This is a genomic window from Pseudomonas sp. D3 (assembly GCF_029320995.1).
Classification (GTDB): Bacteria; Pseudomonadota; Gammaproteobacteria; order Pseudomonadales; family Pseudomonadaceae; genus Aquipseudomonas; species Aquipseudomonas paraveronii.
In genome coordinates this window covers 1,495,204-1,604,668 of the sequence record NZ_CP119772.1, presented here as the reverse complement: position 1 = coordinate 1,604,668, position 109,465 = coordinate 1,495,204, and the positions used below count along the sequence as shown (strand labels likewise).

Genomic DNA, 109,465 nt, shown 5'->3' with positions numbered 1-109,465 from the left:
ACGCCCAGCTTGCCAGCGTATTCAGGGTCCAGGGCGTGCTCGGCGTCGACGAACGCGCAGGTGGCGCCCATCTTTTGCGCCTGGGCAATCACCGACAGCGTCAGGGTGGTTTTACCAGAAGATTCAGGACCGTAGATTTCAACGATACGGCCTTTTGGCAGACCGCCAATGCCGAGCGCGATGTCCAGACCCAGAGAGCCAGTAGAAATAGCCGGGATCGCCTGACGGTCGTGATCGCCCATACGCATTACGGCACCCTTGCCGAATTGACGTTCGATCTGACCCAGGGCCGCAGCCAAGGCTTTCTTCTTGTTCTCGTCCATTAAAGTCCTCACGTAATCAATAAGGCCTGACGGCCAACACCTGTATAAGTAGACAGTATTGTTCCACAAAGATCGGAGATCGCCTACCCCTGATTTTCTATTTCTGCTGCAGCTCGTCGCAACAAGCCCTCTAGCGCGGCCTTTACCGTTTGTCGGCGGACCTCGTCGCGGTTGCCGGGGAAGTGCTGGCGCTCGGCCGTGACCTCGACACCCACGCCGAAAGCCAGCCATACCGTGCCTACCGGCTTGTCCGGCGAGCCGCCATCGGGGCCGGCCACGCCGCTGACCGCCACGGCAAAGCGCGCCAGGCTTTTTTCCTGGGCGCCCCTGACCATGGCCTCGACCACCTCGCGACTGACGGCCCCCACTTTGCCGAACAGCGCCTCCGGCACATCCAACTGCCGAGTCTTCTGCCGGTTGGAATAGGTGACATATCCCGCCTCGAACCACGCCGAACTCCCGGGTATCCGCGTGATGGCTTCGGCTATGCCGCCACCGGTACACGACTCGGCAGTGGTGACGTGGGCATTGAGCACCTGTAAACGTCGACCCAGTTCAGCGGCAAGTGGGGTGATTTCTTTCACGGTCGTCTCCTGGAGTGGGCGGGCGTTTGCCTACCCTACAGGAGCCCATCAGCCATGCAAGTTGCAGCATGCCTCAAGACACTAACGCACGATGGCCCGCACATACGCCTGACAGCCACGCAAGGCGATCACGGCGTTATCACCGTCGTCGGTGATGGCGATAATTCGCTGAGCATGCGCCGGGTCAAGTCGGGCTCGTGGGGCTGCATGAACCACGCCGCCGGTGGTGGTGGGGGCTGGCATTGCGCAGCCACTGGCGCAGTCACCGGTGTCGAGAAGGACTGACAACCGCACATCAGCAGTGGCCAGGCGATCGCGCAGAGCGGCCTGATTACGTTGTGCATCGCTCAACTCCCGAGCATGTTGCTGGTCGCTGGCGCTGAGTTGTTGCTCAAGCGCCCGCCGTTGGTCCTGCTGCGCCTGTTGCTGGCGCAAGGCTAGCTGGTTTTGCTGGCTGAGCACCTGCGCCTGGGCCGCCGATTGCGCCTCAAGCTGCGCGCCATAGCGCCAGGCTTGCACCTGCCACACGAACGCGCTCAGCAGGCATACGCCGATCAGGCGCCAGGCCGCTAGGAAACGCATAGCACCGCCTTTGCGCGCGCCCACAATCGCAAACGCTCCTCCAGGCCGTTGAGACCGCCGTTGATGCGCCGGGTGATGGTGCTGAACTGGTCGTTGTCCGCGAGTTCGTTCAGGCCGTTGCTGTGCCAGAACCAGGCGGCGGATTCGGCGGCCCATTGCGGTTGTTCCAGCAATTGCGGTTGCAGCAGCAGGCGCTCGTCGCCAAACAGCGCGTGGCTACAGATTAAATAGTTGCGACGCCCGGTGATCTGAATCAGCCCCCTGCCCCGGTACTTCTGGCCGTCGCCATCCGCTTCGGGGGTGTTGCCTAGGCGAGCAGCCAGGGTGCCGGTATCGTATTTGCTCAGGTATTGATCGCTGCCCAGTTCGCGGACATAGCGCAACTCGCCGGATTCGTGGCCGATCTGGGCGAGGCAAGCGGCGAGGCGTTTGGGAGTAGTGATCGCGTACCGAGCGAATGCCGTGTTTAACGAGGATAGAAAAACGCCCGCGCTAAGGCGAGCACCCGGCATGACGTAAAGCAACTGGGGCAGTGTTATCAGCATGAGTCCTACTCCGTAAAAGGCATTACGCCGACAACCCGCCGGCTGTGACCGAACTGCGATAGCCCGTCACCGGGTCGCCTACGTGCGTCACCTTGGTAATCGACCAGCGTCCCTGCATGTAGGAAGGCCAGGTGTCATCCAGCAGCAACAACCCTTCGGCCGACAACAGCGGGTTCCCCGGACAATCGATCAGCAACTTGAGGTCTTCACGCCCCACGCGGCGCAACTCCCCTTCAGCCACCGCCCGCGCCTCAGCTTCGTTCTGACAGCGCTGGCGCAAAGTTTTGAACGGCGCAATCCCGACCTGAACCACGCGCTGCCTGCACGCGGCGGCATCCCACCAGGTGACGCGGCTGCCCTGGTATTTGGAACGCGACGTTTCGTCGAGCTTGGCGGTGATGAATGCTTGATTGCCGGGGCGATTGTCCTGAGTGACCGACAGTTTCACGTCCGGCAGTTGCTGGCCGGAGAGCGACATGAGCTGCCCGGCCTCGGCGAGCACGTACAGTTCGTTGATCGGTTTGGTGACGGCGCCATAGCGTTTGGCCAGGCGGGTGATGAACGCCATGTCGCTTTCATTGGATTGGTCGATGTGAGCAATCGCAATGCCTTCCAGCGTCGGCGCCACCCGCGGTGAATAGCCGTGGCGGCTGACCAGTTGGCGAAACAACGCGCCCAGGGTGATCGGTCCATAACTGGCGGATCGACGCTGGCGATAACCACTGGCATCGCCCGCGCTGAAGGGCGCCGCGGTGGCGACGATCATCAGGCGCATGGGAAACAGCACCGGCGTGCGCTGGGTGATGACAAACTCGCCTTTTTCCACCAAGCCAGACTCCTTATAACCGACGCGCAAACCGATCTTGCCACTCAGGCTCGGCAGGCCCTCCAGACCCTCGATGTTGATCGTCAGTTCAAGGCGGTCGGACTCAATGCCCGCCGCGTCGGTGTGGCTCCAGTGCATCAGACGTTGATTGAGCAGCGCCGCGTTGGCGCCATAGAACTCCACAATGGGCGTAAATCCCTGAGCCATGTAGCCTCCTTCTTAATCCCAGGCCGAAACGAGGCGCAGCGCAGCCGGCCGCGACGCCATTTCCGGCACGATCACCCACACGCCAGCCGGTAGCACCGGGCCGTATTCGGCAAGCGTGGGGTTCAAGCGCCAGAGGGTTTCTTCCGCGGCATCATCGCAACGTCCCAGTTCGCGGTAGAGCAGCAGGTTGACTGAATCACCGGCAATACTTCGCACTCTACGCATTGACGAATTCCTCCAGTTCAAGGGTCCAGGTCATGAGCATGGCGGTGCCGTCATCGATCACGTTGCTTTGGGTTTCCATCACCGAATTGATCCGCCACAAGCCCCAGTTGCGGCCGATACCATCCACCAGCGGCAGCGGCACGCATTGATTTTGCAAGGCGCGCAGCTCGTCCAAGCGTTGCATCCCCACGCCGTACATCACCGTGCCGCCGAAGGTGAGTTTTTCCAGTTTCTGGCCGTTCTGTCGCGACTGCGATTTGCTCGCGATAATCGTCAGGTCAGCCCAGCCGCCGTCGCTGTTACGGGTCAGCGAGGAATAGGCAAACCCACGGGCGAGTCCAAAAATGAAATCGCCCAACACCATCTGTTGTCGCATCAATCACCTCCTGGATCGGCCAGTGCCGCGTTGCGCCGGAGCCCGAGGGTGTCGGAGAGCATCGGCATGCATTGGAATTGCAGGGCCTGGATCACTTGGTTGACCACCTGCTGGGCATCGGCGGGGTTAACGCCGGTGATCTGGATGCTGGGGGCAAGGGTGACTTGCACGTTGTCCGAGCGCGCGCTGTTGAGCTCCTTGCTGACGGCGTTGGGTGCGGGCAGGCGGTCACCTGGGCTGAACAGTTTGTCCCCGAGCCAAGCGCCCGCCTCACTGCCGAGCAAGCCGCCGATTGCGCCGCCTACAGCCGTGCCGATGCCCGGGAAAACCAGGGTGCCGATGGCCGCACCAGCGGAGGCGCCGGCCCAGGCGCCACCGGCTGTAGACAGGCCGGTGGCGACTGTTTTCGCGTCGCCATCGCGTATGCCCTGGATCACATTGATGGCCGTGTCGGCATACTTTAACGGGCCAAGGCCACGGGGGACGGGCAACGCCCGCCACAGCGTCGACTTGCCGGTTTTCTTACCGGAAGTCTTTTTCCCGCCAGTACGGTCATAGCCAGGCGGCAAGATGATGCTCGGGGTGGTGGCGCCACGAAGAGATTCGCCGCGGCAGCAGCAGTCCTTGTCCTTGTCCTTGTCTTTGTCGTCTTTGAGCCACTTGCCGGCTTTGGGAAATTTTTGCGCCAGTGCATCGATGGCCTTGCCCGAGACCCTGCTCTTGACCGTATCCCACAAACTTGAGCCCACATCCTTGGCAATGGTCTTCGCCGCATCGGCCCCGAACTGTAGGCCTTTGTCGACCCAGGAGTTGGCTGCCGGCGGCGGCTCTTTGGGCTGACTGTTCTGCGCCTGCGAGGCGGTATCGACCGTCCTGAGCACCAGTGAATCGCTGGTAATGAATAACGTGCTGTTGAGCGTTTCCAACGTCTCACGCAGCCGCACTTGCTCCAGGGTCAAGGCGTTGATATCCAGGCTCACCGTGACCAGCGCCAAGCCGAGTTCCGACGATGGCTGCGGTTCGGCATCCAGGCTTGAAGGCCCGACAAAACTATCGGGAAGGGGGGTCAGCACCCTGTTGAGCGTCGCATCGTTGGACAGGGCCGCAAAGGTCATCCAGCGCTTGTCTTCCTCGGCGAGCCTGATCTCGTATTGAGTCTCTTGCATCCCGCTCTACTCCTGTTTGACGCCAAGGCGATTGATCGCGATGTCGTAGCGGCGCAGTGCTTTTCCGGCGTCCCAGTCGAGGATTTCCGCTTCATTGACCGAGTAAATCAGCGGCACCACGTCGAGAATCACTTCGATGTCGCGCTCCGAAAGAAGTCCGCCGGTTTGTTTAAAAAATCATCGATGCGCTCCTGCAACTCCGTCCAGTCAGGCACGGTCAGGCCAGCCAGGTCGGGAATCATCAGGCCGGTGCAGTGGGCGGTGATGAACTCGGCGCGGTCTTTATTAGTGGCGAGCTTTTTCATCACTTTGGTGGCGCGCAGGGCGGGCATTTCCAGGGGCAATGCGCTGAAGGTGCGGCCGGCGGCCTCCAGGGGCAGCAACAATTGAACGGGCTCGTCGAAGGTCGGCGCGTCAAGCGGGTCCAGGAAGAACCACGCTGGGCGAGTCGACATTTCGTGTACGTACTGGGCGATGCTCACGTAGTCCGGGCGCTTGAGTTGGTCGAGCTCTTTTTCCGACAGGCCGGTGGCGAGTTTCGCCAGTTCGAAAAACTGGTCGTCCTCATCATCACCGGCCCGGGCCAGCGCGTCTTTTTGCGCGGCGTAGAACAACGGTTTGAGTTGAACCTGCTGGATCGTCGCGCCGGAGTCGGCGGTGATCGGGGACAGCAGGAGGTGCAGCGGCGGCATCCAGGCCATGGGGCAATTCCTTGGTCGAGTGGGGGGGCGAGCGCGCCCGCCCCCGAGGGTTTACGGCATCAACACCGCACGGCGGGCGTCGCCCAGAATGTCGACGCCGTTGAGGACGAACTTCTGGGTACGCACGTCGATGTCGATCACCGAGATGCCGTTTTCCAGGCGGTTATAGGTGCGGCAAGACAGCTCCAGCGTGGTGGTGGCCTTCTCGCCCATCTTCAGCTTTGCCTCCTCCAGGGATTTGAGCTTGCCGCCCACGGTGTGGTAGGTGAAGTAGGTCTTGCCGTCCTGGTCCTGGCCGGCTTCACGCACGTTCAGCAGAATGTCGTCCCCCATCCGCACGCCCAGGGCCAGCATGATTTCCGGGCCGGCGCCTTGAAGGATCAGCTTGGCATTGAGCACTTTGCCGCTCTTGGCCATTTCCTCGGCAATGAAGCGCCCGCCGGACATGGACTCCATGTCGAACTCGATCTTCGGCGGGGTGAATTCTTCCACGGTCGCGGACAGCGGCAGGCCTTGGAGGGTGGCCGCAATGGCCTGTCTGACTCGGTTGGTAAACATTAGAGAACGTCCTCCAGGAACTGCTCGATGATTTCATCGCGGGCATTGAGTTGATAAATCATGTGTTCGTTCGGCGCGTAGCGGCCGTAGTCGATAACGATGAACCAGGTACCGTTCTTGTACTTCTCGACACTGTTCAACTCCGGATGCAGGTACACGCTGCCACCGGGGATGGTTTCGTCAGCGACCAGGGTTTGCAGCCAGTCGTTGATGCGCTTGACCTCTTGGTCCATGAAGGACTTGGTGAGGTTCTTGGCCATGGCCTTCTGCCCGGCCTTGACCAGCTTGCGGCTGATGGCGTCTTCCAGGCCGACGTAGCTGATGAACTTGCCGGTGATGGCGCGGTTACCCAGCAGCGAAAAACCGCCGAGGATGGTGCGAGCGTAGTAGCTCACGCCGTAGCGATTGAGCAGGTCGCCTTCGGTGGATGTGTCGAGGATGTTGTACTCGACCACGCGAGAAACGTCCTCGGCGAAGGTCACCTGATTACCCGGGCTTTCCCACTGCTTGACCTTGGCCAGTGCAGCGATGGCCAGGGACGACGGCGAAAGAAACACGTTCTTCTTCGCCGCCTTGGAGTACACCGACGGCATGTTGTGTACCAGCAGGCAACGGTCGAAGCCAAGATCGGCACCGCCCAGCTCGCCGCTGTAGGTCACCTGATCGGCAACTGAGGCGTCCTTGCCATCCAGCACCACGCGGGCCTTGATGCGCTTGCCGAAGGCGGCGAACTCGCCCGCCACGGCCTTGGTGCCAGTGAAGCCTGGGGCGCCGATGATGGTCAGGTCTTCCGGGACACTGCTCAGGGCCGCCAGGCCGAGTTTGCGCCCGGTAATCGGTTCGTTACCGCCGATCACATTGTTGAGCGTGTCAGCCGGGGTCGCGCCCTCCTCCACGATCACCACGTAGACCGGCACCTTGACCACTTTGAGGATCTGGTACACCGCCTGAAACAGCGTGCCCGACTCACTGCCGCTAGGGTCCAGCAGCGCCTGGGTGGTGAAGCTGTTGATGCGGAACGGGGCGTTTTTCGGGATCGATGCATGCGCATTCGGCGCGGTGCCGACCAGACCGATGACGTTGTCACCCAGGCCACCCATGGCCTCGGGGGATTCGGTGGCATTGACGGTGATGCCGTTGTGCTCGAAGTTCAGAACTTCTGCCATGGTTATTCAGCCTTCTTGGGGGTGGTATCGAGGACGCTGGTCAGTTCCAAGCGGCCGGCGGTGCGCAGGGCGGATGCTTCGACGTCCAGCAGTTCCAGTTCCTGGCCGGCGGTGGACCAATGGCCGGCGCCGGTGGGGAATGGGATTAGGACGGTGTAGGTTTGGCGGTTAGGCATGGTGGGAAAATCTCCGGGTGTAGAACGCCAAAGCCCCTGCGGGAGGGGCTTTGGGGGGGCGAAAAAAAACCGCTTTCGCGGTTGTGTGTTACTTCAGGAAGGTCGGTTTTTCAGGCCATACAATTGCGTCAGGATCAGTGCCTTGATCTGGGATATCACGCAACCCCTGACGATAGGCCACGAAGGCCGGGCGATCTTTGTCCGTCATTGGGTAGTCGGGCATTGCAGCGTAATCGCTAGCAGCCAGATCAACATCACGAGCTTTACGGATTAGTGTCCATTTAATCAGCGGATGAATCTCAGCAAGTGCAAACTCAGGTTTCATTAATTCTCTCCTTAACCCAAAGCCAACATAGTTCCCCAGTCGACTGGGTGAGTGACAACACCTGTACAGGCGCCAGCAAGCATGACTTCGACCAATCCGGAACTAGATGTGCGCATCGGATGAATATGCATATAGTGAGAAAAGAGCCCGGTCGGCGTTACGACCATAGAACACCAGCGCCACTTACCCTTTTCATTTCCAGTAGTCCAAGTGCCATTAACGGAACCCTCCACCACACGAACAAAAGCGCCAATCGTCATATACGTATTGAGTGGTACAGGCGTTGTCCCACTCAATCGATCCATATCGATAGCACACGGGAAGGCGAGCCAAGGACTGACACTATCCTCAGACCATTTCATTTGCCAGACATGAATCGGATTTCGCCAATATTCGGCTGACCAGATGTCGAACCCAGGAAACTTTTCGCTCACATCGGCCTGAACCTTCCTCATAAAATCGACGTCTTCCTGAGGGCGTCCCGCCGACTGAGACGCTTGTGTAATTGTCCGTACCTTTGTCGCCGTAACTTGAGTATGAACATACCAACCGTCAATCAGTTTACCTGTTGCATCAGGTGCCATATGGAAGTTTTTCGTAATCGCCATTCTCGGTATGAGGCGATTCAAACTCAAAAGTTGCTCTTCATATTTTTTCCGAGCTTCTGCAAGGGCGCTATCAATCTCGCCCACCTTACCCGACACCATAGTGGTTAAATTATTTGCCGCGCTGACAACGGCTGCCAATTGCTGTTCAGTACTCAAAGTGTAAACTCCTTATTCCACTGGTCATCCTTGAAGGTTCTTAATCAAACCAATAAGTTGTTTCTTGCTCACTAAATCAATCAATTAGTTATCTATTTCGTCCTCATTTCCAATGCCATAACTCGAAAAATGACTCCAATACCCCGTGTCATATTGTCAATGCTCGCAGCCGAGAGCGAAGCCAGCTCTTCCGTCAGCAAGATATTAAGGTTTTCAGCCCCCACCACCACCGTCACGCTCTCCGCCGGCAACGGCGAAACATCCAACGTAAACTTCTGCAGCACCCGAGCCGCCGCCGCTTTATACGTCAGCAACTTCCCTGCAACGGAATACACCGCCAACAGCGTCCCACTGGCGAGGTAAAAACCAAACTCACCAATCTCATACTCGCCTTCGCCATCGAACAGCGCGGCCATCCTGAGTTGGCGCTCGCCCAAATCCTCGTAATCCACAATGGCGACCCGCTGGCGCTCGTCACGCAAGGCCACTTCCGTGCCGTCAGGGTTGTAGCGGCCGGTGCCGGCGCCGATGTGGGTGATTTCGCCTTTCAAGCCCTGGTTCTTTGCCTGCAGCACTTCATCCAAACCTTTGGAGGTGAAGCGCACCAGGCGCGTAATGTCATCTGTCATGGCTGCGCCCTGAGGTCGTAGTCGTTAATGGTGTAGTGCCGGGCAACGCCGGCACTGTTAAGTCGAGCGCCCAAGGCAAGTTCGGGTAATACGCCCTGCAGGCTGAACTCGCTGTCGTTAAACGGGGCGTGGACAATCGCGGTCAGGCCAAGGCGTGCTTGCGTCTGGTGAACCACGGTAATCGTCGCCTGGTCGCGCTCGCTCTTCGCGGCGTTGATACGGCGGATCAAGCGGTTATGGTCGCCGCTGGACCAACTGCGCCCGATGATCGCCTGCACATCGAAGGTGTAAGGCACGCCCAGCGGCCGCTGTTGATACCAGGCGCTGATGTTGGGGCTGAAACCCAGCGACTCCACCGCATAACTCAAGGCCTTGGGCGTGCCCGCCTGGCGCTGGATCTGCCAGGACAAGCCCACGGTGAGACGCTTTTCCGCCTCGCTGGCATCCGCGTCCCATTCGCTGACGCCCCGATCGGCGGCCAGGTAGGGAAGGAATTCGGAGGGTGTTTGCAGCGGGTTCATCAATGCCGGAAACGGCGGCATGACCCGTTCCAGCAAGTGGCCAAACGCCAGGTCCAACGCCTTTTCCAACGGCGAGCTATTGGCGGGCAACAAACTCGATTTGGATTCACTCATAGCGTGCGCACCTCCACCTCGACGCCCGTGCAATACGGTGCCTGGAACGCCGAGCAGACAATCGGCGCCAGCGGTTCAAGGATTTGCAGTTGCGCCGCTCCGGCACTGTGGATGGCGTAGTCGATCCAGCTCGGGTCCACTCGCCCTTCCAGGCGGTGGCAGGACTCGGCGTAGGTTTGCAGCAACTGCTGCGCGGCCACTTGGGTCAGGCCCGAATCCGGGCCGGCGTTGATCTTGGCCACGACGCGAATCTTGTAGCGTTGGATCTGCGCACTTTGGACCGTGACGAGATCCGTTTCCGGCCGTACATCGGGCCGTGCGAAATGTCTGCGCACGCCGTCAAGCAAATCGGCAGAAGGGGTTCCATCACCGTCCCTGGACAGCACCGTCACCCTCACCTCACCGGGGGCGGTGCGTCGGCCGTTGCCATCCTTGACCTGCGCCGCATAGCCATCCGGGTCGAAGGTATAGGTGACCGTGACGACACCCGGTGTCGCGCTTTGCACGTTCACCGCCGGTCGTTCGCCGAGGGTGAACACCTCGCGGCGATACTGCATGCGCGAACCCGCCGCCGGCGCGTGGGGCGCCAAGTAATAGCGCAGCCGTGCGTCGTCGTCGCTTTCCAATGTCGGCGGCACCGGCGGGAAGGCCGCCGGGTCACCGGGGTCCAGCACCTGGCGCTCCAGCCCCATATCGGCCAGGCGTGCGTCGAGGTTACTGCCGGTGGCCCACCACGCAAGCATCTGCTTGATGCGCGCGTTGTACTTGCGTTCGTGGGTTTGCAGGCGCACGCAAAACGCTTCCAGGGCCAGGGTCAGCAGTTCGCTTTCGTTGTCGAGGCTGACCTTGAGTTTGGCGGCGCTTTGCGGCGCACGGGTGGCGACGTAGTCGATGACAAACGCCTTGAACTCCGCCAGCAACGGCTCGAACGCGTCGACGGTAATGATCGCCGGCTCCGCCAGTTGGTTCTGGCCAGGGATCAGCATGCTCATGTCATGACCTCGAAGGATTGTTGGCGGTTTTTCCAGGTGCCGGCAAACCGCAGCAACAGGCCGGCGCCCTGGCGGGTGGCGACGATGACTTGGGGTTGAAAGTCGGCGATGCCGTTCTCGACGTTATAGAACGCTTGGGCGGCGTGGCTTTGGGCGAGGATCAAGAGGTCGTCGCCGAGGTTCTGCCCGAGCAGTTGGGGGATCAGCGAGCCGTACAACGGACGCTTCTGGCGAGTGCCCACGGGGGTGGTCAGCGCTCGGGTGGCGCGCTGCACGAATTGCAGCCAGTCATCGACGGCTGCCCCGGTGTTCCTATCGATTCCGATCATGGCAAATCCTTATGCGGTGCTGATCACGCGGCCCTGGTGATCCACCAGCGGGCCGCTCAAATGCACGCCGCCAGCATCCAATAGCAGGCCGACGGCGCCGAGTTGCAAGGTGATGTGGTTGGCGGTCAGCCGCAGCGTGGCGGCGCCGATCTTCGCTTCGATCTGTTCGCGGGAGCCGCTGAAGACGGTTGGTCCGTTCGTCCAGTTGAACGTGTGGCTGGCGTCGTCATAGTCACTTTGTGTGCCGTCCTGATGGCGGCGCCGGGTCACCGACGCAACGCTGGAGACCGGCGGAAACAGACTACTGTTGAGCCCGAAAAGCGCCACCGACTGCGCAGCGCCTTCCCCGCCGCCATAGTTGAGCAGCAAGCATTGTTCGCCCACTGACGGAATCCGCGTTTCAGTCTGCGCCCCCGCACTGGGGTTGAAAAAACGAATCGCTGGAGTGAGCAAATCACCGTGGCTGACGGTGCAGGTATTGCTGGCGGCGTCGACCTGCTGGCAGATGCCGATCCGACAGTAGCCTTCAGCACGGCGGTACAGATCTTCGAGCTGGGCCTCCATTTCCGCCAGGCGCTCGACGATCGGTCCCAGTTGCATGCGTAACAGCGCATCGAACATGGACTACTCCTGCAAGGGTCGGTATTGGTCAGGATCGTCGATACTCGAAACTTCCCACGTGCAGGCAAACAGAGGTTTTCCAGTGGGATCTTCGAGTAATGGCGGGCCGAGGTAGATGTTTTGGGTGAAGGACACTGTCCAGGTGTCGTAATCCGTTTCGGCACTGCCCTGTAGGGTCGGTGCCGCGACGATGGCGGTTGGTAGGTCGCACTGATCCGCCGGCAGGCCCCAGCGATTATCGAGGGCCAAATCCATCAATTGGCTGGCCAGGTCGCAGGCGTCGTAAGGCGCCGAACCACTGGCAACACTGGCCATGAGTGACACCGACAGTGCATGGGCCTTACGCCCTTCAAGGGATCGAACGCCGGGGCCGTTGCGTTCCACGGTAATCAGCACGCCGGTTTTATCCCCGGCGCCCTGGAAGTCCTGGTGATTGCCCACGCGCAATTGTGGGAAGGCGCCCTTGAGCGCTTCACCAATTGCGATGGGCAGTTGGGAAGGTTTTTCGATAAATGTCATGAGTCGCGTCCTTGCAGCGGTTACTGCTGATCCGGGCGGGAGGGCGGGGCCTCGTTTACGCCAATGCGCTTGGCCGCCCAACGTTCATATAGGCCGATGGCGACGTCCGCACCGGCCATGGCTGTCAGGCAACCGAGGGCGCCGGCGGTCCAGATCGACATCCCGGCGGCGTACAACAGCATCAACGCCGAGACCCCGCAGACCATGCACGCCCCAGACCGCAGCGCCAGGCGCCGGATCAGCGACCAACCACGGGCGCCCTCCTTGTCGGCGCGCCACATTTCGCCGGAAACTCCGCCGATCAGCGCCAGTACGATCACCAGCCAGATAGGCATTTCCGCTAACGCTTGCTGCTCGTTTGTCATGTCACGCCTCCTGGCAGAGCAATGCCGGCAGAATGCCGGTGTTTGGGTAAATCCATTTATAGGTAGGCATTCCAAAAAGCCCGGTTGCCCGGGCTTTTCAGTAATGCGGTCCTCAATCTTTCGGCGCTACTGGCGCGGTACGGATCTTTCCTCGATGTTTTTCCGACCACGATCCCTGTCTGCCGGATAACTGCTTCTGGTGCTTTACGCTGCACACCCGGGTCAGTTGCCAACCCTCTGAACCGTTAAGGCCGGTTCATCGCTGCCTGTTCTTGTAAAACGGTGAAACTAAAGAGCGTCGGCATCCTTGCCGGTGTTGCTTGGCATCCCTGCCATCGCTTCGATGGCGTCCGTGCCGATGTTGCGTGCCTTCCTTGTCTTCCTTGGCAGCATCCTTGCCGCCTCCACCGGACCTTGTTGGCCGGCTTGAGACAAAGAATATGCATGTATGCATATACAGTCAATGCACAAGTGCATTTATTTTCAGCATGAAAATGCACTGATGCATTTAGAGCCTTGCTAGCAAAGGGTTTGATGTCTTTCAACGGACGAAAAAAAGCCCGCTCATTGGCGGGCTTTGTCTTACGCGAGAAGGTTAACGGGCGTACATGCCCCACCAGAAGACGTGACCGAGGATGCTGATCTGTTCATCCTGGATGTCCTGGAAGCTGTAGTCCTCGTCCGGGTGCTCATCGCGGTTGAAACTGCGCAGGCGAATCCCGGAAGGCAGGCGATAGAGCTGTTTGACCCGCAACTGGCCATTGTGATTGATGGCGTACAAGTCGCCATCGACGATGTCGCCAATCGCGCTCTTGCCCGCATTCACCCCCACCGTCGCGCCATCACGCAGCACCGGCAACATGCTGTTGCCGCGCACCGTCACGCACTTGGCCTGGTCGAACTGCACGCCGTTATGCCGCAGGCTGCGCTTGCCGAACCGCAGACTGGCCTTTTCGCTTTCCTCGATGACGAATCTTCCTGATCCAGCAGCCAATTCAACCTCACGCAAAAAGGGGATCGACACCTCGTCGTCATTCACGGGGGTGTCGTCATCCCACAGGCTTATGTCCTTGAGTTCCGAATGCATCGGGTCGCGCCCGTCATCCCGCGAAACGCCCACCGCCGCGCGCCCGCGCAGTTGGTCGGTGCTGACGCGGAAGTACTCGGCGATGCGGGAGATGTGCTTGTCCGAGGGGTCAACGATCTTGCCGCTGAGGATCCGGGACAGCGTGGATTGAGGCACGCCGGTACGCCGGTGAAGCTCCGTGGGGGAGATCCGGTCGCGGTCCAGCAGCTCTCTTAAGACGATAGAAACGTTGCGTTTTTGCATAAAGCGGATAGTGACGACAGATTTCAGGCTTGGCAAATGCTAATTTGCATTGACTATGCATTTTTATGCATTTTCCGTGACTTTTGAGCGGGCCTGCGAACGGTCGACCTCGCGTGTTAACCTTGCCGCCATCGCAAAATCAGCTGGGCCAAGCGCCCCCTTTGCCCCACTCCTTTTAACGAATTCGCTAATTATCTGATGAGTAAAAACACTTCCGATCTGTCCAGCCACACCCCAATGATGCAGCAGTATGGGCTGGAGAAGGCCACAAGCCACTAAATACGTGACCTACAGAGATCTCCTGTCTAAAACTCTAGTCTCATTTGGCGCCCTTTACACCCAATGAATGCGTGCTAGGTTGAGGTAGTTTTAGACAGATAAATCAAATCGATCGAGGTGCAAAATGGGGTTCAATGATCACGGTAACGAGGACTTGCGTCTGGCGTATGACGATCTGATCAATGAGGGGCTGATTGACCCATCTTCAGATGAGGCTGGGGTAGCGAGGCAGGTAATTGAGCAGGGTTTCGATTCTATGTCCCCCAAGCAAAAGCATATCTATGAAGCACGCTTCGAACCTGTTCTGGTGCTCAGAGCAAAGCGGCTTGAAGTGCAGCGCGTCATTGACTCCAACCCGGGTTGACAGCCCTGCCATACGCCTGGCAAGCCCGCAGCGCGACCAATCCTTGATGTTCTCGGCCTCACCTTGTAAGCATTCTCCTACATTGTGCATGGCGTAATGCTTCCATCCATCATTTGAACGGAACGACTGCAAGTCGCATACACTCGATAAGGAGCGCGCCACGTTTTTGAGTTTCGCAAAATGTAGCGCGGGATTTCGATTGACTTATGTGACTACATAACGATAATCGCCGTCCAAATGTGCATAAGTCTGTGGATAACTGCGTCTATGCGGTTGTACAGCCAGCAAATTCAGAGGCGCACATGATTTGCTCAGCTCAGGAAGAAGCTGACAGCTCCATGAAATCGCAACGTAAGGCGAGGTTTTTGTTCCCCTCCCTATCGGTAAGGGGTACAGATCGGACCCTATTTACTGTACAGATATACAGGTATAGGATTGCGATTCGCATCCTATTCCGTAGTAGAAAGGACTCTAAATTGCTCACTTTAAGGAGGAGCGATCATGCAAGAAATATTCTCCCCTGAGGTAGCCGTGGACGTGATGCTGTATGTATCAACGCGGCTGAAAAACCCCACAATCCACGAAGTGCTGAAAATTCAATACTTCGCCGACAAGCTCCATCTGTCCCGCTACGGCTTCATGCCAAGCGGTGATAGCTATATTGCTATGGAGTTTGGCCCTGTAGGTACCAAGACCTACGATCTTATCAAGGCCGCTCGCGGTGAGCGTACACGCTTCATCCCAGCATCGTTTGTTGAGGCAACGACGGGCCATCTTCAGGTGAACGGTGCTGATGTTGTTGTATTGGGTAAGCCCGACCTCACGATGCTGTCAGAAGCCCAGATTGAGTGTCTTGATGAGGCTATTTCCGAATATGGAAATATGGACTTCAAAAAACGCACGGACATCAGTCATGACGACGCTTGGGACAAGGGTCGGGCACGAGTGAACAAATGCATGTTTACCCAAGATATCGTTGGCACCCTTAAAAATGCTGGCGAAATTAGAGAGCACCTGAATTTACAGGAAGCAGGATGTCACTAGGGAATTTCTTTCCTGCGGACTTCGCAAGGACGCAAATCGAACGGCAGCTTCAGCCAGGGATGGTAGTTAAATTCGAGGCTCAGATGGACGATGGAGAGCTTCATGAGAAGCGCTTCGTCATTCTCGATGCCACTGATAGCACCTTCACGTGCGTCATCAACAGCCAAATCTCTGCGTTTATTGCCAGCCGTGCCCATATGGCGCATTGTCAGGTTCCGATTGATCAAGCCAATCATCTGTTCATGAACTGGGACTCACACATTGACTGCTCCAGGATTAGGAAATACACCAAGTCCGAGGTGCTGGATCAATTATGCAAAAACCCAGCATGGATTTTAGGCATGGTCAGTAATGACGTGCTCACTGAGATTTCAAGTGCGATAGGTAAGTCAAAAATGATTCCCAAAGCCATATCGTCTCTCTGCTGCGCGTCACTTCAGAAAGTGATCCAGGCTTAAAGGCTGCATGACGTAATATGCCAGGGCTTATCGCTGGGCCTCATTCAATATGCCGTGTTGCGATCACTCGCAGCATCTGAAGCGATCGCTTCAACGGCACTGGTAGTGCACCCGCTGAATGAGCAGCTTGTGGGTCTCTACGAAAAGGCTGGGTTCCTTCGCAGTCCCCAGCTATCACCGATAGCGGTGAGGCTCCCACTAGTCTGATTTTTTCATTTTAAGACAGCAAACTGGCCGCAGACAACTGCGGCCAGATATGCCAAAGCGCTGACAGCTACTACTACCAGTTCATGACTGCTAGCTCACCAGTCACCGCCGCCTTCCCTTTCCGGGGATTGGCGGTGCTGTAACGAATATCCATCGTTTCCAAGCGGAAACCATCGAACACCCGCCGGATATCTGGGTGATCGTTGATGCTGACCATCACCTTGCCCTGGCAGGTCCGCATGAACTCAGCCATTCGCTCGTACTCCTCGAAACCAAACTGGCCACCATACCCAGCCGTCTGCCAGTAAGGTGGGTCCATATAGTGGAAGCTGTGGGGCCGATCGTATTTCTCTGCGCACTTCAACCACGGCAGATTTTCAACATAGGTACCGGAAAGGCGCTGCCAGGCCGCTGACAGGTTTTCCTCGATCCGCAGCAGGTTGATAGGCCGGCCAGTGGTCGCAGTGCCGAACGTCTGCCCCGTGGCCTTGGCGCCGAAGGCGTGGTGCTGGAGATAGAAGAACCGTGCCGCCCTCTGGATGTCCGTCAAGGTTTCCGGCACCGCCATCTTCTGCCATTCAAAGATTTGCCGAGAGCTGAGTGCCCACTTGAACTGGCGCACAAACTCCTCGAGGTGGTGCTGGACCACGCGATACAGGTTAACCAGCTCCCCATTCAGATCGTTCAGCACCTCGACCCTCGCAGGCTGCTCGCGCTTGAAGTACAAGGCGCCACCGCCGGCGAACACCTCGACGTAGCACTCGTGTTCAGGAAACAGCTCCAGAAGGCGTTTCGAGAGGCGGCGCTTGCCGCCCATCCATGGAACGATTGGGTTTGTCATTTTTGCAATCCTTTGCAAGGTAGGTGTTCATTGGGTGTCACGTTAATTTTTGCGGCCGCAAATGTAGGTCAGCGGGCAATAGCTCTCACATATGCCTGGCACGCCCTCAGCGCGATCAGTCCTTGGTCCCCGTCACCGGTGATGGCGAGAATTCGTTGAGCATGCGCTGGGTCAAGTTGGGCTCGCGCGGCTCCATGAACCACGCCGACGGCGCCGGGGGTGGCAGGCACGTTGCAGCCACTGGCTGAATCCGCGACGTCGAGAAGGACTGACAGCCGGACATCAGAAGTGGCAAGGCGATCGCGCAGAAGAGCCTGGTTGCGTTGGGCATCGGATAACTCCCTGGTGTGTTGTTGGTCCTGGCCGGCGAGCTGCTGCTCCAGGGCCAGGTGCTTGTCCTGCTCGGCGCGTGCTTGGGCGGCGGCGGCATTGGTAATCGCCGCCAGGTCAGCCTTGTGCAGGCCGGCCTGCTCGGCGAGCTTCTCGCCCATCCGCCAGTCCTGCACCTGCCAGGTGCCGGCAGCGCTGATGACCATCGCCAGCAGGATCGCGGCCAGGATCTGCCCGGCCGCCATCACGGCACATCCTTGAAGAAGACGTGATGCCCGAGGCGCAGGGTCTGCTTGGCCTTCGCCGCCCAGGCCGGAGCCTTGGGCATGGTGGTCGCGTAGTAATGCGTGGCGCCGCCGGTAGGGTCGGCCACGGCGGCGGTGATCACCTGGTCAGCCGCGCGCTGGGCCTGGGCAAACTGCGCGGCCGGGATCGCCTTGGCCCCACTCAAGTATGCATAGTTCGGGTCGTTATGATTCCAGCAACTGAACTGCCAGGGCTTCAGGCACACGCCTGCATAACCCTCCCCCCACCACGACTTGTCCTTGCCGTCGAACACTCGGTTACGGATGGTCCAGGCCACGGCGATCTGTCCGTCCATACCTTCGCCACGGGCCTCACCCCAAAGGGTGCGCGCCAAGATATCCCGGTCTTTTTCGGTTACGGTCATACTTTTCTCCATGCGAAAAAAAACCCGCACAACGGCGGGGATTAGAGGTGAAAACCAGCTTCGTAAACTTGGGTGCGCGGTGCAGCACCAAGGGGAATATTGGCAATACAGCTATTGCGATAACGAGTTCCCACAACGTTATTATTTGACAGCTTCTAGATGGGGCACATCGCTATCATCTGCGCCAAATTACGCATAGCAGAAGGAACGCGTTAATCGTGTTGAGACCCGCCAAAACTACCAATCACCACGGATGGGTTTGGGTCTATAAAAAAATCAGACGCCTTGGATTTTCTCGGTTTACTGCTTTTTACAGGGTAAGCCTCTACGTTCTACGAGGAGATACTGGAACTTTTAGGTTCAAATATGGCTGGCAAAAATTCCGCTTCCGTCGTTAATTACGGATGGCGCCGGGCTTAAAGGTTTACCTAGCCCGACTCATGCCCGACCTGGGCGATGAATGCGCCGGAGTGTGACGTGCCGACAATGCCGTAACGGTTCATGGCCGCGTTCAGGACTGGAACAAAAACGCCGGCTTGGCGGCCGGCGTTCGGGAAGATCTGCAGCAACTGCTGCTCGGTAATCGGCATGGTTTTTCTCCAGACAAAAAATACCCGCTCATGGCGGGTGGCGGTGTTCGGCAGAAACTCAAGACGCTGGTGCGGCACTCAACCGGTTGATGGTTGCGCGGGCGGCTGTGCGTGACTCTTTGATGTCGTCCGGGATGGGCGTGCCATCCTCAAGCAGGGCGAAGGCATGCCAGTTGGTCTCATCCAGGTATGCGCGGGCCTGGTCGAGGCTGACCTCGTCCGCAAGATCCTGCGCCGTCTTGATCGGTTCAAGCTGGCTCAAATCCACCATTTTCGGGTTCCTCCTGAATTTCTGGCAGTTCAATCACGGGCGGCGCGGGTGGCGAGGTATCGGGGAACTTTACCGGACCGCTGCGCGCATCGATTACGATTGGCTCTACTGGATTGCGGTATTCCTCGGGACTGTTCCAATCGACGGGCAGTCGAAGGGTGAAGTACAAGGCGTTGTCCTTGCGCTCAACGTATTCAGTTTCAACGAAGAACTTATTACCAACTGCACTGCCAGGAAGTCGATAACCCTCAGGGATGCCGGAGAAGTCAATTTCTTCTCCATTTATAGTGAGAACATCACCCTCAATAGATGCTTCAAGTGGCCAATCAACAAGATCAGCCCAAAGTTTAATTTTCATTTCCAGCGCCCCCACACCATAAGCGTGCCGATAAATGCCTGCGCCGAGGCACCGTTACTTACGAACACCTTTACATTTGTTCCGGTCGTGAATAGCGCGCTGGCCCCGCCAACATCAAAACTAATAGTTGGATAAAGAGAGACAGTTGCTACAGCTACATACGCCTGACTAATCACGCTAGGTATGGTTACATCAAAAATATACCGTGAGCTTGCGGGGGCCGTACCCGTTTGGGGGATATTCCCTGATAAGCATATCTGTCCGCTAGCGTACTTGGTAACAATGTATCCATTAACCACCGTAGACGACATTAAGCCGCCGCTGGACGGATCAAGAAGTACATTTACAGAGTCATACACTCTACGCCAGCCCCCCAGAACCCCCGTCATCTTCTGGCGATAGGTTTGACCACTAGTAATGCTGGTAGCAACCATCTCGTAGTTAAGGCTATTTAGGTACTTCAGTTCGACGTAGAAATCCCCGGCCTCTGGACCATTGGAAGTGGCTTGACCAATGAAGTTCATAGAGATTGTCGGGGGGACATTAAAGTCCAGGGGGCTTATTAATCGTTGAGGGCCACCATACCCCTGCCATCCGGGAACCACTAGACGATTGGCGGTCATGTCGGAGGTGGAAGAAACGGGAACCAGCCCCAAGGCTGCCTGAGCGGCTGTCTGCGTCTTCCCGCCGGTGCCACCACGCTCCAATGGCAGCGGCGCAGCAGGCGTACCGACCCCTTGATAGAGCTCCAAGGTCATCGCATTTATCTTTGAGCTCGCCACGCGGGGCGTGTCGCCACCGAGACCTGTAGGCGGCGTACCGAGAATAATTTCTTGTCTTGCCATGGTTTTCTCCAGGCGAAAAAATACCCGCATAGCGGGTGGTGTAGATCAATTGATGAGTGCCCGATCAGGTGCCGGGAAGTCTGGCGAATACCGCGCCGGGCATGCCCATATTCGACCACGCGCCAAGCGCCGTTACACCAAACACCTGTAGGCACGACTGGGAGTAGTTGAACCTTACGCCGATAGGTGTCCAGTTGATGTGCGTCGGGGTCAATAAGCCTCGCGAGAACGGGTTGATCATGAAGTACTCGTCAGAGAGCAGGGCTGCGGTCAGGGAGTTGCGCCAGTAATACCCGTTTGCAATTGGGTTGATTTGCACCCTTCCCTGGAATGACCACGAGCTGCTTGCCTTTGTGAAAAGTACCGGTGTGGCGCCAGAGTCGAATATCACAGAACTGTTAGCGTCCCACATTCTCAATCCATAATCTGCCTTTGTTATTGATGCAAAAACGGCTGCAAACCACTTTCCATAAGGCCTATAGTCGATATTGATCGTGGTCAGTACAAACCCGGTCCAGCTCCCCGGACCGCCAGAAATAGTCATCCCGGTGTATAAATCATCTGGTCTGTCAGGGGTATTCCTGATGAAGATGCACGGAGGCTCAGGCGTTGTTATCGCCGACGGGAATGTAACGTAGGCAGTTGAGCTTCCCGAAGCCTGATAAGTCCCGTTGTATAGCGCGCATAGTCTTGGCTGTTCTGAGTCGATCTGAACGTAGTTACCGTCATTTACAACCGATAGGCCGAAATTCAATTTTTAAACCTCATTACCAAAAGCCTGAACTGAATGCTTGTGCTAAACCAATCGGTCTCTGCTGGGTTTTTATTTCTCACCTGAACAACGCCCGGCGAAACAGTCATATAAGGCAGGGCGCTGCTACAGTATTGGTTCGCTGCGGCAACTGTCGGAAGTACGACAGCAGTACAGTTCGCAGGATCAAATCCGGGGATGGACACCGTCACCACAGGGGTGACGGCCAGGTTGTAGAGCGCATTGTGCAGCACCTGATAGGTGTAGCTGTCGGTATCCATTTCGAGCACGCCATTCGCGCTCCACGTCCTCACTCCATAGGTCATGGCGAAAGTCTCCCCACCAATACACGCAGAAGCTCGTTGATGTCGTACACCGCAAGGCCATCGTTATTGAGCAGCGTCGAGCCACCGGTGCCGGCGCTGCGAAGCGTGAACGTGCCGGCCTTGACGTTGATTTCCAGCAACGGCCGCCCCTTTGAGTCAACCGCTTCAGATCTCAGCGTCATTCCCAGAATGATCTCCTGGATGAATGCCTTGTTGATGACCGCTTGGTTTATGAAGACCTGGCCACCACTCACCACGAATGGCGTTATCAGTTGCCCGCTCACCTCATCCACAATTGCGAAGCGTTGAGCGAACGCGAGGATCTCCGATGTATTGCCGTCAGAGCCCAAGGAAAGCCCTGCCATTACCTTCTTGCCGTTGCTGGTGGTTTCGGCCTTGATCGTCGTCATCGCCGAAACCTTCCCGTCGGTGGTGGCCTGGGCCTTGCTGACGATTTGAATAGCTGCCGAGTTATCACCGGCGACCGCCTTAAGGGTTTTGATCTCTTCGGCAGTGGCTGCTTTGTCAGTTGCCATGGCTGTCTGCACGGTCGTGATGCTTGCCGCGTTCGCCGCCACATTCGCTTCGACAATATCTGTACGCTGCGACTGCGCGAAATCCCGCTCAGCAATTGCGGACATCAGCGACCAGGCCCCGGCCGAGGCGGTGTCATCACCAGCACTGCCCTGCTCCGAGCCTGCAGAGTCGGATTTCACCAGCGCATAGACGCCTTCCAAGCGTTCGGCGGTGGCCGTGACCTTCCCGTCCACCTCTTCGATGGCCGCCTTGTTCTGGCTGATTTCCAGCGCCATCGCCGCATTCGTTTCGGCGATGGTGCCCAGGTTGAACCAGTAGCTGGCATTCGGCGGCGTGGTGTTGACCGGTACCGCCTTGGTGGCCTGGAATAGCTGCTGGCCTACCCGGACCATGTCGCCCTTGGCGTAGGTCTTTGTGGAGACGTACTCCAGAGCGTCGACCACTTCCGAGATCAGATCCTCCAGCTCCTGCTTGGCCTTCTCCAAACGATCGTTGACCGAGCCCGGCCCATCACCACTAATCAGGTCGATCTCTTCCCGCAGGCTCTGGTACAGCGCGCCCTTGCCGATCTTCTCGGCGAAGTGCTTGTCGTACTCGGTCTGGTCAGAACTGGCCCGGCCATTCACGGCGCCCGGGATCGGCCAGAACGGCCCGACGTTGCCGGTACGGTCCACCAGGCGAGCCCAGAAGTAGACGCTGGCCCCGGCCAGGATGTTCTGCATCTCGTGCTTGGCCTGCGGGTAGCTGAAGTCGCTCAGCTTCACCGCAGTGGTTAGGTCCGGTGACTGGCTGTACCAAAGCTCCGTCCGCTGGGTGTCCTCGGCGCCCGGCGGGAAACCCCACTGGATGCCAATGCCATAGACCAGGCTGGAGGTAGTCAGGAATGCCACCGCCGGCGGCAGGCCGACCTTCCCTTCCAGGTTGGTCAGTGCCGACGTGGTCGGGATCGAGGACACATTGAGCGCGCTCACCGCCCGCACCCTGGCCATGTATTGGCCGGAGTAAATGCCGCGCACGTCGACCATCTGCTCGGCGGTGCGCGGCACAGTGACCCATTCGCGCGCGCCCCACTTCCATTCAACGTCATAAGCCACAGCGTTCGGCGCTGCGTCCCACGCGATGGACATGACGGTGACCGCAATCCCCTGCTCGATGACAACGTGCTGGCTGAGCATCACCCGGGCCGGAGCGTCCTGACTGCCCGCGGGAATACCGGTTATTGGCCGAGGGTCCACCACGGCCCCGTTGTCGATTGCTTCAAACTTGCTCGGGTCGTGCTGAATAACTTCAAACTGGAACTGGTGCCACTCCGGCCGCGTGACGTTGCGGACGTAGAACTGCATCAGCTTCAGGTCTTCGTAGTCCAATATCCAGCCACACTCAGCCTGGGGCTGCTCGCTGAATTCGGCCATCACTGTGACGTCGCGCCCAGCAACCGACTTCACCACCCGCCCTTCGGACTTGCCGCTGGGCAGGTTGACCATCAGGCGCGCGCCGACCGGCACCACGGTATCGCGATCGAGCGTAACCACCCGTCCCGCGGCCGCAGCTATCCGGCCGCCGTTGTTCCGGCCAACCAGCATAGGGTCGGCTACCGCGATGACCTGGCCAGGCTTTGGAATATCACCGTCGAGCCCGACCCGAAACACACCGCCCTGGGTCTGCAGCTTTTCGGTCAGCGCCGCCCACTGCCCTGCGCGCTGCGCCTGACCCAGGGATGTGCAGCCGATAGCGTCGATGGTGGCGTCGCGCACGATTCCGCCAAGCTCGACCATGGCTTCATCATCAAACACCGGCTCCTTGTCGGTTTCGAAACCTTGGTCGGGGTTGTCCCAGGACACCGTGTAAAGGCTATGCCGATCACGCGCCCGGGTGCCTTCGTACTTAATGGCGCCATTGTTGAGGATCTGCGTTTGGTTGTACGTGTACACCGGGTCGCCGGGCATGTCGGCGTTGACCACGATCTGGCTGCCATCCCAGTAAGCCAGGCCGTGGAAGATAGAAGCCAGATCCTGCAGCACCGCGTAAGCCTCGGCCTGCTTCTGCAAATACAGGTTGCAGGTGAAGCGCGGCTCTTGGCCGCCCTTCCCATCCGGGACCATTTGATCGCAGTACTGAGCAATACGGTAAAGCGACCAGCGATCAACCATGGTCGCGTCGATCCGGTTGCCGAGACCGTAATAAGGGTCGAGCACCAGGTCGTAGAAAATGAGCGCCGGGTTGTTGGTATAGGCCTCCTTGAACGTGCCGTCCCAAATGCCATTGCTCGTGCCGGTGCCCGACGTTGCGTAGGTACGGGTCGCAGCGTCGTAGTTGGCTGGCACGCGAATGATGCGGCCGCGCATCAGCACGGCGATCTTGGCGATATCACCGCCGAAGGTTTGCGCGTCGTACTCGACACAGCCAACGGATGTAAGCGGGTACTCCTGATCGCTGTCAACCACCTCTGCGATGGCCTTGACGATCATCTGGTCAACGACCAGATCCGAGTTGGCATTCGGGGTCAGACGACGTACCCGGATCGTCCAACGGCTGCCGGTGGGCAGCTCCAAGCGATGGGCGCGCTCGTACTCCGTGACGTTCTTGCGATCAACGGCGGTAACCAAGACCTCGACGTAGGGTCCGTTGTCGGTCGAGATGTCCACGGCGTAGTCAATGCGGACGCCGTTGATGTTGCCTGATGCGTCCTGGCTGCGCAGAGTCGGCCAACTGAGCCGAAGGCGAACCGCGTCGATAACCGGGTTGGTGATAGTGTGCAGCCAGGGGGTGCCGAAGAGCAGTTCCTTCTTTACGTCGATCTCGTTGCTGGATTCCGAAATTCCCTCAAGACGCGTCTGGTTCAGTTCGCCCGACCGGAACTGCCACTTCAGGCCCGGGTAATTGAGCGTGCCGTCAGGAGCCTGGGCCGGAGTGCCGTTCAGCTTGAGCGATCGCAGACCATCGACTGGCCCAACGATCGGCCCCCAGCTCCACATGTAGACAATTCGAGCAGTAGAAACCGACGGCACCCCGTTCATGGCGATGCTGGGCTGCTTCTGCTTGGCCTGGCCGCCCTTTCCGCCAATTACGGCCCGGCGCTTACGAGGTGCTGCGCGGCACGCCTTCTTTGCTACTGCGCTCATGCGCCCTCCAGAATGCAAAAACCCGCCGAAGCGGGTTGGTTGTGGTAACTGAATCAGATGTTGTCTTGGGTGTAGATCCCGCCAGACTCGACCGCGCCGCCGATCTCGCGCTCGCCGTAAAGCAGTGGGTACGGGTTGCCCTGGGCAATAGTCGTCACCGCCCCGCCGAAGCCGTAACTCGGGTTGTTGCCGTCATCGTTCTGGCCATCGGCGGTGGCCTTGGTGGTCGGTGACAGCATTTGCACAACGCCGCCCAGGCCAACAGCGGCGCCGGCGGCGAGAAGGCCCATCCCCAGAGTTGAGGTGGTGCCACCAGTAACCAGGCCGGCCACGATCAGCACCACGCCGAGCAGCGTCTGGAACATGCCCGCCTGTTTGCTGCCCTGGATGATCGGCTGAATGCGGATGTCGCCTTCGCCTCGACCCACCAGATCAAGCTCCTGCTCGCTGATGTTGCGCTCGTCGACGAACACCGCAAAGACCATGCCGCGCTCATGAGCAGTTCGCATGAATTTCTCAAAGCCCGGCTTCATCGCACACAACGCCGCGGTGGCGTCGTGAATGCCGTACAGGTCGAGCCGGTACTCCCTGCCAAACTTCTTGCCCAGCACGCCGCCGAGCTTGATGGTACGCATGGTCATGGGCGGTAGTCCTTGTGCCGGAGGATCAATTTCACGCGGTTCGCCATCGACCAACCGTAGATTTCACGGACAGCCAGGCGGCCAGGCATGTGGTGGTAAATGAACGGGCCGGACCCGCCAAGTTTTGGCGCCGGCTCGCTGATGAGCGCCGGCTCATCGCCCAGATAGATCACGGCGTGATTAGGGAAATAGCACTCCCGGCCCGGCGTCGGAATCTGCAACACAAGCATGTCACCGCGCCGGGCCTCGTTGACCTGATAGAAACCGGTAGCCGCGAAGTTGTCCTCGTAGAGGCTTGGGCCGTCTTTCTGCTCCCACCACAGGTCGGAGCGCTCGAAGTTTGGTAACTGCAGGCCCGCCTCGCGCGCGTACCAGTCGCGGCACGCGGCCCAGCAGTCAAGCAACCCATGGGAGAAGTCCCGGCCCAGCAGCGGCGCCTGGAAGCCCGAAGGCTTGAACCACTCGAAGTCACCGCCGGGCCAGCCGACAATGCCCCAGGGCAATTCGTGCAACTCGCAACTGACGCGGTCGGCCATGCTAGGCGCCGGCGCCTTGTCGGGATGGCTATGGATGATCGCCAGCACCTCGCCACGATCTTCCGCCCGGGCCATATCCTTATGGTCAATTTGGAAATGTTCGCGCGGCGTGGTGGCCAAGTTTACGCAAGGCACGTACTCACGGCCGGCGGCGGACTTGATGACCACCCCGCAAGCCTCGGCCGGATAGTCCCGCTCGGCGTGCGCGCGGATCTCATCCTGCAGTTTTTGATTGATTCGCATGACTACCTCGAACTTGCAATAAGGCTTGCGCCCATGGACCCGCCGAAGCGCCGCGTGTTGCCGCGAAGTTTGCAGCTGCTCCACCAACCACCACAGCGATCCAGGGCCGGGTTATCCGTGGGCTGGTTCTTTTTGTCGAACATCGCGGTGCCGGTATAGGCACACGCCTCTTGCCGGTAGCCGCCCCGGCAGGCCCAGCGGCAGAGTTTGGTGATCTGCTGGGAGGGCAGCATCTGCCCTTCCATGTCCGTGGGGCTGGAGAGCGAGAACGTGACCGAGATGCTGGGAAGCGCCTCAGTCTTCTGCTCGATAAACCAGAGGTTCGTTTTCGACTGGTCGCTGGCTTCCGGGTTACCGTCCGGGAAATTCGCGGCGTCTAGGAAGTGGCGGAACGTCTCGATCACCTTGACCCGGGCGCCGGCCAGGTCGCGGAACTGGAAGCACAGGGCGGTGATTGCCCCGCGCACGCCGCCAAGTTCGTCATCCACCTGCAGCGTTGGTGTGGCCGGGCGACCATCCCCGCGGATGTCGAAACCCTTGGCCTCGATCTGGAGCGGCGAATACAGCTGCCCCTGCCAGATGATGTCGCCCTCGTGGGCATGGCCGTGGAACCGCCAGAGCGCGCCGCCCAGGCGCGTAGCGTCCAACTCGTAAAGCCTGATCTGGTTACCCGGCTCGAGCTTTTGAATGTCGGTGTTGTAATTCATAGGGCCTCAGAAACAAGAAACCCCGCACTTGGCGGGGTCTGGTGAAGTTTACGGTTACGGCGTGTAGGTCTGTTTGAACGTGAACGAGAGCGTCCACAAGCCGGCGCCGAGCGGCTTGGACTTGTATCCCTTGCAGCGGTATCGACCCTGAACTCCACCGGGAGGCGTCCAGATGAACGCCTTGTATCCCTCATGCCGATCGATGAAATCCCTAACCAAGGGCAACTCCTCACCTACGGCCATGACACCAGAGTGCGTCAAGTTCCAGGTCTCGCTTTTGGTGTTGATGCCAATACCGCCCGCCTGGGTGTAGCCGTCACCGAAATCGTTCTCCCAGGTACGCTGGTCAATCTCCCCATCGCCACCCAATTGAACGCAGTAGCTGAATGTTTCAACCATCAGATTCGCCTCCAGAGCAAACCGCCCTGCCCCATTTCACCCTGAAGCACACGGCGAATCTCAGCCACCAGCCCCTGGCCAGCCGCCTCCCCCTGTTTCCGTGCATCATCTCCACTCATTCCTGGCTGAGCCTGGACCGTGACGGGAGCACTGATGTGAATCCCACCCCCACCGCCAGCACGTTCGCTACCGACGCTTTCCGTTGCCGAGATTTGCCGCGCTAGGAAGTTGGTAAGGTCCTTGTTCTGCGCCGGCGCCACGACCCGCTCACCGCCATCGAGAAGCCAGGTGCCTTCTTTGGGGATATTTCCCATACCGTCATGCGCCATACCCGCAAGCGCAGCACTTGCAACGCCGGCAACCATTGGTGCGGTGGCAGCAGCGGCTGCTGCGGCAGCTGCAGGTGCAGCGGCCGGCCCCACGATAGGAATCGCTGCTGTCGAGGCGAACGCTGCGAGGCTTGCCTGGAAGGCCGTTGCCTGGGCATTGGCCACCAGCGTCGGCACCGCACTCGCCTGGGTGGTCTTGCCCACCAGCATCTGCACCGCCTGATAGACCAGCCACTGCGCAGCCATATCGGAAAGAGCCTGCAAGGTTGACTTGGCGAAGTTGGCTACCAAGTCACCCAGAGCATCGCCAGCGTCTTCTGCCCCACTTGCAACATCAGAGAGGAAAGTGCTGAGGCTGCTCTTTGCTCCACCCAGGACGGAAGAAGTCGCATCGGCCGCCATCGCTGAATAATCCGTTGCCGCGTCGACGTAGTTCTGCCATGCGCTGCTGACACCATCCATCCAGTTCGATTGAGCTTCGTCGAGTTGGTTGTAGTAGTCCTGCTGAATGACGATTCTCTCGGCCAGAGCCTCCTCCAAGAGAGCGGTTTCCTTGTCGTAGTTCTCCTGTGCATCAGGATCGCCAGCCAGCGTTGCGTCCTTGTACTCCTTGTACATTTCCCGGCGCTGTTTGTTGAAGTCCTGGTCAATCGATAGAAACTCTTTTAGCCGAGCCTTGTACTTGTCACCCTCACCAGCACCAGCGAGCTCCTGGTCAAACCCATCCTTGGCTGACTGATTACTTTCTTTGAGGTTGTAGCCCAGGGCGGCGAGCTTCGCGGCGTCCTGATTGGCCTTTACGAGCGCTTTCTTCGCATCGAGATCAGCGGCCAGCCCTTGCAGTTCTTTTTGCCTGGCCTCACTGAGCTTGGCGTAGTTGCCGCTGGCGATTTCGAACGCCAGCTTCTCAACCTCGGTCGCTTTCTGCTTTTTCCCGGATGTTTCGTCGATCAGGGCAATCTGGCGCTTGTAGTTTTCCTCGGCATCCTCAAAGGTTTTGAGGTTCGCCTTGAGCGCGGAGGTATGGCTCTGAGTTTCTTTCGTGGCAGCTTTATTCGCGTCGGCCTGGGCCTTGGACGCGTAGGCGGCTGACATGATTGCAGTCTTGTCGGCCTCGGAGAGCTCTTTGTGCTCAGCGATATAACGGCTTGCCTCCTTTACCTCATCGTTATTGTCTTGGAGTTTTCCAAGTTGGGTTTGCAAGGTTTTGAGGTATTTCTCACCAGCAGCGGTCATGCCAGTGGTGGCCTGAGTCGAGGCTGCTGCGACCCCAGCCCCTTTGTTCATCTCGCCGTTCAAGGCATTGATGCGATCCCGCGCCAGAGTGGCGCTCGCGTTAACCTCGGAGTAGGCTCCTGCCCGTTTTACGAGTGAATCGACGACTTTCGGGTCGACCTGACTGTTAGATCTAAGCTCGTCGAGAATAGGGGAAAGATCTTTGCCGGCAGCGGCCGCCTCGCCAATTTTTTTTGAGTATTCAAGAAAAATTGCAGTGCCGCTTGCGCTAGAGCGCGGCCCAACCAAACCCGTTTTTAGAGTCTTTTGAAGTTTTTCGTACTCCTCACTGGCGGCCTTAATGCCCTCGGCCTCTGCTTCTCCCCATCGAATGAGGGCCGCAGCCTTTTGGTCGCGTGTCAGTTGCTGGAATTTGGCAATAACCTCGTCGAGCGGACCTTTCAAACCCTCAAGGCCCTGCGCCGCCTTCTCGGTGCTGGTGCGAAAATCGGCAAAAGAAAGCGCTACGGCTCCAGCCACGAAAAGCAGTCCAGCCGGGCCGCCCATCAACGCCAGCAGGCCCCTACCTGCTGTGGCCATTACGCCAAATGCGCGACCGGCGATACTGGCGGCCGCAGCTGCTCTATCGGATGCAACAGCGGCAGCATTAACGACTGCAGTCGTCTCTCCATACGCCAATGCGGCCGCTGTTCTTTTCGCATATGCAGCCTGTATCTCCACCGAGGTGGCAACAGTCGTCGCGGCAAGAGAACGCTCGGCCTGCTCCACTTTCTTTGTGACAGCGACTTCCGCGAGCCTAAGCTCCGCAATCCGGGAGATCGACGCAGCACGACCGGTATCATTTATCTGAGCCGCCAGCCGCTGCTGCTCCAGCAGACGCTCTGCTACCAGGGAAGCCTGAACCGTCTTGATATTGGCAAGCTCAGATCCTTGTCTGACACGATCTGACGCGACTTTGCCCTCAGCCGATGTAATTTCAAGATTGGCCCGTTGAAGCAACGCTTTTGCATCAATTTGCTTGGCTTGAGCCGCGTACAAATCGCCCTTTGCTGTGGCGGCTGTGGCGGTAAGGAGCGTTTGATTTGAAGCGGCAGCGTAGAGGGCTTGAGCGCCTTGCTGAGCGAAGCCGCCGGCGACTCGCCCAAGCGCCACGTACAGACCAGTTGTCATTGCTTGCGCGAGCGCGTCGGAATTGCTTCTCAGCGACTCCAGAGCGCCCGGCAAACTTCCGTCTATGGCCTTTGATAACCCAACGAGCTCAGCCGCCACCCTTGCACTCGCGCCAGTAGCCTGGTCTAGCTCCCCAATGAAACGAGTCATTGAGTTGCTGATTGCGGTGAAACTTCGCCCGATCGTTGTAGCTGTTTTAGCGAAGAGCGCGTCCACCGCCCCTTCCTGGCTTTGAAGGGCCTTGACGACGGCCTGAGAAGTAAGCTCGCCAGCAGCGCCCATCGCGCGCAATTGCCCAACAGTTTTACCCATTCCTGCGGCAATTGCCTGGGATAGGGCCGGGGCTTGCTCCATCACGGAGTTCAATTCTTCGCCGCGCAGTACGCCAGATGCGAATGCCTGGCCAAGCTGGATAAGCGCAGCGTTTGCGCTTTCAGCTGAAGCACCCGAAATCGCGAGCGTCTTGCTGACCGTGCCGACAACACCAGCGACTTCCTTTCCGGACAGCTTCAATGCGTCCTGGTTGGCGGCAATCCTTTGATAGAGCTCGGCAGTGGAAGACAAGGGCTGTGCCGACGCTTGAGCGATGTCGAATACGGCCTTTTGTGCCTCAGCAAGCTCGGTAGAGCCATTCGTGACCAGTTTCAAGCGGTTCGTTAGCGTGCTGTACGCCTCAGTAGCCTGATAAACGCTGTTCAGGCTGAAGGCAGCGGCCAAAGGACCTGCAATCTTTGATGCAACGCTCGATAGCGAGAGAAATTGGCCCTGTAGCGCGTTGATTCGCGCGGATGCAGCGTCAGCAGCAGCGCCAGTACTGGCTACGGATCGAGACGCACGATCCATGCCCTGCTGGAAACCGCCGATACGGGCGATCAAGTCCAGCGTCAGCGTACCGAGTGAGCGCGAGGACATCTACTTTCTCCAGGCGAAAAAAAACCCACCAAAGTGGGCTTTTCTTAAAACTAATGGGCTACACGGGACTTTTCCCGCACTGAGGGCAGTACATGCTGTGCTTCTCGATTGAAGCCTCGCATTTTTTACATATCGTCATTCTTTTTTTACTGACTCGCTCCGATTCTACTTTTTCAGCGAAATTCTCCTGGGCCACAACCGACCCATTCCCAGCATCTTTCGCTCGGTGTAGACGATTCGCTTCGGAGATCTGCTGTTCGATCCGGCTTGAGACGTCACGCCTTGAAAGAAGCCGTCGGCGCAGGAAGTAGACCAATAGATAAACGGCGACAACCATAAAAGACAGGGCGCCGGCAACAACCACCCACAATCCATACGCAGCAATGAGCACCGCGATTACGCCCAGCAACCAAGGCGCCAGTATCACCGCGATCAATATCAGCACTAATAGAATTGCCCGCTGCATAGAAATTACTCCCTGTAGGATGTCGGCAATCTATCACCATCCATGGCGATGATCACGCCCACTCCTCCATCGCCTTTTCGAGCGCCAGCACCTGGTGATCGGCGTGAGGCATGAAGTCCGCAATCTCGGCCTTACCACCCGCGCCTCGGTTCACCTGCAAGGCGATGATCGCCGTAGACAGCTCCATACGCCGCCCAACATTGAGCGTTCCATGCTTGTCGCGATAGGCTGACCAGGCCAAAACCTCAGCGTAAGAGAGGTTGGCCTTGGCCTCTGCGATGGTGCACCCGCCGATTCCGTTGAGCACAAATTCGTGCCACAACTCATCGGCGGGGGTCAGTTTTTTGCGGGGTTGTTGACCTCGTTCACGGCCTGCAGCAATACCACTCCCAACCCGGAGTCGAGATTCACCGCATCCTCGAATGGCAATTCCTCTTCGCCTGTGTCGCCCAGCATGATGCTCGCCGACAGGTATCGAGCGTTTTTGAAGCGCTCGGCCTCGCCGCCGGCGAACATGGCTTCCATGACGCCGAACGCATGCCGGCGGATGTGAACCTTGAATTTGTCGGTCACTTCCTTGCCCTTGGCGTCGAAGTGCTTCCACTCGACATCGCGCTGCACCAAGGCGTCAGCAATGACGCCCCCTTTCTTTTTCAGTTGAGCCAGGTTCATGCGAGCCCCTTAAGCGGTTTTGCGAACCCAGGCGGAACCGCCCGAGCGCTGAATGGTTGCGGCGGTGCTGACCACGGCATTGGCCGCGAAGTCGAACGGAAAGTCACTCACGTAGCCTTCGAAAACGAACCAGGTGCGGGTTTCCGGAAGATCGAAGCTGTCACCAGCAGCAATAGCGGCGGTCGCCGTGGCGCCCGTACCAGCGCCCGTGAAGGCCACCGTGGGAGCACTGGTGTAACCGGTGCCAGCGTTGGTGATCGTGACGCCGGTCACCGTGCCGCCGGACACCGTGGCGGTACCAGCCGCGCCGGTACCGCCGCCACCAGTGAAGGCTACCGTAGGGGCAGTCGTGTATCCGGCACCGCCGGCACCGATCATGACTGCGCCCAGCGCACCGCCAGACGCTACCGTTGGGGCCGCCTTGCCATCAGACCAGCCAACCGCCCACTGGATAGTGGTATCGCCTTCGGTTTCAGACAGCTGATGCAGGCGAATATGGCTCGCGTTGTTCGGGTCAGCGTTGACGGTCAACGAAGCCTGGCCTGGGGTGCGCAGGCCCTTCTTGTAGCTGCGCGAGGTGTCTTCCAGGCAGGTGTCCTCGATCTGATCCGCCGGCGAACCACCCGGGCTGAATGCAGTGGCGCACTCGATGGCCAGCACGGTTTTAGGGCCGGTGCCGGTCAGTGGCGGGACGAGTGCGTAAATCTGGGTTCCTTGGGAAAGGATCGACATGGGCGTTCTCCAAATGTCGGGCATAAAAAAACCCGCACTCGGCGGGTTGATTGGGGGTGTTGCTCTATCGAAGAGTGATCCAGTCGATATCAAAGCTGCGGTGGTAGTCCTTCGTCGTCGGATCTCGGCCTGAAGCACCCCAGCGCGTGATGTTGGCGTTCAGCTCCAGAGCATCACGCAATGCCACGGTCACCTGTGTCGCCGCAACAGCGCTGGTGGCGTACACGTCGACCTGCAACGTGAAGCCGTCGGCGTCCGGTCGGCCCGCGAGGTAGTTTTCTGGATTACCGTCAATCAGGTTCCACACCACGTAGGGTTTCGCGACGCCCTCAGGCGCCTCGCCAAAGGAGTAGATTCGGCAGTCAACGCCCGAACCAATGAGCGCAATCACGCCCGGATCGGTTGAGCAAACCAGAAAAATAGGCGGGTCCATCAACTCCCCCTTAGCGCGGCATCAATCTCGCGGCCAAGGCTCGCGACAAACCGTTCCGTGACCGCATTGACGTTCTGCGAGAATGCCGGGCGCATGAAAGGCGCCGGCGGCGTGAACTGGGTACCGAACTCGATATAGCGCCAGTGCCTGGTGTCGCCGCCGGGGTTTCCGTTGGCATCCTTGCTGTGCTGGTTAGAGCCAGCACCTCCTCGAATGCCGACGCGCATTACCACGCCGCCTTCGCGCCGTGATTGCTTGGTGGCTTCCTGGGTGATGACGTTGCGCCAGATCTTCTCCTTCGTGTCGGGATCGTCCAGCGCCTTGGCGCGGGCTTTGACATCGTCACGGATGATGTTCATCGCTTCACGGGCGGCCCGGCGCAGGCCTTTTTTCTGAAGCCTTGGACCTAAATTGCGCATTTTGTCGATCGTAGCCGCCACACCCTGAAGCTGGGCGGAAATCGAGTTACCCATCCTTTACCCCCTTCGAAACCAGCAGCGTCAGGTACTCAAGTCCAGACTTCTTATCGGCGAGCGGAGGCCCCTCGATGCTGTAGGTCTCGCCGCGGTGGATCACGCGCATCGTCGGCAGCACGCCGGCCCGGTAGCGAATCACCATCCGCCCAGTTACCTGGGACTGGCCTGCCTTGGCGGCGATCATGTCACGGGCCGATAAATCCTCAACCGCCGCCCAAGCCTTGGCAAATTCCACCCAGGCTGGGTCAAGAAAGTCGCCAGTTGCGGGATCTCGCGGCGTGATTTTGTGCTGAATTTCGACGCGGTGGCGAAGTTTTCCGGCTTGCATCAAACACCCCACTCGACGCGATACGGCGTCAAAAGAGACTTGGAGCCGGATGGCATTTCGCTGAAGGACCCGCCAGCAACTGCGTCTTCACGATTTTCGTAGAGGTTGCCAGCAATCAACAGGCAAGCAGCACGGATCGACGGGTTGACCAGGATCGGATCGGTCCCCGCGTCTCCAGCCAGCACGGCAGAAGCAAGTGCATCAGCATCGGCATAGAAGCGCCGATTCAGGTACTGCACCGCACTATCCTCGGCAGCCTCTAGTACCAGCGCGACATAGGCCTGATCCTCGACTTCAGCCCGCAAATGCTGCATTGCTACTTCAATCGGGATGACTGTCATGTCAGGCGCCTTTCTTCTTGCCGCCCGATTTGCCTGCTGCCTTGTCGCTGGTCAGCGGATCGGGTGAGTCATCCTGTTCAGTCAGGTCCACCAGTAGCTCGCCGTCGTCATCGCACTCCACGGCGTAGTTTTTTTGCAGAAGCTGGCGACCGTGCTGTTCATCTGTGACAAACAGCGAGCCCTCAACCAGAGTTTTTCCGCCCAAATAAAGCGGCTTGATCGTTTTCATTTTCATGGCACGCTCCGCTGGGCCGCCACAATGGCGGCCCGTTAAGGGTTAAGGAGTTGTCGGAGCGCTGAACGGACCGTAGATGAACGCTTCAGGTCGCTTCACGGCCAACGCCACACGCTCTTCGCAACGGATAGAGATCATGTTCTTTTCGAAGTCGTCAGCGTTCTCGGTGGAGATCACCACGTTGGCGTCTTCACGATCGAAGAGCTGCGCGCCGGTCTGGAACGCACCGGTAAGAAACTTGCCCTGGAACGCTGCAATCTCGGTGGCCACAACCGGCAGGCCCCAAAGCAGCGGACCAGCCAAGCCAAGCGGGTTGGCGAGGATGTAACGGCCGAGCGAGTCTTTGGTGAGCTCGATCTTCGCCCAGTCAATGAAGTGCAACACATGACCGGACGCTGGCAATCGTGCAAGTTGCGCCTGGAGCATGGCCAGGCGCAGATCGTCGATGCCGGACTGATTCTCAACGGTGAACGCCGGGTCGAAGGCCGAGGCTTGCGGCACGATGCCATGCAGGTGCACGCCGGTACCATCACCAAACAGGATTTCCGCCTCTTCGGCGTACTTCAGGCCGTAGCGCATTTCGGTATCAATGGTCGACTGCAGCTGCGCAAAGTCGTCGAGGATCTGTTTAGACGATTTGAACATGTGCGCGATCGTGCTGACCGGGGTGATCTTGGTTGCAAACTGGATGTCGCTATACGGCTTTTGGGTTCCCTCAGCTACCACCCTGGCAGCGTTGGTGAAACCGGTCTGCTGAACCCAGAAGATCGCCGGCGACGTGGTGCGGCCCGGCGCGATCAGATCCCGGATGAAAAGACGCTGCTTTGGTGCAACGTCAATGCCAGGCAGGCGTTGCGGCTCAACTACGCCAGCGGGCACGCCAGTGCTGAGCAAAGCTGCGTGAACAGGAATGCTGATACGGCGGTTGCCTTCAACGTGGGCGGAGAACTGCTTCAGCGCTTCGCTTTTGATGACAACGCCGCCGACGGTATCGCGCGACGCGGCAGCAGTGCTGGCAGGGATGCGAGCGAACTCCTGCTCCAATTCGCCGAGTTGAGCTTTCAGCTGCTTTTCAGCTTCGGTCAGGCTGTTGAACTTGGTAGCCAGTTCGTCGACTGCGTTTTTGGTTTCGGCCGACAGGGAGCCAGCCTTCTTGGCCTCGGTCAGTGCGTTTTCAGCCTGTTTGCTGAATTCGTCGGTGGCCTTCTTGAGCTCGTTGGAGACGTTCTTCAACAGCTCGGCAGTAGTGTCGCTCATGGTTTTTCTCCGGTTTGAATAGCTGCTGCCGAGAACCGCGAAAGCGCGGCTTGTAGTTCGGCAATGGGGTCGGCCAGGTCGGCCGTGGTTGCGGCAGCGTTCTGCTTGCCGGAGGTGGTAGCGCCAGGCGTACCAGCCTTGAGTTCTTGAATGAGGGCGCGGCGCTCGGAGCGCGGCATGCCCTGTTTTGCCAGGATCAGATCCATACGGCGGGCGGCGACATGGTGAGGCGCCGATGCGCTGGCATCTTCGACGGCGGCGTCAGATGCCAGAAGGCTGTCTGCAAACCCCGCATCGATTGCAGCAGCGCCGCCCATCCAGGTCTCCACATCCATGAGCTTGCGCATGGCCTCAATGGGGTCACCGGTGCGGACGGCGTAGATATCAGCGAGTGTTCCGTCGATCTGCTCGAGGAAGTCGGCGACCTCTCGAATATCGTTACGGTCTCCGGCTGCCATGGTCCAGCTGTTGTGGATCATCAGGAAGCCGGCACGCGCGATCTGGATTTCATCCGCCGCCATGGCGATGAAGGACGCGGCCGATGCGGCGAGGCCGAGGATTTGCACAGTCACCTTGCCCTTGTGCTCGCGCAGCAGGTTGTAGATGGCCAATCCTTCAAACACGTCGCCGCCCGGGCTGTTGATCTTCACGGTTACATCGCTGTCACCGATAGATCGCAGTGCGGCACTGATCCGCTTTGCGGTCACGCCCTCGCCAGTCCACCAATCAAACCCAATTGGGTCGTAAATCGTGATGGAGTTGTCGTCCGTGCTTGCCGCCTTGATCGATGGATTCCACCGCTCCAAGGCCTTCGGCGTCAGGTCGCAGTGAACCTGGGCGCGCGGCCGAGCCTCCGGCGCCGCCGGAATGGTCTTTAGGGTCATTGGTTACTCCAGGATCAAGCGGCGAGAAGCCGAGGTAGAGATATCAGTGCATGGGCCATCATTGGCCCATCGGGGTTTCCGGCATCGAGCGCCTTGGTCGCCAGGTCGAAGGCTTCCTTGATTGCCTCCTTGTCCCCGCTCTGATTTGCCGCAGTGATTCGCAACATGAAAGCGGTAGCCGCCGGCGACATGCCGGCCGACTGTTTGCCGAGCTGATCAAGCGGCACGAGCGCCGACTGAACAGTGAACGTATCACCGCCCGGGATTGGGGCCATGTTTTCCAGACGCCGCACCTCGTTTCGGCACATCCATCCGTTTTGCAGGGCTGTGTTGTACCAGGCGCCTCTTCCTGCGCTGTCTGCGCGAAGCAGGCCTTCAACCGCGAACTCGGCGAAATACTCGTCTGCGTCCACTTCACCGATCAGGCATCGGGTGATTTCTTGCTCAATGTTCACCAGCAGCGGGCGCAAACTGTTGGTCAGGAAGTGCAGGTTCTGCGCTTCTACCGAGCTGGCCCAGCTGGACTGCTTGTCCATGTGACCAACCATGAAGGGCGGCACCCGGAACCACCGGCACATCTCTTCAATGCTGAACGAGCGTGACTCCAACATTTGCGAGGCTTCGGGGTTCATGGTGATCCCCTGGTACTTGAGGCCAGCCTCAGCCACCATGATCTTGCCGGCGTTCTTGGAGCCCATGAACGAACCGAGGCTGCTCCGGAGCTGCTCGCGCTGCGCCGGGGTGAGCACCTTGTCGCTGGTCAGAATGCCTGAGGCTTGCATGCCCTGAGCGAAGACCTTGGCCGCAGCCTCTTCCACCGCCATGGCCGATCCGAAGATTTCCTTGCCGGTTGTTACTGGAAGCATCCCGCATACGCCATCGAGACCGAAGCCGCGGATGTGCATCAATGTCTTCTCGGGGATGTCGCGTTCGACTCCGTTCTCGGTGTATGTGTACTTGAGTCGACCATTGTCCTGTCGCTTGACCCGCATGCACTGCGGCAGAAGCGGTACCAGGGCGATGATCCGGCCCGCCAACATCTTCTTTTCCACGAAAGCGTTGCCGCGAAGGCAGATGCTTGCCACCACCAGCAGCATGAAGCGCTGCGGGGTCATTTCCGAGTTCGGCACCCGGCATAGCAGCCGGTACAGAGGGTGGTCAGTTGCCGCAGCCCTTGAGCCATCCGGCAGGCGCCGATAGAGCTTCAACGGCAAAGTCGACACCGACTCCGAAAGCAAACGGACGCAAGCCCATACAGTTGACAGCTGCATGGCCTTGTCGACGGATACGTGCTGGCCGCTGACGGAACTGCCGAACCATTCTTTCCAGAACGAACCATCTTTCAAGCCAATGGGGACACCAAGCCAATCTTGAAGAGCGGCCTTGATACGCCCGGGTTTCTTTTCGCGCGCCATCAAAGCCCCACCATAATTGGATTATCGAAAAAGCCCTGTAGATCGCCGCACCCTACCGGGTTAAGCGCAATGAGCGTCGTTGCGTCGAAGGTAGCCATCAGAGGATCAATCTTCGCTGACCCGCTGACCTGCTTGTTGATCGCAATCGCATTACCAACCGCGACCGTTCTGGCATTGCCGACGCACCAGGCCATCAGCCGTGTACCGCCGTGAACGAACTCACCGCCGGCCACCTTTCGCTCAGTGGTCTTGATTGCACCATTGAGCCGCCAGCCCTGGGAGATCGAAACGATCTGCTCCATGGTGATGCCGCGCTCTTCAGTGGTCAGCTCGTCAACGATGTCGCCGATGCCGGCCGAGTCGACACCAATTGCCTGTTTGTCGGGCAGAAGGCCTGCGTCACGAACTTCACAGATGATGTCAGCCACCTGCAGCACATCGTCGCCAGGCCGATCAACAATGGTCAGGTCGCCATCTGCTTCGAAGTCACGCAGGTTAGAAACGATGTCCTTGCGGCGCTCCAGCGCGATCTTGTGAGCCCAGGCGTGCGCCCAGTGCAGCCAGCGCCGCGTTTCACGCTCACGACCAATTAAGCTGAGCCCCAGCAGGTCGTCCAGCCCACCACCATCGATACCCACCACGATCACTTCGGAACGCAGCAGCAGTTCGTCAAAGGTCAGCGAGTTGTCGCCGGCAGCCTCCCAGTGATCAGCGCCGGCCCAGCGATCCGTGCGTAGGTTGAGGCCGATTTCGATGTTCAGGTGTTTGGCCAGGAACTTCTGCAGAGAGCCGTCCGAGGTGCCCAGCCGTTTCTTGAGTTGGTCCTCTAGCCACTCCGCGCTCACCGACCGACCGATGTTTGGGTTGGTGATGTAGAAGTTGTCCGGGCTCAAATACTCCTTGCTCGCAACCATCCGCGCAGGGAATTCATAGAGCACACCCAGTGTCTTGCGGTCGACGACCTTTCCGTCGCGCACGTCGCGCCAATACTTCAAGCGCTCCTTGAATACGCCTGCCGGGGGTTCGTCGCTCTGGGTAGTCAGGTAGATCACCCAGCCCTCTTCTCGAGAGATCTGCCCGCCAAGTGCCTCCATAAACATGGACTCGGCGTTGGCGCGCTTGCCGAACACCCAAAGTTCATCGACCAGCACCTTCCCCGACTTTTTACCGGAAACGGTGTCAGTGTCGGCCGCAACAACTTTCAAAGAGTTTCGCGTGGTGCGATCTGTGATCGTCCTGATGTGATCCTGGATGTGGAACATCGCTGACAGTTCTTCGTCAGCGCGGACCATTGCCGCGGCTGGCTTGAACGCGTTGTCCGCAACCTCGCGCGTAGGGGCCAGGATCAGGTGCTCTTCTTCCTCGCGCCAGCACAGGATCAATGCAGTGAGCATGATGCCGGCGGCGATGGTGCTCTTCGTGTTCTTCTTGCTGATCAGCAGGCCAAACTCGCGGATCAGTTGCTTGCCGGTCTCGGCGTCGTAAGCACCAAAGATGCATCGGACGTAGTCGAACACCCACTCATCGCAGCAGTCGGCCATCCTTGGCTTGCCTGGCAGATCCGGAACGCGGAGTTCCTTGAATATCTGAAGCGCGCGCTCGGCTTCGTCTACAAAAATCGGCGGCGGAATAATCGACTCATGGTCGATCAGGCGCTGCTCCCAGTCAGGGCATGCGGTCGACCATTCCATAGTTAGACCTGCTTACCGTTCGCCGCGACCAATTTTGGCGGGGCCTGCCTGGAGAACTTTCCAGCGGCCTTTTCCGCCGCTTCCTTCGCTGCATCCTTCTTTCCGCCCTCGCCTTTACGGGAGTGAACGAATGGCATCAGCGCCTTGGCGGCGTCGAGGCGTAGCTTCGCCTCGCTTTCGAGGTCGTTCATGACCGCCAAAAGGAAATCCTTCGGGTCGGAATGTCTCAGGGCTCGGGCCAAATCGAATCCGCCCGTAAGCGGCTCTTCAGGCAGCTGCTCGGCGCCGACCGGTGACACTGTCTTGCCGGATGGAGCATTAACATTTTTGTTAACGCAGGCCTTGGCGAGTGCAGCCATAACGCTTGGGTGTTTAGCCAGTCTCGAACCAGCGACCGAAGCGCTGGGGGCCGCGTAACCAGCGGCTATTGCTGCGTCCTTATTCGAGGCGCCACCTTGCACGGCGACGACAAAGGCGCGCTGTTTAGGTGTTAACGCCATTAACAAAAACCTCAAAAGGGGAAATAATCTGCGCGTGAGAGGGGGAGTGGTGTCCGAGACAAAAGGGTGTGAACTCTTACCCCACCCTCCCCCCGTGTAGCACGTCACAGGCCCATTTGCCGCACGCCAATTACGTGCATCAATATCGATGCGCAGTCGACTCTCGGGCCGTCTTGGCCTTGTGGCATGGGATGCAGACCGCCTGGAGGTTGCTGTCGTCATCAGTACCGCCTTGGGCGACGTTGATGATGTGGTCGACCTCAAGGTCTTTGGTGGTCAGTCCACACACACGGCAGGTGTAGTTGTCGCGGATCAGGATCGACTCACGCTTTCGGCGCCAGGGGCGACCGCCACGGCCTGAGCCCCACGAATCGCCACCATTTGCATCGGAGAGCGATGAAACCTTGCGGCTGTCCACGGGTGTGAGCCTGGACTTGAGGCTGGGTATCTTGGCCATCAGGTCACCTTGCTCCCATCGATGTACGTCATCGGCATGGCGTCGGGGTCTTGATCACCCTGCTCATCGGCCAGCACTTCGATCATCAGGATCTGCTGCTTGGCTATTTGCTCGAGCAGCGCGGTCTGCTTCTTCTGCTCATCCAGCAAGCATTGAATACCTGGTTGCAACTGAGCTGTGGCGCCGCCATCAAGTGCCAGCACCTGAACACCCAGTCGATCAGCGAAGGGCGCCAAGCTCTCTGTCATCCGTTTCCGCTGCTCCAACGTCAGGTGATGCGGGCTCGTCACCACCAGCAGGTCGCCCTTCTTTGGGCTCAGCTTCTGGATCTGGTCTGAATAGTCGTTCTGCTCGCTCATATGCCAGCCTCTTCATCTTGTTGATCCATTCGCGTCGGGTGGCGCAACCTGAACAACTCGTCATTTTTGGATACACTCCGCGCACTATTCATTTCACCAGGACGTTTTATGAGTGACGGAACACCTCCCAATAGCACTAGACCCAGCTGGCTTACCGTGGGCTTGATTTCTGCTATCTGCGCCGCGCTCAGCTCCGTGGCGACCGTTGGGGTGAAGTATGGGCAGCAGGAAACGGCACTAACCTCTCTGACCGAGAGAAACCAGGAATACCGAGAAGCGAATAAAGAGTTGCTGCAGAACCTCAAGGAATGGCGACAAGCCTACGAGAGCCAACAAACGCAGCTTCAATCTACTCGGACAAGCCTGCAACGACTGCAAAATGATCGATGCAACCCAATCAGAGACAAAGTTGACGACCTCAAGATTTCCGTAGCGGTTGCTACAAGTTACCCGCCCTCATCTAACGCCGGAGCCCTTCAAAAAATGATGGAGGATTATCAGGCAACTCTCCGCGCCTGCTACAACTCTCCGCTCTGAGAAAGAATGCGGAGTAGTGTTTTATCGCGCCACGATTTAGCGCATTTGAAAACGTGGCGCGGATTACAGCGAGTCAACCTTGCGACCAATAAACCTGTCTGAGTAGTCACGCAGCTTCTCAACACCTACGAACCCAACCGCACCACCGGCGAAGGTAGCCATGCCCTGAGGCAGCCCCATCCACTCCAGTAGCGGCACCAGAGCCAGGGTAATCAGCCCGCACAGGGCACCCTCAAGGATCATCTGGCGACGAGTGCCGCCGCCATACACAACCCGCAGGATGGCAATGAGCACCGATAAGCCAGAGGCATAGAGTTGCGGCTGGTGCGCTGCAAGCCAGGCAAATGCAGCGGCCCACAAGTTAGGGTCTTTTTCGGGCATGGGAGCCATCTCAGTTCCTCCCCTTCAGGGAGTTAGGGGGTTGATTAGCGTGAACGGTGAAGCAGGCCGCCCGGCATGAGCTCCTTGCGGATCACAGCCTTGACCTGGTCAGCGAGACTCGAGCCGTGACGGCGATCAACTGAGGATCGCTTGGCAGGGTGCCGACTTGGATCTGGGCGCTGTTGATTTCGAAGTCGCCGCTGACGTGGTCGAGCTTCCAGCCGGAAACGCCCGGCACGTAGTTGCTGGATTGGATAGAGCCGGACATTTGCTGTGCCTCATAACGAGAAAAGGCCCGCCGTGATGGCGAGCCTTGAAATAGGTGCGATGTCTTTCCATCAGTCCGCCTGGGCCAGCCCCTGAAGCACAGGTGTGGACTGCTCATGCTGCCGGTGTTCTTTCGTAACGCGTGACTACCGGCGATACCGCGTCCAGGCCCACCCGAAGGCCCACCCTGGCAGTGGTCTACCCACAACAAAACGAAGGCATAAAAAAACCCCGCACTAGGCAGGGTCGGGCGTATCAATAGATACAAAGGGAAATCTGTGGATCCTTATGATTGAGAAAGCCGCCACGAATACAGGGACTCAGGTCAATCGGATCAAAAAGGCCCAACGCGTGGTCGGGCCGTCTGCCAACCCCGAAACAGCTCCCAAGCGAGAGGGAATGGAGAGCTGACCAGAGAAAGCAGTCTCAATAATGCCTAAGTGCCACTACACAAGCAAGAGGCGACGGCATTGAGCCGGCCTATACACCTAGAAGGATTACCCAGCCCAGAGCAATGGGTGTGGTGGAGCCGAAAACGAAAAAGCCCCGGCAAATGCCGAGGCTCGTAGTGGGTGCAAATAGCCGGTGTTGATATCCGGTTTTTGGTCCTAGCGATCTAGGTCGGTGGCGGCCCCACCACCGCCGGAGCAATCTACCGTGTTAAACGTTCGAGGGGTGGCGACGCCCATTTAAAACTTGGGCGAGCTGTTCAACATTGAGCAGGCCAAAATCATGGCACTGATACTTGCTGTCGCGAATCCCGTCGAACACTTCAAACATTCGCTGGTAGCCGTCCTTAACCCGCATATGAGAGTTGTTGATTCGGCCGGTAAACTCCGACCAACGTTCCAGATCGTTTACGAAGATTCGGGCGATGGCCAGTAGCTCATATTCGTTATTTCCGTCAAAACCGGGGAATTGCACATCTTTCCCGAATGGATCAGAGACAACTGCAAGTTCGGCGCGCTGTTCAGCATTAAGCGCCTTGAACGAGTCCTCTAGCATCGACCACATTTCCAGAACGTTAGCGACAAATTTTACGTTTTCCGGGTCTTCCGCAGGATCCTCAAACATTCCGGGATACTTCCAATTTAAGGCCCATCCCTGGCCCTCACATACTGCTCGGCGAACAAAGTCCGGATCGAGACTGTCGGCGATTTGAAGCTCTGCGTGAATATCGCTGAGCATGGTGATGATCAATTTTTGCTGATTCGTAAATTCCATTTCCGGCTCTCATGATTGACGGCATAGAGCCATCATCATGTCATCAACTCTTTGCGCACACAAAAAAAGCCCGACACAATGGCCGGGCTTTCGATGTGGTGTCGCGCTTGAAAAGCTGAACACGGTGTCATAAAAACAGGTGTTTATCCGCGTGGAAAGAAATTTCTACGCAGCCTCGCGAAACACCTCGATAGCACAGTCAACCCAAGCCACGCCGGCCTTGATCAGCTCGCGAGCCTTGGCCTCGCCCATATCGTTTTCCCGTGCAATTCGCAGGGCTGGCCACTTCGCACCGAAGTACAGCCAGATGAAGTTTCCCATCTGCGCGTCCCGCATAGCGAGCTTGGCTACCGCCCGATCAACCACCAGGGCCACGTCATCCGTGACGCAGTAATTCTTGATCCCTCCCTCGGTGACGTTGTTGTCGCGGATCAGCGCATAGAGCGGTGACACGTACCGAGGCACGCCCATCCCATCCATCCGCCACCAGCCCCATTGCTCCAGCAGGTATTCCGTATCGCCCAGTGGCTTATTGGTGTACGTGCGCTTCTTCATGCGGCTTTCCTCGGATCTGGATCACTCAGGCCAAACAGGTCACGCAGTAACCGGTCGGCGGGTTTATTCTTCGCGTTGCCATCGACCAGCCAGCGCTGTCCGAAGTCGTGGAATCCGATCTGAGCCCGGCTGCCATGCCAGCTCGCAACCATATCCAGCAGATAGGCCAGTGCCCGCGGTCCGCCGACATTCACCTTGGCCAACTCCTCGCCGGCGATTTTCAGGAATCGACGCTCCAAGTCGCTCATGCTTTTGCGCGGCAATGCCGCCGTGACGTTACTCATTTTCGGCACTCCCGAGGCTTTTACAAACCTCCACAATCACAATTTGTGGATGCAGGGTGCAGGCCCCGCAATCCGTGGTCTGTAGCGAAAATCGTGAATATTGGAATCTAACGCCTGTCTGCTCTGCATCCGGGCCTTGGGCGATTCTGTTTAACGATTTTCCGCCGCTCATAGCGTTGCACCCCGCACTTGCAGGTATTCGTTTGGCTTCATGTCATTGCGGGCCTGGGCGGAGATAGAGTGACGCCAGGCTCGATACGCCTCCTCCGGCGAATCGCCAACACCCGCCCACGGATGCTCCTTGGCAAAACACCAGAAGGTGCCGCTGCGCCCGGTTATCCTTGCTTTCGGTAGTCGACCGGTGAACCCGACCTTGTGCCGCGCCAGCCAGCCCTCGACCGCCGGCCAGATGATGGCCTGCTCGGGCTTGGAGAAGTCGCCTTTCCCGCCGTTGCTGTAGACCTCAGCCAGGCCGTAGTCCTGATTTGCCACCCACAGGACAAAGCCGCTTGGCGTGTGGATCATCTTGTAGCCCTTCATCGTCCAACCCCAGTCTTCGGGAAAATCCCGGATTGAGGCGGCGATACGCTCTGCTTCGGGATGCTTGGGCGCCGGAACGAACACGGCCCCCTTCGGAAGGATGCAAGACTTGCCCGCCTCCATGGCGGACCGCAGGGCGCCCAATGCTTCACCGGCAACGAAAGGTGCGGGAGCGGCGCTACGCCCCAGCAGGCGATCAAACAGCTTAAAACTTCTCATTGTTCTTCCTTCCTTTGTACTGATCGGCGAAGGGGCGGTTGATCTCCACCTCTTCCTGGGTGGGCTCGCGACCCGCAAAGTTGACGAATCGGGCAAACTTGCCCTGCTGCTGCACAACGCATGAACCGACCGGCGCGTGCCTGCACTTAGGCATGAGCAGCTCAGTCGCCCCGTTCTGCCCCTCCTCGCTGTCCATGTCGCGGTGGACCAGGATGATGCAGTGGGCGTCGGCCTCGATCTGGCCGGAATCGCGCAGGTCAGAGGCGATAGGCTTCTTGCCTGGCCGCTTCGTCGAGTCGCGGTTGAGCTGGGCCAGCAGGATTACCGGGACCTCAAGTTCCTTGGCGATGTTGACGATTCCGGTCGAGATCTTGCCCAGCTCGGCGGTGCGGTTGAACGCTTTGCCGTCGGAGCCAATCAGGCCGATGTAGTCGATCACCACCACGTCGAGGCCGTGTTTGCGCTTGACCTGACGGCAGATGCTGCGGATTCGCGCGACGGTTAGGCCGGACTTGTCGCTGACGTAGAGCGGCTTGTCCATGATCTTGCTGACCGCAGAGGTCAGTCGCGGCCAGTCCTCATCCAGCAACTTCCCATTGTCCAGAACCTGCAGGTCGACGCTGCCGAGGGACGCCAATGCACGGTTGCCCAGCTCCTCCTCGGGCATCTCCAAAGAGAACACCATGCCAACGCCGAGCCCGGTACAGGCAATGTGCTGGGCGATTTGCAGGCCCAGCGTGGTCTTGCCGCTACCTGGCAGGCCGGCGACGATGGTTACCGTCTTTTTGCGCAGCCCACGGATCAGCTTGTCCAGGTCTGCCAGGCCGGTAGAGAGCCCGGACTGAACGGCGCCGTTGAACTTGGCGTCGATGATATCGATGTTCCGAGTCACCACTTCGTCCATGCGCTTGTAATCGGGTTCACCGGTGTCCAAGTCGCGCAGGTCAGCCATGGCCTGTTGAGCGCTGGCAATGATCTCGGCAACCGGCCGGTTCTCGTTGGCCGAATCACGCACGGCGTCAGCGGCATCAACCAGCCGACGGAGCACCGCTCGCTCGCTCACGGTCCTGGCGTAAGCCCGCCAGTTGGCAGTGCTGGGCGTGTTCTTCGCCAACTCACCCGCGTAGGCAATGGTCGGTCTGCTGCTGGGTAGATACGGCTTGAAATCGTGAAGCGTGACCGGGTCAACCGGCGCGCCAGTTGCGTGCAGATCAAGCATCACCTGGAACAGTGCTGCGTTTTCAGGATCATGGAAGTCGGCAGTTTTGACACTGGCAGTGATCGAGTCGAACAGATCGCCGTCCAACATCAAGGCGCCGAGTAGGGCGTGTTCCGCCTCATCGCTGTACAGCTCGCGATAGTCGTTCATGCGCGCCCCCGTGCCGAATCCCAGGTGAAGCCGACCAGCAGCGCCTTGTTCTCGCGCAGGCGGTCAAGAGCGCGCTCACCGATGTACTGGCCCAATCCCTTGGCGTTGAGGTTGGACGCCACCACCGTTGGCCGGATCAGATTGTAACGGCGGTCCAGTACTTCATGCAGAACCGACAGCTCGTAGTGAGTGCCCGCCTGGGCGCCAATCTCATCGATCACCAACAGGTCGAAACTCGCCAGCTCGTTGATCACGTCGCCCTCGGCGTACCCGGCATTGCGATCCATCGAGCGCTTGAACACGCGGATGATCTCGGCAGCGGTGGTGATCACTGCCACGGCCCGGTGCTGGCGAATTACGGCCTGGACGATGCCGCTGGCCAGGTGTGTTTTGCCGTTCCCGACGTTGCCGCACAGCAGCAGGTTGCGGCCGGCCTGGAAATGCTCGCCGAAGTTGTCGGCATAGCCCTGGCAAGTTTCCAGCGCCAGCGTCATAGCCGGCGTGGTGGCTCGGTAGGTCGCAAAGGTGCTCCCCGCAAACCGAGGCGTGATGCCAGAGCCTACAAGCGCGCTGTTGACGCTTTCGGCTTGCAGGTTGGCCAGCGCCTGCGAATGCTCTTCGCTCCCCTGTGGCGATACACGCAGGCCGTGGAACTGGCACTGCTTGCATGGGCGGACAGACATAGAACCATCGAACTGCTCAACCTCGGAGCGATCAATTGAGCCGTGGACCGGACACTCGCCGGCGAACGTGCGCTGCTCAGGCTGGCGGCGGAAATTAGAACGCTGGGCCATCTTCGCCTCCTTGGTACATATCCGGGGTGTGGTTGGGCAGGTTGTTGAAGGCCGATGGCTTACCGTTCTTGGCGCCAGCACCAGCCAGCACTGATTCTGGGTAGATGTCCGACCAGCTGCTGGTGGTGGACTTATCCAGTACGGCGTCAGGTTCCGGGTGGTTGGCCAGCTTCTTGGCGATCAGCTCGCACGCTCGCAAGGTCAGCGGCGCGCGCTTGGCCTTCCGCATTTCGCAGAAGTCAGCCCAGGCCTGTTCCGATGCGTTCGATGGTCGAGCAGTCAGAGGATCAAACTTTTTGTTCTTTGCCTTCCCACCCTTCTGTTGCGCCTCGGCGCCTTCTTTCTGGTTAAGGATGGTTAATGGATGGTTAATGGGTGGATTGGGTGCACCCGGTGCACCCCGTTCGGTCGTGGCGTGCACCCCGTTCTGTTCTGGCTTGCACCCCGTTGCGTCGTCAGGTGCACCCCGTTCGGAGCGGGGTGCATCCGGTGCACCCCGTGAAAGGTCGAGGTCGTAGCAGACCGGAACACGATCGCGCTGGGAGATATACGCGGCGGCAACGGCCTGGTTTCCACGCTTGATCAAGCCAATCGACTCCAACTCACGAAGCCTGTATTGAACGGTGCGCGGCGCCAGACCAGTATCAAGCGCAAGACTCGAAACGGCAGGGAATGCAGCGCGCCCGGACTGATCGGCGTAGTTGGCCAGGCACAGCAGCACATGACGCGTATGCGAATCGGTGACAACCTGCTGGGTGAGTGCCCAGGACATGGCTTGAACACTCATATGTCCAGCTCCCGCGTTACCCGGGCGATGAAAGCGTCATAACTCTCGGTCATGACCACGCCGCGATCCTCCAGGGCGCCGCGTGAGGCCTTCGCCATGGCGTAGACCTCCCAGCGGTCGCGCTCAGGTAGGTGGCGGCAGTTGGAATAATTCGGCCAGGGGCCGGCGACCACTTCAGCAGTGGCGCTGACATGCAGGGTGGTGCCGCTGGTGAGAATACTCATTGCAGCGTCTCCCCAGGCTTACGGCGCATACCGGCACCCATGGCTTCCACTGAGCCACCAGACAGACGTAACACCAGCAGGCGGAGTGCGGTGGTGGAATCAATGGAGAAAGTGCGTGCCTCGTCCAACGCCAAAGCGTGCGGCGTGTGATCCATGATCAGGATGCGAACGCGATCGCTGTAGTTGAACGCTGCGCAAGCCAACTGCTGGTCGGTCAGGCCGTCGAACGCTTCGTCCGGCAGGCACTCGGCCGGGTACACGACGACGGGGATTTTGTTTTCAGGGCGCGGCTCGCCCCCCAGCAAGTGGCGACTCATTGCGTCAAAATGGTCTTTGGCAACCTGATCTGCATCGTGGCCAGTCCTGCGCCGGAACAGCACCTTCAACGCATAGAACGCACGGATCAGATCAATGTGCGTGTCATCCTCGCGCTCAATGGTGTACTCGGGCTCGCTAATGACCTCAAGCGTGTCCTTGACGACCTCGAAGCATTTCAACAGCAGGGCGGCATCGTTGTTCTTTTCGAAGTGGGCCTCGTTGATAACCTCCACGGTCGGAGGCTTCGGAAAGTCGATTACTTTGCTCATGCTTGTTCTCCGTCGGCGCCAAACAGGTCAGCCAGGTCAATTTGGTAAGCGTCCATCCATGCGCCCGCGGGCCAGCAGCGGACAAAGCCGAAAGTGGGATGGAATACCTTGGGGGCAGTGATGCCTCGGGCCTTGCACCAGCGGCGTAGGGGGGCATACCCGGACACGCCGAACTTGCGGCCGACAGCCTTTTCTACGGCGAGTACTGCCGCCTGCCGGGTACCGAGGCCCAGGTCATCCTTGAGTTTTTGCACTTGCCGAACAGCCGCCGAAGCGGTGGCCATGGCCGTGGCTTCGCGACGCGAACCGATCTCGGCCTTGGTTTCGATGGCCTTGTCGCGCTCATCGATCGCCAACTGCTCTGCACGTTTCGAGGCCAGCAGGTGCTCCAGGGCGCCGATGTAGTCATCGGGCAATGCCGGGGCACGCTGGTTGCGCTGCTGGACCATCTCCCAAAACTCGCGCACCAACTTCTTCTTGAACGCCCGGACGATTTCCGTGTTGCGCATGTAGGTCAGTAACAGGGTTGACTGGGGCTCGTTGAGGAAGGCGTACTCAGTTGGGCGCCCTCCCGTACTTTCGGATTTGAAATCCAGAAGTCCGAACTCCTCCAGATCAGCCTGATAGGTGCGAACGAGCTTGATGACGCTTGCGTGATCGCTGAGCGTTCCCTCGGCAATCGCCAAGGTGGTCGTGACGGCATCGCCGTCATTGATGATGACGATGGTCATCGAACACCCCCGCTTTCCCGCGCCACGTTTTCAGATTGCGCAGAACGTGGCGCCGGGTTCTTCTCACCAACCTCCTTGAAGTGATCAATCGCTGACTCAATGGAAGAGACGCCAGAGTCATCGAGATACTTGGCCAGGCCGGCGAGCACCTGAACATCCCGGCCTTTTCCGTGCTCAACGTTCATCGCGATGGCACGGGCAATCGCTCCGAGCCATTCGAGTTGTTCCTTGGCGCAGATGAGCTGAAACTCTGCCTCCGAAGCAACCACATGGATTTCTGGTGCTTTAAAGGAGGCATTCATGCAATACCTCCGGACGCCGGGTCGACGGCGGCATGTGAGGCGTAAACGAGTGCGAGAGCGTTCTCGGCGGCGTAATACGCCAGAGTCGCCTGGTTGGATACGGCCGGAACGCACATCAATTCGCGCAGGCCAGCGGATACCGCCTCTAGCAAACTGGTCGCCGCATCAAGCGACTCATGGACGGGCACACCACCGGCCGCAGAGAGGACGGCGTGGCCGCCGCTGACCATGAACTCATGCTCAAGTGTGAGGGTTTGGGTTTTCATGCCTGCTCCCTCTCCGCGATTTCCGAGGGAAGGCCCTTCTGGACAGACCAGAGCAGCGCGCTGACGCTATCGGCCACAAACTGCAAGGTGGCCATTCCGTCGCAATACACCATCTCGCCGTAGTTCAGGCTGTCGTGCATGTGCTGGCAGATCTGGCCCAGGCCAGAGGCAAGGGTGCGAGCCTGCTGAATGGCGTCACGGGAACCAATACCGGGAACGACCTGGAGCATGTACTCCCCTTTGTTATCGATAGGGGTTTCGCAAAAGCCTTGCTCAGTAGTAAGCGAGTCTTGCGCTACGGGATGTTTGTTGCTATTTTCCGCTTGCATTGATTCGTCCTCCACAGACGAAGAAGTACCAAAGCCACCAGCTCCACACTGGTAGCGAACAAGAACCCGCCTCCACAGCGGGTTTTTTATTGCCTAAAAATCATGTTCTAGCCGCTCAAAACGGGCGCACCTCTGTCTATGACTGTACGTATTAACAGGTACTTTAAGCGCTGAACCTTAAGTTCCGGCTGCCGTAGAATCAACGCCATCGGGTGCAACTTGGTTCCGGTTTACGATCTCGAGTAACCACGCAGACGTGAACCTACCTCCCGATGCCTCGGCAAGTTTTTTGGCGTAGCTGGTTTCGCCGGTGTACTCGGTTCGTGGCAAGCGTTCAGCGGCGATCCACTTGTTAACGGATCGCGTGGAAACCCCGCAGGTTTTTGCAGCCGTAGGCGTACCGCCGACATCCCCCACGGCCTTTTTGACTCTGTTCATGCGGCACCTCTGCCATTTCAAGAAGGTACTTTGGGTACATTCTGCGCAGGAACTGAAAGTTCCGTCAAGAGAGAAGAGAATAGAACTTATGGTACTTAACGATTCACGCGATGCTTTCGCGCAGCGACTCAAACAATCGGCTCTCGACGCGGGTTACCCGGCTTATGGAATGGCGGCTGATCTGGCCAGGCACGTTGGGGTTACAGCTAAGGCGGCAGGAAAATGGCTGAACGCCGAAAACCTTCCTGGCGCCCCCAAAATGGCGAAGCTTGCCCAATTGCTTGGCGTGCGCGTTGAGTGGCTCGCCTGGGGCGCCGGTGAATCTCCCCAAATTGAGCGGCCGGCGCCCGCCAAGCCGAACCAGAGAGAGCACCCGGAACTCTTGTCGCTTTCGGTTTGGGATGAGTCGACCCCATTAGATGACGACGAGGTAGCGGTTCCGTTTTTGCGCGAAGTAGAATTGGCGGCCGGCTCGGGGCGCTTTTCCATAGAGGAAACTCAGGACTCAAGCTTACGATTCGGCAAACGGAGCCTCCGCCAAAACGGAGTTCAGTTCGATAAAGCCAGGTGCGTCACCGTGCGCGGCAACAGCATGATGCCAGTATTGAGAGATGGCGCCGTCGTTGGCGTGAACACCGGAAAGTCATCTTTTTCAGATGTAGTCGATGGCGATCTGTACGCGATCAGCCACAACGGCCTATTGCGCGTTAAGCAGGTGTACCGCCTTCCGATGGGCATACGGCTGCGCAGCTTCAACCGCGACGAACACCCAGACGAGGACTATTCGTTCAAGGACATCCAGGACCAGCAGATCTCGATTCTTGGGCACGTTTTCTGGTGGGCGATGTTCGCCAAATAGTTCGGACGGCGCCTTCTCTGCGCCGCCGCCCCTTTCTCATTTGACTCCCGCCTACCCTCCGCAATCTTCCACAAACACAGACGCACGCCCCAAGAAAGAACTTTTGGTTCTTGACATGCGCTTGCGCATAGCTCAATCTTTTTCAAAAGGAACTAACGGTACCCAAAAATGGACGGCGAAATAGTGATGTCTGGATGGATTGGACACAGAGACAAGGGCCTGGCTGATCGTGAGCTTGTCTGCCTGCTCAGTGTTGCCTCTGGAATGACAGATAAAGAAATCGCGCAACGGGATGATCTGTCGCCACGATCTGTTAAGGGCCGCATAGAAAGCGTCATGCACAAGCTATCCGTTTACAAGCGCCCGGCAATGGTCGCGGAGGCCATGCGAAAAGGAATCATCACCCCGAAGTGAGTAGCGAAGTGGCTCCGCGTCGGACCCAGGTCAGTACCCATCAAGGATTTTTGCGAAAGCCAACAACGCGGCCGGGAATCGTTCGGCCAGGAGAAAGTGAATGTCTCGTAAACCGATGACCCCGTTCCAATTGTTCAAGGTGCTGATGTCGATCCTGATCTATATCAGCGCCTCCGCCGGCTGGCTGCTATTCGCTGCCCGCGACCTGATCAGCAGCAGCTCCGACCTCGATGTCGTCGGTGGCTTCTTCGGCACCGCCGTTTGGCTGATCGCCAGCGCCTGCTTGTACCTGCATATCACCACACCCAAACCTGGCCAATCGGCCAAAACCACGGAGAAAGACCAATGAAGCGGATTGCCGCCATTGCAATGCTGTGCCTGCTCGCCGTCACGGCGGGCTGCTCGAAGGTGCCTGCCGGCTACACCGGCGTGATAGTCAACCTGATGGGCAGCGACAAGGGCGTGGCGCCCACCGAGGCCACCGTCGGCTACAAGTGGCTGACACCGAACGAGGAGCTGTTCCTGTTCCCGACGTTCGCCCAGAACTTCAACCTGCAGCAGGTCAAGTTCCAGGATCGCGACGGGATGACGATCAGTGCGCCGATCGGCATCACGCTGCGCGCCAAGCCCGGGGCTGCTCCCCTGCTATTCCAGACCTACCGCAAGTCGATGGGCGAGATCATCCAGGTGAACGTGCCGCAGGTGGTGCGCAATGCCTTCAATAACGCCGGCTCGAAGGTCAAGGCATCCGAGGTGTACGGCCCGGGCAAAGAGGCATTCCTGAAGGCTATCGAAACCCAGGTCCAGCAGCACTTTGACAACAAGGGGATCGTGGTCGAGTCGCTCTACCTCAATGGCGAGATCGTGTTGCCGCCGCAGGTTGTCGAGGCTCTGAACAACAGCATCACCGCCACCCAAAAGGCCCAGCAGCGCGAGAACGAACTGCGCCAGACCGAAGCCGAGGCTGCCAAGGTGCGCGCCGCCGCCCAAGGCGACAAGGACGCCGCAATCCTCAAGGCCCAGGGCGAAGCTGAGTCGCTGAACATTCGCGGCGAGGCGCTGCGCAAGAACCCGGGCGTCGTCGAGCTGAACGCGATTGAGAAGTGGGACGGGAAACTGCCCGTGTACATGACCAGCGGCGCCGCCACCCCATTCATTGGCATCGGCAAGTAGACGACCACCAGCGGCCGATGGCTCAGATCTGAGCCATCGGCCAGGAGAATCCCATGAGCGCCACAGATTACGATTCACGCACCGCCGACAAGTTTGTGGTGCGCCTGCCCGACAAGCTGCGCGCCGAGATCGAAGCAGCAGCGAACACTGGCGACCGCAGCATGAACAGTGTTTTCGTCCAGGCCGTGCGCCAGTACCTGGATGGGCAGAACCGCCAGAAGATCCTGCTGGATGCGCTGGCCAACACCGTCACTACTCCCATGACTGCCGATTCGATGCACATCGATGATCGCGTGCGGATGGCGGCTAATGCCGGGCGCTATGAATGGCTGCGCGATCGCACCTGCGTTGAGGATGCCGACGACAACATCATGGTGGTGCGTGGTGACAAGTACTTCAATGGTGAAGAGCTGGATCGGGAGATTGATACAACCCGGCGCCTGGCCCGCCTGGAGGAGTTGCACACATGCGCCGACTGATCACCATAGCCCTGCTGCTGATCATCGGCCAGGCCGCCGCCGCCGGCGAGCAGGTCATCAGCGTGCAACACGACAGCGCGCGCGGCGTCACCTGCTGGATCTTGAACAACACCGGGATCAGTTGCTTGCCGGACAGTTCGCTCCTACAGACACCCGCCAGCACCACCACCGACGAAAGCCAGGCTGCACGGGCTTCTCTGGCAACTTCCATGTGCCAAAGCGAGCAACTGACCGCCGCCCCACCCCCACGGCAAAATGGGCTCCAGTTATGAGCCGCCGCAACGGTACAAAGGGCCAGCGCCTGATCGAGCTGTTCAACGCCCTGCAGCGCCGAGAAACCACGTTCGGCCAGATCTACGCGATGTCGGCATCGTGCGGCATCGATGCCCGCCGGGTGCTGGCTGACCATTTTCAGCGAGGTCATGGTCGTGCGTAAGGATGGGATCGGCCGTAGATGGACAGAGCAAGAAGTTGCCCTGTTAACCGAGCTCTATCCTCTGACGCCCATGCCTGAGATGGAAGCGAAGGTGGGCAAGACTGCCGGCCAGATCAAGAACAAGGCCACAAACCTCGGACTAAAGCGAGACCAATCGATCCTGGAGGCAACTCGCTTCAAGCCCGGCCAAGAATCCCATAACCGGATCGAGGTCGGTGAGCGCAGGGACGACGGACGAAACATAAGGATCAAGCTCCCGTGCGGGACATGGGTTCTTGAGCACCGCTGGGTTTGGGAGCAGGCCCACGGCCCGATTCCCGACAAGTGTGTTGTCGCTGCACGGGATGGAAACAGACGTAACACCGACTTGGCCAACCTGATGCTCGTGACGAAGGACAGGCATTGGAGGCGCAACCAAATACGCAAATACCCCGCTGAATTGCAGGACGTGATCCTGGCCCAGCAAGACCTCAAGAGAGCAATACGGGAGAAGAAATCATGAAGAACAAACTGAGCGACCTGCGGGACCACCTTTTTGCGCAGCTTGAGGCTGTGCGCGAAGCGTCCGATGAGGACTTGGCCAAGGAGGTATCGCGCGCGCAATCCGTATCCGACATCAGCCGCGTATTGATCGAAAGCGCCAAGGTTGAGATCGACTATTTCCGCCACATAGGCGGCGAGAACAGCGCAAGCAGTTTCATTGAGTCGAAGCCGGCGCTGCCTCCAGGAAAGGTTACGCGCCAATGATCACGAAGAAAGCCGCGACACCATCCGCCGATAACAGAAACGTGTCGCGACACGAGCGGAGGTAGGTATGTTTCTGACAGCAGAGGAAGTTGCCGACCTAACGGGCTATAAGAAGCCAGGAGCACAGATAAAGTGGCTGACCGCCGAACGCTACGGGTTCGCGGTAGGTGGTGATGGTCACCCGAAGGTGCTGCGCCAAGTTGTCATTGGGCGGCTGGGTGGTATTCAATCAAGGAAGGGGCCGGAGCTTCGGCTGGGTTGAGGTGAAGATCGATGCGTCCGCGCAAGAAGGACCGGCACCTGCCGGCGTGCATGTACCAAAAGCATGGCGCTTATTACCTGGTCCGCAAGGGCAAGTGGAAGCGCCTGGGCACCGACTTTCAGGCATCCCTGGCAGAGTACGCCAAGTTGCTGGACAAAGGCACCCAGGGCGGAATGCCCAAGCTGATCGACGATGCGCTCGAGCACATGCGCAAAAGGACCAAGCCACCCCTAAAGCCGAACACCCTCAAGCAGTATGAGGCGGCATGCGAGCGCCTGAAGGAAAACTTCGCTGACTTCGAGCCCCGCGAGGTACTTCAGCGTCACGTCGTCGCGCTAAAGCTGCACATGGCAGACACTCCGAATATGTCGAACCGGGTGATCTCAGTGCTGCGCGCTGTGTTCACTTACGCCCTGGAACAGCAGATCGTCGACTCAAATCCGTGCATCGGCGTCCGCCGGCACCTGGAGCACAAGCGCGACCGATACATCACCCACGGCGAGTTCCAGGCCGTCTGCGCCAACTCCAGCGCCAACATGCGGGTGATTTACGAGATGTGCTATCTGACCGGGCAGCGCATTGGTGACGTCCTGGCCATCCGCCTGGCGGACATCAGCGCCGAAGGGATCGCCTTCAAGCAGGAAAAAACCAATGCAAGGCTATTGGTACAGATGACGCCCGACCTCGAGGAGTTGATTGCCAGGGTAAAAGCATTGCCCAGGAAAATTCGCGGCCTAACCTTGTTCTGCTCCCCGCGCGGCGGAAAGCCGGTGCATTACAGCTCGGTCAAGGACGCCTTCGCCATCAGTTGCAGAAAGGCCGGGGTCGAGGACGCGAGCCTTCATGACCTGCGTGCCAAGTCGCTTTCCGATACCGACGATCAGGGCAACGATGCGCAAAAACTGGGTGGACACACCGACGCCAAGATGACGCAGCGTTATCTGCGCCTGCGCAAAATCAACGTCGGCCTCCCGCCGACAATGCCTAAAAAATCCCTGTAGTATTAGACAGATGTGAATCGTCAAATAGACAGGCAGAGCTGAACCCCACGTATGACCGACCTCTCCAGCCACACCCCAATGATGCAGCAGTACTGGCGCCTGAAAAACCAGCACCCTGATCAGTTGATGTTCTATCGCATGGGCGATTTCTACGAGATCTTCTATGAAGACGCGAAGAAGGCCGCCAAGTTGCTGGACATCACCCTGACCGCGCGTGGGCAGTCGGCGGGGCAGTCGATTCCGATGTGTGGGATTCCTTACCATTCGTTGGAAGGCTACCTCGTCAAGCTGGTGAAGCTGGGCGAGTCGGTGGTGATCTGCGAGCAGATCGGCGACCCGGCCACCAGCAAGGGGCCGGTGGAGCGTCAGGTGGTGCGCATTATTACGCCGGGGACGGTGAGTGATGAGGCGCTGCTGGATGAGCGGCGCGATAACCTGATCGCTGCGGTGCTCGGCGATGAGCGCTTGTTCGGCCTGGCGGTACTGGATATCACCAGCGGCAACTTCAGCGTGATGGAGACCAAAGGCTGGGAGAACCTGCTGGCGGAGCTGGAGCGTATCAATCCGGTGGAGCTGATGATCCCGGATGATTGGCCAAAGGACCTGCCGGCGGAACGTCGTCGTGGGACCAAGCGTCGCGCGCCGTGGGATTTCGAGCGTGATTCAGCGCTGAAAAGCCTCTGCCAACAGTTCTCCGTGCAGGACCTCAAGGGCTTCGGTTGCGAAACCCTGACCCTGGCCATCGGCGCCGCCGGTTGCCTGCTCAGCTATGCCAAGGAAACCCAGCGCACCGCCCTGCCGCACTTGCGCAGCCTGCGCCATGAGCGCCTGGACGACACCGTCGTGCTCGATGGCGCCAGCCGTCGTAACCTGGAACTGGACACCAACCTGGCCGGCGGCCGCGACAACACTCTGCAATCGGTGGTGGACCGTTGCCAGACCGCCATGGGCAGCCGCTTGCTGACCCGTTGGCTGAACCGCCCGCTGCGGGATTTAACGGTATTGCAAGCGCGGCAGACGTCGATTACCTGCCTGCTGGACGGCTATCGCTTCGAAAAGCTGCAGCCGCAGTTGAAAGAAATCGGCGATATCGAGCGTATCCTGGCGCGGATCGGCCTGCGCAACGCGCGGCCCCGTGACTTGGCGCGTCTGCGTGATGCCTTGAGCGCCCTGCCGCAACTGCAAGTGGCGATGGCCGAACTGGACACGCCACACCTGCAACAACTCGCAGTAACTGCTGGCACCTACCCGGACCTGGCGGCGCTGCTGGAAAAAGCCATCATCGACAACCCGCCGGCGATCATCCGTGACGGCGGCGTGCTCAAGACTGGCTACGACAGCGAACTGGATGAACTGCAGTCCCTGAGCGAGAACGCCGGGCAGTTCCTGATTGACCTGGAAGCCCGCGAAAAAGCGCGCACCGGCCTGGCCAACCTGAAGGTCGGTTACAACCGCGTGCATGGCTACTTCATCGAGTTGCCGAGCAAGCAGGCCGAGCAGGCGCCCATCGACTATCAACGTCGTCAAACCCTAAAAGGTGCCGAGCGCTTCATCACCCCGGAGCTGAAAGCGTTCGAAGATAAGGCACTGTCGGCCAAGAGCCGTGCCTTGGCGCGGGAAAAGATGCTGTATGAAGCGCTGCTCGAAGATTTGATCGGCCGCTTGGCGCCGTTGCAAGACACCGCCGCCGCACTGGCGGAACTGGATGTGCTGAGCAACCTGGCCGAACGTGCGCTGAACCTTGACTTGAACTGCCCGCGGTTTGTCAGCGAGCCGTGCATGCGCATCGTTCAGGGTCGCCACCCGGTGGTGGAGCAGGTATTGACCACGCCGTTCGTCGCCAACGACCTGTCGCTGGATGACGATACCCGCATGCTGGTGATCACCGGTCCGAATATGGGCGGTAAATCCACCTACATGCGCCAGACCGCACTTATCGTGTTGCTGGCGCATATCGGCAGCTTTGTACCGGCGGCCAGTTGCGAGCTGTCCCTGGTGGATCGCATCTTCACGCGGATTGGTTCCAGCGATGACCTCGCCGGTGGCCGGTCGACCTTTATGGTGGAAATGAGCGAAACCGCGAACATCCTGCACAACGCCACCGAGCGCAGCCTGGTGCTGATGGACGAAGTGGGCCGCGGCACCAGCACCTTCGACGGCCTGTCCCTGGCCTGGGCGGCGGCCGAGCGCCTGGCGCACCTGCGCGCCTATACGCTGTTCGCCACCCATTACTTCGAACTGACCGTGCTGCCGGAAAGCGAGCCGCTGGTGGCCAACGTGCATCTCAATGCCACCGAGCACAACGAGCGTATCGTGTTCCTGCACCATGTGTTGCCAGGGCCGGCCAGCCAGAGTTACGGCCTGGCCGTGGCGCAGTTGGCCGGTGTGCCGAACGACGTGATCACCCGCGCCCGCGAGCACCTCAGCCGCCTGGAGGCCACCGCCCTGCCCCACGAAACCGTGATCGCCAGCCCGAAGAAGGCCAGCAGCAAATCCAGCGCGCCACACCAGAGTGATATGTTCGCCAGCCTGCCCCATCCGGTGCTGGATGAGTTGGCAAAACTTGACCTGGACGACTTGACACCGCGAAAAGCGCTGGAAATGCTCTACACACTGAAGACACGGATCTAACGCAGACGCTTGCAAGCTGATATTATCTCGCGCGGTTTGGGATGCTGCGGGCTTTTTAGCCTGGTCCGCAGACTATCGCTCTCAAACCTCGCGGGCCCCACCATAAGGGGTTTCGCTGCCGCCGCCTGAGGAGAAAATTAGAAATGACCTTCGTCGTCACCGACAACTGCATCAAGTGCAAATACACCGACTGCGTAGAAGTCTGTCCGGTGGACTGCTTCTACGAAGGCCCGAATTTCCTGGTCATCCACCCGGACGAGTGCATTGACTGCGCCCTGTGTGAACCTGAATGCCCGGCCGTCGCTATTTTCTCCGAGGACGAGGTCCCGGAAGATATGCAGGAATTTATCCAGTTGAACGTCGAACTGGCGGAAATCTGGCCGAACATCACGGAGAAGAAAGAGTCGTTGCCGGATGCGGAAGAGTGGGACGGTGTGAAAGGCAAGATCAAAGATCTCGAGCGCTGACAGCGTCGCTGCCCAATAAAAAGGCCCGCTAAGGCGTTATATCCTGGCGTACATAATTCGTGCGTGAGCGACCATAACGCCTAATGGGCGCAGGCTTTTGAGTCTAAAAGCCTTGCGATATATAGACACATCGGATTGCATCGTAGCTTCTAAACGCCGGCGACGCGGGTGGCGCTTTTCTCATTATTCGATTCGTTCGTGGCATAAGCTCTAAGCTGCGCGGTAGCCCCCATTCATAGCACGGTCCTCATGCCCACTCCCTGGAGAGGATGTGAGATCAGCCTCCCGGCAACTTACGAATTGCACAGGCAAAGCCGACCTCGAACACTGCCCGACCACGCCCGTTGACGACTTGTCCGCGAACGGCAAACACGCCTTCCGAACGCCAAAATTATGCGTTCAGATCATTTACCGGACGCGCTAGCCCGTGGCGTGGTGGCCTTCGCCATTTAAGGCGATGAATGTGACCGCCAATTCCCGAAACAGAAATTGCTATCGCTGCGTAGACCCTGCTTACTTAAGCGAATAAACCGTGCACGTTAATCCTACGCGAGCATCTCAACATGATGGGGCATGAGTGGCTGACTGGCGCCGGCCTGGTTTTCCTCGGATTAATAACTGGATTCGTCGGGACCAACACCGGTGGGAGTGTGTTTTTAACCGTCCCGGTGATGATCTGGCTGGGAATTGCGCCTCAGTCGTCGATCGCCACCGCACGCCTGGCCTCGGTAGGCACCATGATTGCCGGACTGCGGCACTTCCATAATCAGGGAAAGGTCGATTATGCGCTTGCCGTGCCAGCTGCGGCACTGGGGCTCGCCGGGGCTTTGGGAGGAGCGAGCCTTCTTCTTCAAATAGATCCCGCGCTGTTGCATAAAATAATTGGCGGGCTGACATTGTTGCTGGTGGCACTCTCCCTTATAAAAAAACCTCGTAGCGGCGAAACACCGCCCTCTGCGATCAGGCGTCTGTTTGGCTATATCCTCTTCATCCCAGTAGGAATGATCGGCGGGTTATTCGGTGGACAAGCCAAACTCTCGACGTATTTATTCATTATCTTTTTCAGAAAGACCATCAGCGAATCGGTGGGTACCCGCAAAGTCGGCGGACTCGTCCTCTCCGTGGGCTCGCTAATAATTTTCGGCGTCAGCGGAATCATTAACTGGCAATACGGACTTTGCCTGGTTATTGGCACGCTATTGGGTGCAAATGCCGGCGCGAAGTTTGCGCTAAAGAAGGGTGACCAGTGGATGGAGTGCGTTTTTAATATCGTCGTGATCGCGCTGGCATTGAGGATGCTGTTCTGGTGAGCAGAAATCACGCAGCCCATCCACATCGGAAGGTGTGTTCCCGAAACGCTTACTGCCGCCGCACAAAGGGGGACTATTAAGTCGAAACGACTTGATTCAATCCAGACGGTGGCATAAATAAGCATGCACTTATAAGGTAACTCAATGGCCTTACGCCCGTGCAGAGTCAGATGGGCCCGAATCAAAAAAAGACACTACCTATGCATTTCCCATTCACGGAAATAACCTTGTGGGCCTTTTTTGTGTCTGGGGCAGGCGTTTTACTTTTCTGCAGGCAAAAAAAGGGGCGGTATGACCCGCCCACATTTTTTCCCTAGTCCCTGTATTCCTTTTTCATCATCCTGATGAATCGCATCCTGCGACGTTCCTTCAAACCATCGTTCCTTGATGGCTGTGTCAATCCGTGGACACAGGGCTGATAGTATCCAGTTCCCACGGAAGTACAACGCAACCCAAACCGCTGCCTGCAGAGCAATCGCGCTCGAAAGCCAATAAATAATTGTTATATTTCAATTGATTAGAAATATAGCCAGACAATTCGAGACGTCCGGCAACGCTAAAAAAACCAAACACTTACGTGAAAGTAAGCAAATGCTTACACGAGCAACGGTGTAAGAGCGCAGCAAGCAATGCCCGGCCGTTCTGCGGACAAGAAAAAGCCCCGACAAATTCGAGGCTTGTTTCCTACGACGGGCTCAGTCGTCGCTGACTGTAATTGTCGGCATGGCCGGAGCAGCCGCTTCCTGCAGCACAATCCGCGCGCCCACGTGACGCGCCAGCTCCTGATAAACCATGGCGATCTGGCCGTCGGGCTCGGCAGCCACTGTCGGTTTGCCGCCATCGGCCTGTTCACGAATCACCATTGCCAGCGGCAGCGAGGCGAGCAACTCGACACCATACTGGGTGGCCAGTTTCTCGCCGCCCCCCTCGCCGAACAGATGCTCGGCGTGGCCGCAGTTGGAGCAGATGTGTACCGCCATGTTTTCCACGACGCCCAGCACTGGAATGTTGACCTTGCGGAACATTTCCACGCCCTTCTTCGCGTCCAGCAACGCCAGGTCCTGGGGGGTGGTGACGATCACCGCCCCGGCCACCGGGACTTTTTGTGCCAGGGTCAGTTGGATATCACCAGTGCCTGGCGGCATGTCGATCACCAGGTAGTCCAAATCGCCCCAGGCGGTCTGGGTGACCAGTTGCAGCAAGGCGCCGGAGACCATCGGCCCACGCCATACCATCGGTGTGTTGTCGTCGGTCAGGAACGCCATCGACATCACTTCCACACCCAGCGACTCGATGGGCACGAACCACTTCTGGTCCTTGATTTTCGGGCGAGTGCCCTCGGCAATGCCGAACATCACGCCCTGGCTTGGGCCGTAGATATCCGCGTCGAGAATCCCCACGCGAGCGCCTTCGCGCGCCAGCGCCAGCGCCAAGTTAGCCGCCGTGGTGGATTTACCCACGCCACCCTTGCCGGAGGCCACGGCCACCACATTTTTCACGTTAGCCAGGCCGGGGATCTGCGCCTGGGCCTTGTGCGGGGCGATCACACATTGAATGTCGACCTTGGCCGAACGCACACCGTCCAGGCCTTCGATGGCCATTTGCAGCATCTGCGCCCAGCCGCTCTTGAACAGGCCAGCGGCGTAGCCCAGTTCCATCCGGACCGACACCTGGTCGCCCTGGACCTCGATGGCGCGTACACAGCCGGCGCTGACCGGGTCTTGGTTCAAATAGGGGTCGGTGTATTGGCGAAGAACGGCTTCCACCGCTGCGCGATTGACGGCGCTCATGGGCTACTCCCGAAAAAAGACTGACTAAAACAGGCGGCTATCCTAACCGTTCCAGCGGCTTAACGGCATGCTTTCGCAGGCCGGGAAGATTCTGAAACAGCGTCACGGGGTGAAATATATTTCCCGGCGCTTTATAGTGACCGACCTCCGTTTCATCAAGTAGCCGAGCCCCAATGTCCGAGCCACGCAAGATCCTCGTCACCAGCGCCCTGCCCTATGCCAATGGTTCGATCCATCTTGGCCATATGCTTGAGTACATCCAGACCGATATGTGGGTGCGCTTCCAGAAGCATCGCGGCAATCAATGCATCTATGTCTGCGCGGACGACGCCCACGGTTCGGCCATCATGTTGCGCGCCGAAAAGGAAGGCATCACCCCGGAACAACTGATCGCCAATGTGCAGGCTGAACACAGCGCCGACTTTGCCGAGTTCCTGGTGGACTTCGATAACTTCCACTCGACCCACGCCGACGAAAACCGTGAGCTGTCGAGTCAGATCTACCTGCGGTTGAAGGACGCCGGGCACATTGCCACGCGCTCGATCACCCAGTATTTCGACCCGGAAAAGAAAATGTTCCTGGCCGACCGCTTCATCAAGGGCACCTGCCCGAAATGCGGCACCGAGGACCAGTACGGCGACAACTGCGAAAAATGCGGTGCCACCTACGCACCCACCGACCTGAAGGACCCGAAGTCGGCGATCTCCGGCGCCACCCCGGTGCTCAAGGATTCCCAGCACTTCTTCTTCAAACTCCCGGATTTCCAGCAGATGCTGCAAACCTGGACGCGCAGCGGCACCCTGCAGGATGCCGTCGCCAACAAGATCGCCGAATGGCTGGATGCCGGGCTGCAACAGTGGGACATCTCCCGCGATGCGCCGTATTTTGGCTTTGAGATTCCAGGCGAGCCGGGCAAGTATTTCTACGTGTGGCTGGACGCCCCGATCGGCTACATGGCCAGCTTCAAGAACCTGTGCAACCGCACGCCGGAACTGGACTTCGACGCGTTCTGGGGCAAAGACTCCACCGCCGAGCTGTACCATTTCATCGGCAAGGACATCGTCAACTTCCACGCCTTGTTCTGGCCGGCAATGCTCGAAGGTTCGGGCTACCGCAAGCCGACCGGCATCAACGTACACGGCTACCTGACCGTCAACGGCCAGAAGATGTCCAAGTCCCGTGGCACCTTTATCAAGGCGCGCACCTACCTGGATCACCTGTCGCCGGAATACCTGCGCTACTACTACGCGTCCAAGCTGGGCCGTGGCGTCGACGACCTCGACCTGAACCTGGAAGACTTCGTACAGAAGGTCAACTCGGACCTCGTCGGCAAAGTCGTCAACATCGCCAGCCGTTGCGCCGGCTTCATCCACAAGGGCAACGCCGGTGTACTGGTGGCCGAGAATGCCGCGCCGGAACTGACTGACGCGTTCCTGGCCGCCGCGCCAAGCATTGCCGACGCCTATGAGGCCCGCGACTTTGCCCGCGCCATGCGCGAGATCATGGGCCTGGCCGACCGCGCCAACGCGTGGATCGCCGACAAGGCGCCGTGGTCGCTGAACAAGCAGGAAGGCAAGCAGGCGGAAGTCCAGGCCATCTGCGCCACAGGCGTCAACCTGTTCCGCCAGTTGGTGATCTTCCTCAAGCCGGTGCTGCCGTTGCTGGCTGCGGATGCCGAGGCGTTCCTCAACGTCGCGCCGCTGACCTGGAACGATCACGCTACCTTGCTCAGCAACCATCAGTTGAATGAGTTCAAGCCGCTGATGACCCGCATCGATCCGGTAAAAGTCCAGGCCATGAGCGACGCTTCGAAAGAAGACCTGGTCGCCAGCCCGACAGACACCGGCGAATCGACGCCGGCCGGCAACGGCGAACTGGTCAAGGAGCCGCTGTCCCCGGAGATCGAGTTCGACGCCTTTGCCGCCGTGGACCTGCGGGTTGCGCTGATCCTCAAGGCCGAAGCCGTGGAAGGTGCCGACAAGCTGCTGCGCCTGACCCTCGACATCGGCGACGAGCAACGCAACGTGTTCTCCGGGATCAAGAGCGCTTATCCGGACCCGTCCAAGCTCAATGGGCGCCTGACCATGATGATCGCCAACCTCAAGCCACGGAAAATGAAGTTCGGTATTTCCGAAGGCATGGTGATGGCGGCCGGCCCCGGCGGCGAAGAAATCTACCTGCTGAGCCCTGACAGCGGCGCCAAGCCGGGTCAACGCATCAAGTAAGCCCTGCAAACAGCCCTGTCGTCGCGGCGACAGGGCTTTTCAGCTAGTACCCCCTTCTCGCTTACCGGATAATCAGGCCCTGTTTGCTTAACCGGCATGCCCATGACCGATATGCTCCTCACCCTTGTCAGCGCCGCCCTGATCAACAACTTCGTGTTGCAGATGCCGTTGGCCGTCGACCCGATGTTGGCTGCGCACTCACGCTCGCGGGTGCATGCATTGGGGATTGCCACCACCGTGTTGATGGCAGTCAGCAGCATGCTGGGCTATCTGCTGGACCACTACCTGCTGCAGCCGCTGGCGATGACCGCCCTGCGACTGTTTGTGTTTTTACCGCTGACCGCGCTGCTGATCCGCCCGGTGCTCGGCTTGCTCACGCGCTTGCGCCCCACACTGCCGACGGAGGGGTTATGGCCACTCCTACTGGGCAACGCCGGGGTACTGGGCGTGGTGTTGCTGGGCATTGAAGACGACAAGGGTCTGGCACACATGGCGGCACTGAGCCTGGGCGCCGGGCTCGGCTTCTGGCTGGTGCTGAGCCTGTTCAGCGACTTGCGCCAGCGGATCGCCGACAACGACATTCCGCTGCCCTTCCGCGGCCTGCCGGTCGAACTGATCAGCGCCGGGCTGATGGCGGTGGCTTTTCTGGGTTTCAACGCAATGATCAAAGCATGAACCTGATTCAACGTATCGACGCGCTGCTCCCGCAAACCCAATGCGGCAAATGCGGGCACCCGGGCTGCAAGCCCTACGCCGAAGGCATTGCCCAAGGCGAAGCCATCAACAAGTGCCCGCCGGGAGGGCCGGAAACGATCGGCGCACTCGCGCAATTGCTGAACGTGCCGGTGCTGACGCTGGACGCCAGCCACGGCGAAGCGCCGCCACAGATTGCCTACATCCGCGAAGCCGAATGCATCGGTTGTACCAAATGCATCCAGGCGTGCCCGGTGGACGCGATTGTCGGCGCAGCCAAATTGATGCACACCGTGATCATCGACGAATGCACCGGTTGCGACCTGTGCGTCGCGCCCTGCCCGGTCGACTGCATCGAAATGCACCCGCTGGCGACGGTGCTGCCGATTGTCGGCGGCCTGGCGACCAACGACCACGAGCGCCGCGCGCGTGGCTTAAAGCGTGACCGCGCACGACGACGCTTTGAGCAACGAAACGCGCGCCTGCAACGAGAAGAAGAACACAAGCAGGCCGAACGCCTGGCCCGAGCCAAGCGTGCCGCGCCGCTGGCCGCCGTGCCGATCGATACCGCCCAGGCAGCCCAGGATGCCGCGATCAAGAAGGCCAAGATCAACATGGCGATGAGCCGTGCGCAGTTGCACAAATCCTTGAAGGCATTCGGGCATCCGCCCACCCTTGAACAGCAATCGCAATTGATCGTCCTGCAACGACAGTTCGAAGCCGCAGAGCAAGCACTAACCGCCCTGGAGGTGAACCTCGCGCCCGCAACACCGGCCCCCGACAGCACCGCCGATCTCAAGCGCGCCAAGATCCAACTGGCAATGCGTCGCGCCGAATTGAAAAAAGCCCAGGATCAGAACGCCGATCCACAGCAGCTGTCCGAGGCGCACGACAAGCTCGACGCAGCACAGCGCCAGGTGGATGCCCATGGCCACGCTTGAGCCTCAGCAAGCCCTGCAACGGGTGTTGCTGGCGACGCTGCCGGGTGCGGTGGCGATGTTCTGGTTATACGGTTGGGGCGTGTTGATCAATCTGTTGCTGGCGACGGGCGGCGCACTGTTGGTAGATGCGGGCGTGCAACGCCTGCGGGGGCAGCGTGGCAGCGATCTGAGCAGCCTGGTCAGCGCCACCTTGCTCGCCCTGGCACTGCCGCCCTATTGCCCCTGGTGGCTGTGCGTGGCGGCCGTCGCCACTGGGCTGCTGCTGGGCAAGCACCTGTACGGTGGCCATCGCAACCCTTTCAACCCGGCCATGGTCGGGTATGCGTTGATGCTGGTGGCCTTTCCGCAACTCATGACGCACTGGCCGGCCACCCACGGCCTGGACCTGCTGGCCGGCGCACAACAGGTATTCGGCCTGCAACGCGACGCTCCCGATGCCTGGGCCCAGGCGACTGCACTGGATGCCCTGCGACTGAACAAGAGCCTGACCATCGATGAACTGTTCGCTCGCAGCCCGGCATTTGGGCATTTCGGCGGCAAGGGCAGCGAGTGGGTGAACCTGGCGTTTCTGGTGGGCGGTCTGTGGCTGTTACGCCAGCGGGTATTCAGTTGGCACGCGCCGCTGGGCATGCTGGGCAGCCTCTTTGTGATCAGCTTGCTGTGCTGGAATGGCTCGGGCTCTGACTCCCACGGCTCGCCGCTGTTTCATCTGCTGACCGGCGCAACCGTTCTCGGCGCATTTTTTATCGTCACCGAGCCGGTCTCGGGCCCGAAAAGCCCCACGGCCCGGCTGCTGTTCGGGGCGGGCGTGGGCGTGCTGACATATCTGATTCGCACGTGGGGCGGCTACCCGGACGGTGTGGCCTTTGCGGTGCTGCTGATGAACCTGGCCGTGCCGGCACTGGAACGCCTGGCGGCAGCGAAACAGCCAGCGGTCAGCCGATGAAATCGAGCAGAGGTGTGTTGCTGGCGTTGCTGATCGCCATCGGCGGCGGCACGCTGGTCCTCACCCTTCAGCACCTGACCGCCGATCACGCCGCGCGCCAGGTTCAGGCGCTACAGCGCCAGGCGCTGCGCGACCTGCTACCCGCCGACCACTATGACAACCAGCCACTGGATCACCCGCTGACCATCGCCCCACAGCCCCTCGCCGAGAGCCAACTGCAGGGTGGCTATCGGGTGACCCTGTCGGGCCAACCCCGCGCGGTACTGCTTCGTTTGACGACCAGCGGCTACGCTGGGCCGATCGAACTGCTGATCGCCATCGACCGCGACGGCAAGCTGCTGGGAATCAAAACCCTGGCGCAATCGGAAACCCCAAGCCTGGGTGGGCATATCAGCGAGCCCGGCAACCCTTGGCTGGCTTCATTCAAGGGGCGTTCGCGCACGGACATGCAAGGCTCGACCTTCGATCAAATAGCCGGTGCCACCCTCACCTCCCGAGCGGTGATCAGTGCCGTCCACGACGCTTTGCGCTATTTCGACGAGCACCGCTCATCCCTGCTGGAGCCCGACGCCCATGACTAGAGCCGTTGGCCTGGCCAATGCATCGATGCTGGCACCGTTGCTCGGCGTGACTGACACCCTGCCCAAAGCCCTGAGTTTCCTGGCGTTGTCGGCGCTGATCGTGACGCTCTACGGCCTGGCCATGCGCGCGCTGCGCTCACGCCTGAGCGCGCCCCTGCGGTTGGGTGCCAGCCTGACGGTCGCCGCTACGCTGGTCAGCTGTGCGCAGTTACTGTTACAGGCATTTGCGCTACCGATGTATCAGCAGTTGGGCATCTACCTCGCGCTGATCAGCGTGCAATGCGTCGTCCTGGAACATAATGCTTTCTTTGAGGCGGACCAGCGCAAGGCGCAGCTACGGTTAGTCGCTCTGTTCGCCGCACTCATGATCATCCTGGGGGTGTTACGCGCCACTGCCGCCACCCAATTGATGCCGGCCGGGTTTATCCTGCTCGGGTTATTGCTCGCTGGGTTGCAGGCCTGGGCCCATTTTTCACAATCACGCTGACCTCCAGCAAGGAATCGCCTGCCCCATGAACGCCGCAAAACGCCTGGAAATTTTCCGCAGGCTTCACGAAGACAATCCGGAACCCAAAACCGAACTGGCTTACTCAACGCCGTTTGAGTTGCTGATTGCGGTGATTCTCTCGGCCCAATCCACAGACGTTGGCGTCAACAAGGCCACGGCCAAGCTATATCCCGTGGCGAACACCCCGGCAGCGATCCATGCTTTGGGCGTGGAAGGTTTGTCTGAATACATCAAGACCATCGGTCTATACAACAGCAAGGCGAAGAATGTCATCGAGACCTGCCGCCTGCTGGTCGAACGGCATAACGGTGAAGTGCCGCAGACTCGTGAAGCGCTGGAGGCTCTGCCGGGAGTGGGCCGCAAGACGGCCAACGTTGTGCTCAATACGGCATTCCGGCAACTGACCATGGCCGTGGACACCCACATTTTCCGCGTAAGTAACCGCACCGGCATTGCCCGCGGCAAGAATGTGGTGGAAGTGGAAAAACAACTGATGAAGTTTGTCCCCAAGCCGTATCTGCTCGATTCGCACCACTGGCTGATCCTTCACGGACGCTACGTTTGCCAAGCCCGCAAGCCGCGCTGTGGCAGCTGTCGCATCGAAGACCTGTGCGAATACAAGGACAAGACGTCGGACGATTGAGAGATCATTGGTTTTTCGATCCATCGATTGAAAAAATCTTTTTTACCCGCTCATGGAATATCGTTATAAGGAGCGCCAACGGCAGTCTTAGCCCGGAGTTAACCTTATGAGCACTGGCAAAGAACAACTGGAAGTGGAAGATGACCTTGTTGAGTCGGATGACGGTGGAGAGGAAACACCTGTAGAGGTAGCCAAGACCAATCTAAGCAAACGCCGCACCATCGATAACCTCCTGGAAGAGCGACGCTTGCAAAAACAGCTGGCCGATTACGACTTCGACCTCTGATCGGCCGAGAACGGCCGGAAGCCTCCCTGACGGAGGCTTTTTTCTGCCGATTCGCCTGGCTATCAAGCCATGTGGTGGCGCCCTCCTCTAGACCAGTCCATTGCGTTGAGCCAACTCGATCAGATCGACCAGTGAGCGGGCATTGAGCTTGAGCAGCAACCGCGTCTTATAGGTGCTGACAGTTTTGTTGCTGAGGAACATGCCGTCGGCGATTTCCTTGTTGGTTTTGCCGCGCGCCAGTTGCTGCAACACCATCATCTCGCGCCCCGAAAGGCGCTCGACCATGTCGGCCTCGCTGGCATTGCCCATGGTGGAACGCACCGAATTCAGCGCCTGGTTCGGAAAGTAGCTGTAGCCGGACAGCACCGCCTTGATGGCACTCAGCAATTCCGTCAGGTCCTGCTGCTTGCACACGTACCCGGCCGCCCCCGCTTGCATGCAGCGCATGGAGAAATGACCCGGGGCCTGGGAAGTCAGGACCAGCACCTTGAACGGTGTGGCCTGCTTGGTCGACGACAGCCGGCAGATAACTTCCAGGCCATCGAGTTTGGGAATCCCAATATCCAGTATGACAATGTCCGGCATATGTTCCCGCGCAAGTTGCAACGCATCGACACCGTTATCGGTCTCGGCAACGACCTCATAACCATGACGCTCCATTAGCATGCGCACAGCAAGACGAATGACGGGATGATCATCCACGATCAGCACTTTATTCATGAGAAAGTCCAATTTCGCTGTTCGAATTATTCAGAGCAAGCACAATAGCCTAGTCGTTTCCTAGTTGGCATAGCGTTCCACCCCGAGCAACAGCAAGCAGAGACCCAACCCACAACGAGATAGGAATTAACCTACAAAAAATCACCAACTCAGATGTTTCGAGTTTTATGGAGCCCTTCAGACCTTTCCGGGCTCGTACATATTTTGAGAGAAATATCCGGTGGTTAGGGGGCCAGTCGTAAACGCAGCGCACACCAGTTTCAGGAAATGCCCCTTGCATGCCGCTACCACACGGACGGACGGGTAAAAAAAATCTGATGATTTCAGTTCCATTTAACATATTTATTTACACCATAAATTTCCTACAGAACTTTCCGCGACTTACATCTACGCCGCACTTTCTTGAGTGAATTTTCTGTAAGACATAGTTCCTATTCAGGTGTAAATAATTCATTCCTCGGCGCGCCAAGTATCAAAGTTTTTGAAACGCCGAACCCTCGACAGACTTTACACAACCGTAAACAACTTTAAACATCAGGGCCGTTGTGCCTTTTTTACGGGCAAAAAAAATGGCCCCTGAACAAGGGGCCACTTTTCATTTCGACTGGAACACTCAGAACAACTTGCGACCCTTGTTGGCCGCAATGCGCATGCGCAGTGCATTCAACTTGATGAAGCCTGCTGCGTCCGCCTGGTTGTAGGCGCCGCCATCTTCTTCGAAGGTGGCGATGTTGGCGTCGAACAGCGACTCGTCGGATTTGCGACCGGTGACGATCACATTGCCCTTGTACAGCTTCAGGCGCACAACACCGTTCACGTGAGCCTGGGAAGCGTCGATCATCTGTTGCAGCATCAGACGCTCAGGGCTCCACCAGTAGCCGGTGTAGATCAGGCTGGCGTACTTGGGCATCAGCTCGTCTTTGAGGTGAGCCACTTCGCGGTCCAGAGTGATCGACTCGATGGCGCGGTGGGCGCGCAGCATGATGGTGCCGCCTGGGGTTTCGTAGCAGCCACGGGACTTCATGCCCACGTAACGGTTCTCGACGATGTCGAGACGGCCAATACCGTGTGCGCCGCCGATACGGTTCAGGGTCGCCAGTACGGTGGCCGGGGTCATTTCGACGCCGTCCAGCGCGACGATGTCGCCGTTGCGGTAGGTCAGTTCCAGATACTGCGGCTTGTCGGGAGCGTTCTCCGGGGAGACGGTCCACTTCCACATGTCTTCTTCGTGCTCGGTCCAGGTGTCTTCCAGCACGCCGCCTTCATAGGAGATGTGCAACAGGTTGGCATCCATCGAGTACGGGGACTTTTTCTTACCATGACGCTCGATCGGGATTGCGTGCTTTTCAGCGTAATCCATCAGCTTTTCACGGGACAGCAGGTCCCATTCACGCCAAGGGGCAATCACTTTCACGCCCGGCTTGAGCGCATAGGCGCCCAGTTCGAAACGCACCTGGTCGTTACCTTTGCCGGTGGCGCCATGGGAAATGGCGTCAGCGCCGGTTTCGTTGGCGATTTCGATCAGGCGCTTGGCGATCAGCGGACGTGCGATGGAGGTACCCAGCAGGTACTCGCCTTCGTAGACGGTGTTGGCGCGAAACATCGGGAAAACGAAGTCGCGGACGAACTCTTCGCGCAGGTCGTCAATGTAGATCTCTTTGACGCCCATGGCTTGCGCCTTGGCACGTGCAGGTTCGACCTCTTCGCCCTGACCCAGGTCAGCGGTGAAGGTCACCACTTCACAGTTATAAGTATCCTGCAGCCACTTGAGGATCACCGAAGTGTCCAGGCCGCCGGAATACGCGAGAACGACCTTGTTTACGTCGGCCATGCCATCACTCCACGGGGTTTTACGGAAAGGCAACGATTCTACCGATCAAAACCGCGAAATTACAGGGGCGCGACAGCAAATGAAGATAAAGCGACAGATTATGTCGAGCGGGCGACCGATGGTCGCAGCTTATGACGTGGCCGCGGGGTTGCTCGGCCGCGCGGCCTGGGCCGCAGGCTTCTCAGGGGCTGCCACGCGTTCGAGCTGGATATTGACGCGGCGATTGCGCGCTCGGTTAGCGGCGTTGGTATTGGGCGCCAAGGGATAGCTTTCGCCGTGAAATCGCATGGTGATCTGCGATTCCTGCACGCCGTTGGCCTTGAAGTAGTCCATTACCGCCAATGCGCGACGGCGCGAGACATCGCGATTGGTCAGGCGATTGCCACTATTGTCGGAGTGACCATTCAGTTCGATATGGTTGACCGTCGGATCGGCTTTCATGAATTCAACGATCACCGCCAGCTTGCTCTTGGCCGAAGCGTCCAGCTCGATGCCGCCACCGGGGAAGCCGACTTCGGTCTGCTTGACCTGATCGTAATTCATCGGCAGCAACTTGGTAGTACACAGTTGATAGTCGTTGTAGGCCTTGTTGAATCTCACCGGCAACAGGCGAATTTCCGAATAGCCACCTTCACGCCCGTAATGCCGCACGGTCGGACTGCGCCCCTCGAGCAGGCCATTGAACAGCCGCCCGGCCTGGGCCTGGGAACTGTTGAACAACACGTCGCCACTGCCGACACGCACGGCTCCGAGGTTGATATCACCCCGGCCCGGTTGCCAAGGCGCAGCAGCCGCCAGCAAGGTCGCCGATCCCGCGCCGAGCGAGCCGTTATAGGCTTTCAGGCGGAATGTCGCCTGCTCACCGGCCCGGCGCACGAACTCGCCCGAGCCGAAATCAGTGATCGGCTGGGTCAAACGGCACTCGAATTTGTCGCCCTCCACCTTCCACTCAATATTCTCCAGACGTGTCTGAAACGTGAGGGCCATCGCAGGCAGGCTGGCAAACACACTGAGCAGGGCTAAATAATGCTGGCGCACGGGAGGCTCCACTGGTTTCTACAACACTTCAAAGCGTCATACATCGTTAAGGCATACCAAAGGCTATCGGATGCATCCTGCAAAACTTGATAGCGAGTGCCTGCAAGAGTCTTTTCCGGTAGCATTCCCACCAGATTGACCCGCCTGGAATCCCCAATGTCCGACCGCCTGACCCTGCTGCGTCCCGACGACTGGCATATTCATCTTCGCGATGGTGCTGCGTTACCCCAAACCGTGGCCGATGTTGCGCGCACGTTTGGCCGCGCCATCATCATGCCTAACCTGGTACCTCCGGTGCGTAATGCCGCTGAAGCCGACGCTTATCGCCAGCGCATCCTCGCTGTGCGGCCGGCCGGCAGCCGCTTCGAACCGCTGATGGTGCTCTACCTGACCGACCGCACCCAGCCCGACGAAATCCGCCAGGCCAAGGCCAGCGGTTTCGTACACGCCGCCAAGCTCTACCCGGCGGGTGCGACCACCAACTCCGATTCCGGCGTGACCAGTATCGACAAGATCCTGCCGGCGATCGAAGCGATGGCCGAAGTCGGCATGCCGCTGCTGATCCACGGTGAAGTCACCCGTGGGGATGTCGACGTGTTCGATCGCGAAAAAGTCTTCATCGACGAGCATATGCGCCGCGTGGTCGAGCTGTTCCCGACCCTCAAGGTGGTGTTCGAACACATCACCACGGCCGACGCGGTGCAGTTCGTCACCGAGGCCTCGGCCAACGTCGGCGCGACCATCACCGCCCATCACCTGCTCTACAACCGCAACCACATGCTGGTGGGCGGGATTCGGCCGCACTTCTATTGCCTGCCGATTCTCAAGCGCAACACCCATCAGGTGGCCCTGCTGGATGCCGCGACCAGCGGCAACCCGAAGTTCTTCCTCGGCACCGACTCGGCTCCCCACGCCCAGCATGCCAAGGAAGCTGCATGTGGTTGCGCCGGTTGCTACACCGCCTATGCGGCGATCGAGCTGTACGCCGAAGCGTTCGAACAGCGCAACGCCCTGGACAAACTCGAAGGCTTCGCCAGCCTCAATGGCCCGCGCTTCTACGGGCTGCCGGCGAATACCGACCGCATCACCCTGGTTCGTGAAGACTGGACCGCCCCCGCCAGCCTGCCATTTGGCGAGCTGACTGTTATCCCGCTGCGCGCCGGTGAAACACTGCGCTGGCGCCTGCTGGAGGAAAGCAAGTGAGTGAAGACCATTACGATGACGAACACGAGCACAGCGGTGGCGGTTCCCGTCACCCGATGGCCGAGCGGTTTCGCGGCTATCTGCCGGTTGTCATCGACGTAGAAACCGGTGGCTTCAACTGCGCCACCGATGCACTGCTGGAAATCGCCGCGACGACCATCGGCATGGACGAACAGGGCTTTGTGTTCGCAGAACACACGCACTTCTTCCGCGTCGAGCCGTTCGAAGGCGCCAATATCGAAGCAGCGGCCCTGGAATTTACCGGGATCAAGCTCGATCACCCACTGCGCATGGCGGTGAGTGAAGAAGCGGCGTTGACCGATATCTTCCGTGGCGTGCGCAAGGCGTTGAAGGCCAATGGCTGCAAACGCGCGATCCTGGTGGGGCACAACAGCAGTTTCGACCTGGGTTTCCTGAATGCCGCCGTGGCGCGGTTGGACATGAAACGTAACCCGTTCCACCCGTTCTCCAGCTTCGACACCGCTACGCTCGCTGGCCTGGCTTACGGCCAGACCGTATTGGCCAAAGCCTGCCAGGCCGCCGGTATCGACTTTGACGGTCGCGAAGCCCACTCGGCCCGCTACGACACTGAAAAGACTGCCGAGCTGTTCTGCGGCATCGTCAACCGTTGGAAACAGATGGGCGGCTGGGAAGACTTCAGCGACTGAAGTGAAATCCCACGTATAAAAAAACCGGCCTTCTCAGGCCGGTTTTTTTGTACCGATAACTTGGCTTACAGCTTGCCGGCGTTCTCGGTCAGGTACGCTGCAACGCCTTCTGGCGAAGCGTTCATGCCTTTGTCGCCTTTTTTCCAGTTGGCAGGGCAAACTTCGCCGTGCTCTTCGTGGAATTGCAGGGCGTCGATCAGACGGATCAGCTCTTCCATGTTACGGCCCAGCGGCAGGTCGTTGATGATCTGGGAGCGCACAACGCCCTTGTCGTCGATCAGGAACGCGCCGCGGAATGCCACGCCGCCTTCGGACTCAACGTCGTAGGCCTTGGCGATGTCGTGCTTCATGTCGGCAGCCATGGTGTATTTGACTTTGCCGATGCCACCATCGTTGATGGCCGTGTTGCGCCAGGCGTTATGGGTGAAGTGGGAGTCGATGGAAACCGCGACCACTTCGACGTTACGCGCCTTGAAATCGTCCATGCGGTGGTCCAGAGCGATCAGCTCCGAAGGGCAGACGAAGGTGAAGTCCAGCGGGTAGAAGAACACCAGGCCGTATTTGCCTTTGATGGCTTCAGACAGCTTGAAGCTGTCAACGATTTCGCCAGTGCCGAGAACGGCAGGTACGTCGAAATCCGGGGCTTGTTTGCCGACGAGTACGCTCATTGGATATCTCCTGATGTAGGGGGTGACGATTGAAGTAAAAGGACCGGCCTTGAGTCTGCCGCGCATAAGCGACAAGCCTGTGACGCAGTCACGCTTCGTGAAGACCGACCATCATACACTGAAAAAACCGTTCGTCAGCGCGCAGGCCAAGTCACTGCCCAGCACTGCAAAACAACTTTGACAATCATTCTCGTTAACATTAAGATCCATCGCACTTAAGCCTTAAACCCGCGATGGTTCTCCCTTATGTATGTCTGCCTCTGCACTGGCGTCACCGACGGACAAATCCGCGAAGCAATCTACGAAGGTTGCTGCAGCTACAAGGAAGTGCGTGAAACGACCGGCGTTGCCAGCCAATGCGGTAAATGTGCTTGCCTCGCCAAACAAGTGGTACGGGAAACCCTGACGCAGCTGCAAACAGCCCAGGCCGCGCGCCCCTATTCAGCAGAATTTACGCACGCTTGAATGAACGTATTTTAATGAGCCGGACTTCGTGTCCGGCTTTTTTATGCCCGCAATTCAATTAGTTAGGGCCAAGACGCGGAACTAAAACATTCTTATTCAGATTAATTTTCATTTATTATTCAATTACTTAGGTTTGACACTAAGGGGTTCGCCACTCAAACTCTGGCCTATATACAGCGAATACAGGGCAGGACCCCAGTCATGAAAGGCGACATCTCAGTCATCCAGCAACTCAACAAAATCCTTGCCAATGAACTGGTCGCGATCAATCAGTACTTTCTGCATGCGCGCATGTATGACGATTGGGGCCTGGAAAAGCTGGGCAAGCGTGAGTACAAGGAATCGATCAAAGCCATGAAGGACGCCGATGCCCTGATCAAGCGCATCCTGTTCCTGGAAGGCCTGCCCAACGTGCAGGACCTGGGCAAGCTGAACATCGGCGAGCACACCCAGGAAATGATCAGCAGCGACCTGGGCTTTGAACGCAAGAGCCACAGCGACCTCAAGGCCGCCATCGCTCACTGCGAAGTGACCCAGGACTTCGGCAGCCGCGAACTGCTGGAAGATATCCTGGAAGACCAGGAAGAACATATCGACTGGCTGGAAACACAACTGGGCCTGATCGACAAGGTCAGCCTGGAGAACTACCTGCAATCGCAGATGGGCGAATAACCCTTAGCCGGCAGGTACAAAAAAGCCCCGCTCTCTTAGGAGAAGCGGGGCTTTTTATTGCGCGGTTTTTTACACAAGCATCAAGCTTCAGTCTGAGCTGCCGCTTTTACTGCTGCGTCTTTGACCAGCGCTTGCAACGAACCATCAGCGGCCATTTCAGTGATGATATCGCTGCCGCCGACCAGTTCACCGGCTACCCACAGTTGTGGGAATGTCGGCCAGTTGGCGTACTTCGGCAGGTTGGCGCGAATTTCCGGGTTTTGCAGGATATCCACGTAAGCGAATTTCTCGCCACACTGCATGATGGCCTGGGACGCCTTCGCGGAGAAACCGCACTGCGGGGCATTGGGAGAGCCCTTCATGTAAAGCAGAATGGTGTTGCTGGCAATCTGCTCTTTGATCGTTTCGATGATATCCATGGAACACCTCGGCTGGAACTTTGCGACTCACAGGTCGGCACGGTGGCGCATTGTAACGCAAAATCCCAGCGCGGTGCTCGGGCACATTATGCCGCAGCGACCTGTACCGGCACGCCGTTCAGCGCGGCGTTGCCCGACAACTCATCCAGTTGCCGTTCGTCGGTCAGGTCGTTCGCACTGGCACCTGGCTGACTGCTCGCGATCATCATCTGCACGCCCGGACGACCATGGCCCCAGCCGTGCGGCAGGCTGACCACGCCAGGCATCATGTCCAGGCTGGCGACCACCTCCACCTCGATCATGCCGATGCGCGAGCTGACCTTCACCCGCTGCCCGTCGCTCAATTGGCGGCTGGCCAGATCGTCGGGATGCATGTGCAACTGGTGCCGCGGCTTGCCCTTCACCAAGCGGTGATAGTTGTGCATCCAGGAATTGTTGCTGCGCACATGGCGGCGGCCGATCAACAGCAATTCGTTGGCCTGTGGCAGCGGTTGCGCCGCGAAACGCGCCAGGTCCGCCAGAATTACCGCTGGTGCCGTCTGCACCCGACCATTCGCGGTGTTCAGGCGCGCAGCGAGATTGGGCTTGAGTGGGCCCAAGTCCACGCCGTGGGGATGCTCAGCGAGCATCGCCAACGACAATTTGTGGCTGGAAGCCTCACCATACACGCCGGCGCGCAGGCCGAAGTCGATCATTTGCGCCGGTGGCAGGGTCGGTTTGAGCGCGACCCCGGTGTGCGCCGCAAACGCCTTGGCCAAGCCAACGAAGATCTCCCAGTCATGCAGCGCGCCTTCAGGCTTGGGCAGGATCGCACGATTGAAACGGCTGACATTGCGCACCGCGAACATATTGAACGTGGTGTCGTAGTGATCGTTTTCCAGGGCCGAGGTGGACGGCAGGATCAAGTCGGCATAACGCGTCGTCTCGTTGATGTACAGATCGACGCTGACCATGAACTCCAGCCCGTCCAGGGCCTGCTCCAACTGGCGGCCATTGGGGGTTGATAGGACCGGATTGCCGGCCACGGTGACCAGGGCGCGGATCTGCCCTTCACCTTCGGTGAGCATTTCTTCCGCCAGCGCCGACACCGGCAACTCGCCAGCGTATTCCGGACGCCCTGACACACGGCTCTGCCAACGATTGAAATGCCCGCCGGAAGTCGAGGCCACCAGGTCCACCGCCGGCGTAGTACACAAGGCACCGCCCGGACGATCCAGGTTGCCGGTGACCACGTTGATCAATTGCACCAGCCAATGGCACAGCGTGCCGAACGCCTGCGTCGAAACGCCCATGCGCCCGTAACATACCGCCTTATCTGCGGCGGCAAAATCCCGCGCCAGTTGGCGGATCTGTTCAGCAGGCACCGCACATTGGTGGCTCATGGCCTCGGCGGTAAACCCGGCGATTGCGCGGCGCACGTCCTCCAGGCCGTCAATCGGCAAGTGACTGTTACGGGTCAGGTTTTCGGCGAACAGGGTATTGAGCAGTCCGAACAGCAACGCGGCGTCGCCACCGGGCCGCACAAACAGGTGCTGATCGGCAATCGCCGCCGTCTCGCTGCGCCGAGGGTCGACCACCACCACTTTACCGCCCCGGGCCTGGATGGCTTTGAGGCGCTTCTCCACGTCGGGCACCGTCATGATGCTGCCGTTGGACGCCAGCGGGTTGCCGCCGAGGATCAGCATGAAGTCGGTATGGTCGATATCCGGAATCGGCAACAACAGGCCATGACCGTACATCAGGTGGCTGGTGAGGTGATGGGGCAACTGGTCGACCGACGTCGCGGAAAACCGGTTACGCGTCTTGAGCAGGCCAAGGAAGTAGTTGCTGTGGGTCATCAGCCCATAGTTATGCACGCTGGGATTGCCCTGATACACCGCCACCGAATTCTGTCCGTAGCGCGCCTGGATGTCCGACAGTTTTTCGGCCACCAGCGCGAAGGCCTCTTCCCACGGAATCGGTTGCCATTCGCTACCCACTCGCAGCATGGGCTGGCGCAGGCGGTCCGGGTCATTCTGGATATCCTGCAGCGCCACGGCCTTGGGGCAGATATGCCCACGACTGAACGTGTCCAGTGCGTCACCCTTGATCGAAGTGATCGCCAGGCTGCCATCTTCGGCTTGGGTGGTTTCCAGGGTCAGACCACAAATGGCTTCGCACAGATGGCAGGCACGGTGGTGGAGAGTCTTGGTCATGGCCAGTCTCTTTATTAGGGCTTTGGCCTGACTATGGGCCGCGACTGCAACGGGCACCAGCAACGTTCGTCGCGTGAATTGAGGGGCATCAGGCCAGGCCATGAGCAAACGTGAGAAAGTGTTTCAAAACCTGCCGGACAGTCCCTGAAACCGACGCAGCCTGGCCTGGACCCGCCCTCACGGATTGCAAAAGGTCGCAACGCCAGTGTACAAATGACCCGCTGCTGTCAGGAAATCGTCTTCAAAAGCGCTATCGCGCCTATCTGAACACCCCTAAACACCGTAGCCCTATTGGTAAGACGCGACATTTAATTATAAGATCGCGCCTTCCCCTATTTCGTCGCCCCGTGCGGCTTTCGCCGCAGGTCTCGCCCGTTTTCACAATAAACAAGGCTTTGAGTATCTGCGGTCTGTTGCAAAAAGGTAGTTAATGATGAGCGCAAGGCACTTTCTCTCCCTGATGGATTGCACGCCCGAAGAGCTGGTCAGCGTGATCCGTCGAGGCATTGAGCTTAAAGACCTGCGTAACCGCGGCGTACTGTTCGAGCCTTTGAAAAACCGCGTGCTCGGGATGATTTTCGAGAAGTCGTCGACCCGCACCCGCTTGTCCTTCGAGGCCGGCATGATCCAGCTGGGCGGCCAGGCCATCTTTCTGTCGCCGCGTGACACCCAACTGGGCCGTGGCGAGCCGATCAGCGATTGCGCGATTGTCATGTCGCGCATGCTCGATGCGGTGATGATTCGTACCTTCGCCCACAGCACCCTGACCGAATTTTCCGCCAACTCCCGCGTTCCGGTGATCAACGGCCTGTCCGATGACCTGCACCCGTGCCAGTTGCTGGCCGACATGCAAACCTTCCTCGAACACCGTGGCTCGATCCAGGGCAAGACCGTGGCCTGGATCGGCGACGGCAACAACATGTGCAACAGCTATATAGAAGCGGCGATCCAATTCGACTTCCACCTGCGCATCGCCTGCCCGGAAGGTTTCGAACCGTCCGCCGAGTTCCTGGCCAACGCTGATGGCCGTGTACAAATCCTGCGTGATCCAAAAGATGCGGTGATCGGCGCCCACTTGGTAAGCACCGACGTCTGGACCTCCATGGGCCAGGAAGACGAAACTGCCAAGCGCCTGAAGCTGTTTGCGCCATTCCAGGTCACCCGCGCCCTGCTCGACCTGGCCGCACCGGACGTGCTGTTCATGCATTGCCTGCCCGCCCACCGTGGCGAAGAAATCAGCCTCGACCTGCTCGACGACCCGCGTTCGGTCGCCTGGGACCAGGCGGAAAACCGCCTGCATGCGCAAAAGGCCCTGCTCGAATTTCTGGTCGAACCGGCGTACCACCACGCATGAGCCAGCCATTACTGCTGAACCTGCGCAATCTGGCATGTGGCTATCAAGATCAGCGGGTGGTGCAGAACCTCAACCTGCACCTCAACGCCGGCGACATCGGTTGCCTGCTCGGTTCCTCGGGGTGCGGCAAGACCACCACCCTGCGCGCGATCGCAGGGTTTGAGCCGGTCCACGAAGGCGAAATCAGCCTGGCCGGCGAAGTCATCTCCAGTGCAGGGTTCACCCTGGCGCCGGAGAAACGTCGTATCGGCATGGTGTTCCAGGACTACGCGCTGTTTCCCCACCTCAGCGTGGCCGACAACATCGCCTTCGGCATTCGCAAGCACCCGCAGAAAGACCGCGTGGTCGCCGAACTGCTAGAGCTGGTTAACCTGAAGAACCTGGGCAAGCGTTTTCCCCACGAGCTTTCCGGTGGTCAGCAACAACGCGTCGCCCTCGCCCGCGCCTTGGCACCGGAGCCGCAACTGTTGCTGCTCGACGAACCGTTCTCCAACCTCGATGGCGAACTGCGGCGCAAGCTCAGCCATGAGGTGCGCGACATTCTCAAGGCACGAGGCACCAGTGCGATCCTGGTGACCCATGACCAGGAAGAAGCGTTCGCCGTGAGTGACCACGTCGGCGTGTTCAAGGAAGGCCGCCTGGAGCAGTGGGATACGCCCTACAACCTCTATCACGAGCCGCTGACACCCTACGTCGCCAGCTTTGTCGGCCAGGGCTATTTCATCCGTGGCCAATTGAGCACGCCGGAATCCGTCAGCACCGAGCTCGGCGACCTGCGTGGCAACCGGGCGTATACCTGGCCGACAGGCGGCGCCGTGGATGTATTGCTGCGCCCGGATGACATCGTCTACGCGCCGGACAGTGCATTGAAAGCGCGGATCGTCGGCAAGACGTTCCTCGGCGCCTCGACCCTGTACCGCCTGCAGCTGTCGACGGGCGCACAGCTGGAATCGATTTTCCCCAGCCATGCCGACCATCAAGTCGGTGCAGACGTGGGGATTCGTGTCGCCGCCGAACACCTGGTGTTGTTCCAGGCATCCGGCAGCACTGCGGCGCAGGTGCCTCACGCCGATTCAGGTGTGCGGCGCTACAGCCCTGCCAACTGAAGAAACCTGTACTCAATGTCGGGGCTTGCCCGCGATGGCGGCAGATCAGTCAACATCCGTGACTGACACACCGAAATCACGGGCAAGCCCGCTCCCACAGTGGATCTCAGGCCCTTCTACAACGGGTTTCAGGCCCGCCCGATCGACGCGAATTTGGCCTGGGTATGCTCGGCCAGGACCGCAGCGGCCAACTCCACTTCCAACCCCCTTCTACCGGCGCTGACAAAAATCGTCGGGAACGGCTGCGCCGTACTATCGATAAAGGTCCGCAAACGCTTTTTCTGCCCCAACGGGCTAATCCCGCCCAACAGATAGCCGGTGGAACGCTGCGCTGCCGCCGGGTCGGCCATTTCGACTTTTTTCACGCCAGCGGCATGGGCCAAGGCTTTTAAGTCCAGACTTCCGACGACCGGCACCACCGCCACCAATAATTCGCCCTTCTCGCTACTCGCCAGTAAGGTCTTGAACACTTGCGCCGGGTCGAGACCCAACTTTTCCGCGGCCTCCAGGCCATACGACGCCGCCTTGGGATCGTGTTCATAACTGTGGATGCGATGTTCGGCGCGAACTTTTTTCAACAAATCCAATGCGGGGGTCATGGACACTCCTGGCGTGGCAAACGGATGGCCAATTCTAGGCCAAGCCCACACAAAACGCTCTAGTACGCCCCTCACTCCCGGCAATACTTACCGTGGCGAGCGTGATCATTCATCAAACCTATAGTTCGAAAATGACCAACGGTTCACTTTCGACCTTTGACAGGCGTCATTCTTGTCTATATTTTTTCGTTTCCGAATACTGTAGGAATACACCCGCAGCATTCCAGCAGTAAGCCGCGCCCGGGATGGGGATCCTCGACACGGTGAACAACGCGCAAGGCCCGTTGAGGCCAGACGCCAGACAAGAACAACAAATTGAGGTTTTCCATGACAACTGCTCTTCAACAGCCTTCACTTTCGAGCCAATGCATGGCCGAATTCCTGGGGACTGCGCTTCTGATCTTCTTCGGTACAGGCTGTGTCGCTGCGCTCAAGGTCGCGGGGGCCAGCTTTGGCCTGTGGGAAATCAGTATTATCTGGGGGATCGGCGTCAGCATGGCGATCTACCTGAGCGCGGGCATCTCCGGGGCTCATCTCAACCCGGCGGTCAGCATCGCCCTGTGTATTTTTGCCGATTTCGACAAGCGCAAACTGCCCTTCTATATCCTCGCCCAGGTCGCCGGTGCCTTCTGCTCCGCGGCCTTGGTGTACACGCTCTACAGCAACCTGTTTTTCGATTACGAACAAACCCACCATATGGTGCGCGGCACCCAGGCCAGCCTGGAATTGGCCTCGGTCTTCTCGACCTACCCCCATGCGCTGCTAAGCACGGCCCAGGCCTTCCTGGTGGAAATGGTCATCACCGCAATCCTGATGGGCGTGATCATGGCCCTGACCGACGATAACAACGGCCTGCCACGCGGCCCGCTGGCGCCGCTGCTGATCGGTTTGCTGATCGCGGTGATTGGCAGCGCCATGGGCCCGCTGACCGGCTTTGCAATGAACCCTGCGCGGGATTTCGGGCCCAAGCTGATGACCTTTTTCGCCGGGTGGGGTGAAATGGCCTTTACTGGCGGGCGTGATATTCCCTACTTCCTGGTGCCGATTTTCGCGCCGATTGTCGGTGCATGCCTGGGTGCGGCAGCGTATCGCGGGCTGATTGCGCGTCATCTGCCAAGCACCGCGCCCGCTGCCGCCGAAACTGAAGAAAGCGCCGTCAACGGCAACACCCGTATTTCCTGATAGCCAGCCTGGTCCACCCTGCCCCTTCGTGGCACAGGCGGCTTACCCAATCCTTATTTCTCGTCCAAGGCAATCGACATGACCGATATTCAGAATAAGAACTACATCATTGCCCTTGATCAGGGCACCACCAGTTCCCGGGCAATCATTTTCGATCGCGACGCTAACGTGGTCTGTACCGCCCAGCGTGAATTCGTCCAGCATTACCCACAAGCGGGCTGGGTCGAACATGACCCGATGGAGATCTTCGCCACCCAGAGCGCGGTGATGGTCGAAGCCCTGGCCCAAGCCGGACTGCACCATGACCAAGTCGCCGCTATCGGCATCACCAACCAGCGTGAAACCACCGTGGTCTGGGATAAAGTCACCGGCCGCCCGATCTACAACGCCATCGTTTGGCAGTGCCGCCGCAGCACCGAAATCTGCCAGCAGCTCAAGCGTGATGGCCACGAGCAATACATCAGCGACACCACCGGCCTGGTCACCGACCCGTACTTCTCCGGCACCAAGCTCAAGTGGATTCTCGATAACGTCGAAGGCAGCCGCAAACGTGCGCGCAACGGCGAGCTGCTGTTCGGCACCATCGACAGCTGGCTGATCTGGAAATTTACCGGCGGCAAGACCCACGTCACCGACTACACCAACGCCTCGCGCACCATGCTCTTCAACATCCACACCCTGGAGTGGGACGCGAAGATGCTGGACATCCTCGACGTGCCGCGCGAAATGCTGCCAGAAGTAAAATCTTCGTCGGAAATCTACGGCCGCACCAAAAGCGGCATTGCCATCGGCGGCATCGCCGGTGACCAGCAGGCCGCGCTGTTCGGCCAGATGTGCGTGGAACCGGGCCAGGCCAAGAACACTTACGGCACCGGCTGCTTCCTGTTGATGAACACCGGCGACAAAGCAGTGAAATCCAAGCATGGCATGCTCACCACCATCGCTTGCGGCCCGCGTGGCGAAGTGGCCTACGCCCTGGAAGGCGCAGTATTCAACGGCGGTTCCACCGTACAGTGGCTGCGCGACGAGCTGAAAATCATCAACGACGCCCATGACACCGAATACTTCGCCGGCAAGGTCAAGGACAGCAACGGCGTGTACCTGGTGCCCGCGTTCACCGGCCTGGGCGCGCCGTATTGGGACCCGTATGCCCGTGGCGCACTGTTCGGCCTGACCCGTGGCGTGCGCGTGGATCACATTATTCGCGCAGCCCTGGAGTCAATTGCCTACCAGACCCGCGACGTATTGGACGCCATGCAGCAGGATTCCGGCGAACGCCTCAAATCCCTGCGCGTGGACGGCGGCGCGGTGGCAAACAACTTCCTGATGCAGTTCCAGGCCGACATCCTCGGCACCCAGGTCGAGCGCCCGCAAATGCGCGAAACCACGGCACTCGGCGCCGCCTACCTGGCGGGCCTGGCCTGTGGCTTCTGGGGCAGCCTGGAGGAATTGCGTGGCAAGGCGGTGATCGAGCGCTTCTTCGAACCCCAGCTCGAAGAAACGGCCAAGGAGAAACTCTACGCCGGCTGGCAAAAAGCGGTGAGCCGCACCCGTGATTGGGAACCTCACGAAGGCGCTGAATAAGCCATCCGCCGGAACCCCTTAGGGTTGTAACTGGCAGGGAGCAGATTCCTGCGTCATCATGGGCCACTTTTGTATGGCAGCCCAAAGGACGCCCCATGAATCTGCCTCCCCGCCAGCAACAAATCCTCGAACTGGTCCGCGAACGCGGCTACGTCAGTATCGAGGAAATGGCGCAGTTGTTCGTTGTCACCCCACAAACCATCCGCCGCGATATCAACCAGTTGGCGGACGCCAACCTGTTGCGCCGCTACCACGGCGGCGCGGCCTATGATTCCAGCGTCGAAAACACCGCATACGCCATGCGTGCCGACCAGATGCGCGACGAGAAACAGCGCATCGGCGAAGCGATCGCCGCACAAATCCCCGACCACGCCTCGCTGTTCATCAACATCGGCACCACCACCGAATCCATCGCCCGTGCGTTGCTCAACCACAATCACCTGAAAATCATCACCAACAACCTCAACGTCGCCACCATGCTCAGCGCCAAGGACGACTTCGACGTGCTGCTGACCGGCGGCAATGTGCGGCGTGATGGCGGTGTCGTGGGCCAGGCCAGCGTCGACTTTATCAACCAGTTCAAGGTCGATTTCGCCCTGGTAGGCATCAGCGGCATCGATGAAGACGGCAGCCTGCTCGACTTCGACTACCAAGAAGTACGGGTTTCCCAGGCGATCATCGCCAATGCGCGCAAGGTGATTCTGGCGGCGGACTCGAGCAAGTTCGGGCGCAATGCCATGATTCGCCTGGGGCCGATCAGCCTGGTGGACTGCCTGGTGACTGACCAGCAGCCGGTGCCGGCGTTGGTGCAGTTGTTGAACCAGCATAAGGTTCGGCTGGAAGTGGTCTAGCGCCTGCACTGACGCTATCGGGGGCAAGCCCCCTCCCACATTTGAATGGGTTCGCACATCAAAGTGCGGGAGGGGGCTTGCCCCCGATAGCGATTGATCCTGCCCCCATTTCCTTGAGCCTTCCCCAGGCACATGTTCACAAATTTTCCTTTTCTCGCCCTTCGATGAGTTTTTTCAATCGAATTCGGGTGGCTGTGGGCGCGTTTATCAGCTACCATTTTCGGAAATGAACATTAATGTTCGAATTCCAATACGAAAAGATCGCGAGGCCAGCCGATGAACCCTTCTACCTTGCCTGCTCCACCGCTTGCCGAAGTCTATGACGTTGCCGTTATCGGTGGCGGGATCAATGGCGTCGGCATTGCAGCAGACGCAGCCGGTCGCGGTTTGTCGGTATTCCTTTGCGAAAAGGACGACTTGGCCAGCCACACTTCCTCCGCCAGCAGCAAGCTGATCCACGGTGGGCTGCGTTACCTCGAACATTACGAATTCCGCCTGGTGCGCGAAGCCCTGGCCGAACGCGAAGTGCTGCTGGCCAAGGCCCCGCACATCGTCAAGCAGATGCGCTTTGTATTGCCGCACCGCCCACACCTGCGGCCTGCGTGGATGATCCGCGCAGGCCTGTTCCTGTATGACCACCTGGGCAAGCGCGAAAAACTCGCGGGTTCGAAAAGCCTCAAGTTCGGCCCCGATAGCCCGCTGAAAAGCGAAATCACCAAAGGCTTCGAATATTCCGACTGCTGGGTCGATGACGCCCGCCTGGTGGTACTCAATGCCATGGCTGCCCGCGAAAAAGGCGCACACATCCATACCCAGACCCGTTGCGTCAGCGCACACCGCAGCAAGGGCCTGTGGGAAATGAACATGGAACGCGCCGACGGCAGCCTGTTCTCGATCCGCGCCAAGGCGCTGGTGAACGCCGCCGGGCCGTGGGTCGCCAAGTTCATCAAGGAAGACTTGAAGCTGGATTCGCCCTACGGCATCCGTCTGATCCAGGGCAGCCACCTGATCGTGCCAAGACTGTACGAAGGCGCCCACGCGCATATCCTGCAGAACGAAGACCAGCGCATCGTTTTCACGATTCCATACCTGGACCACCTGACCATCATCGGCACCACCGACCGCGAATACACCGGCGATCCGGCGAAAGTGGCGATTACTGAAGGTGAAACCGACTACATGCTCAAGGTGGTCAACGCTCACTTCAAGAAGCAACTGAGCCGCGATGACATCGTCCACACCTACTCCGGCGTGCGCCCACTGTGCAACGACGAGTCGGACAACCCGTCGGCCATCACCCGCGACTACACCCTGTCGCTCTCCGGCGGCACTGGCGAGGCGCCGATCCTGTCGGTGTTCGGCGGCAAACTGACCACCTACCGCAAGCTCGCCGAGTCGGCGATGGCCCACCTGGCGCCTTATTTCACGCAGATGCGCCCAAGCTGGACCGCCAACGCGAGCCTGCCGGGCGGCGAAGACATGAGCACGCCAGAAGCCCTGGCTGCGGCCATCCGCGCCCGGTTCGACTGGGTGCCAAGCGACATCGCACGCCGCTGGTCCACCACCTACGGCAGCCGCACCTGGCGCCTGCTGGAAGGCGTGCAATCGCTGGCCGACCTCGGCGACCACCTCGGTGGCGGTCTGTACACCCGCGAAGTCGACTACCTGTGCACCGAAGAATGGGCGACCCAAGCCGAGGATGTGCTGTGGCGCCGCACCAAGCTCGGCCTGTCCACCACCCCGGAAGAACAGGCCAACGTGCAGCGTTACCTGTCCAAGGTTGAATTGAGCCGCAGCAAGATCCAGGCGGCCTGACAGACCGCTCTCACAAAAGCCCCTGCGCCGTAAGGTCCAGGGGCTTTGTTATATCGGCGCGTCCATTCGGCTTTCCGAACGCGCCCCCCATGCCTGATTCGGTTTGCCGGATCTGGCCATTACAAATATTCCGTCACATAAAGTTAATAGCCATATAAATCATATAGTTAGTCATTTACTCATGGTCTGGCACGACTCATGCTCTACACTTCAGGACGATTGCCTGAGATGTCTCAGGAGCCGTCATGGGCATTCGCTGTATAAGAGAGCCGCTTAACCGGCTTCATAAAAAAAACAAATGTCGAGGAAGTATTGATGCGCATCGTTCCCCATATCTTGGGCGCAGCTATCGCTGCCGCTCTGATCAGCACTCCCGTTTTCGCCGCCGAACTCACCGGCACGCTGAAGAAAATCAACGACTCCGGCACCATCACCCTCGGGCACCGCGACAGCTCCATCCCGTTTTCCTACATCGCGGATGGTTCGGGCAAACCGGTGGGCTACTCCCACGACATTCAGTTGGCTATCGTCGAAGCCCTGAAAAAAGACCTGAACAAACCCCAACTGCAGGCCAAGTACAACCTGGTCACTTCGCAGACCCGTATCCCGCTGGTGCAGAACGGCACCGTGGACATCGAGTGCGGTTCCACCACCAACAACGCCGAGCGCGCCCAGCAAGTTGCGTTCACCACCAACATCTTCGAAATCGGCACCCGCCTGCTGGTCAAGAAAGACAAGGATGGCAAGCCGTCCTATAGCGACTTCGCCGACCTGAAAGGCAAGAACGTCGTGACCACCGCCGGTACCACGTCCGAGCGCATCATCAAGGCGATGAACGCCGACAAGCAGATGGGCATGAACGTCATCTCCGCCAAAGACCACGGCGAATCCTTCCAGATGCTGGAAAGCGGCCGTGCCGTCGCGTTCATGATGGACGACGCCCTGCTGGCCGGTGAAGAAGCCAAGGCCAAGAAGCCCGACGACTGGGTCATTACCGGCACTCCGCAGTCCTTCGAAGCCTACGCCTGCATGGTTCGCAAAGAAGACCCTGCGTTCAAGAAAGCCGTGGATGACGCCATCGTCGCCCTGTACAAGTCCGGCGAAATCAACAAGATCTACAGCAAGTGGTTCGAAAGCCCGATCCCACCGAAAGGCCTGAACCTGAACTTCCCGATGAGTGAAAAGGTTAAGGAACTGATCGCCAATCCGAGCGACAAGCCAGCGCCTGACGTAAAAATCTGATTCCTGGCTAACCTTATCTCCTGAGGGAGCCAACACTCCCTCAGGCGTCTGTTACTACCTGCTAGCTTTATTTTGGAACACTCGACCGGGCGGTTTTCGAGCCGATCGTGTGTGCCTGGCGTTCACCGTCAGGCGGGAACGGATTTTCCCCAAGCGGGTGCTTGTACATCGATCGATCTCGAGGGGAGACCCTAATGAATTACAACTGGGACTGGGGCGTGTTCTTCAAGTCCACTGGCGTTGGCAGCGAGACTTATCTCGACTGGTACATCGCCGGCTTGGGCTGGACCATTGCCATCGCCGTCGTGGCATGGATTATCGCCTTGCTGCTGGGCTCCATTCTGGGGGTCATGCGCACCGTGCCAAACCGTATCGTATCGGGCATCGCGACCTGCTACGTGGAACTGTTTCGTAACGTACCGCTGCTGGTGCAACTGTTCATCTGGTACTTCCTGATACCCGACCTGCTGCCGCAAAACCTGCAGGACTGGTACAAGCAAGACCTGAACCCGACCACCTCGGCCTACCTGAGCGTTGTGGTGTGCCTGGGCCTGTTCACGGCCGCACGTGTCTGCGAGCAAGTACGCACCGGCATCCAGGCGCTGCCGCGTGGCCAGGAAGCCGCCGCTCGCGCCATGGGTTTCAAGCTGCCGCAGATCTACTGGAACGTGCTGCTACCCCAGGCCTACCGGATCATCATTCCGCCGCTTACCTCGGAATTCCTCAACGTGTTCAAGAACTCCTCCGTGGCGTCCTTGATCGGCCTGATGGAATTGCTGGCGCAAACCAAGCAGACCGCCGAGTTCTCGGCCAACCTGTTTGAAGCCTTCACCCTGGCCACGCTGATCTACTTCACCCTGAACATGAGCCTGATGTTGCTGATGCGCCTGGTCGAGAAGAAAGTCGCCGTGCCCGGCCTGATCTCCGTGGGGGGTAAATAATGGAACTCGATTTCAGCGGCATCATCCCCGCTATCCCTGGCCTGTGGAACGGCATGATCATGACCTTGCAGTTGATGGTCATGGGCGTGGTCGGCGGTATTGCTCTCGGCACAGCCCTGGCGTTGATGCGCCTGTCGTCCAGCAAGCTGCTATCGCGCCTGGCCGGCGCCTACGTGAACTACTTCCGCTCGATTCCGTTGCTGCTGGTCATCACCTGGTTCTACCTGGCGGTGCCCTTCGTGCTGCGCTGGATCACCGGCGAAGACACGCCAATCGGTGCGTTCACTTCCTGCGTCGTGGCCTTCATGATGTTCGAGGCCGCGTACTTCTGTGAAATCGTGCGGGCCGGCGTGCAGTCTATCCCCAAGGGCCAGATGGGGGCCGCACAGGCGATGGGCATGACGTATGGCCAGACCATGCGTCTGATCATCCTGCCCCAGGCGTTCCGCAAGATGACCCCGTTGCTGCTGCAACAGAGCATCATCCTGTTCCAGGACACCTCGCTGGTCTACACCGTGGGCCTGGTGGACTTCCTCAACTCCGCCCGCTCCAACGGCGACATCATCGGCCGCTCCAATCAGTTCCTGATCTTCGCCGGTGTCGTCTACTTCATCATCAGCTTTTCCGCCTCGCTGCTGGTCAAGCGTCTGCAAAAAAGGTTTGCCGTATGATCTCTATCAAGAACATCAACAAGTGGTATGGCGACTTCCAGGTGCTGACCGATTGCAGCACCGAGGTTAAAAAAGGCGAAGTGATCGTGGTGTGCGGGCCGTCTGGTTCGGGTAAATCCACCCTGATCAAGTGCGTCAACGCGCTGGAACCGTTCCAGAAAGGCGACGTGATCGTCGACGGGACGTCCATCGCCGACCCGAAGACCAACCTGCCGAAACTGCGTTCGCGCGTCGGCATGGTGTTCCAGCACTTCGAGCTGTTCCCGCACCTGACCATCACCGAAAACCTGACCATCGCGCAGATCAAGGTGCTCGGCCGCAGCAAGGAAGAAGCCACCCAAAAGGGCCTGCAACTGCTTGAACGCGTCGGCCTGTCAGCGCACGCCCACAAGCACCCTGGCCAGCTTTCCGGTGGTCAGCAGCAACGGGTGGCGATTGCCCGCGCCCTGGCCATGGACCCGATCGTCATGTTGTTCGACGAACCGACCTCGGCCCTCGACCCGGAAATGGTCAACGAAGTGCTGGATGTGATGGTGCAACTGGCCCAGGAAGGCATGACCATGATGTGCGTGACCCACGAAATGGGCTTCGCCCGCAAAGTGGCCGACCGCGTGATCTTCATGGACGCCGGCAAGATCATCGAGGACTGCCCGAAAGAAGAGTTCTTCGGCGACATCAGCGCCCGCTCCGAACGCGCGCAGCACTTCCTCGAGAAAATCCTGCAGCACTAAGCACTACCTAGCTTGCACTGTAGAAACCGGTTCAATGTGGGAGAGGGCTTGCTCCCTCCCACACTGGGCCGCGCAAGTTGGCAAGCTCTGGTTGACCCAAGGCATCTGTGATGAAATGCGACCCCAACCTCTATCGCGCCGCGCCGCCATCACTTGCCGTGAAGCCTCGTCTGATTCGCCAACTGTTCCTGCCGCCGTTGACCATCGCCCTGATGATCGGCTTGGGTTACATCGGCTTCTGGATCAGTGAGTACTATGGCATCCGCACCCTCAGCGATACCGGCGAACGCCAGTTGGAGCTGCATGCCCGCACCGTCGAAAGCGAGCTGAGCAAATACACCTACCTGCCCAGCCTCCTGGAACTGGAGTCCAGCGTGTCCGCGCTGCTGGCCGAGCCAAATCAGGACACCCGCAAAACCGTCAACGACTACCTCGAAGGCCTGAACCGGCGCAGCCGCAGTCGGGCCATCTATGTGATGGATACCACCGGCCGTGTGCTGGCCACCAGTAACTGGCGCGATGCCGACAGTTACCAAGGTGAAGACCTGTCCTTCCGCGCCTATTTCCAAAACGCCGTGCGCGGCCAGCCCGGGCGGTTCTATGGCATCGGCAGCACCAACGGCGAACCCGGTTACTACCTGGCCCATGGCCTGGAAGAACACGGCAAGATCATCGGCGTCGCCGTGGTCAAGGTCCGCCTCGAAGCCCTGGAAGAACGCTGGAAGCGCGCGCGTCTCGAAGCGTTTGTCAGCGACGAGAACGGCATCATCATCCTCTCCAGCGACCCGGCCCGCCGCCTCAAAGCCGTGCGCCCCCTGAGCGATGAGACCAAGGACCGCCTGGCACACAGCCTGCAATATTACTGGGCGACGCTGAACGAGCTGGAGCCCCTGGCCCGCGAGCGCCTCAACGAGGGTACGGAAAAGCTGACCTTTCCGGCGAACAGCGAAGTGGTGGCCGACGAGCACGAAGTCAGCTACCTGGCGCAGACCCGGCCCCTGAGCGACACGCCGTGGAATTTCACCCTGCTCACCCCGCTCAACGACCTGCGCCGGGCGGCGATCAACCAAGGCATCCTGGTGGCCGTCGCCTTTGGCCTGGTGGCGTTCCTGCTGATTGCCTGGAACGAACGACGCAAAGTCATCGCCACCCGCCTCGCCGCCCGGGAAGCCTTGCAGGAAGCCAACAGCCAGTTGGAGCGCCGGATTGCCGAACGCACCGCCGACCTGCGCGCCAGCAACGAGCGCCTCAAGGGGCAGATTCGCGAGCGCCGCCAGGCCGAAGAAACCCTGCGCCGCGCCCAGGATGAGCTGGTGCAGGCGGGCAAGCTGGCGGCCATCGGCCAGATGTCCACCAGCATCGCCCACGAACTGAACCAGCCCCTGGCCGCGCTGCGCACCTTGTCCGGCAATACCGTGCGTTTCCTGGAGCGCGGTGCATTGGATACCGCCAGCGCGAACCTCAAGACCATCAACGAATTGATCGACCGCATGGGTCGCATCACCGCCAGCCTGCGCTCCTTCGCGCGTCGCGGCGACGACCAGGGCGAAGCCAGCCTGGGCAAGGCCGTGGATGCAGCGTTCCAAGTGCTCGGTGCGCGCCTCGACAGCCTGCCGCTGACGTTGCACCGCGACTTTGCCCCGGCCCAACTGCAGATCGACCAGACGCGCCTGGAGCAGATCCTGGTCAACCTGATCGGCAACGCCCTCGATGCCATGCAAGCACAACCGGCGCCCGAGCTGTGGCTGGAAGGCCATGAAGCCGACGGCAAATACCGCCTACAGGTGCGCGACAATGGCCATGGCATCGACCCCGAGGCGCGCAAGCATCTATTCGAACCGTTCTTCACCACCAAACCCGGCGAACAAGGCCTGGGCCTTGGCCTCACGTTGTCCGCCAGCCTGGCCGCAGCCACCGGCGGCAACCTCGCCGTGGAGCACCCCGTCGGCGGTGGTACTGCCTTTGTCCTGAGCCTGCCACTGGTGGGCGCTCAAAAAGCTGAGTCGTCATGAACGTAGAAAAAAACACTGACCTCACCGTCCTGATCGTCGAAGACGACCCCCATGTGCTGCTCGGCTGCCAGCAGGCCCTGGCACTGGAAGACATCCTCAGCGTCGGCGTGGGCAGCGCCGAAGAGGCGCTCAAACGCATCGGCGAGAACTTTGCCGGTATCGTCATCAGCGATATCCGCCTGCCGGGTATCGACGGCCTGGAACTGCTCACCCGCCTCAAGACCCTGGATAAAAGCCTGCCGGTGGTTTTGATTACCGGGCACGGCGATATTTCCATGGCGGTCGGCGCCATGCGCAACGGCGCCTATGACTTCATGGAGAAACCCTTCTCCCCCGAACGCCTGGTCGAAGTGGCGCGCCGCGCCCTGGAACAACGCGGGCTGGCGCGAGAAGTCTGGTCGCTGCGCCGCCAGTTGGCCGAGCGCGATTCCCTGGAAGGGCGCATCATCGGCCGCTCGCCAGCGATGCAGAACTTACGCGATTTGATCGTCAACGTCGCCGATACTTCGGCCAACGTGCTAATCGAAGGCGAGACTGGCACCGGCAAGGAACTGGTCGCGCGTTGCCTGCATGATTTCAGCCGACGCCACGACCACCCGTTCGTTGCACTGAACTGCGGCGGCTTGCCGGAAAACCTGTTCGAAAGCGAGATCTTCGGCCACGAAGCCAACGCCTTTACCGGCGCCGGCAAACGGCGGATCGGCAAGATCGAGCACGCCCACGAAGGCACGCTGTTTCTCGATGAAGTGGAAAGCATGCCGATCAACCTGCAGATCAAGCTGCTGCGCGTGTTGCAGGAGCGCACCCTGGAACGCCTGGGCTCGAACCAGAGTGTGGCGGTGGATTGCCGGGTGATCGCCGCCACCAAGTCCGACCTTGACGAATTAAGCCGTGCCAGCCAGTTCCGCAGCGACCTGTACTACCGCCTCAACGTCGTGACCCTGGAACTGCCGCCCCTGCGCGAGCGCCGCGAAGACATCCTGCAACTGTTCGAACACTTCCTGCAGCAGTCATCCCTGCGCTTCGACCGCAGCGTGCCGGACCTCGACAACCAGACCTTGTCCAACCTGATGAGCCACGACTGGCCGGGCAACGTGCGTGAACTGCGCAACGTCGCCGAACGCTTCGCCCTGGGCCTCCCGGCCTTCAAGAAAAGCGGCGCCAGCAGCGGTAGCCAGGGCGTGGCCTTCACCGAGGCGGTGGAAGCCTTCGAACGCAACCTGCTCAACGACGCCCTGCAACGCAGCGGCGGCAACCTGACACAGGCGAGCCAGGAACTGGGAATGGCCAAGACCACCCTGTTCGACAAGGTCAAGAAATACGGTTTAAGCCACTAGGGAGCTGCGCGTGGATCTGGTATTGAAGGCCGCCCTGGGCGCGGCGGTGGTGTTGATATTGGCCGCGTTGGCTAAGACCCGGAATTACTACATCGCCGGGCTGGTGCCATTGTTTCCGACCTTTGCACTGATCGCCCATTACATCGTCGGCAAGGGCCGCTCGGTGGACGACTTGAAGACCACCATCCTGTTCGGGATGTGGTCGATCATTCCGTACTTTGTGTACCTGGCGACGCTCTACGTGATGGTCGACCGCCTGCGGCTGGAGGCCTCGCTCGCCGTGGCGGCGGTGGCGTGGTTGATGGCAGCGACAGTGCTGGTCAGCGTCTGGGTACGCCTCCATAGCTGACCCACCACAATCCAAATGTGGGAGGGCGCTTGCCCCCGATAGCAGTGGGTCAGACAGCCTATTTGTATCTGATCCACCGCCATCGGGGGCAAGCCCCCTCCCACATTTAGAACAGTGCTGTGCCAGGCAACTCAGCGGACTATTTTGTCGATCTGAATCCCCAGTTTTTTCAGGCGATACCAGAAGCTGCGCTCGGAAATCCCGATCTTCGCCGCTGCGGCTGCCTGTACGCCATTGCTCTCGAGCAACGCCGCCTGGATGTAGGCTTTCTCCACCTCCGCCAGCGCCGCATCCAGGTCCTGGGGAATGCCCGGCCCGTCGCTGAGAATCGCCATCACGCCGCCCTCGCTGGGCTTGGACGCGAACAGATAACCCGGCAGGTCGATATCTTCGATCACCGGCGACGACGCCACGATGGTCGCGCGCTCCACGCAATTCTGCAGCTCACGGATATTGCCCGGCCAGTGATACGCCGTCATGGCCTGCAAGGCCTCGGGGCTGAAACCGGTGATGCGTTTGCCGGCGGTGGCGCTGAGGGTCTGGGCGAAGTGCCGGGCCAGGGGCGCAATGTCTTCCACGCGCTCGCGCAAGGGCGGCAGCGGGATCGGGAACACGTTGAGGCGGTAATACAAGTCCTCGCGAAATTCCTTATTGGCCACCGCGTCCAGCAGGTTCTTGTTGGTGGCGGCGATCACCCGCACGTCCACCTTGCGCTCGCGGGGGTCGCCCACCGGCTCGATCACCCGCTCCTGCAAGGCGCGCAGAATCTTGGCCTGCAGCGCCAGGGGCATGTCACCCACTTCGTCGAGAAACAGCGTGCCCTTGTCGGCCTGCATAAAGCGCCCGACCCGGTCGGCCACGGCGCCGGTGAAGGCGCCCTTGCGATGGCCGAACATTTCGCTTTCGAGCAGCCCTTCGGGGATCGCCGCGCAATTGACCGCCACGAACGGCTTGTCGGCCCGGCTGCCGTGCTTGTGGATGGCGCGGGCGACCATTTCCTTGCCGGTGCCGCTCTCGCCGGTCAGCAGGATGGTTGCACTGCTGTCGCGCACCGAATCCACCGCCTGCAACACCTTGCGAAACGCCGGGCTGTCGCCCACCAGGCTGTCGAACTGCGCCTGCTCGTCCAGCTCGGCGCGCATACGTGCGTTGTCGCGCATGATGTCGCGAAACTGCAGGGCCTTGGCCACGGTGATGTCCAGTTCGTCGATATCGAACGGCTTGGCGATGTAGTCATACGCACCGTTACGCATCGACTGCACGGCGTTTTTCACCGTACTGTAGGCGGTCATCACGATCACCGGCACCTGGGGATAGCGCACCTTGATCTCGGCCAGCAGCGCCGGCCCGTCCATGCCCGGCATGCGCCAGTCACTGATCACCAGGTCGATGTCTTCCTGCTCCAGCACTTTGAGCGCATGCAGGCCGTTCCCCGCAGTGAACACCTGGATGCCGTTCTGGCTGAGTGCCGACGACAGCAGGTCACAGAGCTTGGGCTCGTCGTCGACCACCAATATGTTATGCGTCATGAGTGTCCTCATCGTCTTCGCCAATCGCCGGAATGTACAGGCTGAACGTGGCGCCGGCATCATTCTCGCTGGCACATTCGATGCTGCCGTCGTGACTTTCCATGATCGAATAGACTTTGGCCAGGCCCAGGCCAGTGCCGGAGGCCTTGGTGGTGACGAACGGCGTGAAGATGCGCTCGATCATATCCGCCGCAATACCCTGGCCGGTGTCGGCGATGCTGATGACCGTATTGCCGCCCTCTGAACGAATGCCCAGGGTCAGGCGACCGCCTTCAGGCATGGCATCGATGGCGTTGAGAATCAGGTTAAGGCAGGCCTGCTTGAGTTGCTTGGCGTCGGCGTAGATGGTCGCGCCGGGCGCCTGGTCGTCGATGTGCGCATCGATGTTGTGGCTGGCCAGCTCGGGGCCGCAGAAACCCAGAATGTCTTCCACCAGCGCGCGGGCCGGCAGCAACACGCGCAACGGCGGGTTGGGTTTGGCGAAGTCGAGAAACTCGGTGATCAGGTCGTTGATCCGGCTGACTTCGCTGATCACGTATTCCAGGTGGCGCTTGTCGGCTTCCGGTAAGTCGGCGCGACGGTGCAGCAGTTGGGTGGCGGTCTTGATGATGCCCAGCGGGTTACGGATTTCGTGGGCCAGGCCCATGGCGACTTCACCCAGGGCGTGCAAGCGGTCGCGCCGGCGCAGTTGGGCTTCGAGGTGATGCAACTCTCCCAGCCGCTCGGTCATATGGTTGAAGGTGCTGCTCAATTGCGCCAGTTCATCGCCGCCGCTGACCGCCACACGGTGTGCATAATTGCCCGAGATCACCGCGCTCACGCCCTGGGACAGATCGCGCAACGGCTGGGTCAAGCGCCGCGACACCAGCAGTCCCGCCGCCAGGGACAGTGCCGAGCTAACCAGGAAAATCAGCACGAACAAGTTGCTCTGGTTCACCAGCCCCACCAGGCTGGTATGGCGCAGCAGGCCACTGAAGATCACGCCTTGCAGCTCGCCGCTATCGTTGAAGATCGGCCAATACAAACCGCTGTATTTGTTGGTGAACTGTTCGCTGGGCTGCTTGGTGCTGCGCAACTCGGCTTCGACGCTTTTGGGGATGTGCGAGGGGCGATCCTTGAAGCGTTGGGTCGCGAAAATTTCCGAGAAACCGCTGGGGTTGGCCAGGTACAGGCGCAGGTCGAGGGAATGCACATCGGCCACGCTGGTGAGGAAACTGCTATCCAGGTAGGTGGCCACCAGCAGCACGTAGTCAACGCCTTCCTGGCTGGTCTCGAAGGTCGAGACCACGATACCGGTACTCACCCCCTCCAGCTGGACGGTCTGCAATGCGGCGTTGCTGGTCAGGTTGATCTGCTTGACGATGTCATCGGGGGCGGTGCTGAACACCACTTTGTGATCACTGCTGCGAATCAGGGCCACCACGTCGATATCCGTAGCTTGGGCGATATCGGCGGTGAGCCGGTCGTGCTTGGCTGCCTGCCGGCTGGAGGGCGGGCTGGTGTAGCGCAGGAACAATTTCGCCATGCGCGCGTTGTCATGCCGGATGTCACCGATCTCGTCCTTGACGATCTTGGTCGACTCCTGCAGCCAGATCCGCACGTTGCTGTCGAAAATCTGCGACAACGTGGTGGCGGCCAGTTCGGCCGCGATCATGGTCGGAATCACACTGACCAGCCAGAACGCCAGCACCAGCTTGCGCTGGACGCTCCAGCGCGAAATGGCAAAGGGGCGGGCTTTTTGGCGGGTCTTGGTGATCATCGGGTTTCGCTTATCGCAGCAGCCATGGCAGGGTCGGAACGATCCGGTCGAAGAAACATTTTCACGAGTCTGAGCAGGCCGTTGACCAGCCGGTTACGGTGGCGGAAGAACAGGCTATTGCCCTCAAACTCACACCCCAGCCGCAGCTTACTGGCATACCCGGCCTGTCCGCACTCATACAGCGCAATATTGTGTTGGATACAGTAGTCGACATTGGTCAACCAACTGCGGAAGTAGAGGTTGTAGTCACGGGTAAACTCCGCGTCGTGCCCGAAAAACTTGTCGACCAGCCGATGCTCGTCCACCAGGATCAGGTTGAACGCCACCAAGTGCTCGCCCACCCAGTAAAGAGCACAGACCGCGCGCTGTTCAAGGCGTTCAAGTACGCCGGTGAAGTAGCTGGCGGGCAGGCGTTCGAACTGCAGCTCGGCACGGGTCAACGTGGACTCATACAGACGCATGACCTCGGGCAGCACATCGTCGATGTTGCGCCGCCACTCCACCCGTGGGCCCGGCGCACGCAGTTTGCGACGCAAGTCCTTGCGTGTGGATTTGCCCAGCGAGCCCAGGTAGGCGTCCACCGAGCCGTAAGGCAGCGGCAATACGCCCGTGGGCAAACTCGGCATGCTTTGAAAGCCTGCCGCGCGGCAACTGTCGGCCCAGTGCGGGTCCTGCGTCGGCGCATCCTTGACCGCCACCAGGCCGATGCCGAACTCATCGGCGTCCTGGCGCGCCGCCAGCAGCAGGTGTTTGAGCACCAGCGGGCGGTGCCCCTCAGGCACGCTACTGGCAAACCCGACGTCGCAACGCTCGGCCACCGGCGAACCGATTGCGTACAGCCCCACTTGCAAAACACCCGGCCACAGTCGCTCCAACCGCGAGGTCAAGCGCTTGCCGGCGCCCGACACCGTGGTATCGAGGCGGTAATGGGTGATGAACGCGGCGGCCACGGCTACCAGCGCTCCGTCTTCAAATACCGCCAGGTAGCGCCATTGAAAATCGTCGATGGCGGCATTTTCCACGGCGACGTAGTAGTCCCAGTCCTCCAGCGCACCGGGAAAACAGTCATTCCAGGCACTGCGCCGAATGGCCCGGATGGTCGGGAAGGCTTGGGTGGTAATCACATATTTCCCTTATTTTTGTCGCAAGCCGCCGATCAAATGTGTGAGCTTTCGAGCCCCTGCGAGGCGGTGATGGCATCACCTCGGTGTAACGGATAGACCGCGATAGCTGCATCGCCGTCTCGCTTAAGCGCTACAGCTCCCCCATCAGCCTGTTTGGATCTGCAAAGACCGGCGTGCAGCTCGACAAACTCAGCACTCAACTCGATCACCCGACGGTATTGCAGGTCGACAGTGATCATGTGGTAGCAGTTGTCCAGCAAGACCTTGGTCACCGGCCCGCCGAGGTGACGTTCCACGTAATCGGCGTTCCAGCGGCTGGTGATGTCGTCCTCGATCGAATGCAGTACCAGCGCCGGGGCCTTGACCTGCGGCATGCGTTTCTTGACCACGGCGTTCATCCGGTGCAACTCGCGCACGGTGATGCCTTCCATGGTCAACAGACCGGCCTCGCTGCTCTGCCCTTCCTTCATCTGCCGCTCGACGATCGCCCGCAGGCGTTCGTTCTTGATGCCGTAAGGCGGCTTCTCTTCGAAGCGACAGATATGCACGCCGAACGGAATTTTCATCAACAACGGCGTGAGAAACGCCAGCTTGTGAATGCTCCAGCCGTCGTACTTCAAGGTGGTCGAATACATCAGCAGCCCGGCGACCTGGCCCGGATGTTCCGAGGCCAGGTACATCGACATCACCGCGCCCATCGACAAACCGCCGACAAACACCTGTTCATGACGCTGGCGGACCTGGACGAAGGTTTTACGCACCCCTTCGTACCAGTCCAGCCAGCCGGTGGCCTGCAGGTCGCTGTTGTCGCCGCAGTGCCCGGCCAGGGTGGGCACGTACACCGTGCAATTACCCACCTTGGCCAGGCCCTTGGCGACCTGGCGCAGTTCCGTCGGCGTGCCTGTCAGGCCGTGGATCAACAGGATGCCGACCGGCCCTTCACCGAGAACGAAGCCGGCATCACCCTCACCGAGGTCGATCCCGACGTTGCTCACCGTTTAGTCGCTCGCACCAGCAGTTGCTCGAGCAGCTTCAGGCCCAGCTCAATTTCCGGGTAGCTGATTTCCAGGGACGGTGCCAGGGTGATCACGTTCTTGTAGTAGCCGCCCACGTCGAGGATCAGGCCGAGCTTGCGGCCGTCCACGACCATGTCGCCCTTCATGCCTTCTTCGACCATGTAGTCCAGGGTCGCCTTGTCTGGCGTGAAACCATCCGGGCCACAGATTTCGCAGCGCAGGGCCAGACCCAGGCCATCGACGTCGCCGATGATCGGGAAGCGTTTTTGCAGGTCCTGCAGGCCTTCCAGGAAGAACTTGCCCTTGGCCATGACCATTGCGCCGTAGTCGACTTCGCTGGTCATTTTGAACATTTCCAAGCCTACCGCCGTACCCAACGGGTTGGAGGCGAAGGTGGAGTGGGTCGAGCCTGGTGGGAAGATCTTCGGGTTGATCAGTTCTTCACGGGCCCAGATGCCGCCCAGCGGGTTGAGGCCGTTGGTCAGCGCCTTGCCGAACACGATCACGTCGGGTTGTACGTCGAAGTGCTCGATCGACCACAACTTGCCGGTGCGATAGAAGCCCATCTGGATTTCGTCAGACACCATCAGGATGCCGTGCTGATCCAGCACCTGCTTGAGCTCGCGGTAGAAGTTCAGCGGTGGGATCACGTAGCCGCCGGTACCCTGGATCGGCTCGACGTAGAACGCGGCGTATTCACTCTGGCCGACTTTCGGGTCCCACACGCCGTTGTATTCAGTCTCGAACAGGCGCGCGAATTGCTGCACGCAGTGGCTGCCGTATTCTTCCTTGGTCATGCCTTTAGGGCCGCGGAAGTGGTACGGGAACGGGATGAACTGCGCGCGCTCGCCGAAATGGCCGTAGCGGCGACGGTAGCGGTAGCTGGAGGTGATCGACGAGGCGCCGAGGGTGCGCCCGTGGTAGCCGCCTTCGAAGGCGAACATCAGGCTCTTGCCGTTGGTAGCGTTACGCACCACTTTCAGGGAGTCTTCGATGGACTGCGAACCGCCGACGTTGAAGTGAACGCGACCGTCGAGGCCGAATTTCTTCTTGGCGTCGACCGCGATCATTTCCGACAGCTCGATCTTGCCTTTGTGCAGGTACTGGCTGGCGATTTGCGGCAGGGTGTCGATCTGCTGTTTCAGCGCATTGTTCAAGCGCGGGTTGGCATAGCCGAAGTTGACCGCCGAGTACCACATTTGCAGGTCGAGGTAGGCCTGGTCTTCGGTGTCCCACACGTAGGAACCTTCGCAGCGGCTGAAAATACGCGGCGGTTCGATGTAGTGAACGGTGTCGCCGTAAGAGCAGTATTTGGCTTCTTTATCCAGAAGAATCTGGTCTTCGGCGCTCGCGATTCGGATATCAGACATGGTGGAAGAGTTCCTGATTTTCAATAGAGAGGTCAGTAGCAGCAAAGGTGGTGGCGTTGGCAGCGATGCCCTGTGGCAGCTTGGCCAGCAATGCGCTCACTTCGGCGAAGGTGTCGAAGCGCGCATACGCAATGTTGTTGGTCTCGCAGTACTGGGCAAGGCTGCCCTTGGCGAAGACGAAGTCGGCGGTGGAGGCCACGCACATGTCGGACTTACCGTCGCCGATCACCAGCACGCGCTTGTTGCGCGGGGTGGATTTGCATTTGCAGTTGCCGGAAGCGGCGCGGCAGGCATCGCTGGCATACGGGAAATCAATGCGCCAGCTGTTCTGGTCGACCTGGCGCAGGCGGTTGGCGAGGATCGGCAGCAGGCTCACGTAATTGCGCGACAGAATCCGCGCGATGCCTTGCTCGATACCGTCGCTGACCACTTCGATGGACGCCCCCAGGCCGATGACGTGATCGACGAAATCGGGGAAATCGGGGTCGATCTCGACGCTGTCGAAATAGGCCAGCAGTTCAGCGGGCGTGGCCTTGATCAGCGCGAGTTGGCGGCTCAGGCATTCGCGTGAACCGATATGCCCGTCCAGCCATTCCTGCTCGATGGTTTCCCACTCGGGGCCGGCGAAGCGTTGGAGGACGTTGTCGATGACATCGGTGGGGGTAATCGTCCCGTCGAAGTCACACACGATATGCCAGTGGATCATCTGCCTTTCCTTTAGGTGAAGGGCCTTGGAGGGGCGCGCTCTGTGCGCTTGCAAAAGGTGCTAGAGCAGGGACTGTGCCAACTGGCCAACGCCCAATGGCGCTGGGGGTTTGCGCGGATGCCAGGCGGTTTTGTGTCGTGCGAGCTACAATTTTTGTAGCTTGCTACAAACAAGATGAGTGCTTGCGCCAACGCCGCGCTTTGCGCGTTCATGCGCGCATAGTCAATCAAGGAACAGTGACCATGTTCAGGATCACCTCCGCTGTATTCGCCGGATTACTGGGGCTGTGGAGCGTTTCACAAGCCGCGCAGGCCGACGGCATCACCGGTGAAGCAGGTGCGGGCATCAGCTACCAGCCCAAAGAACCCACCGGCACCCGCTATGAAACCGCGGCCATTCCGTACCTCGACCTTGACTGGGGCAACGTCAGCCTCGGCACCGATGACGGCCTGACCTGGAGCGCGCTGAAAACCAACGGTTTCAGCGCCGGCCCGTACATCAACTACCTCTCGGGCCGCACGGCCAACGGCGCGTTGTCGGGGTTGCGCGAAGTGTCGAGCATGGCCGAGGTCGGCGGGTTCGTGCAGTACGCGCCGGCCGACTTCTGGCGGGTCTATGCCCAACTGGGTCGCGCCGTGGGTGGCGCCCAGGGCCAAGGCGGCGTGCTTGGCAAGGTCGGCGGCGAGCTAGGCTATCCGTTGGGTGGCGGGATCATTGGCAGCAGCGGCCTGATGGCGCATTTTGCCGACGCACGCCAGACCAACACGTTTTTCGGCGTGAGCGATAGCGAAGCCGCCGCCTCGGGCTTTCGGCCCTACAACGCCAGCGGCGGTTTCCAGAACCTGACGTTCACGCAGAGCTTCGAATTTCCCCTGGCGGCGAAATGGTCGCTGTTGACCAGTGCCAGTTGGGTACACCTGGTGGGTTCGGCAGCGGACAGCAGCATCGTCAAGCAGACCGGCGAAGTGAACCAGGGCCAGGTGCAGACGGCGATCAGCTATAAATTCGACTGATTGCACATCGATAAAAATGTGGGAGGGGCGGTGCGACGATTCGACTTGCCCCCGATAGCGCAGGGTCAGCCAATACATACGGGACTGATCTACCGCTATCGGGGGCAAGCCCCCTCCCACATGGAGCCAGTATTTCATCGCGATACTTTCAGTTTTCTTCGCCTTCGGCCAACATCGCGATCCCGACGATAATCACCCCAACGCCCACCCAGTGCAGCAGGCTGATGTGCTCCCCCAGCCCCAGCCATGAACCGAGCAACACCACCACAAACACCAGCGAACTCAGCGGAAACGCCAGGGACAGGCTGCTGCGCCGCAGGATCAGCATCCACACGAAGAACGCGCCGATGTAACTGGCAATCGCCGCCAGAATCCCAGGGTTGCGCGCCACTTCGGACAACCACAGCCAGTTGAAATTCATCTGCCCCAGTTGGTCACCGGCGACTTTGGTAAACAGCTGCCCGGCGCTCTCGGTGCAGATCAGCAAGGCCCACAACACCACGGTGCCAAGACGTTCGTGCAACCAGCCCCGGTCGATATTTTGCGTACTCATGCCTGACCCCCTCCAATCGCTACTAACATCACGCCGAAGGTAATCACCAGCGTGGCCATCCAACGCCTGCGGCTGACGGTTTCCCCCAGCACGACCTTACCCGCCAGCACAACCCCGCAATAAGCCAGCGCCGCCGACGGAAACAACAGGCTCAGCGGCGCGCGGGACAAGGCTTCAAGCCAGACGAAAAACTCAATGGCATAGGCCCCGAGCCCCGCCCACAACAACGGTGCGTTGAACACCTGGCCCCAGAAGGCGTTCAGGCGAAAGCCGCCCTCCAACTCCGGCAAACGGTCCAGGCCCATCTTGAAAAACAGCTGGCCGACCACATCGAGCACGATGGAAAAGGCCACCAGCAACACCACGGTCAAAGTCACGGAAACAGTTCCTCAAACAGGTTGATCAGGGCTTCGTTGGTCGCCGCATTGCGCTGCAAGTCCTCGGCGCTCCAGCGCTCGGCCGGCGGCTGGTCGGACTTGGCCTCCCAACGCTTGAAGGCGTTACTGAACACGGGCTTGGCGAACTCGCCGCACACGTCGATACCAATGATCCGCTTGCGCGCCGCCAGGGCCCGCAGAGCCTGGAGCAGATGGCTCAGGCGCATGCCACCCTGGTCCCAGTTGGTGGCCGCGTCTTCGCTGGCCAGCACGTCTTTGTCGAGGGTGATCCAGATGGCTTCGGTGGGCAGGCTGGCAATCATTTGCTCAAGGAATGCGGCCCAGTCCAGCTCCGCCAGATTGCGCCAGTGCAGGTAGTTTTCCTGCTGCTGGTGGCCGGCGCCATCGCCGACCCGACCCCAGACTTTCGAAGGCGGGTGCTGCCATGGGAACAGCTGCAATTGCCCGCGCTTGAGGGCGCCGAGGTTGCCGCCGCGCAGCTGTGGGTTATGCAGGTCATCGCTGCACGGGCCAAGGGTGACGATGCGCTTGACCGCCGGCATCTTCAGCGCGCGGTTGACCCACGAACCGCAGTGGCGCTTGGGCGCAAAGCGGACCCAGTCGGGGTGGTTGTCGAAGTGGATCAGGCTGATGGGTTCTTTCAGGTCGGCGAGAAATGCCGGCGTCAGGTGGTGATAATCGCCGGAGCCGACAAACAGGATTTCCGGCCGCGCATCCGTGGGCCGGGGCCGTGCCGCCAGGCGTTCGGTGAAGCGCTTCCAGGTTTTTTCGGTGGACCACAGGCGCAGTTTCGGGCCCAGGTCCAACAAGTCCAGACGGGTGGCATGACCACTGGCCAAACGCCGGGCAATCGGCGCCTGACCCGTAAGGCTGTGGTCGAGGTCAAGAATATTCAAGGTAGTGTTTCACCCCTAATGGCAGCACCCAGCCGGATCGCGGATGGGCTTTAGGGGGTCAATGCAAGGGACGGGCCAGGGACTCTCTTGAGGACAATGAGCCCCCCTGTGGGAGGGGGCTTGCCCCCCGATGGCAGAGTCTCAGCCTACAGAGATGCTGAATGTGCCACGGCTATCGGGAGCAAGCCCCCTCCCACATGGGAACAGCGTCAGGATTGGGATTCGCGGATGATCTGGCGAATCGCCCCGACAAACGCGTCGACCGGCTGGCCACCGCTGACGGCGTACTGGCCGTTGAACACGATGGTCGGCACCGAACTCACGCCACGGGACACCCACAGCTGTTCCTGCTCGCGCACGTCGGCGGCGTATTCATCGGTGGCGAGAATCGCGGCGGCGCGCTGTGGGTCCAGGCCGACGCTCTCGGCGATGCGCACCAGGGTCGCGTGATCGGACGGGTCCTGGCCATCGCTGAAGTAGGCCTTGAACAGCGCTTCCTTGAGGTTGTACTGCAAGCCTTCCAACCCGGCCCAATGCAGCAGGCGATGGGCGTCGAAGGTGTTGTAGATGCGGCTCTGGCCGTCGGTGCGGAACGCAAAGCCCAACTCGGCGCCCATGTCGCGGATACGCGCACGGTTGGCCTGGGACTCTTCGGCCGTGGAGCCGTATTTCTCGGTGATGTGCTCGACGATGTTCTGGCCTTCGGCGGGCATGTTCGGGTTCAGTTCGAATGGCTGGAAATGTATCTCGGCCTGCACCTCGGCGCCGAGCTGGTCGAGGGCTTCGGTCAGGCCGCGCAGGCCGATGACGCACCAGGGGCAGGACACGTCGCTGACGAAATCGATTTTCAGGGCAGTACTCATGGTAGGCAACCTCGCTGGCATTAATGCGCCGCAAAGGTTGCACGATACACCAATGTCACAACACCTTCGCCGAGACCTGGGGCTCAATCTGCGCCCAATGGGCGGCGTCTTCGCGATGGGCTTGCAAGTACGGCAACACCGCCGCCAGCAATGGCGCCTTGAACGCTTCCTGGAAACGATGGGCCAGGCCGGGAATCAGCTTCAACTGGCTGCCCTGGATATGCGCAGCCAGGTGTACGCCATGCATCACCGGCAACAACGGGTCAGCTGTGCCATGCACCACCAGGGTCGGCACGCGCAATTGGTTGAGCAACGGCACACGGCTCGGTTCGGCGAGGATCGCCATGATCTGGCGCTTCACGCCGTCGGGGTTGAACGCGCGGTCGTAGGACAGCGCCGCCTGGTGCAGCAACACCTGGCGATCATCCTTGACGTTCGGGCTGCCCAGCGCGGCCAGCAAATCAGCCTGTTGCTCCAGGGCCACTTCACGATTGGGGGCGCTGCGCCGCGACAATAATTGCACCAGCGCCGCATTCGGCGCCGGCAGGCCTTCGGCGCCGGAGCTGGTCATGATCAGCGTCAGGCTTTCCACCCGCTGCGGCGCCATCGCGGCCAGGTGCTGAGCAATCATGCCGCCCATGCTCGCCCCAAGGACGTGGAATTGCTGGACCTGCAACGCATCCATCAAGCCCAGGGCGTCATCGGCCATGTCGGTCAGCGTGTACGGCGCCGCCACTGGCAGGCCGAGTTTGTAGCGCAGCACTTCAAAGGTCAGGTTGGCGCTGGCCGGGGCCTGGCGCCAGGTGGACAGACCAACGTCGCGGTTGTCGTAGCGGATCACCCGAAAACCTTGCTGGCACAGCGCAACAACGACCTCATCCGGCCAGTGGATCAGTTGCCCGCCCAGGCCCATCACCAGCAGCAAGGCGGGATCGGACGCACGGCCGATACTCTGGTAAGCGATGCTCACCTGAGCCAGGTCGACCGTTTGAGTCGGGACATTGACATCACATCGAGAAGCCGCAAAAGACGGCAGGCCGAACAGTAGAGCGGCCAATAACAGCAACACGCGCATGAAAAACACCGAAACGCAGAACCCCAGTAGAGCGCGAGTCTGATGAAGTTTGTTCAAGCGCGCTGCCACAGTTGCGTGACAGTTTGATGAATGCCGCTCAACGGTCGGCCACTAACTATCTATCCCTGCGCGCCTGGTTCCTCACCTTTAAATAGGGCTCCGACCGGTAAAGCACCGCTCTGCCCCTATTTTTTCGAGTGCCGTCCCATGACCGCTACACCCAACCCGCTCTCCCCCCTTGCTGTGCGCGATTTCCTGCCGCTTTCCCACGCGCAGGTTCGTCCCGTGAATGAAAGTCTGTTGCTGGAAGCCACGGCCCGCTGGAACGCCAGCCGTGAACACCTGTTCCGGCTCACCACCGATGCCCCCAGTGTTCACGCCTCACTCAAAGCGTTCATCCACGAGCAACTGGGCCTGGACGGCGACAGCGTGCAGTTGCATTTTGCGGCTACCGCCGACCAGCCGGCGCGTTACGTCACGCTCACCCAGGCCTGCGCCTTTGTTCATCAAATCACCGTCCCCGCCTCGCTCTACCAGCACTGCCGGGTGGTCGGCCTGCCGGAGGGGAAAACCCAATACGCGGCGCAACCGCTCGAGCTGGTTAAACCCTTTACCCAGCTCAATGTGCAGCAGGCCCTGCGAACGGCCTGGGTCCGCTACTGGTGGTTCACGCGCGCACCCGGCACGCCGGTCTCGCGCCGCGATCACGCAGTCGCGCAGTACAGCAGCCATCTGCAGGCCGCCGCTCAGTTGGCCTGCGCGTCGGGGGCCATCACGGCTGATCAATTGAAGCCGTTGCTGACGGTCCTCGACCCTCCGAGCGGCGCGTTGCAGCTCGACGGTCAAAAGATCTATACCGAGCAACTGCTGCTCAAACGCACAGGGCTGGCCGATGCAGAGATACCCGGTGCGCTGGTCATCACCCTGGATGCAGAGATCGTCCTCCAGCTGTTATACCTGCCCGCTGAAGTACCCGCGCTGAGCCTGTTCAACAGTCGCGTCAGCATGGAGCAGTGGTTGCTCGATCACCCCACGCTGTTCCCCGGCGTGGCCGCAATCACACGCGACAACCAGATCGACTACCGCGAAGTCGACGAGCCCTTGCAAGCCGGCGTGACGCACCTGCTGGAACATCGCCTCAAAGAAAAGCAGGCCAGCTTGAAATACACCCACGGCAGAGACCTCACCGAGCATGGACACAAAGCGCTGGAAGCGGCCGATCAGGTCGACCGGCAACAGCGCAACCAGGGGTTTTTCGCCTTGCCGCCGGCCTCCATACTCACTGCCGCCGAGGACGACGCGCCCTTCGACAACACGCCCACGGTCTTCGCCGGACTGACCGCCGACCTGCCATTGGCCCAGCGCCGCCACGCACTGTTGCGGCAACAGCAGTCGCTCTTCGGGGCCGTGCAGGCGCCCGCCCGACTGACGCCAATGAGCGACGAGCAGTTGGCCGCACTGCGCAGCCAACTCAGCCGCTTGCACGAGGCGCAACAGCAAGCCCATGCAGCGGCCACAGCGCTGTGGAATCAGCCCCGGCCGCAACTGCTGGAGCTGTCCCAGCAAGCCAACCCCGACTACCACACCTTGCTCCAGGCGCGACTGAATGGGCTGCTTGCCGAGGCCAGCCTGCAACGTCAACTCAACCAGATCACCCAGGCCGGGCACGACATGCTCCTGGCCGCCTTCGACCCGCTTAACGCGCAAAATCCCGAACTCAACGTGTCGGTGGCGACCTTGACGCTGTCGATCAGCGACCGCAGCAACGGCGCAACCAACACCCAGCGCAAAGAGCTGGACGGCGTGCTGCTCATCACCCTGGAAGCGGCGCTGCGCGATGCGTCAACGCCCCAGGACCTGTTGCTGTATTGGCCGGGCAGCCAGGGCGGGCTGCAGCACTTCGACTCGCTCCAGGCGCTTGAACGGTG

Annotated in this window: 131 protein-coding genes and 3 pseudogenes (2 of these 134 running past the window's edge); 45 read left to right on the top strand and 89 right to left on the bottom strand. The window is 59.5% G+C overall.

Features of this window, described 5'->3' with window-relative positions; genetic code table 11:
• The 23 genes from recA to P3S72_RS07110 form a co-directional block, all read right to left on the bottom strand.
• Positions 1–323, bottom strand: the beginning of a protein-coding gene (gene recA, locus P3S72_RS07220; protein ID WP_247408227.1) for a recombinase RecA. It extends 736 nt beyond the left edge of the window; the window shows 323 of its 1,059 coding nt (coding positions 1–323); the start codon lies at positions 321–323; its stop codon lies beyond the left edge, outside the window.
• A gap of 83 nt (positions 324–406) precedes the next feature.
• Positions 407–907, bottom strand: a complete 501-nt coding sequence (locus P3S72_RS07215) for a CinA family protein (protein WP_276196790.1) — start codon at positions 905–907, stop codon at positions 407–409.
• 81 nt (positions 908–988) lie between these two features.
• Positions 989–1,489 carry a lysis system i-spanin subunit Rz gene (locus P3S72_RS07210; protein WP_276196789.1) on the bottom strand — a complete coding sequence of 167 codons (501 nt, stop codon included), beginning with the start codon at positions 1,487–1,489 and terminating at the stop codon, positions 989–991.
• Complete coding sequence (locus P3S72_RS07205; RefSeq protein WP_276196788.1) at positions 1,477–2,034, bottom strand: glycoside hydrolase family 19 protein; 558 nt, start codon at positions 2,032–2,034, stop codon at positions 1,477–1,479. Before P3S72_RS07205 ends, P3S72_RS07210 begins: the two co-directional genes overlap by 13 nt.
• A 22-nt stretch (positions 2,035–2,056) precedes the next feature.
• Positions 2,057–3,067 (bottom strand): contractile injection system protein, VgrG/Pvc8 family, encoded by a 1,011-nt coding sequence (locus P3S72_RS07200; protein ID WP_276196787.1) that lies wholly within the window; start codon positions 3,065–3,067, stop codon positions 2,057–2,059.
• A gap of 12 nt (positions 3,068–3,079) precedes the next feature.
• The gene (locus P3S72_RS07195; protein WP_017844656.1) at positions 3,080–3,292 is read right to left on the bottom strand and encodes a tail protein X; all 213 of its coding nucleotides are present in this window, start codon (positions 3,290–3,292) and stop codon (positions 3,080–3,082) included.
• Positions 3,285–3,668: a phage tail protein gene (locus tag P3S72_RS07190; RefSeq protein WP_276196786.1), complete on the bottom strand. Its 384-nt coding sequence runs from the start codon at positions 3,666–3,668 to the stop codon at positions 3,285–3,287. The genes P3S72_RS07195 and P3S72_RS07190 overlap by 8 nt, the downstream gene beginning before the upstream one ends.
• Complete coding sequence (locus P3S72_RS07185) at positions 3,668–4,834, bottom strand: hypothetical protein (protein WP_276196785.1); 1,167 nt, start codon at positions 4,832–4,834, stop codon at positions 3,668–3,670. The genes P3S72_RS07190 and P3S72_RS07185 overlap by 1 nt, the downstream gene beginning before the upstream one ends.
• 6 nt (positions 4,835–4,840) lie before the next feature.
• Positions 4,841–4,966, bottom strand: a complete 126-nt coding sequence (locus P3S72_RS07180) for a hypothetical protein (protein WP_260473885.1) — start codon at positions 4,964–4,966, stop codon at positions 4,841–4,843.
• Positions 4,963–5,535 (bottom strand): phage tail assembly protein, encoded by a 573-nt coding sequence (locus P3S72_RS07175; protein WP_276196784.1) that lies wholly within the window; start codon positions 5,533–5,535, stop codon positions 4,963–4,965. Before P3S72_RS07175 ends, P3S72_RS07180 begins: the two co-directional genes overlap by 4 nt.
• A gap of 51 nt (positions 5,536–5,586) precedes the next feature.
• Complete coding sequence (locus P3S72_RS07170) at positions 5,587–6,093, bottom strand: phage major tail tube protein (protein WP_017844651.1); 507 nt, start codon at positions 6,091–6,093, stop codon at positions 5,587–5,589.
• Positions 6,093–7,259, bottom strand: a complete 1,167-nt coding sequence (locus P3S72_RS07165) for a phage tail protein (protein ID WP_276196783.1) — start codon at positions 7,257–7,259, stop codon at positions 6,093–6,095. Before P3S72_RS07165 ends, P3S72_RS07170 begins: the two co-directional genes overlap by 1 nt.
• A gap of 2 nt (positions 7,260–7,261) precedes the next feature.
• On the bottom strand, positions 7,262–7,435 hold the full coding sequence (locus P3S72_RS07160) for a hypothetical protein (protein ID WP_276196782.1): 174 nt from the start codon (positions 7,433–7,435) through the stop codon (positions 7,262–7,264).
• Positions 7,436–7,523: 88 nt separating this feature from the next.
• Positions 7,524–7,760 (bottom strand): tail fiber assembly protein, encoded by a 237-nt coding sequence (locus tag P3S72_RS07155; protein WP_276196781.1) that lies wholly within the window; start codon positions 7,758–7,760, stop codon positions 7,524–7,526.
• 11 nt (positions 7,761–7,771) lie between these two features.
• Entirely contained in the window at positions 7,772–8,524 is a 753-nt protein-coding gene (locus tag P3S72_RS07150) for a hypothetical protein (protein WP_276196780.1), read from the bottom strand.
• 92 nt (positions 8,525–8,616) lie between these two features.
• The gene (locus tag P3S72_RS07145) at positions 8,617–9,153 is read right to left on the bottom strand and encodes a hypothetical protein (protein ID WP_276196779.1); all 537 of its coding nucleotides are present in this window, start codon (positions 9,151–9,153) and stop codon (positions 8,617–8,619) included.
• Positions 9,150–9,788 carry a phage tail protein I gene (locus P3S72_RS07140; RefSeq protein ID WP_276196778.1) on the bottom strand — a complete coding sequence of 213 codons (639 nt, stop codon included), beginning with the start codon at positions 9,786–9,788 and terminating at the stop codon, positions 9,150–9,152. Before P3S72_RS07140 ends, P3S72_RS07145 begins: the two co-directional genes overlap by 4 nt.
• Positions 9,785–10,780 carry a baseplate J/gp47 family protein gene (locus P3S72_RS07135; protein ID WP_276196777.1) on the bottom strand — a complete coding sequence of 332 codons (996 nt, stop codon included), beginning with the start codon at positions 10,778–10,780 and terminating at the stop codon, positions 9,785–9,787. The genes P3S72_RS07140 and P3S72_RS07135 overlap by 4 nt, the downstream gene beginning before the upstream one ends.
• Positions 10,777–11,109, bottom strand: a complete 333-nt coding sequence (locus P3S72_RS07130; RefSeq protein WP_276196776.1) for a phage baseplate protein — start codon at positions 11,107–11,109, stop codon at positions 10,777–10,779. Before P3S72_RS07130 ends, P3S72_RS07135 begins: the two co-directional genes overlap by 4 nt.
• Positions 11,110–11,118: 9 nt before the next feature.
• Positions 11,119–11,730: a phage baseplate assembly protein V gene (locus tag P3S72_RS07125; RefSeq protein WP_276196775.1), complete on the bottom strand. Its 612-nt coding sequence runs from the start codon at positions 11,728–11,730 to the stop codon at positions 11,119–11,121.
• Positions 11,731–11,733: 3 nt separating this feature from the next.
• On the bottom strand, positions 11,734–12,249 hold the full coding sequence (locus P3S72_RS07120; protein ID WP_276196774.1) for a hypothetical protein: 516 nt from the start codon (positions 12,247–12,249) through the stop codon (positions 11,734–11,736).
• A gap of 20 nt (positions 12,250–12,269) precedes the next feature.
• Positions 12,270–12,614: a phage holin family protein gene (locus tag P3S72_RS07115; protein ID WP_247396242.1), complete on the bottom strand. Its 345-nt coding sequence runs from the start codon at positions 12,612–12,614 to the stop codon at positions 12,270–12,272.
• 595 nt (positions 12,615–13,209) lie between these two features.
• Positions 13,210–13,944 (bottom strand): XRE family transcriptional regulator, encoded by a 735-nt coding sequence (locus P3S72_RS07110; RefSeq protein WP_078833449.1) that lies wholly within the window; start codon positions 13,942–13,944, stop codon positions 13,210–13,212.
• Between the two features lie 403 nt (positions 13,945–14,347).
• Here P3S72_RS07110 and P3S72_RS07105 point away from each other — a divergent pair, with 403 nt between their 5' ends.
• The 3 genes from P3S72_RS07105 (at position 14,348) to P3S72_RS07095 (ending at position 16,089) form a co-directional block, all read left to right on the top strand.
• Complete coding sequence (locus tag P3S72_RS07105; RefSeq protein ID WP_276196773.1) at positions 14,348–14,587, top strand: hypothetical protein; 240 nt, start codon at positions 14,348–14,350, stop codon at positions 14,585–14,587.
• Between the two features lie 501 nt (positions 14,588–15,088).
• A complete protein-coding gene (locus P3S72_RS07100; protein ID WP_276196772.1) occupies positions 15,089–15,631 on the top strand; it encodes a Panacea domain-containing protein in 543 nt (180 codons plus the stop codon).
• The gene (locus P3S72_RS07095) at positions 15,622–16,089 is read left to right on the top strand and encodes a hypothetical protein (protein WP_276196771.1); all 468 of its coding nucleotides are present in this window, start codon (positions 15,622–15,624) and stop codon (positions 16,087–16,089) included. The genes P3S72_RS07100 and P3S72_RS07095 overlap by 10 nt, the downstream gene beginning before the upstream one ends.
• 280 nt (positions 16,090–16,369) lie before the next feature.
• On the opposite strand, the gene P3S72_RS07090 is transcribed toward P3S72_RS07095, so the two are convergent.
• The 32 genes and pseudogenes from P3S72_RS07090 to P3S72_RS06935 form a co-directional block, all read right to left on the bottom strand.
• The gene (locus tag P3S72_RS07090) at positions 16,370–17,137 is read right to left on the bottom strand and encodes a DNA adenine methylase (protein WP_276196770.1); all 768 of its coding nucleotides are present in this window, start codon (positions 17,135–17,137) and stop codon (positions 16,370–16,372) included.
• A 68-nt stretch (positions 17,138–17,205) separates the two neighbouring features.
• Positions 17,206–17,712, bottom strand: a complete 507-nt coding sequence (locus P3S72_RS07085; RefSeq protein WP_276196769.1) for a lysis system i-spanin subunit Rz — start codon at positions 17,710–17,712, stop codon at positions 17,206–17,208.
• Positions 17,712–18,137 carry a cell wall hydrolase gene (locus P3S72_RS07080; protein WP_276196768.1) on the bottom strand — a complete coding sequence of 142 codons (426 nt, stop codon included), beginning with the start codon at positions 18,135–18,137 and terminating at the stop codon, positions 17,712–17,714. Before P3S72_RS07080 ends, P3S72_RS07085 begins: the two co-directional genes overlap by 1 nt.
• Before the next feature lie 431 nt (positions 18,138–18,568).
• Positions 18,569–18,727, bottom strand: a pseudogene (locus P3S72_RS07075) (glycoside hydrolase family 19 protein); the annotation flags it as partial.
• A 58-nt stretch (positions 18,728–18,785) separates the two neighbouring features.
• Entirely contained in the window at positions 18,786–18,998 is a 213-nt protein-coding gene (locus P3S72_RS07070) for a hypothetical protein (RefSeq protein ID WP_276196767.1), read from the bottom strand.
• Positions 18,976–19,356, bottom strand: coding sequence for a hypothetical protein (locus tag P3S72_RS07065; RefSeq protein ID WP_276196766.1), 381 nt, complete (start codon positions 19,354–19,356; stop codon positions 18,976–18,978). Before P3S72_RS07065 ends, P3S72_RS07070 begins: the two co-directional genes overlap by 23 nt.
• On the bottom strand, positions 19,353–20,201 hold the full coding sequence (locus P3S72_RS07060; RefSeq protein WP_276196765.1) for a hypothetical protein: 849 nt from the start codon (positions 20,199–20,201) through the stop codon (positions 19,353–19,355). The genes P3S72_RS07065 and P3S72_RS07060 overlap by 4 nt, the downstream gene beginning before the upstream one ends.
• 64 nt (positions 20,202–20,265) lie before the next feature.
• Complete coding sequence (locus P3S72_RS07055) at positions 20,266–20,955, bottom strand: hypothetical protein (protein ID WP_276196764.1); 690 nt, start codon at positions 20,953–20,955, stop codon at positions 20,266–20,268.
• On the bottom strand, positions 20,952–21,233 hold the full coding sequence (locus tag P3S72_RS07050) for a hypothetical protein (RefSeq protein WP_177029703.1): 282 nt from the start codon (positions 21,231–21,233) through the stop codon (positions 20,952–20,954). Before P3S72_RS07050 ends, P3S72_RS07055 begins: the two co-directional genes overlap by 4 nt.
• A 41-nt stretch (positions 21,234–21,274) precedes the next feature.
• The gene (locus P3S72_RS07045; RefSeq protein ID WP_276196763.1) at positions 21,275–24,937 is read right to left on the bottom strand and encodes a phage tail protein; all 3,663 of its coding nucleotides are present in this window, start codon (positions 24,935–24,937) and stop codon (positions 21,275–21,277) included.
• A gap of 53 nt (positions 24,938–24,990) precedes the next feature.
• Entirely contained in the window at positions 24,991–25,578 is a 588-nt protein-coding gene (locus tag P3S72_RS07040; protein ID WP_276196762.1) for a tail assembly protein, read from the bottom strand.
• On the bottom strand, positions 25,575–26,357 hold the full coding sequence (locus P3S72_RS07035; protein ID WP_276196761.1) for a C40 family peptidase: 783 nt from the start codon (positions 26,355–26,357) through the stop codon (positions 25,575–25,577). The genes P3S72_RS07040 and P3S72_RS07035 overlap by 4 nt, the downstream gene beginning before the upstream one ends.
• Before the next feature lie 2 nt (positions 26,358–26,359).
• On the bottom strand, positions 26,360–27,064 hold the full coding sequence (locus tag P3S72_RS07030; protein ID WP_276196760.1) for a phage minor tail protein L: 705 nt from the start codon (positions 27,062–27,064) through the stop codon (positions 26,360–26,362).
• Positions 27,065–27,118: 54 nt separating this feature from the next.
• Positions 27,119–27,463 carry a phage tail protein gene (locus tag P3S72_RS07025; protein WP_057024693.1) on the bottom strand — a complete coding sequence of 115 codons (345 nt, stop codon included), beginning with the start codon at positions 27,461–27,463 and terminating at the stop codon, positions 27,119–27,121.
• Positions 27,463–31,110 carry a phage tail tape measure protein gene (locus P3S72_RS07020; protein ID WP_276196759.1) on the bottom strand — a complete coding sequence of 1,216 codons (3,648 nt, stop codon included), beginning with the start codon at positions 31,108–31,110 and terminating at the stop codon, positions 27,463–27,465. The genes P3S72_RS07025 and P3S72_RS07020 overlap by 1 nt, the downstream gene beginning before the upstream one ends.
• A 58-nt stretch (positions 31,111–31,168) precedes the next feature.
• Positions 31,169–31,576: a zinc ribbon domain-containing protein gene (locus P3S72_RS07015; RefSeq protein WP_276196758.1), complete on the bottom strand. Its 408-nt coding sequence runs from the start codon at positions 31,574–31,576 to the stop codon at positions 31,169–31,171.
• Between the two features lie 52 nt (positions 31,577–31,628).
• The gene (locus P3S72_RS07010) at positions 31,629–31,883 is read right to left on the bottom strand and encodes a hypothetical protein (RefSeq protein WP_276196757.1); all 255 of its coding nucleotides are present in this window, start codon (positions 31,881–31,883) and stop codon (positions 31,629–31,631) included.
• Positions 31,884–31,912: 29 nt separating this feature from the next.
• Positions 31,913–32,248: a phage tail assembly chaperone family protein, TAC gene (locus P3S72_RS07005; protein ID WP_276196756.1), complete on the bottom strand. Its 336-nt coding sequence runs from the start codon at positions 32,246–32,248 to the stop codon at positions 31,913–31,915.
• 9 nt (positions 32,249–32,257) lie between these two features.
• Positions 32,258–32,422: pseudogene (locus P3S72_RS07000) on the bottom strand (phage tail tube protein); the annotation flags it as partial.
• Between the two features lie 219 nt (positions 32,423–32,641).
• Positions 32,642–32,980, bottom strand: a pseudogene (locus P3S72_RS06995) (phage tail tube protein); the annotation flags it as partial.
• Positions 32,981–33,044: 64 nt separating this feature from the next.
• Entirely contained in the window at positions 33,045–33,413 is a 369-nt protein-coding gene (locus P3S72_RS06990) for a DUF3168 domain-containing protein (RefSeq protein WP_276196755.1), read from the bottom strand.
• A complete protein-coding gene (locus tag P3S72_RS06985) occupies positions 33,413–33,886 on the bottom strand; it encodes an HK97-gp10 family putative phage morphogenesis protein (RefSeq protein WP_276196754.1) in 474 nt (157 codons plus the stop codon). The genes P3S72_RS06990 and P3S72_RS06985 overlap by 1 nt, the downstream gene beginning before the upstream one ends.
• Positions 33,879–34,217: a phage head closure protein gene (locus P3S72_RS06980; protein ID WP_276196753.1), complete on the bottom strand. Its 339-nt coding sequence runs from the start codon at positions 34,215–34,217 to the stop codon at positions 33,879–33,881. Before P3S72_RS06980 ends, P3S72_RS06985 begins: the two co-directional genes overlap by 8 nt.
• Positions 34,217–34,558, bottom strand: a complete 342-nt coding sequence (locus P3S72_RS06975) for a head-tail connector protein (RefSeq protein WP_276196752.1) — start codon at positions 34,556–34,558, stop codon at positions 34,217–34,219. The genes P3S72_RS06980 and P3S72_RS06975 overlap by 1 nt, the downstream gene beginning before the upstream one ends.
• Before the next feature lies 1 nt (position 34,559).
• Positions 34,560–34,793 carry a hypothetical protein gene (locus tag P3S72_RS06970; RefSeq protein WP_276196751.1) on the bottom strand — a complete coding sequence of 78 codons (234 nt, stop codon included), beginning with the start codon at positions 34,791–34,793 and terminating at the stop codon, positions 34,560–34,562.
• Positions 34,794–34,835: 42 nt separating this feature from the next.
• Positions 34,836–36,050: a phage major capsid protein gene (locus P3S72_RS06965; protein WP_276196750.1), complete on the bottom strand. Its 1,215-nt coding sequence runs from the start codon at positions 36,048–36,050 to the stop codon at positions 34,836–34,838.
• A complete protein-coding gene (locus P3S72_RS06960) occupies positions 36,047–36,934 on the bottom strand; it encodes a head maturation protease, ClpP-related (RefSeq protein WP_276196749.1) in 888 nt (295 codons plus the stop codon). Before P3S72_RS06960 ends, P3S72_RS06965 begins: the two co-directional genes overlap by 4 nt.
• A gap of 14 nt (positions 36,935–36,948) precedes the next feature.
• A complete protein-coding gene (locus tag P3S72_RS06955; protein ID WP_276196748.1) occupies positions 36,949–38,349 on the bottom strand; it encodes a phage portal protein in 1,401 nt (466 codons plus the stop codon).
• Positions 38,349–40,040: a terminase TerL endonuclease subunit gene (locus P3S72_RS06950; RefSeq protein ID WP_276196747.1), complete on the bottom strand. Its 1,692-nt coding sequence runs from the start codon at positions 40,038–40,040 to the stop codon at positions 38,349–38,351. The genes P3S72_RS06955 and P3S72_RS06950 overlap by 1 nt, the downstream gene beginning before the upstream one ends.
• 2 nt (positions 40,041–40,042) lie before the next feature.
• Positions 40,043–40,540, bottom strand: coding sequence for a terminase small subunit (locus P3S72_RS06945; RefSeq protein WP_276196746.1), 498 nt, complete (start codon positions 40,538–40,540; stop codon positions 40,043–40,045).
• Between the two features lie 139 nt (positions 40,541–40,679).
• On the bottom strand, positions 40,680–40,997 hold the full coding sequence (locus P3S72_RS06940; RefSeq protein WP_276196745.1) for an HNH endonuclease: 318 nt from the start codon (positions 40,995–40,997) through the stop codon (positions 40,680–40,682).
• Positions 40,997–41,356, bottom strand: coding sequence for a hypothetical protein (locus P3S72_RS06935; RefSeq protein ID WP_276198020.1), 360 nt, complete (start codon positions 41,354–41,356; stop codon positions 40,997–40,999). Before P3S72_RS06935 ends, P3S72_RS06940 begins: the two co-directional genes overlap by 1 nt.
• Positions 41,357–41,464: 108 nt before the next feature.
• Between P3S72_RS06935 and P3S72_RS06930 the strand changes: the two genes are divergently transcribed.
• On the top strand, positions 41,465–41,893 hold the full coding sequence (locus P3S72_RS06930) for a hypothetical protein (protein WP_276196744.1): 429 nt from the start codon (positions 41,465–41,467) through the stop codon (positions 41,891–41,893).
• 63 nt (positions 41,894–41,956) lie between these two features.
• Here P3S72_RS06930 and P3S72_RS06925 read toward each other — a convergent pair whose 3' ends face one another.
• The 15 genes from P3S72_RS06925 to P3S72_RS06855 form a co-directional block, all read right to left on the bottom strand.
• On the bottom strand, positions 41,957–42,283 hold the full coding sequence (locus P3S72_RS06925) for a phage holin, lambda family (RefSeq protein ID WP_276196743.1): 327 nt from the start codon (positions 42,281–42,283) through the stop codon (positions 41,957–41,959).
• A gap of 82 nt (positions 42,284–42,365) precedes the next feature.
• Positions 42,366–42,542, bottom strand: coding sequence for a hypothetical protein (locus P3S72_RS06920; protein WP_276196742.1), 177 nt, complete (start codon positions 42,540–42,542; stop codon positions 42,366–42,368).
• A gap of 659 nt (positions 42,543–43,201) precedes the next feature.
• A complete protein-coding gene (locus P3S72_RS06915; RefSeq protein WP_276196741.1) occupies positions 43,202–43,765 on the bottom strand; it encodes a YfbU family protein in 564 nt (187 codons plus the stop codon).
• Positions 43,766–43,930: 165 nt separating this feature from the next.
• Complete coding sequence (locus P3S72_RS06910) at positions 43,931–44,320, bottom strand: antiterminator Q family protein (RefSeq protein ID WP_276196740.1); 390 nt, start codon at positions 44,318–44,320, stop codon at positions 43,931–43,933.
• Positions 44,317–44,604, bottom strand: coding sequence for a hypothetical protein (locus P3S72_RS06905; RefSeq protein ID WP_276196739.1), 288 nt, complete (start codon positions 44,602–44,604; stop codon positions 44,317–44,319). The genes P3S72_RS06910 and P3S72_RS06905 overlap by 4 nt, the downstream gene beginning before the upstream one ends.
• A gap of 168 nt (positions 44,605–44,772) precedes the next feature.
• Positions 44,773–45,363, bottom strand: coding sequence for a hypothetical protein (locus P3S72_RS06900; RefSeq protein WP_276196738.1), 591 nt, complete (start codon positions 45,361–45,363; stop codon positions 44,773–44,775).
• Positions 45,350–46,732: a replicative DNA helicase gene (locus P3S72_RS06895; RefSeq protein WP_276196737.1), complete on the bottom strand. Its 1,383-nt coding sequence runs from the start codon at positions 46,730–46,732 to the stop codon at positions 45,350–45,352. The genes P3S72_RS06900 and P3S72_RS06895 overlap by 14 nt, the downstream gene beginning before the upstream one ends.
• Entirely contained in the window at positions 46,729–47,526 is a 798-nt protein-coding gene (locus tag P3S72_RS06890; protein ID WP_276196736.1) for an ATP-binding protein, read from the bottom strand. The genes P3S72_RS06895 and P3S72_RS06890 overlap by 4 nt, the downstream gene beginning before the upstream one ends.
• Positions 47,510–48,313, bottom strand: coding sequence for a helix-turn-helix domain-containing protein (locus tag P3S72_RS06885; protein WP_276196735.1), 804 nt, complete (start codon positions 48,311–48,313; stop codon positions 47,510–47,512). The genes P3S72_RS06890 and P3S72_RS06885 overlap by 17 nt, the downstream gene beginning before the upstream one ends.
• The gene (locus P3S72_RS06880; RefSeq protein WP_276196734.1) at positions 48,310–48,537 is read right to left on the bottom strand and encodes a hypothetical protein; all 228 of its coding nucleotides are present in this window, start codon (positions 48,535–48,537) and stop codon (positions 48,310–48,312) included. Before P3S72_RS06880 ends, P3S72_RS06885 begins: the two co-directional genes overlap by 4 nt.
• A complete protein-coding gene (locus P3S72_RS06875) occupies positions 48,534–49,124 on the bottom strand; it encodes a hypothetical protein (RefSeq protein ID WP_276196733.1) in 591 nt (196 codons plus the stop codon). The genes P3S72_RS06880 and P3S72_RS06875 overlap by 4 nt, the downstream gene beginning before the upstream one ends.
• Positions 49,121–49,855 (bottom strand): Rha family transcriptional regulator, encoded by a 735-nt coding sequence (locus tag P3S72_RS06870; protein WP_276196732.1) that lies wholly within the window; start codon positions 49,853–49,855, stop codon positions 49,121–49,123. Before P3S72_RS06870 ends, P3S72_RS06875 begins: the two co-directional genes overlap by 4 nt.
• Positions 49,852–50,157, bottom strand: coding sequence for a hypothetical protein (locus P3S72_RS06865; protein WP_276196731.1), 306 nt, complete (start codon positions 50,155–50,157; stop codon positions 49,852–49,854). Before P3S72_RS06865 ends, P3S72_RS06870 begins: the two co-directional genes overlap by 4 nt.
• Entirely contained in the window at positions 50,154–50,423 is a 270-nt protein-coding gene (locus P3S72_RS06860) for a hypothetical protein (protein ID WP_276196730.1), read from the bottom strand. Before P3S72_RS06860 ends, P3S72_RS06865 begins: the two co-directional genes overlap by 4 nt.
• Positions 50,420–50,752, bottom strand: a complete 333-nt coding sequence (locus P3S72_RS06855; RefSeq protein ID WP_276196729.1) for a hypothetical protein — start codon at positions 50,750–50,752, stop codon at positions 50,420–50,422. The genes P3S72_RS06860 and P3S72_RS06855 overlap by 4 nt, the downstream gene beginning before the upstream one ends.
• 607 nt (positions 50,753–51,359) lie before the next feature.
• On the opposite strand from P3S72_RS06855, the gene P3S72_RS06845 reads away from it, so the two are divergent.
• The 14 genes from P3S72_RS06845 to P3S72_RS06780 all read left to right on the top strand — a co-directional run bounded on the left by P3S72_RS06845 (position 51,360) and on the right by P3S72_RS06780 (position 60,969).
• A complete protein-coding gene (locus P3S72_RS06845; protein ID WP_276197904.1) occupies positions 51,360–52,049 on the top strand; it encodes a helix-turn-helix transcriptional regulator in 690 nt (229 codons plus the stop codon).
• A gap of 168 nt (positions 52,050–52,217) precedes the next feature.
• Entirely contained in the window at positions 52,218–52,463 is a 246-nt protein-coding gene (locus P3S72_RS06840; RefSeq protein ID WP_276196727.1) for a LuxR C-terminal-related transcriptional regulator, read from the top strand.
• Between the two features lie 100 nt (positions 52,464–52,563).
• Entirely contained in the window at positions 52,564–52,812 is a 249-nt protein-coding gene (locus P3S72_RS06835; RefSeq protein ID WP_276196726.1) for a hypothetical protein, read from the top strand.
• Positions 52,809–53,636 carry an SPFH domain-containing protein gene (locus tag P3S72_RS06830; RefSeq protein WP_276196725.1) on the top strand — a complete coding sequence of 276 codons (828 nt, stop codon included), beginning with the start codon at positions 52,809–52,811 and terminating at the stop codon, positions 53,634–53,636. Before P3S72_RS06835 ends, P3S72_RS06830 begins: the two co-directional genes overlap by 4 nt.
• Before the next feature lie 53 nt (positions 53,637–53,689).
• Positions 53,690–54,115 (top strand): Arc family DNA-binding protein, encoded by a 426-nt coding sequence (locus P3S72_RS06825; RefSeq protein WP_276196724.1) that lies wholly within the window; start codon positions 53,690–53,692, stop codon positions 54,113–54,115.
• On the top strand, positions 54,103–54,387 hold the full coding sequence (locus tag P3S72_RS06820; protein ID WP_276196723.1) for a hypothetical protein: 285 nt from the start codon (positions 54,103–54,105) through the stop codon (positions 54,385–54,387). Before P3S72_RS06825 ends, P3S72_RS06820 begins: the two co-directional genes overlap by 13 nt.
• Positions 54,384–54,551: a hypothetical protein gene (locus P3S72_RS06815; RefSeq protein ID WP_169850678.1), complete on the top strand. Its 168-nt coding sequence runs from the start codon at positions 54,384–54,386 to the stop codon at positions 54,549–54,551. Before P3S72_RS06820 ends, P3S72_RS06815 begins: the two co-directional genes overlap by 4 nt.
• Positions 54,538–55,053: an HNH endonuclease signature motif containing protein gene (locus tag P3S72_RS06810; protein WP_276196722.1), complete on the top strand. Its 516-nt coding sequence runs from the start codon at positions 54,538–54,540 to the stop codon at positions 55,051–55,053. Before P3S72_RS06815 ends, P3S72_RS06810 begins: the two co-directional genes overlap by 14 nt.
• Positions 55,050–55,298, top strand: a complete 249-nt coding sequence (locus P3S72_RS06805) for a hypothetical protein (protein WP_057712001.1) — start codon at positions 55,050–55,052, stop codon at positions 55,296–55,298. Before P3S72_RS06810 ends, P3S72_RS06805 begins: the two co-directional genes overlap by 4 nt.
• Before the next feature lie 67 nt (positions 55,299–55,365).
• Positions 55,366–55,560 carry a DUF4224 domain-containing protein gene (locus P3S72_RS06800; RefSeq protein ID WP_010564156.1) on the top strand — a complete coding sequence of 65 codons (195 nt, stop codon included), beginning with the start codon at positions 55,366–55,368 and terminating at the stop codon, positions 55,558–55,560.
• Between the two features lie 11 nt (positions 55,561–55,571).
• Positions 55,572–56,561 carry a tyrosine-type recombinase/integrase gene (locus tag P3S72_RS06795; protein ID WP_276196721.1) on the top strand — a complete coding sequence of 330 codons (990 nt, stop codon included), beginning with the start codon at positions 55,572–55,574 and terminating at the stop codon, positions 56,559–56,561.
• Positions 56,562–56,612: 51 nt separating this feature from the next.
• Positions 56,613–59,192 (top strand): DNA mismatch repair protein MutS, encoded by a 2,580-nt coding sequence (gene mutS, locus P3S72_RS06790; protein WP_276196720.1) that lies wholly within the window; start codon positions 56,613–56,615, stop codon positions 59,190–59,192.
• A 143-nt stretch (positions 59,193–59,335) separates the two neighbouring features.
• Entirely contained in the window at positions 59,336–59,659 is a 324-nt protein-coding gene (fdxA, locus tag P3S72_RS06785) for a ferredoxin FdxA (protein WP_003222178.1), read from the top strand.
• A 563-nt stretch (positions 59,660–60,222) separates the two neighbouring features.
• Positions 60,223–60,969, top strand: a complete 747-nt coding sequence (locus P3S72_RS06780; protein WP_276196719.1) for a sulfite exporter TauE/SafE family protein — start codon at positions 60,223–60,225, stop codon at positions 60,967–60,969.
• A gap of 695 nt (positions 60,970–61,664) precedes the next feature.
• Here the strand turns inward: P3S72_RS06780 and apbC are convergent.
• On the bottom strand, positions 61,665–62,759 hold the full coding sequence (gene apbC / locus P3S72_RS06775) for an iron-sulfur cluster carrier protein ApbC (RefSeq protein ID WP_276196718.1): 1,095 nt from the start codon (positions 62,757–62,759) through the stop codon (positions 61,665–61,667).
• 173 nt (positions 62,760–62,932) lie between these two features.
• On the opposite strand from apbC, the gene metG reads away from it, so the two are divergent.
• From metG to P3S72_RS06735, 8 genes are all read left to right on the top strand, one after another.
• On the top strand, positions 62,933–64,984 hold the full coding sequence (gene metG, locus P3S72_RS06770) for a methionine--tRNA ligase (protein ID WP_276196717.1): 2,052 nt from the start codon (positions 62,933–62,935) through the stop codon (positions 64,982–64,984).
• 102 nt (positions 64,985–65,086) lie between these two features.
• Positions 65,087–65,659, top strand: coding sequence for an Rnf-Nqr domain containing protein (locus P3S72_RS06765; protein WP_247396257.1), 573 nt, complete (start codon positions 65,087–65,089; stop codon positions 65,657–65,659).
• A complete protein-coding gene (gene rsxB / locus P3S72_RS06760) occupies positions 65,656–66,618 on the top strand; it encodes an electron transport complex subunit RsxB (RefSeq protein WP_276196716.1) in 963 nt (320 codons plus the stop codon). Before P3S72_RS06765 ends, rsxB begins: the two co-directional genes overlap by 4 nt.
• Positions 66,605–67,564, top strand: coding sequence for an RnfABCDGE type electron transport complex subunit D (locus P3S72_RS06755; RefSeq protein WP_276196715.1), 960 nt, complete (start codon positions 66,605–66,607; stop codon positions 67,562–67,564). Before rsxB ends, P3S72_RS06755 begins: the two co-directional genes overlap by 14 nt.
• Complete coding sequence (locus P3S72_RS06750) at positions 67,561–68,145, top strand: RnfABCDGE type electron transport complex subunit G (RefSeq protein ID WP_276196714.1); 585 nt, start codon at positions 67,561–67,563, stop codon at positions 68,143–68,145. Before P3S72_RS06755 ends, P3S72_RS06750 begins: the two co-directional genes overlap by 4 nt.
• Positions 68,138–68,632 carry an Rnf-Nqr domain containing protein gene (locus tag P3S72_RS06745; RefSeq protein ID WP_276196713.1) on the top strand — a complete coding sequence of 165 codons (495 nt, stop codon included), beginning with the start codon at positions 68,138–68,140 and terminating at the stop codon, positions 68,630–68,632. The genes P3S72_RS06750 and P3S72_RS06745 overlap by 8 nt, the downstream gene beginning before the upstream one ends.
• A gap of 25 nt (positions 68,633–68,657) precedes the next feature.
• On the top strand, positions 68,658–69,296 hold the full coding sequence (gene nth, locus P3S72_RS06740) for an endonuclease III (protein WP_247396271.1): 639 nt from the start codon (positions 68,658–68,660) through the stop codon (positions 69,294–69,296).
• 106 nt (positions 69,297–69,402) lie between these two features.
• A complete protein-coding gene (locus P3S72_RS06735) occupies positions 69,403–69,582 on the top strand; it encodes a hypothetical protein (protein WP_247396274.1) in 180 nt (59 codons plus the stop codon).
• A gap of 87 nt (positions 69,583–69,669) precedes the next feature.
• Here the strand turns inward: P3S72_RS06735 and P3S72_RS06730 are convergent, their stop codons facing one another.
• From P3S72_RS06730 to P3S72_RS06720, 3 genes are all read right to left on the bottom strand, one after another.
• Positions 69,670–70,302: a response regulator transcription factor gene (locus P3S72_RS06730; protein ID WP_017844627.1), complete on the bottom strand. Its 633-nt coding sequence runs from the start codon at positions 70,300–70,302 to the stop codon at positions 69,670–69,672.
• 613 nt (positions 70,303–70,915) lie between these two features.
• Complete coding sequence (locus P3S72_RS06725) at positions 70,916–72,133, bottom strand: argininosuccinate synthase (protein ID WP_276196712.1); 1,218 nt, start codon at positions 72,131–72,133, stop codon at positions 70,916–70,918.
• A gap of 129 nt (positions 72,134–72,262) precedes the next feature.
• Positions 72,263–73,171, bottom strand: coding sequence for an OmpA family protein (locus P3S72_RS06720; RefSeq protein ID WP_276196711.1), 909 nt, complete (start codon positions 73,169–73,171; stop codon positions 72,263–72,265).
• Positions 73,172–73,327: 156 nt separating this feature from the next.
• Here P3S72_RS06720 and pyrC point away from each other — a divergent pair, with 156 nt between their 5' ends.
• Both pyrC and rnt read left to right on the top strand, forming a co-directional pair.
• Positions 73,328–74,374 carry a dihydroorotase gene (gene pyrC, locus P3S72_RS06715; RefSeq protein ID WP_276196710.1) on the top strand — a complete coding sequence of 349 codons (1,047 nt, stop codon included), beginning with the start codon at positions 73,328–73,330 and terminating at the stop codon, positions 74,372–74,374.
• Positions 74,371–75,042 (top strand): ribonuclease T, encoded by a 672-nt coding sequence (gene rnt / locus P3S72_RS06710; RefSeq protein WP_247396283.1) that lies wholly within the window; start codon positions 74,371–74,373, stop codon positions 75,040–75,042. Before pyrC ends, rnt begins: the two co-directional genes overlap by 4 nt.
• A gap of 65 nt (positions 75,043–75,107) precedes the next feature.
• Here the strand turns inward: rnt and P3S72_RS06705 are convergent, their stop codons facing one another.
• A complete protein-coding gene (locus P3S72_RS06705; protein WP_247396286.1) occupies positions 75,108–75,710 on the bottom strand; it encodes a peroxiredoxin in 603 nt (200 codons plus the stop codon).
• 246 nt (positions 75,711–75,956) lie between these two features.
• On the opposite strand from P3S72_RS06705, the gene P3S72_RS06700 reads away from it, so the two are divergent.
• Both P3S72_RS06700 and bfr read left to right on the top strand, forming a co-directional pair.
• Positions 75,957–76,175 carry a bacterioferritin-associated ferredoxin gene (locus P3S72_RS06700; RefSeq protein WP_128587021.1) on the top strand — a complete coding sequence of 73 codons (219 nt, stop codon included), beginning with the start codon at positions 75,957–75,959 and terminating at the stop codon, positions 76,173–76,175.
• 201 nt (positions 76,176–76,376) lie between these two features.
• Positions 76,377–76,847 carry a bacterioferritin gene (gene bfr / locus P3S72_RS06695; RefSeq protein ID WP_276196709.1) on the top strand — a complete coding sequence of 157 codons (471 nt, stop codon included), beginning with the start codon at positions 76,377–76,379 and terminating at the stop codon, positions 76,845–76,847.
• 80 nt (positions 76,848–76,927) lie between these two features.
• Here bfr and grxD read toward each other — a convergent pair whose 3' ends face one another.
• Together grxD and P3S72_RS06685 are read right to left on the bottom strand one after the other, a co-directional pair.
• A complete protein-coding gene (grxD, locus tag P3S72_RS06690; protein ID WP_247396293.1) occupies positions 76,928–77,266 on the bottom strand; it encodes a Grx4 family monothiol glutaredoxin in 339 nt (112 codons plus the stop codon).
• A gap of 86 nt (positions 77,267–77,352) precedes the next feature.
• Positions 77,353–79,461 carry a molybdopterin oxidoreductase family protein gene (locus tag P3S72_RS06685; RefSeq protein WP_276196708.1) on the bottom strand — a complete coding sequence of 703 codons (2,109 nt, stop codon included), beginning with the start codon at positions 79,459–79,461 and terminating at the stop codon, positions 77,353–77,355.
• Positions 79,462–79,894: 433 nt separating this feature from the next.
• Between P3S72_RS06685 and argF the strand changes: the two genes are divergently transcribed.
• A complete protein-coding gene (gene argF / locus P3S72_RS06680) occupies positions 79,895–80,815 on the top strand; it encodes an ornithine carbamoyltransferase (RefSeq protein WP_247396301.1) in 921 nt (306 codons plus the stop codon).
• Positions 80,812–81,921: an ABC transporter ATP-binding protein gene (locus tag P3S72_RS06675; protein ID WP_276196707.1), complete on the top strand. Its 1,110-nt coding sequence runs from the start codon at positions 80,812–80,814 to the stop codon at positions 81,919–81,921. Before argF ends, P3S72_RS06675 begins: the two co-directional genes overlap by 4 nt.
• A 128-nt stretch (positions 81,922–82,049) precedes the next feature.
• On the opposite strand, the gene ybaK is transcribed toward P3S72_RS06675, so the two are convergent.
• Positions 82,050–82,520 carry a Cys-tRNA(Pro) deacylase gene (gene ybaK, locus P3S72_RS06670; protein WP_276196706.1) on the bottom strand — a complete coding sequence of 157 codons (471 nt, stop codon included), beginning with the start codon at positions 82,518–82,520 and terminating at the stop codon, positions 82,050–82,052.
• A gap of 327 nt (positions 82,521–82,847) precedes the next feature.
• On the opposite strand from ybaK, the gene P3S72_RS06665 reads away from it, so the two are divergent.
• The 11 genes from P3S72_RS06665 (at position 82,848) to P3S72_RS06615 (ending at position 95,235) form a co-directional block, all read left to right on the top strand.
• Positions 82,848–83,702: an MIP/aquaporin family protein gene (locus P3S72_RS06665; protein WP_247396308.1), complete on the top strand. Its 855-nt coding sequence runs from the start codon at positions 82,848–82,850 to the stop codon at positions 83,700–83,702.
• 78 nt (positions 83,703–83,780) lie between these two features.
• Positions 83,781–85,286 carry a glycerol kinase GlpK gene (gene glpK, locus P3S72_RS06660; protein ID WP_276196705.1) on the top strand — a complete coding sequence of 502 codons (1,506 nt, stop codon included), beginning with the start codon at positions 83,781–83,783 and terminating at the stop codon, positions 85,284–85,286.
• A gap of 95 nt (positions 85,287–85,381) precedes the next feature.
• Positions 85,382–86,137 (top strand): DeoR/GlpR family transcriptional regulator, encoded by a 756-nt coding sequence (locus P3S72_RS06655; protein ID WP_247396312.1) that lies wholly within the window; start codon positions 85,382–85,384, stop codon positions 86,135–86,137.
• 276 nt (positions 86,138–86,413) lie between these two features.
• Positions 86,414–87,952 (top strand): glycerol-3-phosphate dehydrogenase, encoded by a 1,539-nt coding sequence (glpD, locus tag P3S72_RS06650; RefSeq protein WP_276196704.1) that lies wholly within the window; start codon positions 86,414–86,416, stop codon positions 87,950–87,952.
• Between the two features lie 315 nt (positions 87,953–88,267).
• Positions 88,268–89,194, top strand: coding sequence for a glutamate/aspartate ABC transporter substrate-binding protein (locus P3S72_RS06645; RefSeq protein WP_276196703.1), 927 nt, complete (start codon positions 88,268–88,270; stop codon positions 89,192–89,194).
• A gap of 194 nt (positions 89,195–89,388) precedes the next feature.
• Entirely contained in the window at positions 89,389–90,135 is a 747-nt protein-coding gene (locus P3S72_RS06640) for an amino acid ABC transporter permease (RefSeq protein WP_159954486.1), read from the top strand.
• A complete protein-coding gene (locus P3S72_RS06635) occupies positions 90,135–90,806 on the top strand; it encodes an ABC transporter permease subunit (protein ID WP_276196702.1) in 672 nt (223 codons plus the stop codon). Before P3S72_RS06640 ends, P3S72_RS06635 begins: the two co-directional genes overlap by 1 nt.
• Positions 90,803–91,537: an amino acid ABC transporter ATP-binding protein gene (locus tag P3S72_RS06630; protein ID WP_124357250.1), complete on the top strand. Its 735-nt coding sequence runs from the start codon at positions 90,803–90,805 to the stop codon at positions 91,535–91,537. The genes P3S72_RS06635 and P3S72_RS06630 overlap by 4 nt, the downstream gene beginning before the upstream one ends.
• 110 nt (positions 91,538–91,647) lie before the next feature.
• Positions 91,648–93,549, top strand: a complete 1,902-nt coding sequence (locus tag P3S72_RS06625) for a sensor histidine kinase (protein ID WP_276196701.1) — start codon at positions 91,648–91,650, stop codon at positions 93,547–93,549.
• Complete coding sequence (locus P3S72_RS06620; RefSeq protein ID WP_276196700.1) at positions 93,546–94,886, top strand: sigma-54 dependent transcriptional regulator; 1,341 nt, start codon at positions 93,546–93,548, stop codon at positions 94,884–94,886. The genes P3S72_RS06625 and P3S72_RS06620 overlap by 4 nt, the downstream gene beginning before the upstream one ends.
• Before the next feature lie 10 nt (positions 94,887–94,896).
• A complete protein-coding gene (locus P3S72_RS06615) occupies positions 94,897–95,235 on the top strand; it encodes a GlpM family protein (RefSeq protein ID WP_276196699.1) in 339 nt (112 codons plus the stop codon).
• Between the two features lie 131 nt (positions 95,236–95,366).
• On the opposite strand, the gene P3S72_RS06610 is transcribed toward P3S72_RS06615, so the two are convergent.
• The 6 genes from P3S72_RS06610 to P3S72_RS06585 are packed head-to-tail and all read right to left on the bottom strand — an operon-like array spanning position 95,367 to position 102,739.
• Positions 95,367–96,764, bottom strand: coding sequence for a sigma-54 dependent transcriptional regulator (locus P3S72_RS06610; protein WP_276196698.1), 1,398 nt, complete (start codon positions 96,762–96,764; stop codon positions 95,367–95,369).
• A complete protein-coding gene (locus tag P3S72_RS06605) occupies positions 96,754–98,523 on the bottom strand; it encodes a HAMP domain-containing sensor histidine kinase (RefSeq protein ID WP_276196697.1) in 1,770 nt (589 codons plus the stop codon). Before P3S72_RS06605 ends, P3S72_RS06610 begins: the two co-directional genes overlap by 11 nt.
• Positions 98,520–99,647: a GNAT family N-acetyltransferase gene (locus P3S72_RS06600; protein WP_276196696.1), complete on the bottom strand. Its 1,128-nt coding sequence runs from the start codon at positions 99,645–99,647 to the stop codon at positions 98,520–98,522. The genes P3S72_RS06605 and P3S72_RS06600 overlap by 4 nt, the downstream gene beginning before the upstream one ends.
• A 32-nt stretch (positions 99,648–99,679) precedes the next feature.
• Entirely contained in the window at positions 99,680–100,642 is a 963-nt protein-coding gene (locus P3S72_RS06595) for an alpha/beta fold hydrolase (RefSeq protein ID WP_276196695.1), read from the bottom strand.
• Positions 100,639–102,033 carry an aminotransferase class III-fold pyridoxal phosphate-dependent enzyme gene (locus P3S72_RS06590; RefSeq protein WP_247401096.1) on the bottom strand — a complete coding sequence of 465 codons (1,395 nt, stop codon included), beginning with the start codon at positions 102,031–102,033 and terminating at the stop codon, positions 100,639–100,641. The genes P3S72_RS06595 and P3S72_RS06590 overlap by 4 nt, the downstream gene beginning before the upstream one ends.
• A complete protein-coding gene (locus tag P3S72_RS06585; protein ID WP_247401092.1) occupies positions 102,026–102,739 on the bottom strand; it encodes an MtnX-like HAD-IB family phosphatase in 714 nt (237 codons plus the stop codon). The genes P3S72_RS06590 and P3S72_RS06585 overlap by 8 nt, the downstream gene beginning before the upstream one ends.
• 242 nt (positions 102,740–102,981) lie before the next feature.
• On the opposite strand from P3S72_RS06585, the gene P3S72_RS06580 reads away from it, so the two are divergent.
• Complete coding sequence (locus tag P3S72_RS06580; protein ID WP_276196694.1) at positions 102,982–103,752, top strand: MipA/OmpV family protein; 771 nt, start codon at positions 102,982–102,984, stop codon at positions 103,750–103,752.
• Between the two features lie 148 nt (positions 103,753–103,900).
• Here the strand turns inward: P3S72_RS06580 and P3S72_RS06575 are convergent, their stop codons facing one another.
• The 5 genes from P3S72_RS06575 to P3S72_RS06555 form a co-directional block, all read right to left on the bottom strand.
• On the bottom strand, positions 103,901–104,305 hold the full coding sequence (locus P3S72_RS06575) for an EamA family transporter (RefSeq protein ID WP_276196693.1): 405 nt from the start codon (positions 104,303–104,305) through the stop codon (positions 103,901–103,903).
• A complete protein-coding gene (locus P3S72_RS06570; RefSeq protein ID WP_247401054.1) occupies positions 104,302–104,682 on the bottom strand; it encodes a transporter in 381 nt (126 codons plus the stop codon). The genes P3S72_RS06575 and P3S72_RS06570 overlap by 4 nt, the downstream gene beginning before the upstream one ends.
• Positions 104,679–105,599, bottom strand: a complete 921-nt coding sequence (locus tag P3S72_RS06565; protein ID WP_247401051.1) for an arginase family protein — start codon at positions 105,597–105,599, stop codon at positions 104,679–104,681. Before P3S72_RS06565 ends, P3S72_RS06570 begins: the two co-directional genes overlap by 4 nt.
• Positions 105,600–105,808: 209 nt before the next feature.
• Positions 105,809–106,462 (bottom strand): DsbA family oxidoreductase, encoded by a 654-nt coding sequence (locus P3S72_RS06560; RefSeq protein WP_276196692.1) that lies wholly within the window; start codon positions 106,460–106,462, stop codon positions 105,809–105,811.
• A 55-nt stretch (positions 106,463–106,517) separates the two neighbouring features.
• Positions 106,518–107,537: an alpha/beta hydrolase gene (locus P3S72_RS06555; protein ID WP_247401135.1), complete on the bottom strand. Its 1,020-nt coding sequence runs from the start codon at positions 107,535–107,537 to the stop codon at positions 106,518–106,520.
• Positions 107,538–107,744: 207 nt separating this feature from the next.
• On the opposite strand from P3S72_RS06555, the gene P3S72_RS06550 reads away from it, so the two are divergent.
• Positions 107,745–109,465, top strand: the start of a protein-coding gene (locus P3S72_RS06550; RefSeq protein WP_276196691.1) for a DUF6543 domain-containing protein. 3,931 nt of this gene lie beyond the right edge of the window; only the first 1,721 of its 5,652 coding nucleotides appear in the window; the start codon lies at positions 107,745–107,747; its stop codon lies beyond the right edge, outside the window.

Coding starts and splice junctions, on each gene's coding strand:
- P3S72_RS07005 (WP_276196756.1), bottom strand. CDS start 32,248: ATGAACCTGGCTCAACTGAAAAAGAAAGGGGGCGTCATTGCTGACGCC.
- P3S72_RS07015 (WP_276196758.1), bottom strand. CDS start 31,576: ATGCAGCGGGCAATTCTATTAGTGCTGATATTGATCGCGGTGATACTG.
- pyrC (WP_276196710.1), top strand. CDS start 73,328: ATGTCCGACCGCCTGACCCTGCTGCGTCCCGACGACTGGCATATTCAT.
- P3S72_RS06950 (WP_276196747.1), bottom strand. CDS start 40,040: ATGGAATGGTCGACCGCATGCCCTGACTGGGAGCAGCGCCTGATCGAC.
- P3S72_RS06985 (WP_276196754.1), bottom strand. CDS start 33,886: ATGGGTAACTCGATTTCCGCCCAGCTTCAGGGTGTGGCGGCTACGATC.
- P3S72_RS06910 (WP_276196740.1), bottom strand. CDS start 44,320: ATGAAGAAGCGCACGTACACCAATAAGCCACTGGGCGATACGGAATAC.
- P3S72_RS06895 (WP_276196737.1), bottom strand. CDS start 46,732: ATGAACGACTATCGCGAGCTGTACAGCGATGAGGCGGAACACGCCCTA.
- P3S72_RS07090 (WP_276196770.1), bottom strand. CDS start 17,137: ATGACAAACCCAATCGTTCCATGGATGGGCGGCAAGCGCCGCCTCTCG.
- P3S72_RS06800 (WP_010564156.1), top strand. CDS start 55,366: ATGTTTCTGACAGCAGAGGAAGTTGCCGACCTAACGGGCTATAAGAAG.
- P3S72_RS06735 (WP_247396274.1), top strand. CDS start 69,403: ATGAGCACTGGCAAAGAACAACTGGAAGTGGAAGATGACCTTGTTGAG.
- P3S72_RS07050 (WP_177029703.1), bottom strand. CDS start 21,233: ATGGATACCGACAGCTACACCTATCAGGTGCTGCACAATGCGCTCTAC.
- P3S72_RS06870 (WP_276196732.1), bottom strand. CDS start 49,855: ATGACCATCGTCATCATCAATGACGGCGATGCCGTCACGACCACCTTG.
- P3S72_RS06970 (WP_276196751.1), bottom strand. CDS start 34,793: ATGAAAATGAAAACGATCAAGCCGCTTTATTTGGGCGGAAAAACTCTG.
- P3S72_RS07060 (WP_276196765.1), bottom strand. CDS start 20,201: ATGGCAAGACAAGAAATTATTCTCGGTACGCCGCCTACAGGTCTCGGT.
- P3S72_RS07100 (WP_276196772.1), top strand. CDS start 15,089: ATGCAAGAAATATTCTCCCCTGAGGTAGCCGTGGACGTGATGCTGTAT.
- P3S72_RS06905 (WP_276196739.1), bottom strand. CDS start 44,604: ATGAGTAACGTCACGGCGGCATTGCCGCGCAAAAGCATGAGCGACTTG.
- P3S72_RS07185 (WP_276196785.1), bottom strand. CDS start 4,834: ATGCAAGAGACTCAATACGAGATCAGGCTCGCCGAGGAAGACAAGCGC.
- P3S72_RS06860 (WP_276196730.1), bottom strand. CDS start 50,423: ATGAAAACCCAAACCCTCACACTTGAGCATGAGTTCATGGTCAGCGGC.
- P3S72_RS06575 (WP_276196693.1), bottom strand. CDS start 104,305: ATGAGTACGCAAAATATCGACCGGGGCTGGTTGCACGAACGTCTTGGC.
- P3S72_RS06990 (WP_276196755.1), bottom strand. CDS start 33,413: ATGGACCCGCCTATTTTTCTGGTTTGCTCAACCGATCCGGGCGTGATT.
- glpD (WP_276196704.1), top strand. CDS start 86,414: ATGAACCCTTCTACCTTGCCTGCTCCACCGCTTGCCGAAGTCTATGAC.
- P3S72_RS07035 (WP_276196761.1), bottom strand. CDS start 26,357: ATGCGAATCAATCAAAAACTGCAGGATGAGATCCGCGCGCACGCCGAG.
- P3S72_RS06855 (WP_276196729.1), bottom strand. CDS start 50,752: ATGCAAGCGGAAAATAGCAACAAACATCCCGTAGCGCAAGACTCGCTT.
- P3S72_RS07045 (WP_276196763.1), bottom strand. CDS start 24,937: ATGAGCGCAGTAGCAAAGAAGGCGTGCCGCGCAGCACCTCGTAAGCGC.
- P3S72_RS07210 (WP_276196789.1), bottom strand. CDS start 1,489: ATGCGTTTCCTAGCGGCCTGGCGCCTGATCGGCGTATGCCTGCTGAGC.
- argF (WP_247396301.1), top strand. CDS start 79,895: ATGAGCGCAAGGCACTTTCTCTCCCTGATGGATTGCACGCCCGAAGAG.
- P3S72_RS06675 (WP_276196707.1), top strand. CDS start 80,812: ATGAGCCAGCCATTACTGCTGAACCTGCGCAATCTGGCATGTGGCTAT.
- P3S72_RS06685 (WP_276196708.1), bottom strand. CDS start 79,461: ATGACCAAGACTCTCCACCACCGTGCCTGCCATCTGTGCGAAGCCATT.
- P3S72_RS06820 (WP_276196723.1), top strand. CDS start 54,103: ATGCGCCGACTGATCACCATAGCCCTGCTGCTGATCATCGGCCAGGCC.
- P3S72_RS06780 (WP_276196719.1), top strand. CDS start 60,223: ATGATGGGGCATGAGTGGCTGACTGGCGCCGGCCTGGTTTTCCTCGGA.
- P3S72_RS06580 (WP_276196694.1), top strand. CDS start 102,982: ATGTTCAGGATCACCTCCGCTGTATTCGCCGGATTACTGGGGCTGTGG.
- P3S72_RS06625 (WP_276196701.1), top strand. CDS start 91,648: ATGAAATGCGACCCCAACCTCTATCGCGCCGCGCCGCCATCACTTGCC.
- P3S72_RS06815 (WP_169850678.1), top strand. CDS start 54,384: ATGAGCCGCCGCAACGGTACAAAGGGCCAGCGCCTGATCGAGCTGTTC.
- P3S72_RS06945 (WP_276196746.1), bottom strand. CDS start 40,540: ATGGCGTTAACACCTAAACAGCGCGCCTTTGTCGTCGCCGTGCAAGGT.
- P3S72_RS06765 (WP_247396257.1), top strand. CDS start 65,087: ATGACCGATATGCTCCTCACCCTTGTCAGCGCCGCCCTGATCAACAAC.
- P3S72_RS06645 (WP_276196703.1), top strand. CDS start 88,268: ATGCGCATCGTTCCCCATATCTTGGGCGCAGCTATCGCTGCCGCTCTG.
- P3S72_RS06665 (WP_247396308.1), top strand. CDS start 82,848: ATGACAACTGCTCTTCAACAGCCTTCACTTTCGAGCCAATGCATGGCC.
- P3S72_RS06810 (WP_276196722.1), top strand. CDS start 54,538: ATGGTCGTGCGTAAGGATGGGATCGGCCGTAGATGGACAGAGCAAGAA.
- P3S72_RS07155 (WP_276196781.1), bottom strand. CDS start 7,760: ATGAAACCTGAGTTTGCACTTGCTGAGATTCATCCGCTGATTAAATGG.
- apbC (WP_276196718.1), bottom strand. CDS start 62,759: ATGAGCGCCGTCAATCGCGCAGCGGTGGAAGCCGTTCTTCGCCAATAC.
- P3S72_RS06900 (WP_276196738.1), bottom strand. CDS start 45,363: ATGAGAAGTTTTAAGCTGTTTGATCGCCTGCTGGGGCGTAGCGCCGCT.
- P3S72_RS06605 (WP_276196697.1), bottom strand. CDS start 98,523: ATGATCACCAAGACCCGCCAAAAAGCCCGCCCCTTTGCCATTTCGCGC.
- P3S72_RS07130 (WP_276196776.1), bottom strand. CDS start 11,109: ATGATCGGAATCGATAGGAACACCGGGGCAGCCGTCGATGACTGGCTG.
- mutS (WP_276196720.1), top strand. CDS start 56,613: ATGACCGACCTCTCCAGCCACACCCCAATGATGCAGCAGTACTGGCGC.
- P3S72_RS06610 (WP_276196698.1), bottom strand. CDS start 96,764: ATGACGCATAACATATTGGTGGTCGACGACGAGCCCAAGCTCTGTGAC.
- P3S72_RS07140 (WP_276196778.1), bottom strand. CDS start 9,788: ATGAGTGAATCCAAATCGAGTTTGTTGCCCGCCAATAGCTCGCCGTTG.
- P3S72_RS06965 (WP_276196750.1), bottom strand. CDS start 36,050: ATGAGCGACACTACTGCCGAGCTGTTGAAGAACGTCTCCAACGAGCTC.
- P3S72_RS07040 (WP_276196762.1), bottom strand. CDS start 25,578: ATGACCATGCGTACCATCAAGCTCGGCGGCGTGCTGGGCAAGAAGTTT.
- P3S72_RS06975 (WP_276196752.1), bottom strand. CDS start 34,558: ATGACAGTCATCCCGATTGAAGTAGCAATGCAGCATTTGCGGGCTGAA.
- P3S72_RS06830 (WP_276196725.1), top strand. CDS start 52,809: ATGAAGCGGATTGCCGCCATTGCAATGCTGTGCCTGCTCGCCGTCACG.
- metG (WP_276196717.1), top strand. CDS start 62,933: ATGTCCGAGCCACGCAAGATCCTCGTCACCAGCGCCCTGCCCTATGCC.
- P3S72_RS06835 (WP_276196726.1), top strand. CDS start 52,564: ATGTCTCGTAAACCGATGACCCCGTTCCAATTGTTCAAGGTGCTGATG.
- P3S72_RS07175 (WP_276196784.1), bottom strand. CDS start 5,535: ATGGCCTGGATGCCGCCGCTGCACCTCCTGCTGTCCCCGATCACCGCC.
- P3S72_RS06805 (WP_057712001.1), top strand. CDS start 55,050: ATGAAGAACAAACTGAGCGACCTGCGGGACCACCTTTTTGCGCAGCTT.
- P3S72_RS06640 (WP_159954486.1), top strand. CDS start 89,389: ATGAATTACAACTGGGACTGGGGCGTGTTCTTCAAGTCCACTGGCGTT.
- P3S72_RS06960 (WP_276196749.1), bottom strand. CDS start 36,934: ATGACCCTAAAGACCATTCCGGCGGCGCCGGAGGCTCGGCCGCGCGCC.
- P3S72_RS07110 (WP_078833449.1), bottom strand. CDS start 13,944: ATGCAAAAACGCAACGTTTCTATCGTCTTAAGAGAGCTGCTGGACCGC.
- P3S72_RS07115 (WP_247396242.1), bottom strand. CDS start 12,614: ATGACAAACGAGCAGCAAGCGTTAGCGGAAATGCCTATCTGGCTGGTG.
- P3S72_RS06980 (WP_276196753.1), bottom strand. CDS start 34,217: ATGCAAGCCGGAAAACTTCGCCACCGCGTCGAAATTCAGCACAAAATC.
- P3S72_RS06795 (WP_276196721.1), top strand. CDS start 55,572: ATGCGTCCGCGCAAGAAGGACCGGCACCTGCCGGCGTGCATGTACCAA.
- P3S72_RS07170 (WP_017844651.1), bottom strand. CDS start 6,093: ATGTTTACCAACCGAGTCAGACAGGCCATTGCGGCCACCCTCCAAGGC.
- P3S72_RS06930 (WP_276196744.1), top strand. CDS start 41,465: ATGAGTGACGGAACACCTCCCAATAGCACTAGACCCAGCTGGCTTACC.
- P3S72_RS06730 (WP_017844627.1), bottom strand. CDS start 70,302: ATGAATAAAGTGCTGATCGTGGATGATCATCCCGTCATTCGTCTTGCT.
- P3S72_RS07200 (WP_276196787.1), bottom strand. CDS start 3,067: ATGGCTCAGGGATTTACGCCCATTGTGGAGTTCTATGGCGCCAACGCG.
- P3S72_RS07120 (WP_276196774.1), bottom strand. CDS start 12,249: ATGACATTTATCGAAAAACCTTCCCAACTGCCCATCGCAATTGGTGAA.
- P3S72_RS06845 (WP_276197904.1), top strand. CDS start 51,360: ATGGCGGCTGATCTGGCCAGGCACGTTGGGGTTACAGCTAAGGCGGCA.
- P3S72_RS07160 (WP_276196782.1), bottom strand. CDS start 7,435: ATGCCTAACCGCCAAACCTACACCGTCCTAATCCCATTCCCCACCGGC.
- P3S72_RS06725 (WP_276196712.1), bottom strand. CDS start 72,133: ATGGCCGACGTAAACAAGGTCGTTCTCGCGTATTCCGGCGGCCTGGAC.
- P3S72_RS07165 (WP_276196783.1), bottom strand. CDS start 7,259: ATGGCAGAAGTTCTGAACTTCGAGCACAACGGCATCACCGTCAATGCC.
- fdxA (WP_003222178.1), top strand. CDS start 59,336: ATGACCTTCGTCGTCACCGACAACTGCATCAAGTGCAAATACACCGAC.
- P3S72_RS07030 (WP_276196760.1), bottom strand. CDS start 27,064: ATGAATTACAACACCGACATTCAAAAGCTCGAGCCGGGTAACCAGATC.
- P3S72_RS07065 (WP_276196766.1), bottom strand. CDS start 19,356: ATGAAAATTAAACTTTGGGCTGATCTTGTTGATTGGCCACTTGAAGCA.
- P3S72_RS06590 (WP_247401096.1), bottom strand. CDS start 102,033: ATGTCTGATATCCGAATCGCGAGCGCCGAAGACCAGATTCTTCTGGAT.
- P3S72_RS06865 (WP_276196731.1), bottom strand. CDS start 50,157: ATGAATGCCTCCTTTAAAGCACCAGAAATCCATGTGGTTGCTTCGGAG.
- P3S72_RS07080 (WP_276196768.1), bottom strand. CDS start 18,137: ATGACCGTAACCGAAAAAGACCGGGATATCTTGGCGCGCACCCTTTGG.
- P3S72_RS06705 (WP_247396286.1), bottom strand. CDS start 75,710: ATGAGCGTACTCGTCGGCAAACAAGCCCCGGATTTCGACGTACCTGCC.
- P3S72_RS06925 (WP_276196743.1), bottom strand. CDS start 42,283: ATGGCTCCCATGCCCGAAAAAGACCCTAACTTGTGGGCCGCTGCATTT.
- P3S72_RS06745 (WP_276196713.1), top strand. CDS start 68,138: ATGACTAGAGCCGTTGGCCTGGCCAATGCATCGATGCTGGCACCGTTG.
- P3S72_RS07190 (WP_276196786.1), bottom strand. CDS start 3,668: ATGCGACAACAGATGGTGTTGGGCGATTTCATTTTTGGACTCGCCCGT.
- P3S72_RS06635 (WP_276196702.1), top strand. CDS start 90,135: ATGGAACTCGATTTCAGCGGCATCATCCCCGCTATCCCTGGCCTGTGG.
- bfr (WP_276196709.1), top strand. CDS start 76,377: ATGAAAGGCGACATCTCAGTCATCCAGCAACTCAACAAAATCCTTGCC.
- P3S72_RS06915 (WP_276196741.1), bottom strand. CDS start 43,765: ATGGAATTTACGAATCAGCAAAAATTGATCATCACCATGCTCAGCGAT.
- P3S72_RS06700 (WP_128587021.1), top strand. CDS start 75,957: ATGTATGTCTGCCTCTGCACTGGCGTCACCGACGGACAAATCCGCGAA.
- P3S72_RS06920 (WP_276196742.1), bottom strand. CDS start 42,542: ATGTCCGGCTCTATCCAATCCAGCAACTACGTGCCGGGCGTTTCCGGC.
- rsxB (WP_276196716.1), top strand. CDS start 65,656: ATGAACCTGATTCAACGTATCGACGCGCTGCTCCCGCAAACCCAATGC.
- P3S72_RS07205 (WP_276196788.1), bottom strand. CDS start 2,034: ATGCTGATAACACTGCCCCAGTTGCTTTACGTCATGCCGGGTGCTCGC.
- P3S72_RS07095 (WP_276196771.1), top strand. CDS start 15,622: ATGTCACTAGGGAATTTCTTTCCTGCGGACTTCGCAAGGACGCAAATC.
- P3S72_RS06880 (WP_276196734.1), bottom strand. CDS start 48,537: ATGAGTATTCTCACCAGCGGCACCACCCTGCATGTCAGCGCCACTGCT.
- P3S72_RS06875 (WP_276196733.1), bottom strand. CDS start 49,124: ATGAGCAAAGTAATCGACTTTCCGAAGCCTCCGACCGTGGAGGTTATC.
- P3S72_RS06630 (WP_124357250.1), top strand. CDS start 90,803: ATGATCTCTATCAAGAACATCAACAAGTGGTATGGCGACTTCCAGGTG.
- P3S72_RS07145 (WP_276196779.1), bottom strand. CDS start 9,153: ATGACAGATGACATTACGCGCCTGGTGCGCTTCACCTCCAAAGGTTTG.
- grxD (WP_247396293.1), bottom strand. CDS start 77,266: ATGGATATCATCGAAACGATCAAAGAGCAGATTGCCAGCAACACCATT.
- P3S72_RS06885 (WP_276196735.1), bottom strand. CDS start 48,313: ATGAGTGTTCAAGCCATGTCCTGGGCACTCACCCAGCAGGTTGTCACC.
- P3S72_RS06890 (WP_276196736.1), bottom strand. CDS start 47,526: ATGGCCCAGCGTTCTAATTTCCGCCGCCAGCCTGAGCAGCGCACGTTC.
- P3S72_RS07085 (WP_276196769.1), bottom strand. CDS start 17,712: ATGGCGGCCGGGCAGATCCTGGCCGCGATCCTGCTGGCGATGGTCATC.
- P3S72_RS06585 (WP_247401092.1), bottom strand. CDS start 102,739: ATGATCCACTGGCATATCGTGTGTGACTTCGACGGGACGATTACCCCC.
- P3S72_RS06940 (WP_276196745.1), bottom strand. CDS start 40,997: ATGGCCAAGATACCCAGCCTCAAGTCCAGGCTCACACCCGTGGACAGC.
- P3S72_RS07025 (WP_057024693.1), bottom strand. CDS start 27,463: ATGGTTGAAACATTCAGCTACTGCGTTCAATTGGGTGGCGATGGGGAG.
- P3S72_RS07195 (WP_017844656.1), bottom strand. CDS start 3,292: ATGCGTAGAGTGCGAAGTATTGCCGGTGATTCAGTCAACCTGCTGCTC.
- P3S72_RS06560 (WP_276196692.1), bottom strand. CDS start 106,462: ATGAGTACTGCCCTGAAAATCGATTTCGTCAGCGACGTGTCCTGCCCC.
- nth (WP_247396271.1), top strand. CDS start 68,658: ATGAACGCCGCAAAACGCCTGGAAATTTTCCGCAGGCTTCACGAAGAC.
- P3S72_RS06935 (WP_276198020.1), bottom strand. CDS start 41,356: ATGAGCGAGCAGAACGACTATTCAGACCAGATCCAGAAGCTGAGCCCA.
- P3S72_RS06825 (WP_276196724.1), top strand. CDS start 53,690: ATGAGCGCCACAGATTACGATTCACGCACCGCCGACAAGTTTGTGGTG.
- P3S72_RS06750 (WP_276196714.1), top strand. CDS start 67,561: ATGAAATCGAGCAGAGGTGTGTTGCTGGCGTTGCTGATCGCCATCGGC.
- P3S72_RS06655 (WP_247396312.1), top strand. CDS start 85,382: ATGAATCTGCCTCCCCGCCAGCAACAAATCCTCGAACTGGTCCGCGAA.
- P3S72_RS06955 (WP_276196748.1), bottom strand. CDS start 38,349: ATGGCGCGCGAAAAGAAACCCGGGCGTATCAAGGCCGCTCTTCAAGAT.
- P3S72_RS07135 (WP_276196777.1), bottom strand. CDS start 10,780: ATGAGCATGCTGATCCCTGGCCAGAACCAACTGGCGGAGCCGGCGATC.
- P3S72_RS06555 (WP_247401135.1), bottom strand. CDS start 107,537: ATGCGCGTGTTGCTGTTATTGGCCGCTCTACTGTTCGGCCTGCCGTCT.
- P3S72_RS07105 (WP_276196773.1), top strand. CDS start 14,348: ATGGGGTTCAATGATCACGGTAACGAGGACTTGCGTCTGGCGTATGAC.
- ybaK (WP_276196706.1), bottom strand. CDS start 82,520: ATGACCCCCGCATTGGATTTGTTGAAAAAAGTTCGCGCCGAACATCGC.
- glpK (WP_276196705.1), top strand. CDS start 83,781: ATGACCGATATTCAGAATAAGAACTACATCATTGCCCTTGATCAGGGC.
- P3S72_RS06755 (WP_276196715.1), top strand. CDS start 66,605: ATGGCCACGCTTGAGCCTCAGCAAGCCCTGCAACGGGTGTTGCTGGCG.
- P3S72_RS07070 (WP_276196767.1), bottom strand. CDS start 18,998: ATGGTGGATTTGAGCCAGCTTGAACCGATCAAGACGGCGCAGGATCTT.
- P3S72_RS06840 (WP_276196727.1), top strand. CDS start 52,218: ATGGACGGCGAAATAGTGATGTCTGGATGGATTGGACACAGAGACAAG.
- P3S72_RS07125 (WP_276196775.1), bottom strand. CDS start 11,730: ATGTTCGATGCGCTGTTACGCATGCAACTGGGACCGATCGTCGAGCGC.
- P3S72_RS06620 (WP_276196700.1), top strand. CDS start 93,546: ATGAACGTAGAAAAAAACACTGACCTCACCGTCCTGATCGTCGAAGAC.
- P3S72_RS07020 (WP_276196759.1), bottom strand. CDS start 31,110: ATGTCCTCGCGCTCACTCGGTACGCTGACGCTGGACTTGATCGCCCGT.